Here is a 114859-nt window from a genome sequence, read left to right on the forward strand (position 1 = left end):
TGATCTCGGCCCCGGCCACCGACGAGGACATCACCGTCGTCTACGGCGTCAACCACGACAAGCTGACCGCCGAGCACCGGATCGTCTCGAACGCGTCCTGCACCACCAACTGCTTGGCCCCGGTGGCCTTCGTGCTGAACAACCTCGTCGGCATCGAAAAGGGCTTCATGACGACGATCCACTCCTACACGGGTGACCAGCGGATCGTCGACACCAACCACAAGGACCTGCACCGCGCCCGCGCCGCAGCCCTGAACATGATCCCGACCTCGACCGGTGCGGCCAAGGCCGTCGGCAAGGTCCTGCCGGAGCTGAAGGGCAAGCTGGACGGCACCGCCATGCGCGTGCCCACCCCGAACGTGTCGGTCGTCGACTTCAAGTTCACGTCCAAGCGCGCCACCTCGGTCGAAGAAATCACCAAGGCGATCTCCGATGCCGCCAACGGCCCGCTGAAGGGCGTGCTGGAGGCCTACACCGAGGATCTGGTCTCGACCGACTTCAACCATGATCCGCACAGCTCGATCTTCGCGCTGAACGAGACCAAGGTCATCGACGGCAACTTCGTCCGCATCATGACCTGGTACGACAACGAGTGGGGCTTCTCGAACCGCATGAGCGACACCGCCGTCGCCATGGCGAACGCCAAGTAAGCCTCGCTTCGGCAAGAAAAAGGCGCCTTCCGCAAGGAAGGCGCCTTTTCTGTTTGAGATGCAAAGCCCTCAGGCCGCCCGCACCGTCGCCAGGAAGTCACCGACCTGCGCGTTCAGTCCGGCGGCCTCGCTGGTCAGCTTGCCGAGCGCGTCGACCAGTTCGCGGGCGGTGCGGCCGCTCTCGTCCGACGCGGCGGTGACGCCGGAGATGCTGGTCGACACCTCGCCGGTGCCGGCGGCGGCCTGCTGAACCGAGCGGGTGATCTCCGCGGTTGCGGCGTTCTGCTGCTCGACCGCGGCGGAAATCGCCGTGGCGATGCCGCTCAGCCGCTCGATCACCGCCGCCACCTTCTGGATCTCCGTCACCGCCTGACCGGTCACCGTCTGGATGCCGCTCATCTGGCCGCCGATCTCGTCGGTGGCCTTGGCCGTCTGGTTGGCCAGCGCCTTCACCTCGCTCGCGACCACGGCGAAGCCCTTGCCGGCCTCCCCTGCCCGCGCCGCCTCGATGGTGGCGTTGAGCGCCAGCAGGTTGGTCTGGCCGGCGATGGAGTTGATCAGCCCGACCACGGTGCCGATCCGGCCGACCGCCTCGGCCAGGCTGCTGATTCGGCCGGTGGCCTCCTGCGCCATGCCGACCGCCTCGCCGGCGACGCGGCTGGCTTCCGACACCTGACGGCCGATCTCGACGATGGAGCCGGTCAGTTCTTCCGACGCGGCGGCGACGGTCTGCACATTGGCGGCGGTGCCGTCGCTGGCGCTGGCGACGATGCCGGCCAGCTGGTTGGTCTGCTCCGCCGCCTGCGACATCGCCCGCACCTTCTGCCCCAGCGCGTCGGTGGTGGTGGAGACGGAGCGGATCATGCCGCCCACCGTGCCTTCGAATTTTGCGGCCAGCCGGTCCATCGACTGACGCTTTTCCTCCTCGGCCCGGCGGGCGGCTTCGGCCTGTTCGGCCTCCAGCCGGCGGCTGGCCTCGGCATTGACCCGGAACACCTGGACCGCACGGCCCATGTCGCCCAGCTCGTCGCCGCTCCCCGTCTCCGGCACGGTGACGGAGAGGTTGCCGTCGGCGAGCGCCCGCATGGCATCGGACAGGCGGCGGATGCGCCGGCTGATCGAGTTGCCGACCAGTGCGATCAGCCCCACCACCGGCAGGGCAAGCCCGACGACGATGGCCGCCATGGTCCACAGGCTGCTGGCGAAACGGGTGTCCAGATCGTCGATGTAGACGCCGGTGCCGATCAGCAGTTGCCAGGGTTCGAACATCTTGACGTAGCTGAGCTTGGGCAGCGGCACTTCGCTGTTCGGCTTGGGATACATGTACTCCACGAACCCATCGCCCTTGGTCCGTGCGGTATCGACCAGCGACCGGACGAAATAAACGCCGTTGGCATCCTTGTTGTCGCGCTGGTCTTTGCCGATGACGTCGGGCCGGACCGGGTGTATGACAGTTTGATAATTCAGGTTTTGGACAAAGATATAGTCTTTGCCGTTGTAGAACATGGTGTTCAGGTTGGCTTTGAACCGCTCGAAAGCCTGTTCGCGCGTCAGGTGCCCCGCCTTGACTTCGGTTTCGTATCCAGCTGCCAATCCGTGAGCGGTCTGCACGACAGAGCGCAAGGTCTCCTTGCGCTCGTCCAGCATGTTCCGCTGGTCAAGCCAGAGAGCGGCGGCGGCCATCGCGATGGACACAACGCCAGCCAGCACGACCAAAGCCGACAGCTTGGCCCGCAGGGTCAGTTTCAGTGCGCTCATAGGCTATCCCCCCGTCGTTATGGAGGGGACAGAGCAAGGACGGTGCCAACCCGCAAAACGGGATGGAGCCTTGGGGCTGCCACGAAAAGGCGAAGGCGCGCCGGGGCAATCCGCCATCCGTGCGAATTGCGGCAAGCAAGCTGCTTCGCATTTTGCGAAAAGTCAGCCGGCCTTGACGTCGGTGACCCCGGCGGCGCGGCCCAGGCACTCGGCGATCCAGGCGGACAGGCTCTTGCCCTCCCGCGCGGCGCAGTCGGCGATGGCGCGGTGCAGGATCGGGTTGATGCGGATGGCGAGGCGTCCGGAGAAGGGCTGTTCGCCGTCGCCGCCCATATCGCAGGACAGATCGAGATAATCGTCCACCGCCCGCCGGAAAGACTCCCGAAGCTCGTCCACAGACCGGCCGGAAAAGGTGATGCCGTCGTGGGTGTTGATGACTTCGCCGACGAAGACGCCCGCTTCGTTGTCGAAGTCGATCTGGGCCTTGTAACCCTTGTATTCCATCATCGCGGCATTCCCGGGAGAGGTATTCCAATGAAACGGGCGCCGGCGCTCCGGCCCCCACCCTCTGTGACTGACCATACTCCGGGAGGGCGACCGCAGGGTTTGACCTGCCTCAATTCTCTCAACCGGCCAGGAGACGACTGCGGGCCGGCTGCGGAGTTTGAGCCATCCGGCAGGCCCGGCTACAGTGGCCGCTTGGCCCCTTCCCCGTTGGCGCCCCCCATGACCGCAACACCGCCCGTCCATCCGGTTCCGGCCCGGCCCATCCTGATCCGCAGCCTCGGCGACGCGCTGGCCGCGGCGCGGGCGGCCGAGCCGGCCGGCACCGGCCTGACCCTGATGGCGCCGCCGGCGGGGGGAGCGCTCTGGCTGCTCGGCGTGCTGGAGCGGGTGCGCCGCTCCCACCCCGGACTGGCATCGACCGGCCTGCTCGACTGCGGCGACCGGGCCGGCGAGGCGCAGGGGGCGCTGGCGGCCGGCGTGCCGGCCTTGCTGTTCACCGGCCATCCGCAGGCGGCGGACCGCCTGGCGGCAATCGCCGCGGCCCATGGCGCCACCCTGCTGACCCGATGCCCGCCGCTGCTCGACCTCGCCGCCGAAAGTCGGGGAAGCGACCGCGCCGAAAGGCTGGAGGCCCTATGCCGTGACTGGCTGGCGCGGGCCGAAGGATAGGGCCCGACTACCGCTTTTTCGCACAGCCTCTCCGCGCAAAGGTGGTGTAACGTCACCTTAGGATATTTTTGTGACACGCCGCCCTCCCTCCGATGCCGGATGACCAGCCCATGAGCATCACCTCCCTAACCACGCCGGATCAGGCGATTGCGCAACCCCACCGTCCGGGGCAGGCCGGCGGCGGCCGGCACTCCGAACGGATGGGACACAGGCCGGCACCCGGGCCGGAGAAGATGCGCGGCCTCAGGCTGGTCGCCGTCTGGGTCGGGCTGACCGTGGGGTCCTGGGCGGTGCTCGGCGGGGCCGGATACGGGCTCTACACGCTGGCGGGAACCCTTCTGCCCTAACCCCTTCGGACGGGCTCAGGTCCCCCGCAAGGGCCCTCCCCGACCGCAGGCCCTAGGCCGTTCAGGCGTGGCAAATGGCCGCTTTATGCCCCTCCCGCCGTTGCAAAGCGGCCCAATACGGGCTAAGACGGCGCCATTTCCAAGAATGCCTCAGGGGAAGAGCCACAATGAAGCTCACGCGCCGCGTCAAAGACATTCTCGCCAACTACGAGAGCGACAATCCCGGCACCAAGGCGAACCTCGCCCGCATCCTGATGGAAGGCAAGCTCGGCGGTACGGGCAAGCTGGTGATCCTGCCGGTCGACCAGGGCTTCGAGCACGGGCCCGCCCGCAGCTTCGGCCCGAACGATGCCGGCTATGACCCACACTACCATTACCAGCTGGCCATCGACGCGGGCTGCAACGCCTACGCCGCTCCCCTGGGCTCGCTGGAAGCCGGCGCCGGCACCTTCGCCGGCTCGATCCCGCTGATCCTGAAGATGAACAGCGCCAACTCGCTGTCCACCCAGAAGGAAGCCGCCGACCAGGCCGTGACCGCCTCGGTCCAGGACGCCCTGCGCATCGGCGCGTCGGCCATCGGCTTCACCATCTATCCCGGCTCCGACTGCATGTACGACCAGTACGAGGAGTTCCGCGAGCTGTCGAAGGAGGCCAAGTCCTACGGCCTCGCCACCGTGCTGTGGTCCTACCCGCGCGGCGGCGCCGTCACCAAGGACGGCGAGCTGGCCATCGATGTGATCGGCTATGCCGCCCACATGGCCGCTCTGCTGGGCGCCCACATCATCAAGGTCAAGCTGCCGTCGGCCACGCTGGAGCAGCCGGAAGCCAAGAAGATCTACGAGTCGAAGAACATCCCCATCGCCACCCAGGCGGAGCGGGTGAAGCACATCATGCAGTGCGCCTTCAACGGCCGCCGCATCGTGGTCTTCTCCGGCGGCGCCACCAAGGGCGAGGATGCGGTGTTCGAGGACGCCCGCGCCATCCGTGACGGCGGCGGCAACGGCTCGATCATCGGCCGCAACGCCTTCCAGCGCCCGCGCGAGGATGCCCTCAAGCTGCTCGACCGGATCATGAAGATCTACCAGGGCCGGGAGTAACACTTGGCCAAGGGAAAGCCGACGCAGGCGGAACCTGCCTGCCGACTGTACCTCGTGACGCCGCCGGCCCTGGAGCCGGCGGCGTTCGCGCCGATTCTGGCGGAAGCGCTGGATGCGGGCGACGTCGCCTGCGTCCAGCTTCGCTTGAAGGACTGCTCAGAGGACGACATCCGCCGCGCCTGCGACGTGCTGCGCCCCATCGTGCAGGAGCGTGACGTCGCCTTCATCCTGAACGACCATCCGCGCCTGGCGCGGGAGGCCGGCTGCGACGGCGTCCATGTCGGCCAGACCGACACGCCCTATCGCGACGCCCGCAAGATCATGGGCAACGACGCCATCGTCGGCGTCACCTGCCACGACAGCCGCCATCTCGCCATGATCGCCGGCGAGGAAGGGGCGGACTATGTCGCCTTCGGCGCCTTCTTCCCCACCGCCACCAAGACGGCCGAATACAAGGCCGAGCCGGATCTCCTGAGCTGGTGGTCGGAGTTGATGGAGGTTCCCTGTGTCGCCATCGGCGGCATCACCGCCGAGAATTGCGCGCCGCTGGTCACCGCGGGCGCCGATTTCCTGGCCGTGGTCAATGCCGTCTGGGGCCATCCCCAGGGTCCGGGCGCCGGGGTCCGGGCACTGAACGCCGCCATCGAGGCTGCACTGGCCGGTCCGGCCGGCTGACATCGGGAGGCCGGCCGGCTGTGTGTGTACCGGCCATGCTGAAACACAGCATGCAGGCTCCGCCGAATCATAGTATGCCGGCTCCGCCGATTTACGGACAGGCCGGCTCCGCCGGCGGTGCATCTACGCAGGTTTCCGCACAATCATGGACCTTCTGACGCCCGAGTCGCTGGGCATCCTGTTCGCCGTCGGCCTGCTGGCCGGCTTCGTCGATTCGATTGCCGGCGGCGGCGGCCTGCTGACCATCCCCGCCCTGCTGGCCGCCGGCCTGTCCCCGGCCGAGGCGCTGGCGACCGGCAAACTGCAATCCAGCTTCGGATCGCTGTCCGCCACCATCAAGTTCGTCCGCCGCGGCGAGGTCCATCCGGCGTCGATGCGGACAATGATCCTCTGCACCTTCGTTGGCGCCGGCGCCGGCGCCACGCTGGTGCAGATGCTCGACCCCAGCTTCCTGCGCGACGTCATCCCGATCCTGCTGATCGGCATCGCCCTCTATCTGCTGCTGTCGCCCAAGGCCGGCGACGTGGATGCCCACCAGCGCATCGGCGAGCATGCCTTCGCGCTCAGCATCGGCACCGGCATCGGCTTCTACGATGGTTTCTTCGGGCCGGGCACCGGCACCTTCTTCGCCATCGCCTTCGTCTCGCTGCTTGGCTACAACCTGCGCAAGGCGACCGCCCACACCAAGGTGCTGAACCTGACCAGCAACCTCGCGTCGCTGCTGTTCTTCATCGCCGGCGGGCATGTGCTGTGGACGGTCGGGCTGGTGATGGGCGTCGCGCAGTATATCGGCGCCCAGGCCGGCGCCCACATGGTGATCCGCAACGGCGCCCGAGTCGTGCGCCCGATGCTGGTCGTCGCCTCCATCGTCATCACCGCCAAGCTGGTCTGGACCGACGAGCACAACATCCTGCGCGAGCTGTTCAGCGCCGCAGCCGCCTGGGTCGCCTGACCATCGCCTGACCCAACGCCCGACGGGCGGACTCCACCGCTCCTTGCGTCTGCATATCTCCACCGACAGTCGACAATCTTGCGAACGCCGCCGTAGGGGTTAGCCCCATCCGGCGGCGTTCGCGCATGCACGCCCGTCTTTTCCCCTTCCGATTTCCGTCAGGCTCCGCAAAGCTGTTCGTGCGGCCAACAAAAAGTGGTGGGACACCCTTTACGTAAGCGTCAGTTCGTGTATCATTGCGTCAATAACACAATTGGGGGAAGGAACGAATGTCTCCGACGACGCTCAAGACACGCCTGCTGACCGCCGCCGCCGCCATTGCGGTCACCGCGGCGACCGCCTCCACGGCCTTCGCCGCCGGCTTTGCGTTGAAGGAGCAGAGCGTATCGGGCCAGGGCACCGCCTATGCCGGCGTGACCGCCGGCGGCAACGGCGACGCCAGCTCGATGTTCTACAATCCGGCGACCATGGGGCTGGTGACCGGGATCGAGGCGGTGCAGACCGCCACCGGCGTCATCGTGAAGTCGAAGGTCGACAGCGCCAGCGCCAACCGCGCCCGGCGGCTGGGCGGCACCTCGATCGGCGGCAACGCCTCGCCCGGCGACATCGCCCAGGATGCCATCGTCCCGGCCGGCTACTTCGTCTATTCGATCGATGACGACCTGAAGGTCGGCATCTCGGCCAACGGCCCCTGGGGCTTGGTCACCGATTACGGCGACAGCTGGATCGGCCGCTATCACGGCATCCGTTCCGACCTGCGCACCTACAATTTCTCGCCGTCGGTGTCCTACCGCATCAACCCGATGATCACGCTGGGCGGCGGCGTCCAGGTCCAATATGCGAAGGCCAAGCTGTCGCAGTCGTCCGACTTCGGCGCCAGCCGCCTCGGCCGTCCCGGTTCGCTCGACGTGAAAAGCGATATGACCGGCGACGACTGGGGCTGGGGCTTCACCCTCGGCGCCCTGATCGAGCCGGTGAAGGGAACCCGCGTCGGCCTTGCCTACCGCTCGGCGGTGAAGCACACGCTGACCGGCACCATCTCCTTCACCGGCCTGCCGTCGTCGCTTGCCGGCGCCCTCCCCGCCCAGAGCATCAACGCCGACCTGACCACGCCGGACATCGCCTCAATCGGCCTGTACCACGAGGTCAACGACCGCTGGGCGGTGATGGCCGACGTGCAATGGACCAACTGGTCGCGCTTCCGCGAACTGCGCGTCAACGTCGCCAACCCGGCGCTCAACTCCGTGACGGAAGAGCACTGGAAGGACAGCTGGTATTATGCGCTCGGCACCTCCTACAAGGTGACCGACAAGCTGACGTTGCGCGCCGGCGCCGCCTTCGACAAGGGTTCGGTCGACGTCGAGTACCGCACGCCGCGCATTCCGGAGCAGAATCGCTACTGGCTGTCGGCCGGTGCCGGCTATCAGCTCACCGACAATCTGCGTGTCGATGCCGCCTACTCGCACGTCTTCATTCCGAAGACCTCGGTCGCCCTCACCGACGACCTGACCGGCCCCGAAGCCGGCCGCGGCAACCTGAACGTCGATTACAAAAGCAGCATCGACCTGATCGGCCTGCAGGCGAAGTTCACGTTCTAAGAACGCTTGCCCTCTCCCGCCCAACAGCCAATCCCTTCTCTCCCCTGGGGAGAAGGTTAGGATGAGGGGGTTCGGCGCAGCCGAAGAGATCATGCCGCGCGTCCCCCTCTCCCCGCCCCTCTCCCCAGGGGGGAGAGGGGGATTCTCCTCTCACACCCCGGCGACCGGCAGCCACAGCACCTGCTCGATGCTCTCGGCGCCGCTGCACAGCATCGCCAGCCGGTCGAAGCCCATGGCGATCCCGCTGCTCTGCGGCATGCCATGTTCCAGCGCCGCCAGGAAATCCTCGTCCACCGGGAAGCGCTCGCCATAGAGCCGTTCCTTCAGCGCCATGTCCGCCTCGAAGCGGGCGCGCTGCACCGCCGGATCGGTCAATTCCCCGAAGGCGTTCGCCAGTTCCAGCCCGCAGGCATACAGCTCGAAGCGCTCCGCCAGCCGCGGGTCCTCCGGCTTGGGCCGCGACAGCGCCGCCATGCACAGCGGATAGTCGGTCAGCACGCAGGGCACGCCCTCGCCCAGATGCGGCTCGATCCGGTCGAACATGATACGGAAGACGATGTCCTCCCAACGGTCGCCCTCATGCGGCGCGATGCCGATGCGCGCCGCCTCCGCCGCCAGGGCGGCCGGGTCGGGATCGTGGCTGCCGTCATAGGTCGCCATCAGGTCGATGCCGGCATACTCGTGAAACGCCTCGGGCACGGTCAGGATACGCCACGGCGCGAAGGGATCGCAGGTCATGCCGCGGAAGTCGAAGCGACGCCGCCCGCCGGCCTCGGCCCCGGCGCACAGCAGCTCCCGGCAATCGTCGATCAGCGTGCGATAGCCCTCGCCCGCGCGATACCATTCCAGCATCGAGAATTCCGGCGCGTGCGTGCCCGACCGTTCGCCGTTGCGGTAGACATGCGCCAGCTGCCACAGCCGCGGCAGGCCCGCGACCAGCAGCTTCTTCATGGCGAATTCCGGGCTGGTGTGCAGGTAGAGCGGCCGGCTGTCGTCGGGGTGCGATCCCCGCAATTCGGTGGCGAAGGCCTGGAGATGCGGCTCCATCCCCGGCGACACCTGAAGGGCCGGCGTGTCGACCTCGATGAAGGCCAGCTCCTCGAACACGCGGCGGACGGCGTTCAGCACCCGGCCGCGCGCCGCCAGATAGGGGCGGCGGCGGGCCAGCGCCTCGGGATGCCAGGGGGGGAGTTCGGCGGATGGGATGGAGGCGGACATGTCGGCGCGCTCTTGATGGACAATCGAAAGGGGTGCGGCCGCATCAGAGCATCCACGGCCGGCGTACTCAAGCCGGCTCGGGATTGGTCACAGCCGCTGCCTGTGATAAACTCCGCCCATCGCCGCCAAACCGCGGGGGCAAACCGCAGGGCCGGGCCGCAGGGTCGCGACGGATGGAACACTGAACAGGGTCGGCAAAAGCGTTTCAAACGTTCCAAACGTCGCAGTGCTGGAGCCGTTCTAAACCCGGCGGGCCGGTTTGGCGAAGAATCGCCCGTCAATTGGCCGGATTGCGCGCGGTTATCGTTCCGCGCCGTTGCCTACGGGCGGTCAAGCTGGTAGGGTCCGCGCCGCCCATATTTCCGGAAGTCATGAGTAAGCCATGAAGGTCAATGCCAACACGATGCGCCCCGGCCATGTGCTGGAGCACAACGGTAAGCTCTGGGTCATCACCAAAACCGCCATCGTGCAGCCTGGCAAGGGCGGCGCCTTCATCCAGCTGGAAATGAAGGACGTTCGCACCGGCAACAAGTCGATCGAGCGGTTCCGCACCCAGGAGACCGTTGAGCGCGCTCGCCTGGACGAGCATGAGATGACCTTCCTCTTCGCCGAAGGTGACAGCTTCACCTTCATGGACAAGGAAAGCTTCGAGCAGGTCTCCATCCCGCGCGACATCATCGGCGAACCGGCCGTCTTCCTCCAGGACGGCATGGAAGTCACCGTGCAGAGCCACGAAGGCTCGCCGCTGGGCGTCGAGATCCCCGGCAAGGTCACGCTCCTGATCACCGAGTCCGACCCGGTGGTGAAGGGGCAGACGGCCTCTTCGTCCTACAAGCCGGCCAAGCTGGAGAACGGCGTGTCGATCCTGGTTCCGCCGCACATCGAGGCCGGGACCCGCGTCGTCGTCGATACCGCCAGCGGCGAATACGTCGAGCGCGCCAAGGACTGATCCTTTCCAAGGTCCGTCCTGCCATCACCGGTCTTCGCCATGCGCGGAGGCCGGTGTATTGTTTTCTGGTTCCTGCTGCACGAAACGGTACACCAACACCCATGGCCACCCGCTCCGCTCTCATCAACGTCATGGTCCGCGCCGCCGAAAAGGCCGCGCGCGGTCTCGTCCGCGACTTCGGCGAGGTCGAACACCTCCAGGTGTCGCGCAAGGGGCCCGCGGACTTCGTGTCCGCCGCCGACCTGAAGGCCGAACGCACCCTGCGCGAGGAATTGCAGAAGGCGCGGCCCGAATTCGGCTTCCTGATGGAGGAGAGCGGCGCGTCCAAGGGCAGCGATGCCGAGGCCCGCTGGATCGTCGATCCGCTCGACGGCACCACCAACTTCCTGCATGGCCTGCCGCACTGGGCGATCTCCATCGGTGCCGAGCGCAACGGCGAGATCGTCGCCGGCGTGATCTATGCTCCCATCATTGACGAGCTGTTCTGGACCGAGAAGGGTGCCGGCGCCTACGTCAACCACACCCGCCTGCGCGTGTCCGAACGCCGCAAGCTGGAGGATTGCGTGATCGCCACCGGCATCCCGTTCAAGGGCCGCGGCGACCACGGCACCTTCCTGAAGGAACAGGAAGCGGTGATGAAGGAGGTCGCGGGCATCCGCCGCTTCGGCGCCGCCTCGCTCGACCTCGCCTACACCGCCGCCGGCCGATTCGACGCCTATTGGGAACGCGGCCTGGCTCCCTGGGACTGCGCGGCCGGCGTGCTGATGGTCACCGAGGCCGGCGGTTTCGTCGGCGAGATCGAGGGCGGCCGCAACCCGGTCTTCACCGGCAACGTGCTCGCCGCCAACAGCCACCTCCAGGTCCCGGTCGCCCGCCTGCTGAAGGGCGCCAAGGGCTGACCCCCGGCCCGCCCGTCCGCCGCCCTCCCGAACGGAGACGGCGGATGAGCGGTTGTGGCTGGAGCGATCGATAGGCTATGGTTTGCGGGACAAAGGTTTAACGGGACACATCGTTTTGCGCCGCTGGGGACACGCCGACCGCAAGCACCTTGCCGCCGCCGCTCTGTGCGCGGTCTGGACGCTCTCTCCGGCTGCCCTGTCGGCGGCTGCCCCGGCCATCAATGCCGCCGCGACGCCCGCCGGCCTGACGCTGGAGAATGCGGTTCCCCTGTCGATCCCGCCGCGCCCCAGCCTGCGCACGCCGCCGCCGGTCAAGGCGCCGCCCCGCCTCACCTTGCCGCAGCCGCTCGAAGCTCCGCCGCCGCCGGCTTTGACCGAAGGTCCGGCCCAGCAGACCCCACGCTCCACCACCGCCAAGACCCAGCCGCCAGCCACGGCTCCCGCCCAGCCGCAGCAGCCCGCTGCGCAGGCGACGCCCGCCGCCCCGGCACCCGTCACTCCGGCACCCGCTGCACCGCGGACCGACACGGCCGCACTACCCCCTCCCCCGGAGGCGGCACCTCCTGCGGCTAGCCTGCCACCTTCGAGCGTTTTGAGCCTTGTCTTCGCGGCCGATGCCACCAATCTGCCGGATGCGGCGGACGCCGTGGTCGACCGGATCGTTGAGCGGTTGCGTGCCAGCGACACCGCAAGGCTCCAGCTTCGCTCCTACGCCAGCGGCACGCCGGATACGGCGCGCGAGGCGCGGCAGCGGGCGCTGGCCCGGGCGCTGGCATTGCGCGAGCGGCTGACCGCTTTCGGGATCCGCAGCACCCGCGTCGATGTCCGTGCGTTGGGCCTGGACGAGGGCGGTGGGGTTCCCGACCGCATCGACGCCGTCTTTCTGAACGAGTAGCAGCGCCCACACCGTGCGCGAGGTCTGATCGGAATACCCCTTCGGAGCATCATGACCGCCATAATCCCGACGACCCGACCGCAGGAGGTATCCGCCCTCATGACACGCCCGGAGCGGTTCCTGACCCGGATGATCCTGTTCCTGGTCGTGGTCTGCGCGGTGACCGGCCTGCTGTTCCCCGCCTTGCGCTCGGCCTTCCTCAACAACGCACCGCTGAATGGCGTCATCCTGGCGACCTTGCTGGCCGGCATCGCCTTCATCTTCCGGCAGGTCCTGATGCTCCGCCCCGAAGTGGCGTGGCTGGAGCAGTACCAGAGCGGCGTCGCCCCGGCCTCCCTGCAGGAGCCGGTGCTGCTGGCGCCGATGGCGCGCATGCTGGGCGAGCGGCGCGGCCGGCTGACCCTGTCGGCCCTGTCGATGCGCTCGATGCTGGACGGCATCGCGTCGCGCCTCGACGAATCGCGGGAGCTGTCGCGCTATCTGATCGGCCTGCTGATCTTCCTCGGCCTGCTCGGCACCTTCTGGGGGCTGCTGCACACCGTGCAGTCGGTCGGCGGCGTCATCGGCAGCCTGTCGGTGCAGGGCGGCGACGTCGGCAGCATGTTCTCCCGGCTGCAACAGGGGCTGGAAGCGCCGCTGGTCGGCATGGGCACCGCCTTCTCCTCCTCGCTGTTCGGTCTGGCCGGATCGCTGGTGCTGGGTTTCCTCGAACTCCAGGCCAGCCAGGCCCACAACCGCTTCTTCCAGGATCTGGAGGACTGGCTGTCCAGCGCCACCCGCCTGTCGAGCGGGGCTGCCGGCGGGCTCGAGTCGGGTGACCACGCCGCATCGGCCTATCTGACCGCCCTGCTGGAGCAGACCGCCGAGAACCTCGATTCGCTCCAGCGCACCGTCGCCACCGCCGAAGAGGGTCGCCGCGCCGCCAACGCCAACCTGATGGCGCTGACCGAGCGGCTGTCCAGCCTGACCGACCATATGCGGGCCGAGCAGCAGCTTCTCCTGCGCCTTGGCGAGAACCAGCTGGAGGTGAAAGGGCTGCTCGACCGGCTGGCGGAGAATTCCGGCGCAGGCTTCGACGACGCCTCGCGCCAGCATCTGCGCAACATGGACATCTACCTCGCCCGCATCGTCGAGGAATCCTCCAACGGCCGGGTCCAGGCGGTGCAGGAGATCCGCAGCGAGATCAAGCTGCTGGCCCGCACCATCGCCGCACTCGCCGAAGAAGCCGACCAGCAGCCGCGCTGATACCCAGACCACCATAGGCCAACGCCGGGAGTTCCCATGGCCAGCATCAGCCGCCGCAACGGCCACCGCGACGCCAGCGCATGGCCCGGCTGGGTCGACGCCCTGTCGTCGCTGGTGATGGTCGTCATCTTCCTGCTGATGGTCTTCGTCGTGGCGCAGTTCTATCTCGCCACCGCCCTGACCGGCCGTGACGAGCAGCTGACCGCGCTCAACCACAAGATCGCGGAGATGAACGACCTGCTGGCGATGGAGCGCGACGCCAACGCCGACCTGCGCGTCAATATCACCCAGCTGTCGACCGAGCTTCAGACCTCGGTCACAACCCGCGACGACATGACCCTGAAGCTGAGCCAGGTTCAGGAGGACCGCGACCGCACCGCCCGCACGCTGGAGGAACTCCAGCGCAATGTCCGCGTCGACCGCGAATCGCTCGACTTGAAGCTGAAGGAGATCCTCAGCCTCCAGGCCGACATCAAGGCCCTGCGCGACGCCCGGCAGAAGCTGGAGGGCGAGCTGGCCGCCGCCATGGCCGCGACCAAGCTGACCGAACAGCAGCGCCAAGCCCTGCTGGCCGAACTCGGCACCACCCGCGACCGGGCCAAGGCCCTGGAATCGGAACTGGCGTCGGCCACCGAGAAGACGATGCTGGCGCAGAAGGAGATCGACCAGCGTGACATCCGCCTGAAGGGGCTGGAGTCGCAGCTGGCCGGCAGCCGTACCCAGGCCCAGAAGGATCTGGATCAGCGTGACCTGCGCATCCGCGACCTGATGGCTTCCCTGACCGGCGAGCAGGCGGAAGGCACCAAGAGCAAGCAGCAGATCGACCTGCTGAACCAGCAGCTTCTGGCGCTCCGCGACCAGCTCGCCCGCATCGGGGCGGCGCTGGAGACGTCGGAGAAGGCGTCGGCGGAGCAGAAGGTGCAGATCGCCGAACTGGGCGCCCGGCTCAATCAGGCGCTCGCCGCCAAGGTCCAGGACCTCGCCCGCTACAAGTCGGAGTTCTTCGGCCGCGTCCGCGAGGCGCTGGGCAGCCGGCCGGACGTGCGGATCGTCGGTGACCGCTTCGTCTTCCAGTCGGAACTGCTGTTCCCGTCCGGATCGGCCACGCTGGAGGAGGCCGGCAAGCAGCGCTTGGCTGATCTCGCCCGCACCCTGATCGAGATCGGCAAGGCGATCCCCTCCGACATCAACTGGGTCCTGCGAGTGGATGGACATACCGACATCAAGCCGGTGCGTTTCCAGTTCGCCTCCAACTGGGAACTGTCTTCGGCCCGCGCGCTGTCGGTGGTCAAGTTCCTGATCGACCAGGGCATCCCGGCGGAGCGGCTGGCTGCCGCCGCCTTCGGCGAGTTCCAGCCCATCGACCCCGGCACCTCGGACGAGGCGCTGGCGAAGAATCGCCGCATCGAGATCAAGCTGGACCAGCGCTAGAAAAATTGAAAAAGCACATTCATTAATTTACCTATCGAGATTATTGAGGATGAGAAGATGAAGAAGATTACTATTGCAGCAATTTTCTTTTCGGCGATGTCTCTTTGGTTGGCATGGTCATTTCTTAGATTGATCCTTCCTTATTTTTCAAGTTTCGTAGATTGGAAAATCGACAAACTTGGTCAATGGGGAGATAGTTTCGGCGCTCTTAATACACTCTTCTCAGGATTCGGATTTTCTGCTGTTTTAATAACCCTCATCCTCCAACAAAATCAGAACAAAATCAGCAGAGACGAACAACACAAACAAAGATTTGATGCGTCTTATTTTCAGTTACTCACCTTTCTGAGAGAGAGTCGAGAAGAAGTTAATTTCCGCTTTAGTGATCAATACAAAGCTAAAAGCAGGAATTTCAACAATTTAACCCAAACTGGTCATTCCGCCTTTAAAGCGGCTTGGGACGAATCATCATATTGGCTTGAGAGAAAATTAGAATCAGAGTGGAGCAAAGAATATGCAGGACAAATATATTACGCGCACGTTCACAAACACTATGAGAATAATTTCGGGCCCTACTTCCGCCTGATATACACAATCTTATCCAAGATCAAAAACGACAGCGTCTTGTCCATTGATGATAAGATATTTTACTCAAATTTACTGAGAAGTCAGCTTACCAGCTACGAGCTAGCGCTAATTGGGCTTAACGCCTTAACTCCTGTTTCAAAAGATTTTCAAGATCTGATTACGGAATTTAGAATGCTAAAGTATCTACCGGAACACAGCAGACGAAAGCGGATATTACTGAAGTTTTTTGATATGCGCGCGTTTCAAGGGCGAGATGAATAAATTAAATAAATTTCTTCAACTGCCATTGTATAGTTAGCTCTGCCACTCCTCCCGCAGGATGGCGTAGAGGACATGGTCGCGCCATGCGCCGTCGATGCGCAGGTAACCGCGGGCATAGCCTTCGTGGGAAAAGCCGACCTTTTCCAGCAGACCGCGGCTCGGCAGGTTGGTGGGCAGGCAGGCGGCCTCGACCCGGTGCAGGCCGAGCTGGCCGAAGGCGAATTCCAGGGCCAGCCGGGTGCCGCCGGAGACATAGCCGTTGCGGGCGTAGGGCTGCCCGGCCCAATAGCCGAGCGTCCCCATCTGCGCCACGCCGCGGCGGATGTTGGTGAGGCCGAGCCCACCGACCAGCGCGTCGGTCCCCCGGTCGAAGATCAGGAAGCTGTAGCCGAGATCGTCCCGCCATTCCTGCGCCTGCCGCCGCAGCCGCCGGGCGAAGGCGGTGCGCGTCAGGGCATCGGCCGGCCAGGTGGGTTCCCACGGCGTCAGGAATCCGCGCGAGGTCGCTCGAAGATCGGCCCACTCCCGCCAGTCGCGCGGCAAGGGCGGCCGGATGTAGCAATGCGGTCCGTCGAGCCGGATCGCGGGAGGGCTGATGAAGCCGCTGCCGAGAAGGCGGATCATTGAGCGATCACCCTTCCTCTCCCGCCTTCTCTCAGGAGAAGAGGGATCCGCATCCCGGTCCATCCACGCAGTGCATCCCCCTCACCCCGTCCCTCTCCCCGCTTTCGGCGGACCGGAGGTCCGCCTGCCGCGTCAGCGCAAACTCCGTTTGCGCGTGAGCGGGGGGGAGAGGGGGAAAACTGCGGGGGGAGAGGAGTGGCCGCCACCGTCTTCATCGTCAGGCGAGACGCTCCGCGATGCGGTCGTAGCTTTCCAGCTTGGCGATGGGACCGAGAGCGGCGACGGTCGGACGGCTGGCGCGCAGGCGGGATGCCGCCTTGACCACGGACTCGCGGTCGACGCCATCGATCTTCGCCACGATCTCTTCCACCGGAACCGGGCGGTCGTAGATCAGGACCTGCTGGCCCAACTGCTCGCAGCGCGACATGGTGCTTTCCAGCGCCATCAGCGTGCCGGCCTTCAACTGGGCGCGGGCGCGGGCGACCTCGTCCTCGGTGACGTCGGCGCCGACCTTGGCGATCTCGTCGCAGACGACGGGGACCAGTTCCGCCACCTCGTCCTCGCCGGTGCCGGCATAGACGCCGAACAGGCCGCCGTCATGGTAGCCGCCGGTGAAGGTGTAGATGGAATAGACCAGCCCGCGCTTCTCCCGCACCTCCTGGAACAGGCGCGACGACATGCCGCCGCCGAGCAGGGTCGAGAGGACCGAATGGGCGTAGAAGTCCGGATCGTGCACCCCAACCCCGTCGAAGCCGAGCACGAGGTGCATCTGCTCCAGGTCGCGGTCCTCGCGGAAGTCACCGCCGGTGTAGCGGGCGGTTTCCGGCTTGGGCGGAGCGCCGCTCGGCAGGTCGCCAAACGCCTTGAACGCGAGGTCAACCATCCGGTCATGCTCGATCCGGCCGGCGGCGCTCAGCACCATGCCGGGGGCACCGTAATGGCCGGCTATGTAGTCGACCAGCGCCTCGCGCGGCAGAGATCCTACGATCTCGGCCGAGCCCAGCACCGGACGGCCGATGGCCTGCCCCGGATAGGCGGTGGACTGGAAATGGTCGAAGATGATGTCGTCGGGCGTGTCGGCGCTCTGGCCGATCTCCTGCAACACCACCGTGCGCTCGCGCACCAGCTCCTCGGCGTCCAGCGTGGAGTGCTGGATCATGTCGGACAGGATGTCGAGCGCCAGCGGCGCATCCTCGTGCAGGACCTTGGCGTAATAGGCGGTCTGCTCGCGGGTGGTGTAGGCGTTCAGCTGCCCGCCGACATTCTCGATCTCCTCGGAGATGCGGAAGGCCGAACGGCGGCTGGTGCCCTTGAACAGCATATGCTCGACGAGATGGGCGACGCCGTTGACGCTCGCCGCCTCGTTGCGGGTGCCAACCCCGACCCAGCAGCCGAGCGAAACGGACTGCACGTCGGGCATGGTGTCGGTCGCGACGCGAAGCCCGTTGGGCAACGTCGTCACACGAATGGAACTCATGCGGCCTCCTGGGCGGCGCGGGCGCGCTTGGTGACGAAGTCCTGGACCGCCGCCAGATCGTTCGGCAGGTCGGACAGGCGCTCCTCGCGCACATAAAGATCGGACAGGCGCGGCGGCAGGTCCGGCCGGCGGCCGGTCGCCTTTTCCACCGCGTCGGGGAACTTGGCGGGATGGGCGGTGGCGAGAACCACCATGGGAACGGACGGATCGACCCGGCCGGCGGCAACCGCCGCCTTCGCCGCCCCGATGCCGACCGCCGTGTGCGGGTCGAGCAGATAGAGGCTGTCCTTCCACACCTCGGCGATGGTCGCCATGGTGGCGGCCTCGTCCACCCGGTGGCCGGAGAAGATGGCCAGCGCGCGGGCGAGCTGCGCGTCGGTCACCGCGAACTTGCCCTCGGTGCGGAAGCGGTTCAGCGCGTCCGTCACGGCGGTGCCGTCGCGGTCGAGCAGGTCGAACAGCAGCCGTTCGAAGTTGGAAGAGATCTGGATGTCCATGCTGGGAGACAAGGTAGGCACGACGGGCGCCGCGACCATGCTCCCACTGGCGAAAAAGCGCGCCAGGATGTCGTTGCTGTTGGATCCCACCACCAGCGTCTCCATCGGCAGCCCCATGGAGCGGGCGCCGTAGGCGGCATAGACGTTGCCGAAATTGCCGGTCGGCACGGTGAAGGCGAGCTTGCGGTCCGGGGCGCCCAGCGCCACCGCAGCAGTGAAGTAATAGACGATCTGGGCCATGATGCGGGCCCAGTTGATCGAGTTCACCGCCGACAGCCCCATCCGGTCGCGGAAGGCGCCGTCGTTGAACATCGCCTTCACGAGATCCTGGCAATCGTCGAAGGTGCCGTCCAGCGCGATGTTGTGGACGTTGGACGACAGCACGCTGGTCATCTGCCGGCGCTGCACCTCTGACGTGCGGCCCTTGGGATGCAGGATGAAGATGTCGACGTTCTGGCGGTCGCGGCAGGCCTCGATGGCGGCCGATCCGGTGTCGCCGGAGGTGGCGCCGACGATGGTCACCCGCTGCCCGCGCTTGGTCAGCACATGGTCGAACAGGCGGCCGAGCAGTTGCAGCGCCACGTCCTTGAATGCCAGCGTCGGGCCGTGGAACAGCTCCAGCACCCAGGTGGTCGGGTCGACCTGCACCAGCGGGGTCACCGCGGCATGGTCGAAGCTGGCATAGGCGTCACGGACGATGGCGCGGAACTCGTCCTCGGCGATGGAGCCGCCCAGGAAGGGCAGCATCACCCGGACGGCGATCTCGCTGTAGGGCAGCCCGCGCATGGCGCGGATGTCGTCGGCCGTGAACTGCGGCCAGGTCTCCGGCACATAGAGGCCGCCGTCGCGCGCCAGCCCGGCAAGAAGGACGTCTTCGAAACCCAAGACCGGGGCCGCGCCCCGCGTGCTGACGTACCGCACCGCTTACACTCCGTCCGATGAAGTGGGCATAGTTAGCGAGGACCCCGCCCGCACGCAAGCGGTGCGGGACGCACGGCGCATATTCCATCCGGTTGGGACGGCTCCACGGCCTTGGGTGGAACGCCTGAAACACCATGAAACGGTTTTTCGGGGTGTGTTCACTGTTCAATCCGGGCCGGAGCCACTCACGCGGCCTCCCCCACCGCCTCGTCGGCGCCCTCGTCCGCACCGCGGCGGCGCACCAGCGAGGCGGCACGTTCCAGCACCTCCGGACCGGCGCCGGGGCGGTGGGCGTTCTCGGCGATGTGGCGGCGGTAGGCGCGGGCGCCGGGCAGCCCCTGGAACAGGCCCAGCATGTGGCGGGTGATGGAGGACAGCGGCGTGCCGCGCGTCATGCGCGCCTCGATGTAGGGCAGCATCGCCGCGATCACCGCATGGCGGTCGGGTCCGGGCTCCCCGCCCATCAGGCGGCGGTCGGCATCGGCCAGCAGATAGGGCGTCTCGTAGGCGGCGCGACCGATCATCACGCTGTCGAGCAGACCCAGATGTTCCTCGGCCTCGTCCAGCGTCTTGATTCCGCCGTTGATGGCGATGGTGAGGTGCGGATTCTCCGCCTTCAACCGGTGGACGAGGTCGTAGCGCAGCGGCGGGATGTCCCGGTTCTCCTTGGGGCTGAGGCCCTTCAGCCAGGCCTTGCGGGCATGGACGATGAAGTGGGTGCAGCCGGCGGCGGAGACGGTGCGGATGAAGTGGTCGAGCGTCGGCCACTCCTCCATCTCGTCGATGGCGATGCGCGACTTGACGGTGACGGGGATCGACACCGCCTCGCGCATGGCGCCGACCAGCCGCGCCACCAGTTCGGGCTCCGCCATCAGGCAGGCACCGAAGCGGCCGGACTGCACACGGTCGCTAGGGCAGCCGACGTTCAGGTTGACCTCGTCATAGCCCCAGTCCTCGGCGATGCGGGCGCAGGCGGCAAGGTCGGCCGGATCGGAGCCGCCGAGTTGAAGGGCCACCGGATGTTCCGCCGCATCGAAGCCCAGCAGCCGCTCGCGGTCGCCATGCAGCACGGCGCCCGTGGTCACCATCTCGGTGTAGAGCAGGGTCGAACGCGACAGCAGACGGTGGAAGTACCGGCAATGCCGGTCGGTCCAGTCCATCATCGGGGCGACGCTGAGGGGGATGGCGGGGGTGACGAGGTTCGGAGCGGTCATCGCGGTCAGCTCTGCTGCGGCCGGAAAAATCAGGATGGGCGAAACGGCGTCGGCGGGCAATCGCCGGGCGCAAATTCCGCCAAAAGCAAAAGGCCCGGCGATAAAGCCGGGCCTTCCAAACTTGTCGCGCACCTTGGAGAAGATGGCGTCCCCGACGGGAGTCGAACCCGTGTCGCCGCCGTGAAAGGGCGGTGTCCTAGGCCTCTAGACGACGGGGACGTCGTTCGCGGTGACGCGCTTTCTAAAGATCGGAGCCGCTGAGCGCAAGCGCTTTTTTGCATCCTCCGATACTTTTTGCGCCCTGCCCGCCCGACGCCCCGCCAACGCTCAGGCCGAGCGCGCCGGTGCCGCGTCGTCGATCAGCAGCTGGACTCCCTCAGAACCGTTCCAGCGGTCGATGCGCAACACGCCGGCAAGGTGGAACGGCGTGCCGCGGCCGGTCAGCAGGGCCTGGCCCATGTCGCTGTCGAGCGCGCGGAAGGCGATGGCCTTCAGCCGGGCACCGTCATTGCCTTGCAGGATGCAGCGGACATGGTTGGCGCCCACCACGTCGGCGCGCACAACACGGGCGTCGGCGATGGCGAAGCGCGGTTCGGCGTTGCCGGTGCCGTAGGGCCCGAGCTTGTCGAGCGTCGTCACCAGCCCGACGCTGGCGCCGCCAACCGACAGGGCGCCGTCCAGTTCCAGCGTCGGCACCAGCGGGGCGGATGCCACCTGTTCGGAGATGCGGCTGTGCAGGAAGTCGCGCAGCGCGTCAACCTTGTCGCCGGCAACGGTGAAGCCCGCCGCCATGCGGTGGCCGCCGCCGGCCAGCAGCAGCCCCTCCTGCCGGGCGGCGATCACCGCCGCACCGAGATCGACGCCGCGCACCGAACGGCCCGACGCCTTGCCGATGACGGTGCCGTCGGCGGTTTCCTCCAGCGCCACCACGCAGGCCGGGCGGCTGTAGCGCTCCTTCAGCCGGGCGGCGACGATGCCGATGACGCCGGGGTGCCAGCCGACGCCGGTGACGAACACCAGATCGGTCGTGCGCCCGGCCTCGGCGGCGACGCGCTCCAGCGCCTCGTCGAGGACCGCCTGCTCGATGGTCCGGCGTTCGGCGTTGTGGCCCTCCAGCCGCTGGGCCAGTTCCATCGCCTCGATGGGATCGTCGGTGGAGAGCAGGCGGGCGCCGAGGTCGGACGCCCCCACCCGGCCGCCGGCATTCACGCGGGGACCGAGGACGTAGCCGGCAAGGTAGGCGTCGGGCTTCTCCTTCACCCCCGCCACGTCGGACAGGGCGGCAAGGCCGGGGTTGGCGCGCCGCGCCATCACCTTCAGCCCCTGCGCCACCAGTGCGCGGTTCAGCCCGGTCAGCGGAACCACGTCGCACACCGTGCCGAGCGCCACGATGTCGAGCCATTCCATCAGGTTCGGCTCCGCCCGGTCGCGGTAGAAGCCGGACTGCCGAAGCACACGGTTGATGGCGACGATGGTGATGAAGGTGACGCCGGCGGCGCAGAGCGTGCGGTAGGCGCCGTCCTCGTCAAGCCGGTTGGGATTGACCAGTGCTACGGCAGGGGGCAGGCGCGGTTCGGCGGCATGATGGTCGAGCACGACGACATCGAGCCCGGCGTCGGCGGCGGCTTCCAGAGCGGCGAAGGCGGAAATGCCGCAATCGACCGTCACCACCAGCCGCACCCCCTCCCCTTTCAGGCGAAGCAGCGCCGGAGCGTTGGGGCCGTAGCCCTCGGTGATGCGGTCGGGGACATAGACGCGGATGTCGGCGCCGAGCGCGCGGAAGAAGCGGCGCAGCAGCGCGGCGGAGGTGGCGCCGTCGACGTCGTAGTCGCCGAAGACGGCCACCGGCTCGCCGTCGCGGATGGCCCGCGCGATGCGCTCGGCCGCGGGGTCCATGTCGCGGAAGCGCGAGGGATCGGGCAGCAGCGCCTTCAGCGTCGGGTTGAGGAAGGTTTCGCAGCTGTCCTCGGTGACGCCGCGGGCGGCCAGCACCCGGCCGACGATCTCCGGCAGCCCGCGCCCCTGGGTGAGGGCCTGCGCCTGCCGCTCGTCGCAGGGCCGCGCCTGCCAGCGCTTGCCGGACAGGGAGGCGGCGACGTTGAGGAAGGCGGCGGGCTCGGTCATGGCGGTGCGGCACGGTCTCTCTGGGATGGGGGCACAGCCATAGCAGAGATGGGCGCGCGGCGCACGGGTGGGTATGGACAGGGGTGGGATGAGTGCGGGAGAGGTGGAGCTGGACGGCTTTAAGCCGCCCGCATCCACACTGCGGTGTCGTGGAACGCCGCACCGCCGGCCGGCGGCACCGGTTCCGGCGAAGTCAGGCTGTTGATGCCCATGCCCTCGACGAAGGCGCTGTTCGGCCAGATGCCCTCGACGATCACCACGCCGCGCGGCACCCCGGCGAAGGACTTCGCATGGACCACCACGCTGCCCTGCGGGTTGCCCAGCCGCACCGCGTCGCCGTCGGCCAGAGCCAGCCCGGCCGCGTCGTCCGGGTGGATCAGCGCGGTGGGACGGCCTTCGCGCTTCTGGGCGGTCAGCGTCTCGGTGAAGGAGGTGTTGAGGAACTGGCGCGCCGGGGCGGTGACGAGGCGGAACGGATGCTCCGCATCGGCGTCGCGGGCGGGGGGCATATGGTCGGGCAGCTCAGGCATGCCGCCATAGGGGCCGAGCGCCGCCCAGTCGGGGGCGAAGCGGAACTTGGCATCCGGATGGGCGAAGCCGTTGAGGAAATGCGAGGTCTCGAAATCGGGCTGGGCATCGATCCAGCGGTCGGCGGTCAGGGTCGCCGCGTCGCCGAGATCGGACGCCTTCAGCATGGCGTCGATGATCTCCAGCGCGGTCATGCCGAAACCCGGATGCTCGGCGCCGACGCGGCGGGCGAGTTCGCTGATCACCCAATGGTTCTCGCGCGCCTCGAACTGCGGCTCGATCACCTTGCGGCCGATCAGGATGTGCATCTGGCCGCCGCCGCGGTAGATGTCGTCATGCTCCAGGAAGGTGGTGGCGGGGATCACCAGATCGGCCAGCCTGGCCGTGTCGGTCATGAACTGCTCATGCACCGCCACGAACAGATCCTCGCGCAGGAAGCCCTGGCGGACGCGGTTGGAATCCGGGCAGATCGTCACCGGGTTGGTGTTCTGGATCAGCATCGCCGTCACCGGCGGGCCGCTGGTCAGGTCGCGCGGGTCGCCGGTCAGCACCGCGCCGATGCGCGACTGGTCGAAGCTGCGCACCGACTTGTCGAGGCGGTCCAGCCCCTCCGACAGGGTCTTGTCCAGCTTGTAGATGCCCGACGAGCAGTAGAGCGCGCCGCCGCCCTTGTGCTGCCAAGCGCCGGTGACCACCGGCAGGCAGGAAACGGCATGGACCTGCGCCGCCCCGTTGTGGGCGCGCGACAGGCCGTAGCCGACGCGCAGGTAGGACCGCTTGGTGGTGCCGTAGAGGCGGGCGAACTCCTCGATCTCCGCTACGGTCAGGCCGGTGATCGATGCTGCCCATTCGGGGGTGCGGCTGGCGAGATGCGCCTCCAGCGCCGCGGTGTCGCCGGCGAGACGGTCGAGATAGGCGCGGTCGGCATAACCGTCGCGGAACAGCACATGCATCACCGCGCAGGCCAGCGCTCCGTCGGTGCCCGGCCGCAGCATCAGGTGCAGGTCGGAGACCTCGGCGGTGCCGGTGCGATAGGGGTCGATGGTGACCAGCTTGGCGCCGCGGCCTTTGCGGGCGCGGCTGACATGGGTCATCACGTTGACCTGGGTTGCCACCGGGTTGCCGCCCCAGTTGACGATCAGGTCGCTCTCCGCCATCTCGCGCGGGTCGGCGCCGCGGATGTCGCCATAGCCGGCGAGCCAGCCCATGTTGGCCGGCGTGTCGCACACCGTGCTGGTCTGGCGCGAATAGCCCTTGGCATGGCGCAGGCGCTGGATGCCGCCGCGCTGCACCAGGCCCATGGTGCCGGCATAGAAATAGGGCCAGACGGCTTCCGCACCATAGGTGCGTTCGGCGGTCAGGAAGGCGTCGGCGATGCGGTCCAGCGCCTCGTCCCAGCCGATTTCCGTCCACTGGCCGGAGCCCTTGGGGCCGCTGCGCAGCAGCGGGGTCTTCAGCCGGTCCGGCGCATGCACGCGCTCGGCATAGCGGCTGACCTTCGCGCAGATGACGCCGGCGGTGTAGCTGTTCTCGGCGGCGCCACGCACCTTGCCGATGCGGTCGGGGGCGAGGCGTTCCACCTCCAGCGCGCAGGTGCTGGGGCAATCGTGCGGACAGGCGGTGGGCAGGAACTGGGCCGACAAGGCTAACCTCTGGTCTGGCTGGCGGCGGGGAAGGCCGAAGTTTAGGCCCTGCCGCGCGCCGGCTTCAATCCGCAACAATGTATGGGTACAAAAAAGCGGGGCCGCGAAATCCCTTGTCCGGACTTCGCGGCCCCTGCCGATTTTAGCGAGAGAACCCCCTGACGACTTGCGGCTTTACATGAAGCCGAGCAGGCGCGGGAACCACAGCGTGATCGCCGGGACATAGGTGATGAGGCCGAGGAAGATCAGCATCGTCAGCAGCCACGGCCACACCGCCACCGTCAGCTCGGTGATGCCCATCTTGGTGATGCCCGAGGCGACGTAGAGGTTCAGGCCCACCGGCGGGTGGCACATGCCGACTTCCATGTTCACGATGATCAGGATGCCGAAATGCACCGGGTCGATGCCCAGCTTCATGGCGACCGGGAACAGGATCGGCGCCATGATCAGGACGATGGACGACGGCTCCATGAAGTTGCCGGCGGCCAGCAGGATGATGTTCACCACCAGCAGGAAGACCCACACGCCCATGTTCTGGTCGAGGATCCAGGCCGCCATGTTCTGCGGGATCTGCTCCGACGTCATCAGGAAGGAGAAGAGCACCGCGTTGGTGATGATATAGAGCAGCATCGCCGACATGCTGGCGCTGTCCAGCAGCACCTTCGGCACGCGGCGGAGCGGCATGTCCTTGTAGACGAAGACCGCGACGACGAAGGCATAGACCGCGGCCATCGCCGCCGCCTCGGTCGGGGTGAAGATGCCGCTGTAGATGCCGCCCATGACGACAATGATCAGCAGCAGGCCCCAGAAGCTCTCGCGCAGGGCATGCATGCGCTGCTTGAGGCTGGCCTTGGGCAGGCGCGGATAGCCGAACTTGCGGGCGCGGTACCAGGTGGTGAAGCCGAGGAAGCAGGCCAGCATGATGCCCGGCACCACGCCGGCGATGAACATCTGGCCGATGGAGGCGGCCTGCGGATGGCCGGTGGTGGCGACGCAGTACATCACCATCACGATGGACGGCGGGATCAGGATGCCGAGCGCGCCCGAGGTGGTGACGATGCCGGCGCCGAAATTCTTCGGGAAGCCCTGCGCCACCATGGCCGGCAGGATGATCGAGCCGATGGCGACCACCGTGGCCGGGCTGGAGCCCGACACCGCCGCGAACAGCGCGCAGGCCATCACGCCGGCAAGGCCGAGGCCGCCGTGCCAGTGGCCGACCATCGAGGTGGCGAAGTTGATCATGCGGCGCGCAACGCCGCCATGGGTCAGGAAGTTGCCGGCCAGGATGAAGAACGGGATCGCCATGATCTCGAACTTCTCGATGCCGGTGAACAGCTTCAGGGCCACGGCGTCGATCGGCACGTCGGTCATGAAGAACAGGAAGGACAGAACCGTCAGGCCGAGCGAGATGGAGATCGGCATGCCGGTGAGCATGAGGGCCAGCAGCAGCCCGAAGATGATGGCGGCGTTCATGCCGGGCCTCCTTCCTTGGCGGCTTCGACCGGGTCGATGCCGTCGACCTGGGCATGGTCGTGGTGGGGCAGTTCACCGGTGCGGATGAAGGTCCAGGCGACCTGGAGGAAGCGGAAGCACATCAGGTAGGAGCCGAGCGGCACCGCCAGATAGATGATCCACATCGGCCATTCCAGATCGGCCGACACCTGCTCGGTCTCGGAGATGTGGTAGACGAAGCGCGCGCCGAGCGACCCGACGATGAGGGTGAACAGCGCGCCGGCACCCAGCCCGAACAGCACGAATTTGCTGCGCAGGTGCGGCTCCATCCGGTTGATGATGACGTCGACGCCCACATGGATGCCGGTGCGCACGCCATAGGCGGCACCGAACTTGGCCATCCACACGAACATGTAGATGCACAGCTCCTGCGCCCAGGCGAGGTTCCAGTGCAGCACATAGTCCTGGATGACGGGAACGCCGGAGAAATAGCGGTGGACGACGGACGCGAAGATGACGAGCGTCGCCCCGGCCATGAGCGACGCGATCAGCGTCTCCTCTAGCCGGTCGAGGATTTTCATAAGCATGTCGGGGGGATCTCCCGGTCGGCGGAGATGATTTGGATTCACATATATTCTGCAACCGCGACCAGCCCTCTCTCCCCCGGGGAGAGGGAGGGGACCCGCCGCGCAGCGGTGGGGAGGGTGAGGGGGCCGGCGCGCGACCCGCGCGCCGCCAAGGGGCATGCTGCCCCTTGGCAATCCCCTGGCACAGGCTTCCGCCTGTGCTGCCCCCTCACCCTGACCCTCTCCCCAGGGGGGAGAGGGAAATCCGCCTGACGGCTCAAATCACATCTTGAAGCCGGCCGCGGCCGATTCCTTGTAGATCGCTTCGATCAGGTCCTTGCCGACGCGGGCTTCGGCGTCCTTGTGGACCGGCTTCAGGGCCTTGACCCAGGCTTCGCGCTCTTCCTTGGTCTGGGTGTGGAACTCGGTCTTGCCGGAGGCCTTCATCTGGGCCAGCGCCACGTCGTTCTCGTTCTGGGCGATGTCGTTGGCGTAGTCGGTCGCCTCCTTCATCGCCTCTTCCAGCTTGCCGCGGACGTCGGCGGGCAGGCCTTCCCAGAACTTCTTGTTCACGATGACCGCATAGCCGAGATAGCCGTGGTCGGTCAGGGTGGCGTTCTTCTGAACCTCGTGCATCTTCTGGGTGTACATGTTGGACGGCGGGTTCTCCGTGCCGTCGACGACGCCGGTCTGCAGCGCCTGGTACACTTCGGAGAAGGCCATCACCTGCGGCAGGGCGCCCAGCGCCCGCATCTGGGCGTCCAGCACCTTGGACGACTGGATGCGCATCTTCAGGCCCTTCACGTCCTCCGGCTTGATGAGCGGCTTGTTGGCGCTCATGATCTTGAAGCCGTTGTCCCAGTAGGCCAGCCCGACGATGCCCTTGGACTCCAGCTTCTGGAACAGCTTCTTGCCGATCTCGCCCTTGGTGACGCGCTGCAGGACTTCCTTGCTCGGGAAGATGTAGGGCAGGTCGAAGACCTCGAATTCCTTGGCGCCCAGCGGGCCGAACTTGGCCAGCGACGGGGCCAGCATCTGCACGGCGCCGAGCTGCAACGCCTCAAGCTCTTCCTTGTCCTTGTAGAGCTGGCTGTTCGGATAGACCTCGATCTTCACCTTGCCGGCGGTCAGCTTCTCGGCCAGTTCCTTGAACTTCTCGGCACCCTTGCCCTTCGGCGTCTCCGGCGCGACGACATGGCTGAACTTGATCACGATCTGGTCCTGGGCCCAGGCCGTCGAGATCGCCATCGGCGCCGACATCATGCAGCCGACCGCCGCCGCGCACAGGAGCTTCACGAGTTTCATAGGTGCGTCCCCCTCTGGTATTCATTGTAGACGAGGCTGACTGTTCGGCCCCGTACTTGTTGCGCATTGTTCATGATCGGACGAATTGCGGCTATTGTGGATATCCGCAGAGTCGGCCTATTCCACTTTCGTACGGTCCCGCCATCCCCTGCCCCCACACTTTCGTGTCCACCCCGATGCCGAAGCCATCCCGCAAATCCGGTCCTGCCGTCCGCTTCGGGCGGACGGTGCCGCACGCCATGCCGGTGGTGGCGATGGCGCTGGTCGTGGTGCTGCTGGGCGCCTTCCTCTGGCTGTTGCAGCGCAACGAGCGGGAGGAGGAGGCGCTGGCGCTGATCAAGGACGCGCTGTGGGTGGAGCAGAACCTGCACTTCCAGCTCGCGTCCGACGAGGACAAGCTGGAGAGGCTGGCGGAGACGCTGAGCCGGACCGAAGCGGGCCGGACCGAGGCGGACCCGCGGCAGTTCGCCGCAATGGCCCGGCTGGTGGTGAACACCAATCCGGCCATCGAGCGGGTGCTGTGGCTCGCCCCCCAGGGCCGCACCCTGCTGGCCGAGCCGCCGTTCCCGGGAAGCGGCGAAACCGATGCAGCCGATGCGGAGAGGATGGCCCGCGACGACGCGGTGCGGATCGCGCGGTCCTCCGGCCTGCGGGCCTATGGCGCGCCCTACCGGATCGACGCCACCGACCGCGGCTTCGACGCCGCCTTCCCGCTGTTCCGCGACGGCGCCTTCGCCGGCACGCTGGTCGGCGTCTTTTCCTTCGAGGCGATGCTGACCCACCATGTCCCCTGGTGGTTCGCCCAGCGCTACCAGCTGGAGGTGGTCGACGCCACCGGCACGGTGCTGGGATCGAAGTCGCGCATGTCGGTGCCGGGGTCCATGGCCGGTCCGGCGCCCGACCCCGCGCGCAGCCATCTCATCCCGTTCGATCCGCCCGGCCATGGCATGGCCCTGGTCGCCACCGCCTACCCCAGCGACTCCAACGTCACCCGCACCGTTCTGGTGGCGGCGATCTTCGCGCTGACCGGGTCGGCCTTGTGGAGCCTGTGGTCGCTGCGCCGGCACATCGCCGGCCGCCTGCGCGCCGAGGAGGCGCTGCGCGAGGAGCATGCCTTCCGCAAGGCGATGGAGGACAGCCTGACCGTGGGCATGCGCGCCCGCGACCTGGAAGGGCGCATCACCTACGTCAACCCGGCCTTCTGCCGGATGGTCGGGCTGGAGGCGGACGATCTGATCGGACGCGGCCCGCCGGCGCCCTATTGGCTGCCGGAGGAGATCGACCGGGCCGAGGCCGCCTTCCAGGACGTGCTGGCCGGCCGGGCGCCGGAAAGCGGACTGGAGATGCGCTTCCAGCGCGCCGACGGCGAGCGGTTCGAGGCGCTGATCTACGAGGCGCCGCTGATCGACGCCAACGGGCGGCAGACCGGCTGGATGGGCTCCGTCCTCGACATCACCGAGCGCAAGCGCGCCGAGGAGCTGGCGCGCCAGCAGCAGGAGCGGCTGCAACAGACCTCCCGCCTGATCACCATGGGTGAAATGGCCTCCACCCTTGCGCATGAGCTGAACCAGCCGCTGTCGGCCATCGCCAGCTATTGCACCGGCTGCCTGAACCGGCTGCGCTCCGACCGCTGCGACACGGAAGAGGTGGCGGCGGCGCTGGAGAAGCTGGCCGCCCAGGCCAAGCGGGCCGGGCTGGTGGTGCGCCGCATCCACGACTTCGTGCGCAAGCGCGACCCCAAGGTCGCCCCCTGCTCGCTGGCCGAGGTGCTGGAGGATTGCGTCGGGCTGGCCGGCAGCGACGCCGCAAGGCTGGGCGTGCGGGTCGAGCTGGATGCCCCGGCCGACCTGCCGCCGGTCACCGGCGACCGCATCCTGCTGCAACAGGTGGTGCTGAACCTGATGCGCAACGGGATCGAGGCGATGGCCCGCACCCCGCGCGCCGACCGCCGCCTGACCGTCACCGTCCGCCAGACCGACTGCGATGGCGGCGGGGACGGCAAGGACGGGGACAAGGATGGCGCCCGCCTGCTGCTGACCGAAATCCGCGACCATGGCTGCGGCGTCGCCCCCGATGTGGCCGACCGGCTGTTTTCCCCTTTCTTCACCACCAAGCGCGAAGGTATGGGCATGGGCCTGAACATCTGCCGGTCCATCGTCGAGCATCACCGCGGCCGGCTGTGGTTCGAAACGGCGGGGACCGGCACCCGCTTCCTGTTCACCCTGCCCGTCCATGCCCGCACGCCGGACCGGACGACCGACACGTATCCCGATCACACCGCCGAGGCTGCCGAATGACCACGCTCCACATCGTCGACGATGACGAGGCCATCCGCGACGCGCTCGGCTGGCTGTTCCAGTCGCGCAACGTCCCGGTGGCGGGCTGGCCGTCGGCCGAAACCTTCCTGGACTCCTGGCGGCCGGACACCGCCGGCTGCCTCCTGCTGGACATCCGCATGGAGGGGATGAGCGGGCTGGAGCTGTTCGACCGGCTGCTGTCCAAGGGTTGCCGCATGCCGGTGATCTTCCTGACCGGCCATGGCGACGTGCCCATCGCCGTCGGCGCCCTGAAGAAGGGGGCCCGCGATTTCGTGGAAAAGCCCTTCAACGACAACGAGCTGGTCGACCGGGTGATCGACGCGCTTGCCTTCGACGCCGAGCAGCGCGAGCGCGAGGCCGGTCAGGCCGGGCTGGCCGCCCGTCTCGCCACCCTGACCCAGCGCGAACGGCAGGTGATGGAGCTGGTCGTCGCCGGCCGCCTGAACAAGGTGATCGCCGACGAGCTGGGCATCAGCATGCGCACGGTGGAGGTCCACCGCAGCCATGTGTTCGAGAAGATGCGGGTCAAGACGGCGGTGGAGCTGACGCGGCTGCTGACGGGCGCCGCCTGATTGCTCCTCCCGATACAGGAAAACCCAGGGGACGACGGAGGCGCCTGGAGTCCCCATCTGTCCCGTACTAGTCTGTTCGTTCCCCAGCGGTCTGGAGCATCAGCGGTTGAGGTTTCGGTTACCCAGCTCCATCCTCGCCATCGGCCTGGCCGTGACGGCACCGCTGCTGCTGTTCGGCGCCGTGATGGTCTGGCAGCTCGACGCCCGCGACCGGGCGGAGACGGAGGATGCGCTGCAATCGGTGGCGCAGTCGCTGTCGCTGGCGGTCGACCGTGAACTGGCGAGCCAGTTGCGGCCGCTGGAACTGCTGGCGTCGCTGCTCCAGCCCAATGCCGACGATCTGCGCACCCTGTACCAGGAGACCACCACCGCCACCCACAGCCAGCCCGGCTGGCTGGCGATGGGGATGGTCGACGCCGACACCGGCCGCTTCGTCTTCCACACCCATTACCCGCTGGGCGTCCAGCCGCTGCCGCCGCCCCGGCTGGACGAGATCACCCGCACTGTCATCGAGAGCCACCGCGCGACCATCGGCGGCGTGCTTCCGCCCGGCGGACCGCCGGGCCGGCCGTCGCTGATCCTGCGGGCGCCGATCCTCCAGTTCGACCCGGACCGCCAGAACGACCGCGTGCGCTACATCCTGTCCCTGGCACTTGGGCTGGAGGGGCTGTCCAGCGCCCTGCGGACGCGCGACACCCCGCCGGAATGGACGGTCACCGTCATCGATCCGACCATGCTGATCGCCGCCCGCTCGCGCGATGCGGCGGCCTATCTGGGCCAGAAGGTGTATGCGTCGCTGGAGGCGCGGATCCGGACCGGCAGCAACCGCATGTTCGTCGGCCAGACCAAGGACGGGATCGAAGTCCACTCCGTCATCCACCGCTCATCCGAAACCGGCTGGGCGGTGGTGCTGGGCGTTCCGTCGACCATCGTGCAGGAGAAGCTGAACGCCACCCGCATGACGGTGGTCGGCGGAGCGGCCGCCGCCTGCGCGGCGACGCTGATGCTGGCGCTGCTGGTGTCGCGCGCCTACCGCCGCCGCCGCAGCGCCGAGGAGGAGGTGCGCCGCGCCCGCGAGGCGGTGCTGATCGAGCAGCGCCGCCGGCTGCAATCGGAGAAGGACCATGCCGAGGCGGCGAACCGGGCCAAGAGCGATTTCCTGGCGAACATGAGCCACGAGCTGCGCACCCCGCTGAACGCGATCATCGGCTTCGCCGAGGCGCTGATGTCCGGCATCTTCGGCCCCTCCCCGCCCAAGCATGTCGAATATCTGACCGCCATCCACCAGTCCGGCCGCCATCTGCTGGATCTGGTCAACGAACTGCTGGACATGGCGAAGATCGAGGCCGGACGGCTGGAGCTGTTCCCCGCCTGCGTCGCGCTGGGCGAGCTGCTGGAGGATTGCCTGTCGCTGATGGAGGCGCTGGCCCTGCGCAAGGGGGTGGTGCTGACCAGCGGCGCCATCGCGCCCGGTCTTCAGGTCACCGTGGATGGGGTCCGCATGCGCCAAGCGGTGCTGAACGTCCTGTCCAATGCCATCAAATTCACCCCGTCGGGCGGTGCGGTGCGGGTGGAGGCCAAGCCCGGACCCGGCGGCGCCGGTGCCGTCATCGTGATCGCCGACACCGGCGTCGGCATGAGCGCGGACGAGCTGGTGATCGCGATGGAGCCGTTCCGCCAGGTCCACAATTATCTGACCAAGGCGGAGGCCGGCACCGGCCTGGGCCTGCCGCTGGCCCGCCGCTTCGTCGAGGCCCATGGCGGCACCCTGACCCTGGACAGCACGCCGGGGACCGGCACCACGGTGACGATCGTCCTGCCGTAAGGGCTCTCGGAAGGCGGCGATTCGCTCTTGGAGTCTGTCCGGTTTTCCGTGCGATTCACGTTTCAAGCGAGTTCGCTTGAAACGACCGCACTCTAGCCCCGGCGGGGCGGACGGCCGGGGAGCGTGGCGCGCTGAAGCTTGGCGCCGGCCATGTCGGCACCATCCATGTCGGCGCTGTCGAGATTGGCGTCGGACAGGTTCGCCTGCACCAGACAGGTGCCGACCAGCAGGGCGCCGCGCATGTCGGCTCCCATCAGGTTGGCGGCCCAGGAGCGGCCGGTGGGACGGCCCGACGGATCCTTGATCGCCGCCGGCCCAAGCCGCACCCGCGTCAGGTCGGCGCCGGTCAGCACGGCGTAGCTGAGGTTGGCGCCCGACAGATCGGCGCCCATCAGGTTGGCGCCCTCCAGATTGGCGCCCGACAGATCGGTCATCATCAGCCGCGCGCCGGTCAGCGCCGCCGCCGACAGGTTGGCCCCGCGCAGGCTTGCGGCGCTGAGGTTGACGCTGCGCAAATCGGCACGGCTGAGATCGGCGCCGTCCAGATCGGCCCGCTGGCCGCGCTGGCCGAAGCTGTCGATCCAGCGCTCATGGTCGAAGATGGCGCGCTGGATTTCCGACCCCATGCTGTCGATGGGGCGGGTCATCTGCGCCGTGGCGATGCGGGTGGAGGACAGGTCGCAGTCGGCCATCCGCGTGCCGACCATGTCGGCCTTGTCGAAGCGGGTGCCGTCCAGCGCCGCCCCCGACAGGTTGGCGCCGTTCAGACGCGCGCCGGTCAGGTCCGCCCCGGTCAGCACCGCCCCGGACAGATCGGCGTTCTGCAACATCGCGCCGCTGAGGTCGGCGTCGGACAGGTTGGCGCCGCGCAGCACCGCGCCGGTGAGGTCGGTCGGAATGCCGCCCTCCGCCGTCATGCCGTTCTGGAGGCGGGCGAGTGCCGCCTTGTGGATCTGGCGGGCGCTTTCGGCGTCCTGCGCATCGGGGCCGGCACCGCGACGGGCGGTGCCGCCGGGCTCCAGCGTGCCGGCGCGCAGGTCGGCGCCCTTCAAGTTGGCGTTCGAGAAGTCGGCCGCGCGCAGCCGGGCGCCGCGCAGATCGGTCTGCATCAGGTTGGCGCGGCTGATGTCGGCATCGCGCAGATCGACGCCGAACAGGTCGGCGCCGGCCAGATTGGTTCCGTTCAGCCGCCCGCGCGCCAGCCGCGCCCCGACCAGCCGGGCGCCGCGCAGGTCGCGCTGCGACAGGTCCACCCCCTCCAGGTCGGCCATGGCGAGGTTGGCGCGGGCGCCGCCCGGCTGGCCCTTGATCCAGCGGGCGTGCCGCTCCAGCACCTCGGCCAGCTGGTCGGGCCGAAAGAAGGAGACGGACTGAGCGGTCGGGGTGGTGGCGGTTGGCACGGACAACTCGACGCCGTGAATGGTTACATCGCGACAATCATGCGGTTCATTCGTTACCGAAGGCTGAATGAATCCCCCTTTTGCGCACCCTCTTTCGGAGGATGCGGTTCGGCGGCCCGCCGGCATGGCGCATCGGCGGGAAAAGGCCGATTCCAGCCGGGATGGATAGGAAAAACGGAAGCTTGGCCATAGCAACGGCCATAGGCCCCGACACGTCCATCGCCGTGACAGGATCGCGGCAGTCTCCGAGTCGCGCAGGTTACCGTTCTGTAATCGAACCAGTTGCGAACGGGTCGCGAACAGCCGCAACCCGGCGTCCCGCCCCCGTTCCGGGCGAGGCGGCGGAATCCCTCGACTCCTCCAAAAAACAGCATCGGTTAAGCAATGGTTTCTTGACAGAAAAGGCCACGGGCATCCTAAAAGTGTCCCACCTTTCGGATAAACGCACCGCAGCACGCCTTGACCTTAGCCAGGGTGTGACTTTGGCCGTAACCGGGACGGCGGGGTCCAGACGATGGAGTCCGGCTGCCGGAGCGGAAAAACGGGATATGAAGGAAGAATGATGAAGGATGCGGACGCCCGGTCGACCACGACCGCACGCCCGAGCGTCGGCGAGAGCCACGCCACCGAACGCCGTCATCTCGATCGCCGCCATCTTCTGCGCGCCGGCCTCGGCCTCGCGGCGGTCGCCTCGGCCGGCGGGACCCTGCTTACCAGCGAAGAGGCGGAAGCTGCGGCGCTGCGCGCTCCGCCGCGGGTGCTGTCGCTGGTGAACCTGCACACCGGCGAGCGGATCAGCGCCGAATACTGGTCGCGGGGCAAATATGTCCGCGACGCGATGCGGGCGCTGAACCGCGTGCTGCGCGACCACCACAACAATTCGGTCCATGCCATCGATCCGAAGCTGATCGATCTGGTCCACTCGTTGAGCCGCAAGATCAACCGCCGCGGCCCTATCGAGATCGTCTCGGGCTACCGCTCGCCGGAGACCAACGCGATGCTGCGCGAGGCCGACGGCAGCGGCGTGGCGCAGAACAGCTATCACATGCGCGGCATGGCGATCGACCTGCGGGTCCAGGGCCTGTCGACCCGCCAGCTCCAGCGTGCGGCGCTCAGCCTGCGCGGCGGCGGGGTCGGCTATTACCCGGACAGCAACTTCGTCCATGTCGACGTCGGCCCGCTCCGCCACTGGTGAGCGGCCGGACCACCGATACGGTGCGGTCCGGGACACCCCGTCCTTCAAGGAAGTCGGTATCATGTGGCGCCAGGTCCGGACGGGCTTCGGCGCCACAGTCGCTTTCGAGGCAGTTGCCGCTTCCCGCCCCGGGGTCGCTGCGATGACACCCTTCCTTCGAACCCCTTTTCCGCAACTTTTGGAAAATACCGATTGCGGCTCATTACCGCATCCTATGGTAGATTTTTCCATTTTTTGAGTCCAGATAGTTTATTATCATCTCCACTGCGCAATTTTTGAAGCCTCAGGCTTCGCAAGTGGGGGGACAGGCACATGGGTTATCTGTTCGGTGGAAGCGGCAACGACACGCTGATCGGCGGTGGCGATGACGACACGCTGGATGGCGGCGACGGCAACGACATTCTGTTCGGCGGCGCAGGGAACGATGTCCTGGTCGGCGGGGCCGGAAACGACACCCTGTACGGCGGTGACGGCGACGATGTTCTGATCGGCGGGACCGGCGACAATGTGCTGTTCGGCGAGGCCGGGAACGACAGCTTCTATCTCGACACCGCAACCGCGGTCCGTCTTTTCGGCGGCGCTGGCGACGACACGGTCATTGTCCGCTACGCCGGGGGTGCCAGTCTGGATATCTCCAATTCGATCGAGCATGTCATCGGCGGGGTCGGCAATGACGCCGTGACGGCGGCCAACTCGTCATCGGCAGTGACGATGGCCGGCGAGGACGGCAACGACACGTTGACCGGCGGTTCCGGCAACGACACGCTGTCCGGTGGAACCGGCGACGACAGGCTGCGGGGCAGCGGCGGCGACGACCTGCTGCAAGGCGGGGCCGGCGCCGACCTGTTCGATTTCTCGGTCAGCTTCGGCGGCAGCGGAGGCAACGACGTCGTGGGCGATTTCAATGCCGCGGAGGGCGACCGGATCGGACTGCTCGGGTTCCAGAGCTACACGGTGAGCGCCAACGCCCAAGGCGAGGCTGTTCTCAACATTTCCGGCTTCGGCAGCGCGTCGACGGTCACCCTCTCCGGGGTGATGGCCCAGGACGTGTCGAGTGGCTGGTTCACCGCCCTCTGAAACGAGGAAGGCGCCGTCCCGGCAGGGATGGCGCCTTTCCCACTTGTCCTGGGCGGAGGAAGACCGCCCTACCCCACCTTCAGCTTGCGGCGCAGCAGCGACAGCGGCGCGGTGTCGTCCAGGCTGGGCTGGAAGGCGATGGTGACCTCCTTCAGCGCGTTGTCCCAGCTTTCCGGATTGGTGCCCTCCGGCGCCTCGACCGAGGTGAAGCCGGTGCGGACCAGGAACAGATACTGGTCGGGGATGACATGGCCGACCGCGCGGATCTCGCCGGTGTAGCCGTAGCGCTCCCGCAGCTCGCGCGCGGTGGAGAAGCCGCGGCCGTCGCGGAACTTCGGGAATTCGACCGCGACAAGCGAGAAGCGGTCGAGGTCGGCGGCGATGGATCCTGCCAGCGTGCCGCTCTTCAACCGCACGCCCAGCCGGGCGTTGCGGCCTTCGAAGCTGTCACGCTCGGCCTGCCAGCGCTCGAAGCTGATGATGACCGGGCGGTCGTTGGGGACCGGCTCGCCATCGGGGATGAAGCTCCAGGCATCCTCGCCGATGCGCCCATTCTCAATCAGCGGCATAGATTCTCTCCTTGAACGGGGCATGGCCGACGCGGCGGAGCGTGTCGATGAAGCGCTCGCCTTCGCCCGTGCGGTTGGCGAGATAGACGTCGACGATGGCCTCGATGGCGTCCACCGCCTCGGTCTCGGTCACCGCCGGGCCGAGGATGTCGCCGATTTCCGTGGTCAGCGTCGGGTCGCCGCCGACGGTGATCTGGTAATATTCGGTGCCCTTCTTGTCGACGCCGAGGATGCCGATGGCGCCGACATGGTGATGGCCGCAGGCGTTGATGCAGCCGCTGATCTTGATGCCGAGTTCACCGATGGTGCGCTGGCGGATCGGATCGGCGAAGCGGGCGGAGATCGCCTGGGCCAGCGGGATCGCGCGGGCATTGGCCAGCGCGCAGTAGTCCAGACCCGGACAGGCGATGATGTCGCCGATCAGCCCGGCATTGGCGCTGCCCAGACCGGCGGCGTCGAGCCGCTTCCACAAATCGTACAGCTCGTCCTTCTTGACGTGCGCCAGGACGAGGTTCTGGACATGGGTGACGCGCAGCTCGCCGAAGCTGTGGCGCTCGGCCAGATCGGCGACGAGGTCCATCTGGTCGCAGGTGGCGTCGCCGGGGATGCCGCCGGCCGGCTTCAGCGAGACGGTGGCGATGGCATAGCCCGGCGCCTTGTGCTCCGCGACATTCACCTCCAGCCAGTTGGCGAAGGCCGGGTCGGATGCCTTGGCACGCTCCAGCGCTTCGGAATGGTCGGGCAGCTCCTCGAAGGGCGGCGGGGCGAAATGCTGGCGGACGCCCTCGACGATCTCCGGATCCAGGCGGTACTTCGGCCCGCGCAGCCGCGCGAACTCCTCCTCGACCTCCTGGGTGAACTTCTCCAGACCCAGCTCATGCACCAGGATCTTGATGCGCGCCTTGTAGATGTTGTCGCGGCGTCCGTACTGGTTGTAGACGCGCAGGATGGCTTCGAGATAGGCGACGAAATCCTCCTCGGCCACCCACTCGCGCACCAGCTTGCCGACGAAGGGCGAACGGCCGAGACCGCCGCCGACATAGAAGGAGAAGCCAGCCTCCCCCTTGTCGTTGCGACGGGCCAGCAGGCCGACGTCGTGGATGCGCACCGCGGCGCGGTCGCTCTCGGCGCCGGAGATGGCGATCTTGAACTTGCGCGGCAGATAGGTGAACTCGGGATGCATCGTCGTCCACTGCCGCAGGATCTCGGCATAGACGCGGCCGTCCACCACCTCATCCTTCGCGGCACCGACGAACGGGTCGGTGGTGACGTTGCGCACGCAGTTGCCGCTGGTCTGCAGCGCGTGCATGTCGACCTCGGCCAGCTCATGCAGGATGGCCGGGGTGTCCTCCAGCTTGATCCAGTTGTATTGCAGGTTCTGGCGGGTGGTGAAATGGCCGTAGCCGCGGTCGTACCGGCGCCCGATCTCCGCCAGCTTGCGCAGCTGGGTGGCCGACATCACGCCATAGGGCACGGCGATGCGCAGCATGTAGGCGTGAAGCTGGAGATAGAGGCCGTTCATCAGCCGGACCGGCTTGAACTCCTCCTCCGTCAGCTCGCCGGACAGCCGGCGCTCGACCTGTTTGCGGAACTGCTCGACGCGCTCGGCGACGAACTGCCGGTCGATCTCGTCGTAATGATAGATGCCGGCACGGGCGCCGGGCGCGATGTGGTTCATGTCGATAAACCCTAAAGGGCCGCCGGAACGGCCAGCGTTCGTTGACTCAGGCGGCCTGCTTGCCCAGATCGAGGCGGACGGTCGGACCGGCTGTGCGGATGCGCTCGCGCATCGTCGCCGGGACCGGGACGCCGTCCTGCTCCACCACCTCGAAGGCGTAGATGTCGACGCCGAACTGCTCGCGCTCGGCCTTCGCCTTGGCGTCGGCCAGCACGGCATCCGCCTCGGAGCGCTGGAACAGCGCAGCCTCGGCGAAGGACTCGACCCACACGCCACCCTCGCCCAGGAACACGACTTCCCCGTCGCGCAGGCGGCTGGCGGTGATGGCTTTCATCGATCCTTCCTTCGATCGATCCTTGGCCGACATCTGGCTCTCCTGGCTGGTCGTTCTCGAACGCGTTTGGTGTCTTAACCCGAACCGTCTGCGGTCCGGCAGTGAATTCGCCATCGTACGGGCTTCGCGGGAGGCGGGCCGTTACGGCAGCCACTTCTCCCGGTCGATCAGGTCGCGGCTTTCGCGGGCGACCTCGGACATCGATGCCCCCTCCGCCCGGCGGCGGTTGCGAAGCTCGGCGATGGTGCGCAGCCGCTCCGCCCACTCCTCCGGGAACAGGGACTCCAGCCGCTGGCGCAGCAGGCTGGCGACGGTCGGGCTGCGGCCGCCGGTGGAGACCGTCATCACCAGATCGCCACGCCGCACCACGGAGGGCGAGTGGAAATCGCACAAGGGGATGACGTCCTCGACATTCACCAACACCCGGCGCTGCCGCGCCAGGTCCGCCAGCGCCGTCTCGGCCTCCGTCCCCAGCCCCATCACATACAGCACGCCGACCTTGTCGAGATCGGATGCCTCCGGCAGAGCCCGCACTAGACGGTCGCCGGCGAGAGCCGCCAATTCCCCATCCGGTTCCGGTGAAAAGACCTGCGGATCCGCTCCGCCCTCGCGAAGCTGCGTCAGACGGCGCAGCGCGAGCGGGCCGTTGCCGGCAAGCGCAATCGTCACCCGCGCCGGGTCGAGCGCCAGCGGAATCATGCCTGCCTCACCGAAACGGGCGAAATCGGGCGGGCGGCTGCGGCGCCTATGACCGGGATCCTGTGCATGGCGGTATTTAGCCCGGCTGCCGCACGACAATCAACATATTTCACACAACGATTTGCAGCGCAGCACAAACCTATTAAACAAGTAGAGAATGTATTTACGTTGCACGGGTTTTCCGCCGGTGTTAATGTGCAAACACAGTCAGTAAATCTACTTACTAGATAGACTTAAAGGCCACCGCAAAAGGCAGCCGAAGATGGACGCGGAAACACGGGTGAAGCATCTGACCGACAGCCACGGCACGCTGGAAGGCGCACCGCTGCTGGCTGCCATGCATGAGCTGTTCGGCGGGCGGATCGCGTTGATGTCGTCCTTCGGGGCCGAATCCGCGGTGCTTCTGGCGCTCGCCGCCGAAGCGACGCCGGATTTCCCGGTTCTGTTTGTGAATACCGGCAAGCTGTTCGGCGAGACCCTGCGCTACCGCGACGAGCTGGTGAAGCGGCTGGGCCTTCGGGATGTGCGGGAGATCGGGCCGACCGCAGACGACCTCGCCACTGGCGACAAGGACGGGATGCTGTTCGCCCGCGATTACGACGCCTGCTGCCATCTGCGCAAGACGGTGCCGCTGGAGCGCGCGCTGGCCACCGCCGGGCTGGAGGCCTGGGTGACGGGACGCAAGCGCTTCCAGTCAGCCACCCGCGCCGCCCTGCCCCTGTTCGAGGCGGAGGGCGGCCGCGTGAAGGTCAACCCGCTGGCCAACTGGGACAAGGCCCGGCTGGAGGAAGAGTTCACCCGGCGCGACCTGCCGCGCCACCCGCTGGAAGCCGACGGGTACCTGTCCATCGGCTGTTACACCTGCACCGAGCGAGTGGCGCCCGGTGCCGACCCGCGTTCCGGCCGCTGGGCCGGCAGCGCCAAGACCGAATGCGGCATACACACCATGATTGGAACCGCCCGATGAGCGCCGATCTCGACCAGCTCGAAAACCAGAGCATCTACATCCTGCGCGAAGCCTACAACCGCATCGACAAGCTGGCGATGCTCTGGTCGATCGGCAAGGACAGCAACGCGCTGCTGTGGCTCTGCCGCAAGGCGTTCTTCGGCCGCATTCCCTTCCCCGTCGTGCAGCTCGACACCGCCATGGAGCTGCCGGAGGTCTACGAGTTCCGCGACCGCATCACCAAGGAATGGGACCTCGACCTCAAGGTGGAGCAGTGCCCGCCCGAGGAGGAGATGGACCAGACCCTGCCGCCGCTGACCCGCGCCGCCGCGCGCAAGACGGAAGGTCTGAAGAACCTGCTGCGCGACCATGCCTACCAGGGCGTGATGGTCGGCATCCGCCGCGACGAGCAGGCGACCCGCGCCAAGGAGCGCGTGTTCTCGCCGCGCTCGCTGGAAGGCGACTGGGACGTGAAGGACCAGCCGGCGGAGTTCTGGGACCATTACAAGACGCGCTTCCCCGAAGGCGTCCATGTCCGCATCCACCCGCTGCTGGCCTGGACCGAGCTTGACATCTGGCGCTATTCGCAGCGCGAGGGGATTCCCATCGTCCCGCTGTACTTCGCCCGCGACGGCAAGCGTTACCGCTCGCTGGGCGAGAAGAACATCACCTTCCCGGTCGACAGCACCGCGTCCACCATCGACGAGATCATTGCCGAGCTTCAGGTGACCCGCGTGCCGGAACGTGCCGGCCGGGCGATGGACAATGAATCCGAAGACAGCTTCGAACGCCTGCGCAGCGTGGGGTACATGTAAGATGCCGCATTCTCAACTCCGCATCGTCATCGTCGGCCATGTCGACCATGGCAAGTCCACGCTGATCGGCCGCCTGCTGAACGACACCGGCAGCCTGCCCGACGGCAAGGTCGAACAGGTCCGCGAGATGAGCCGCAAGCGCGGCATGCCGTTCGAATGGGCCTTCGTGATGGACGCGCTCCAGGCCGAGCGCGACCAGGGCATCACCATCGACACCACGCAGATCCACTTCAAGACGAAGCAGCGCCCCTACGTCATCATCGACGCGCCGGGCCACACCGAGTTCCTGAAGAACATGGTGACCGGCGCCTCCCAGGCCGACGCCGCGCTGCTGGTGATCGATGCCGACGAGGGCGCGCTGGAACAGTCGCGCCGCCACGCCTTCCTGCTGCACCTGCTGGGCGTGCGTCAGGTCGCGGTCGTCGTCAACAAGATGGACAAAGTCGAGTTCTCCAGCCGCCGCTATGAGGTGGTGGCCCAGGAGATCAAGGACTATCTGGCCGAGCTGGGCCTCCAGCCCAAGGCGGTGATCCCGGTGTCCGCCCGCAACGGCGACAACATCGTCACCCGCAGCGAGCAGGCCGACTGGTATCTGGGGCCCACGGTGATCGAGCAGCTGGACGCCTTCCGTCCGCAGCAGACCTCGCCCGACCAGCCGCTGCGCTTCCCCCTCCAGGACGTCTACAAGCCGGACGACCGCCGCATCCTGGCCGGCCGCATCGAGAGCGGGCGCCTGCGCGTCGGCGACACGCTGCACTTCTCGCCGACGGGCGCCAGCGCCAAGGTGGTCAGCATCGAGGCGTGGAACCATCCGGAGACGGTGCTGTCGGCCCAGGCCGGGCAGAGCATCGGCATCACGCTGGACAAGCGCATCTTCGCCGAGCGCGGCCACATCGCCCACCACCAGTCCGACGCGCCGATCCTGGCCCACCGGCTGAGCGTGCGGCTGTTCTGGCTGGTGTCGGACCCGCTGGTGGTCGGCAAGACCTACACGCTGAAGATCGCCACCGGAGAGCACCGGGTGACGGTGGAGCAGGTGACGGCGGTCATCAATGTGGAGGACCTGTCCAGCACCCCCGGCAAGGCGGTCCGCCGCAACGAGGTGGCGGAGGTCGTCCTGCGCTCCCGCTCGCCCATCGCGCTGGATCTGGCATCGGATCTGCCGCGCACCGGCCGTGGTGCTTTGATCGACGGCAACGACGTGGTCGGCGGCTGCCTGGTGGTGGAGATCGAGGACGCCTCGGCGGCCAACATCACCGAGGTGTCGCACACCGTCTCGCTGGAGGAGCGCGCCCAGGCCAACGGCCACAAGGGCGGCATCGTCTGGCTGACCGGCCTGTCGGGTGCCGGCAAATCGACGCTGGCGATGGCGCTGGAACGCGCGCTGTTCGACCGTGGCTGGCAGACCTTCGTGCTGGACGGCGACAATGTCCGCAACGGCCTGAACGCCGGTCTGGGCTTCTCGTCGGATGACCGGGCGGAGAACATCCGCCGGGTGGCCGAGACGGCGAAGCTGTTCGCCGATGCCGGCATGGTGGTGATCGCCTCGCTGATCTCGCCGCTGAAGGCCGACCGGGCGCGGGCACGGGTGATCGGCGGCGAGCGCTTCCACGAGGTGCATGTCGCCGCCAACCTCGCCACCTGCGAGGAGCGCGACCCGAAGGGCCTCTACAAGAAGGCGCGGGCCGGGGAGATCGCCGAGTTCACCGGCATCTCGGCTCCCTACGAGGCGCCGGACCAGCCCGAACTGGTGATCGACACCGACGCGCTGAGCCGCAGCGAGGCGCTGGCCCAACTGCTCGACTATGTCGACGAGACCTTGGGCAAGAACAGCCTGAAGTCGGAGAAAGAGCTGACCTACGTCATTTGATGGGCGTGACCTGAGGGTCGGTTTTTTTGGGGTGAGACGATGGGCGCGGGGGAAAGACCGCGCCCGTCGCTTTTTCGGCCGATGCCGTGCCTCGCCCCATCAACCCTCCCCCCTCTCCGGATCCTGTGGCATAAGGGGCCGCCTTCACGCATCACGCCCTAAGGACCCCTGCCGCCCATGATCCGCTTCGATAACGTCAGCAAGCAGAACGGCCACCGCATCCTGTTCCTGGAGGCCTCCGCGGCGCTCAACCGGGGTGAGAAGATCGGGCTGGTCGGTCCGAACGGTGCCGGCAAGACCACCCTGTTCCGCATGATCACCGGCGAGGAACAGCCGGACGGCGGGCAGGTGGCGATCGAGAAGCAGGTCAGCATCGGTTATTTCAACCAGGATGTCGGCGAGATGTCCGGGCGCTCCGCCGTGGCGGAGGTGATGGACGGCGCCGGGCCGGTCAGCGTCGTCGCCGCCGAACTGGCGGAGCTGGAAGCCGCCATGGCCGACCCGGATCGCGCCGACGAGATGGACGCCATCATCGAGCGCTACGGCGAGGTGCAGGCCCGTTTCGACGAGCTGGGCGGCTATGAGCTGGAGGGCAAGGCGCGCGAGGTGCTGGCGGGCTTGAGCTTCAGCCAGGAGATGATGGACGGCGACGTCGGCGGCCTGTCGGGCGGCTGGAAGATGCGCGTGGCGCTGGCCCGCATCCTGCTGATGCGCCCGGACGCCATGCTGCTCGACGAGCCGAGCAACCATCTGGACATCGAAAGCCTGATCTGGCTGGAAGGTTTCCTCAAGGGCTATGAGGGCGCCCTGCTGATGACCTCGCACGACCGCGAGTTCATGAACCGCATCGTCACCAAGATCATCGAGATCGACGGCGGAACGCTGACCAGCTATTCCGGCGACTATGGCTTCTACGAGAAGCAGCGGGCGCTGAAGGAGAAGCAGCAGGAGGCGCAGTTCGAACGCCAGCAGGCGATGCTGGCGAAGGAAATCAAGTTCATCGAACGCTTCAAGGCCCGCGCCTCGCACGCCTCCCAGGTGCAGAGCCGGGTGAAGAAGCTGGACAAGATCGAACGCTTCGAGCCGCCCAAGCGCCGCCAGGTGGTGACCTTCGACTTCCCGCCGGCCCCGCGCTCCGGCGACGACGTGGCGGTGCTGAAGAACGTCCACAAGGGCTATGGCAGCCGGTCCATCTATGAAGGGCTGGACCTGACCATCCGCCGCAAGGAGCGCTGGTGCGTGATGGGCGTCAACGGCGCCGGCAAATCGACCCTGCTGAAGCTGATCGCCGGCACGACCGACCCCGACAGCGGCACCGTCACCGTCGGCGGCAGCGTCAAGATGGGCTATTTCTCCCAGCATGCGATGGAACTGCTGGACGGCGACCAGACCATCTTCGAAGCGCTGGAGGCGCATTTCCCGCAGGCCAGCCAGGGTTCGCTGCGGGCGCTGGCCGGCTGCTTCGGCTTCTCCGGCGACGATGTGGAGAAGCGGTGCCGCGTGCTGTCGGGCGGCGAGAAGGCGCGGCTGGTGATGGCGATCATGCTGTTCAACCCGCCCAACTTCCTGGTGCTGGACGAGCCGACCAACCACCTCGACCTCGACACCAAGCAGATGCTGATCCAGGCGCTGGCTGCCTATGAGGGCACAATGCTGTTCGTGTCGCACGACCGCCATTTCCTGGCAGCATTGTCCAACCGCGTGCTGGAACTGACGCCGGAGGGCATCCACCAGTATGGCGGCGGCTACACCGAATATGTCGAGCGCACCGGGCAGGAGGCACCGGGGTTGCACAGCTGATCCCCTGTCCTTCCCATCACTTCAAGTGAACGGACCCTTCGGAACAAGTCATTGGTCGTGAAGTCCGCCGGGGCGTAGCATCGCCTGCGTTGTCGAGACAGCGGAGGCGGACATGCCCTCTCTCACGGATTCCCTTGAACGGTTGGGGCTGCGGTCGCCGGTGATCCAGGCGCCGATGGCGGGGGGCGGCGACACGCCGGCCCTGGTCGCCGCCGTCAACGAGGCCGGCGGGCTGGGCTTCGTCGGCGCCGCCTACCTGACCGGGGAGCAGATCGCCGAGCGAGCGCTCGCCATCCGTCAGCGCACCGCCCTGCCCTTCGGCATCAACCTGTTCGCGCCGACACCGGCGCCCGGACCGGCGCCGATGATGGCCGAGTCGATGGCCCGCCTGAGGCCCTTCCATGCCGAACTCGGCCTGCCGGAGGCGGAGGAGCCCGCCTACGGCGGCGACATCTTCGACCGGCAATTTGCTGCCCTGCTGGACAGCGGAGCCGCCTTCTACAGCGTCACCTTCGGGCTGCCGCCGGCCGACAGCGTCGCGGCGGCCAAGGCACGCGGCATGCGGGTGCTGGGCACCGCGACCACGGTGGCGGAGGCGGTGGCCCTGGAACAGGCCGGCGTCGATGCGGTGATCGCGCAGGGCAGCGAGGCCGGCGGGCATCGCGGCAGCTTCATCGGCGATCCGGCAGCCAATCTGGTCGGCACGATGGCGCTGGTGCCGCAGGTGGCCGATGCGGTGGGCGTGCCGGTGATCGCGTCGGGCGGCATCATGGACGGGCGCGGCATCGCCGCGGCGCTGGCCCTGGGCGCGACCGCGGTGCAGATGGGCACGGTATTCCTGACCACCGGGGAGGCCGGCATCCCCGAGGCGCACAAGGCCGCCATCCTGGCGGCGCGCGAGGACCAGACCCGCATCACCCGCGCCTTCTCCGGCCGGCCGGCACGCGGCATCGTCAACCGCTTCATGGAAACGGTGGAGGACCCGCAGGCGCCCGAGGCGGTGCTGCCCTTCCCCTTGCAGAACGCGCTGACCCGCCCGCTGCGCACCGCCGCCGGCAAGGCCGGCCGGGCGGAGTTCCTGTCGCTGTGGGCCGGTCAGGGGCTGACACTGGCGCAGAGGCGCCCGGCGGGGGAACTGGTGGCCGACCTGCTGCGCGGGACTGAGGCGGTCCGGCGCAGGCTTGCCGTCTGACTGGATAGACGGGCAGGCCTGCTCAGATGGCCTCGGCCGTCACCCGGTTGCGGCCGCTGCGCTTGGCGGCGTAGAGCGCCTGGTCGGCGCGGCGGACAAGCGTCAGGGCCGGTTCGCCGGGGCGGAACTGGGCGACGCCGACCGACAGCGCGACGGTGCCGTAATTGGCGTTGCGCGCCTTGTTCACGATCTGGCGGCCACCGACGAAGGCCCGCACCTGCTCCGCCAGCTTGGTGGCGTTCTCCAGGCTGGTGCGCGGCAGGATGATCGCGAACTCCTCCCCGCCATAGCGGGTGGCGGTGTCGCGGCCCTTGATGCATTCGGTCAGCATGCGGGCGACCAGCTTCAGCACATGGTCGCCGACCAGATGGCCGTGGGTGTCGTTGAAGCTCTTGAAATGATCGATGTCGAGCATCAGCAGCGACAGCGGCTGCTCGTCGCGCACCGACGCTTCCATCGCCTCCTCCAGCATCAGGTCGAAAGCCTTGCGATTGCCGATGCCGGTCAGCCCGTCGGTCAGCGCCTCGCGCCGCGCGCTGTCAAGGCTGACCCGCATTTCGGCCAGCTGCTGGCTCGATTCCTGAAGTTGCAGTTGGAGCGCCGTCTGGCGGTCGACGATCTCCTTGGTCTCCGCAGCGATGGCGGCGACCATGGCGCGCAGTTCCAACAGGCTGAGCGGCTGGTCCAGCTCTTCCCGGAAGCCGGACAGGGCGTTGCCGTAGCGCTCCGTCTCCGACCCGACATTGCCCAGCTGCTCCAATATGCGCCCCAGGGCATAACGGGCCTTGTCGGAGGTCTCACGGATCGCCTGGGCTTCGGCGTCCATGGTGAAGAAGCGCTTGTAAAGCTCGTCGCACAGCGTCTGCGAGGCGGCCAGCCCATCGCGGCGCGCCAGATCGATGGCGCGGGTCAGGTCCGGGTTGTTGCCGCTGTAATAGACGTACCAAAGCGTGAAATTTTCCGGGGTGGCCGGCAGCCGGTCGGACAGCATCCGCTCCATGGCCTTCGCGGCAAGGCCGCTGGAACGCTCGAAATCCTCCGCAGTTGCCACGACCGCCGTCCGTCCAAAATCATTCGATTTCGAACGGTACGCGGCACAAGCCCTTACGGCAAGAAGGTTTTTGGGAACAGGGCGAGATGTTCCAACCGCTCTGGTTGTACACTGTTCAATTAATTGCATTGTCCGACGGAACTCTCGGCGCAGATATGCTTGCCGTCGGTCCAGCGTGCCCCCGACAGGTCGGCATGACGCAGGTCGGTGCCGGACAGCTTCGCTCCCGTCAGGTCGGCACGCGCCAGCGACGCCCCCACCATCTTGGCATTGCGCAGGTCGGCCTCGCGGAAGCTGGCGCCGGTCAGGTCGGCACGGGTGAAATCGGCTTCGATCAGGCGGGCCTTGTCGAAGACCGCGCCAGGGGCGGTGGCGCTGATGAACTTGGCACGGTAGCCGTCGGCATCGGTCAGCTTCGCCTCGCCCAGGCTGGCGCGCTGAAAGGTCGCATCGCGCAGCATGGCGCCGCTGAGATCGACACCGGTCAGCGTCTGCCCCTCCAGCGAGCAGCGGCGCCAATTGACCTTCGGCTGTGCCGCCTCGGTGCAATCGGCCAGCGCCGGGCCCACGGAAAGGACAGTCAGCACGGCCGCGGCGGCGGCGAGGATGCCGGAACGGATGCGCAGGCGAAGCGGCGGGACGGGTGCGGTTCTCATCCCTCGATAGATGGGGGCACCACCGCTCAACTCAACCACCGGGCCGTTGCAAGCAGGGCTTGCGGTTATCCGGTGGTTCGGGAGCCGTCCAGCCGGGCAACCGCACGCCCAGCCTGCGGCGGCCGGGGAAGGACGGCATGGGCAGCCGCCTGTCCGGCCAGCGCCGCCGCGACGGCCGGCGGGAACGGGCCGGTCTTCCGCGTACCGAGATCGACGTGCAGCAGCATGACCTCGGCCGTCGCCGCCAGCCACCCCTCCTCGGCGTGCCGCATTTCGTGGAACAGATGAAGACGCTTGGCGTCGGCGCCGAGCAGCAGCGAGTCGAAGCGCAACGGCGTCCCCTCCGTCACCTCGCGGGCATAGGTCAGGTGGGCATCGACGACGAAGACCGACCGGTTCTCCGCCGCGACATAAGCCTTGCCGATCCCGAAGCGGTCCAGCACGGCATCCGTCGCGTGGTCGAAGGCCAGCAGGTAATAGGCAACGTTCATGTGCCCGTTGTAGTCGATCCACTCCGGGCGGACGGTTTCGCGGTGGAGGGACAGGGGGGTGGTGAGGGTCATTTTTTCTCAGACCAAAACTCATGAACTCTATTCAACTCTTCAACAAAAAACATAAGTTTTTCGGATATATTAAACCCAAGATCGGAAGCCATTTCATAAAACCCACTGCCAGGTATTTTACTTGGAATTCCCTTTTCACCCCCAATCACCAGAACAGAGAGCAGCGGCCTCCCCTGATTATATTCCGAAACACTAATTTCATAAAGAATTTTACTAAGCTCATCTCTATCTTTTGGGGAATCCATATCTAATCCCATAGGAGCAGCTACATCCCTATAAGACAGAACCCGCCGTTTTCTTGCTGTTTCAATGAGGTGTCCATAAAGATCATAATTAGTCATTTTCCCCTCGCTATAACAACCGAAATGGCACCGCCTTGGTAAGGAACATTCTTGAAATACATAAGCTATATTGTATAGACACGCACCCCCTCATGCGTGGCCTTGTAACTCAGCGTGCCGACCTGATTCCTGTTCGCTTCGAAAAAAGAGCGGCGACAGGGCACGATGTCAGCCGGAATGCCGGTTCCGGACTTTGCTGCATGGGCGAACACGGCCGACCGCCGTTCCTTCGGCGCATCGTCCGGGACGATCACCAGCAGGTCGTAATCGCTGTCCTCGTCGAAATCGCCGCGCGCCCGGCTGCCGAACAGGTAGACGGCTTCCGGCTCCAGGGCCGGGACGATCCGGTCCAGCAGGATTTGCAGCTTCTCGTCGTTCCGCGTGTCGACCACAGCCATGGGAACCCTCCGCCGCCCATCCTAACACGGAACGGGCGGCGGAGGATCATCGCATGAACCGAAGGCCTTACACCGAGAAGTACTTGGCCCGCGGATGATGCAGGACGATGGCCGAGGTGCTCTGCTCCGGATGGAGCTGGTCCTCGTCCGACATCTCGATGCCGATGCGGCCGGCGTCCAGCAGCTTCAGCAGCTGTTCCTGATCCTTCAGGTTCGGGCAGGCCGGATAGCCGAAGCTGTAGCGGCTGCCGCGGTAGGACTGCTGCAACAGCTTCTCCTTGTCGCGGCTGTCTTCCGAGCCGTAGCCAAGCTCCGCACGGATGCGGGCATGGACATATTCCGCCATCGCCTCGGTCATCTCCACCGACAGGCCGTGCAGGTAGAGATAGTCCTGATAGCGGTTCTCGGCGAACCACTCGCGCGCCACCTCGGCACAATGCTGGCCCATGGTGACGACCTGGAGGCCGAGCACGTCACGCTCCGGATCGGTCACGTCGCGCAGGAAGTCGGCGATGCACTCGCCGTCTTGCCTGCCCTGGCGCGGCAGCGAGAAGCGGGCGGCCTCGGTGGTGCCGTCCTCCTCGAACAGGATGACGTCGTTGCCGTCGGCCGCCGCCTTCCAATAGCCGTAGACGGCGGTCGGACGCAGGATTTCCTCCTTCGCCGCGATCTGGAGAATGCGGTCGAGCACCGGCCGCAGCTCCTTCTTCGCCCACTCCTTGAACTCCTCGAAGGACTTGCCGTCCTTCCGGTAGCCCCATTGCAGCTGATAGAGCATCCGCTCGTTGAGGTAGGTGACCAGCGTCTTCAGCGGCACATGGTCGATCAGCTTCGGCCCCCAGAAGGGCGGGGTCGGCACCGGCACGCCTTCGGCCAACCGGTGGCGGCGGGCGCGGACGGCGTCCTTGTCCACCGGACCGGTGGCCGCACTGGTCGCCTGCCCCAGCACGCGGCGGCGGTTGGTCGCCTTGCCGGCGCGCTTGGCCTGCTGGATGGCGAGCTGCTGGTCGAAGCTGCCCTCCACCACCTTGTCCATCAGGGTCAGCCCGTCGAAGGCGTCGCCGGCATAGGCGACGCGGCCCGAGCCGTAGGAGGCCACGCAGTCGCCCTCGACATAGGCGCGGGTCAGCGCCGCACCGCCGAGCAGGACAGGAACCTCCAGCCCCTCGCGGGTCATCTCCTCCAGGTTCTCGCGCATCACCACGGTGGACTTGACCAGCAGGCCGGACATGCCGATGGCGGTGGCCTTGTGCTCCTTGGCGGCCTGGATGATGGCGGTCACCGGCTGCTTGATGCCGAGGTTGACCACCTTGTAGCCGTTGTTGGTCAGGATGATGTCGACGAGGTTCTTGCCGATGTCATGGACGTCGCCCTTGACGGTGGCGAGAACCAGCGTGCCCTTCTGCTGCCCCTCGATCTTCTCCATGTGCGGCTCCAGCCACGCCACGGCGGCCTTCATCGTCTCGGCCGATTGCAGCACGAAGGGCAGCTGCATCTTGCCGGCGCCGAACAGCTCGCCCACCACCTTCATGCCGTCGAGCAGATAGGTGTTGATGATCTCCAGCGGCGGATGGCTCTTCATCGCCTCGGCGAGGTCGTCCTCCAGCCCGGTGCGGTCGCCGTCGACGATGCGCTCCTTCAAGCGCTCCTCGACCGTCTCGGCACGGGCCTTCTTCTTGGCGTCGGCCGCCTTGCGGCCTTCGAACAGGGCGATGAAGGCCTGGAGCGGGTCGTAGCCTTCCGCACGGCGGTCGAAGATCAGATCCTCGGCGGTCTTGACCTCCGTCTCGGGGATCTGGTGCAGCGGCAGGATCTTGGAGACATGGACGATGGCGCCCGTCATCCCCTTCTTCACCGCATGGTCGAGGAAGACCGAGTTCAGCACATGGCGCGCCGCGGCGTTCAGGCCGAAGGAGACGTTGGACAGGCCGAGGATGATCTGGCAGCCGGGCATCTCGCGGGCAATCGCCTCGATGCCTTCCAAGGTCCAGATGGCGAGCTTGCGGTCGTCCTCGTTGCCGGTGGCGATGGTGAAGGTGAGCGGGTCGAACAGCAGGTCCGACGGGGCGAGGCCGTACTCGTTCACCGCCAGATCGTAGAGCCGCTTGGCGACCTCCAGCTTGCGGTCCGGCGTCTTCGCCATGCCCTCTTCATCGATGGTCAGCGCGATGACGGCGGCGCCGAACTTCTTGGCCAGCGCCAGACGCTGCCTCGCCGGCTCCTCGCCGTCCTCGAAGTTGATCGAGTTGAGGATCGCCTTGCCGCCGTAGAGCGCCAGCGCCTGTTCCAGCACCTTGTACTCGGTCGAATCGATGACCAGCGGCGCCGTCACCGAGCCGGAGAAGCGGGAGATCACCGCGTTCATCTCCGCCACCTCGTCGCGACCGACGAAGGCGGTGCAGACGTCGAGCGAATGGCTGCCTTCCTTGACCTGCTCGCGCGCCATCTCGACGCAGCCGTCCCAGTCGTTCTTCTCCTGCAGCTCGCGCCACTTCTTGGAGCCGTTGGCGTTGCAGCGCTCGCCGATGGCGAAGAAGGCGTTCTCCTGGCGCAGCGTGACCTGACTGTAGAGCGAGGCCACCGCTGGCACCCAATGGACGGTGCGGCCCTTCGGCGCCGGGCGGTGCGAGCCGGCCGGGGCCAGCTTGCGCAGCATCTGGTTCGCCGCCGCGATGTGCGGGACGTTGGTGCCGCAGCAGCCGCCGACGAGGTTGACCCCGTCCTCGCCGACGAAGCGCTCCAGCCAATGGGCGAAGTCGTTGGCCAGCAAGGGATAGTGCGTCTTGCCGTCGACCAGTTCGGGCAGGCCGGCGTTCGGCTGGACCGAGATCAGGCCCGGCCAGTTCTGCGACAGCCAGCGCACATGCTCGCTCATTTCCAGCGGGCCGGTGGCGCAGTTCAGCCCCATCAGCGGCACGTCCAGCGCCTGGATGACGGTGGCCGCCGCCGCGATGTCCGTGCCGACCAGCAGCGTGCCGGTGGTCTCCACCGTCACCTGGACGAAGACGGGGGTGTCGGACTTCGCTTCCAGCCGGGCCCGCTTGATGCCGTTGACGGCGGCCTTGATCTGCAAGGGGTCCTGGCAGGTCTCGACCAGGATGGCGTCGGCCCCGCCGGCGATAAGGCCGGCGGCCTGGACATAGAAGCTGTCCTCCGCCGGCTGATAGGCGATGTGGCCCAGGCTGGGCAGCTTGGTGCCCGGCCCGATGGAGCCGATGACGAAGCGCGGCTGACCGTCCTTGAAGCTTTCCGCGGCCTCACGCGCCAGTTCGACCGCGCGCTGGTTGATCTCGAAGGCCTTCTCGGAGATGCCGAACTCGCCCAGCGTCACCGGCGAGGCGCCGAAGGTGTCGGTCTCCACCATGTCGGCGCCGGCTTCGAAATAGCCGCGGTGGATGTCGCGGACGATGTCGGGACGGGAGAGCGGCAGGATGTCGGTGCAGTTCTCGTGCCCCCAGTAATCCTTCTCGACGTCGAGGTCGAGCGCCTGGATGCGGCTGCCGAACCCGCCGTCGCAAAGCAGAACACGGTCACGCAGGGTGTCGAGGATGTGGGCCATGGGAATGCGTCTTGTCCGTTATTTGGCGGGTTCGGGGCAGAAAAGGCGTGGTCAGGTCAGGCCGTGGCGGCTTGCGGGCCACCAGTCCTCGTCGAGAAGCTGGTCCAGCGAATAGGGGCAGTCGGGCGGAAGGTCGTTCAGTCGCATGCCATCACGCTCCAGACCAAGAGCGGCGATCTTGCGACCGGACTTGTAGATGCCGGCAGTGTCGATCCGTCCGCGAAGGCTGGGACTGGCCGACAAGTCGCGGGCAACGCGGTCGCGGTGTTCAAGGACGGAAACCTTCCAATCGCCGCGCGGATCTGCGGCCGGAGAGTATTCCAGTTTGAGCAGATGCTCGATCACACGGACCAGCGCGCTTTCGACCGCGCGCAATTCCGACCGGCCCATGCTTTCGATCTCCTCCGCGACATTCTCCCAGTCGATGGGCGTGTTGATGCGCTCACGCGCCGCCTCGCGGAGCAGGCGCGCCTGCTCCTCGGTCCAGGCGAGGAAGTCGGTGTCGTATCCGATCCGGCTGTCCATGGCGCGATGCCCCCTTCCGCGGATGTGCGGCCAGTCTAGCATGAAACCGTGGCGGCCGGCGCCCTACCCCGCCACCGCTGCCGCGGCCGGAGCGGCTTTTGCCTTCACGCCCAGCATGCGGCAGATGGCGATGGTCAGGTCGGAGCGGTTCAGCGTGTAGAAGTGGAAGTCGTTCACGCCCTGCGCCTGCAAGGCCTGGCACTGCTCCGCCGCCACCGTCGCGGCGACGAGCTGGCGGGTTTCCGGGTCGTCGTCCAGCCCCTCGAAGGTCTCGGCCAGCTTCGCCGGCATCGACGCGTTGCACTTGCCGGCGAACTCAACCGCGCGGGCGAAGTTGGTGATCGGCAGGATGCCGGGGACGATCGGCACATGGATGCCGGCCGCGGCACAGCGGTCGAGGAAGCGGAAATAGGCGTCGTTGTCGAAGAAGAACTGGGTGATGGCGCGGGTGGCGCCGGCATCGACCTTGCGCTTCAGGTTGTCCAGGTCGAACTGGGCGCTCGGCGCTTCCGGATGGCTTTCGGGATAGGCCGCCACCGAGATCTCGAAGTCGGCGATGCGCTTCATCCCCGCCACCAGATCGGCGGCGTAGGCGTAGCCGCCGGGGAACGGCTCGTACCGCCCGCCGACACCGCCCGCGGTCTCCGGCGGGTCGCCGCGCAGCGCCACCAGATGGCGGATGCCGGCATCCCAATAGGTGCGGGCGATGGCGTCGATCTCGTCGCGGGTGGCGCCGACGCAGGTGAAATGGGCGGCCGCCGGAATGCCGGTCTCGTCCTGGATGCGGCAGACGGTGGCGTGGGTGCGCTCGCGCGTCGAGCCGCCGGCACCGTAGGTCACCGACACGAAGCTGGGCGACAGCGGGGCCAGCCGCCGGATCGACTGCCACAGGCTCTGCTCCATCTTCTCCGACTTGGGCGGGAAGAACTCGAAGCTGATGGACGGCAGCGCAGAGGTGGGCGCGGTCATGACGGAACTCCGCTGAGCGAGTGGGCGGTCTTCGGGAAGGAAATGGCGGCGCCGGCGGCAAGGCGGGTGGCCGGCCAGACGGAAACGGTCAGCGGGTCGCCCGGCAGCTGCACCACCGGGCCGCAGTCGAGGCCGGACTGGCGGCACCAGCCGGCGACCTCGGCATCGGAGAAGCCCAGGCGGCGGTGCGCATGCTCTTCGCGCAGGGCTTCCAGATGGTGCGGGGCGAAATCGACGATCAGCAGCAGCCCGCCGGGGCGCAGGACCCGCGCCGCCTCGGCCAGCACGCCGGCCGGCGATTCGGTGTAGTGCAGCACCTGATGGATCACCGCGGCGTCGAAGGAGCCGGACGGGAACGGCAGCTGGTACATGTCGGCCTGACGGACATGGCAGTGGCGCAGGCCCGCCTCCTCCAGCCGGTTGCGGGCGACGGCCAGCATCTCGCGCGACTGGTCTACCCCGATCGCGCGATGGACGCGCCCGGCGAGCACCTCCAGCATCCGTCCGGTGCCGGTGCCGATATCCAGCAGCTCCTCCACCCCCTCTTCCGGGAAAAGGCGCAGCAGAGCGGCCTCGACCTCGCCTTCCGCAACGTGAAGGGAGCGGATCTCGTGCCAGCGCGCGGCATTCTCACGGAAATAGGTGGCGGCGCTTTCCGAGCGGGCCCGCTTGATGGCGTCCAGCCGCTCCAGATCGAGGATGAGGGTGGCGTCGTCCGCGGGGATGGCGTCGACCAGGACGCGCGCCAGCTCGGCCGACTGCCCCTTCTCGGCCAGCCGGTAGAAGGCGAAGGTCCCCTCGCGGAAGCGGTCGAGCAGGCCGGCGTCGCACAGAAGTTTCAGGTGGCGCGAGACGCGCGGCTGGCTCTGGCCCAGGATCTGGGTAAGTTCGGTCACCGTCAGCTCGCCATGCGCGCAGAGTGCCAGCAGCCGCAATCGCGTCGTTTCGGCCGCCGCCTTCAGCGTCGCAAGCAGATCGTCCATCGCCTCACGTCCGATTCGGGCCAGGAAAGGGGCCGGCCGGCCGGGACACCCCGCCCCGCCGGCCTGGATACAGATATAAAGATATCTTTATGCGTCGTAAACCGCTTTTCGCAGCCGGCCGTGCGGACACGCCCGACAGCCCCGCCCCGGCCCGGATCGACGCCGTCAGTCCGAGGCGGAAAGCGGCAGGATGCAAGCTCTCCCGCCGCATTGCGGCAAAGCCGACACAGTCGCCGCGGCCTCTCCGGCGCCATGCCGGCGCATGCTGGTCAAAAGGCGAAGCCTGTGTTAGGTCAGGAAACGGTGGAAATTCTGCGATATCTCGCCCAATCTTCCTCCCGACCGCGTAGCCACCTTGCCAGGGTTGAGGACTCCAGTCATCGGGGTCTTCGGTTGTGGACAGGAGATGCGGCGACCCGCACCGAGTCGAGCCCACAGATAAAGAGCCGTCGCACATGAAGCTGGCCAGCCTTTCCCGCTCCCTCCTCCGTACGGCCACCGTGGTGGCCTTCGCCCTGACGGCCACGGCCTGCGCGACCAACCCAGGCGACTCGGGCGCGAAGGACGGGGCCTATCAGGTCAACGATCCGCTGGAAGGTGCGAACCGCGTCGTCTTCGCGGTGAACGACGCCGTAGACACCGTGGCCCTGCGCCCGGCCGCCGAGGTGTATGTTGCCGTGGTGCCCGACCCGATCCGCGACGCCATCCACAACTTCATCGACAACCTGATGGCGCCGCTCTACATCGCCAACAACCTGCTTCAGGGCAATTTCGAAGGCGCCTCCGACGCCACCGGCCGGTTCCTGACCAACACCATCCTGGGCGCCGGCGGCATCGCCGACGTCGCGTCGCAGGCGGCCATCCCGCACGCGCCGGAGGATTTCGGCCAGACGCTGGCGGTGTGGGGCGTGGGCGACGGGCCGTATCTGGTCCTGCCGCTGCTGGGTCCGTCGAACCTGCGCGACACGGTCGGCTACGGCGTCGACACCGTCGGCGACCCGGTCCGCATCTGGGCCTATGCCCACAACGGCGAGGGCCTGATGTACACCCGCGCCGGCGTCAGCGCCGTCGACCGCCGATCCGAGGTGCTGAAGTCGGTGGACGACCTGCGCCGCAACTCTCTGGACTTCTACGCCACCGTGCGCAGCCTGTACCAGCAGCAGCGCCGGGCGGCGATCAGCAACAACAAGGCCGGCACGACTCCGGAATTCCCGGACTTCACCACTGCGCCGAAGCCCTGATCGGTTCTGAGAAGACTCTGCGGCCTCGCCCATCCTGACCACCGCACGCCGCCCTCCGGGGACGGGTGCGGCGGTCGTGCCGGCGGGCCGGCGGGGTGCGCCGGGCGTTGGGGCAGGATCGAAAACCTCCTCCAAAAGCATCCGGCGGCAACCCAAAGGCCAGATGACCGTTGACAAAGCCCCAGCAACAGCCACTTTTCGCCCCATCATGCTGACACGCCGCCAGTTTGTCGCGTCCGCTGCCCTGCTCGCGGTGAGCGGTTGGGCCGGGCACTCTCTCATCTCTCCCGCAGCCGCGCAAACCGCGGACCAGGGGGCAAGCGCGTTCATCCAGAAGCTGGGGAACGACGCCATCGCAACCTTCTCGGACAAGAGCCTGTCGCGCGATCAGGCGATCCAGCGCTTCCGCACGCTGCTGTACGCCGGCTTCGACGTGCCGTACATCGGCCGCTGGGTGCTGGGCCGCTACTGGAACAACGCCAACGAGGCGCAGCGGGCTGAATACCAGAAGCTGTTCGAACAGCTGATCGTCAACACCTATGCCGAGCGTTTCGTCGAGTATTCCGGCGAGACGTTCAAGATCGCCGGTGTCGGCCCGGCCGGTGAAGCCGACAGCATGGTGACGACGCAGATCGTCCGGCCCAACGGCCCGCCGGTGAATGTCAGCTGGCGTGTCCGCAAGGCCGGCGCCGACTACAAGATCATCGACGTGGTGGTGGAGAATGTCAGCATGGGCGTGACCCAGCGGCAGGAATTCGCCTCCGTCATCGAACAGAATGGCGGCCGCGTCGACGGGTTGATCCAGGCGCTGCGCCAGAAGGTCGGCCGCACCGGCTGACCGGTCCACAGCAGTCTCTCTCCTACCGCGAAGCCCGGCCCCGTCATGGAGCCGGGCTTCGTCGTTTCAGGCCTCCGACGCGGCTTTTGCGGCGTCGGTTGAAGTCATGTCGTCCTCCCCGGCCTCCGCAGCGCCCACATTGCCTGTTTCCGGGCGTGTTTCCGGCAGCAGCAGCGCCGCGAGCAGCAGGGCCACGCCCGCAGCCGCTGCCAGCATCAGGAAGGCGGCGCTGTAGCCCTCCCGCACCACCATCTGTCCGGCGGCGGCGGTGCTGAGCGAGGCGCCGATGCCCTGGAGGGTGGCGATGGCGCCCTGGCTGACATTGAAGCGCCCGGTCCCTTCGGTCAGGTCGGCGACCACCAGCGGGAACAGCGCGCCGAACAGCCCGGCGCCGACCCCGTCCAGCAGCTGGACGCCGACCAGCCAGGCGGAGTTGTCCGACAGGGTGTAGAGGAGCCCGCGCACGGGCAGGACCAGGAAGGCGGCCAGCAGCAAAGGCTTGCGCCCCCAGCGGTCGGCCCTGGCGCCCACCAGCATCGCCATCGGCACCATGACCAGCTGTGCGGCGACGATGCAGAAGGACATCAGGCTGGTGCCCAGCGCCGGATCCTTCATCGCCAGCTTCTGGCCGACCAGCGGCAGCATCGCCGCATTGGCGAAATGGAAGAGGGCGGCGCATCCGCCGAAGATCAGCAGCGGACGGCAGCTCAGGATGACGCGCAAACCGGACGGCGTCTCGCGGTTGCTATCGTGGTCGGAGGCGTGCAGCCCGCGGGCGACCGCATGGTCGATGGCGTTGGCGGGAATGCCGGCGGTGGCGGCGATGCTGCACAGCGCCATCGCGGTCATCAGCCAGAACACCGCGACGGGTCCGAAGGCATAGGCCGCCAGCCCGGCAAGCAGGGCCGCCACCGCATTTCCGGCATGGTTGAAGGATTCGTTGCGCCCGACCCGGCGGACGAAGGCGCGCGGTCCCAGCATCCCCAGCGTGATCGCCGCGATGGCCGGCGGGAAGACCGCCCCGGCGGCACCCACCGCCGATTGGAGCACGGCGACCACGGTGAAGCTGTTCAGCCAGGGAAGGGTCAGCGACCCCACCGTCACCAGGAGTGCTGCGACGACGACCACCGCGCGCTTGTAGCGGGTGCCGTCGACCAGCGCCCCGGCCGGCACCTGTGCGGCGATCCCCGCCAGCCCGGCGAGCGTCATCACCAGCCCGATGTCCGCCTCGTTCCAATGCTGGACGGTCAGCAGATAGATTGCCAGATAAGGGCCGAGCCCATCCCGCACGTCGGCGAGGAAGAAGTTCAGCAGATCGAGAGAACGGTTCGGTCCGGCCACGTCGGTCATCCTGCAGGGAGTCCGCCCCGGATGGAGCTGCGGCAACAGAACGCCCGTTGAAGCGATTTGGTCCAGAGCCTTCAGAACCCGTGACGCGCCCGTCCGAACGGGCTATCGTTGCAACGACAGCACTGTCTTTCGTCATACGGTTGGACCCGGGAACCCGACGCCATGGCCGAACGCGATCCGAAAGAGATCGACGAACTCCGGACGATCATCCAGGCGCATCAGGCATGGCTGAAGCGGCCGTCCAGCGGTCGGCGCGCCGATCTCAGCTTCCGCGACCTCTCGCGGCTGAATCTGGAGCGGGTGTCGCTGGCCGGGGCCAAGCTGGCCGGGGCCAACCTCAGCAACACCCGCATGGTGAAGTCCAACCTGTCGCAGGCCGACCTGTTCGGCGCCGACATGGAAGCGGTCAACCTGACCGGCGCCGTCCTGACCGGCGCCGACCTGCGCGGCGCCAACCTGCACCGCGCCCTGCTGACCGATGCCAACCTGCGCGGCGCCGATTTCCGCGCGGGCGAGCTGGTGGACAGCGGCGGCAGCCAGGACGGCGGCCAGACCTCCGCCCGCGGCACCGGCACCACCCGCCTGACCGAAGCGAAGATGGAGCGGTCGATCCTGGCCGGCGCCAACTTCTCCGGCTGCGATCTGACCGGCGCCGATCTGAACGACGCCGACCTGACGGGCGCGGAGCTGACCTCCGCCGTGCTGATGGGCACCGATTTCTGCGGCGCCAACCTGGACGGGGCGGTGTTCGGCAACACGGTGATGGACCACGCCACCCTGACCCGCACCTTCATCCCCTTCGCCCTGCCGCCCGACGCCATCGTCCGCCCCAGCTACAGCGCGATGCCGGTCGCCGAGTTCCTGGAGCTGGTGGACCGGCACGAGCGCTGGGTCGACAGCGGCGGGGCGGAGGGGGTTCGGCTCGACCTCGACCTCGTGTCGGTGGCGGGGGCGGACCTGCATGGACGGACGCTGGCGGCGGCCCGCCTGCGCCGCTGCCGCCTGCCCGGCGCCCGCCTGACCAAGGCCAGCCTGGAGATGGCGGAGCTGTCCTACATCGACCTCGACGAGGCCGACTTGCGCGACGCCGTGCTGCGCGGGGCCACCCTGCGCCGCGCCTATCTGGCGCACACGCTGATGAGCGGGGTCGATGCCCGGCCGGTGCCGCTGGCCGGCGGCCGCGACTGGCCGGCCAATTTCGAGGGCGCCGACTTCTCAGACGCCGACCTGCGCGATTCCACCATGGGACCGGCAATCGTGCGCGGTGCTGTGTTCACCAAGGCGCTGACCGACCGCTCCGGCATCGACATCGCCGGCGCCTCCAGCCCCTTTCCGCCGCCCCCGCCGGAAGAGCGGCGGCGGCAGAAGCGCTTCGTCCGCCCCGGCATGGTCGTCCACACCGACCATGGCAGCTTCCCCGCCCGCAACTGGTCGGTCGGCGGACTGTGCCTGCTGGCGGTCAACCAGCCCTATCAGCGCGGGCAGACCTTCCAGGCCCGCGTCGTACTGGCCGACCGGCAGGAGGTGGCGGCCGTCGCCAACCTCGTCGTCCTGCACCGCGACGAGGAGCGCGGACAGCTGTCCGTCCGCTTCCACCAGTATGGCGACGATCTGAAGGCGCTGCTGAAGACCGCCTTCCTGGAACACCAGAAGATGGCGGGCTGACACCGGTCGCACAAACTTTCCAGCCATCGCTCCGTCTATTTCAAAGGATCGTTGAATCCCCGGAACGATCAGCGACGTGCCTCTGTTTGAAGGATGCGTGCCGGATGGGAGCAAAACCCTGCCGGTCTACATTCGATAGGAGGCTCCCATGGCAGACGAACAGAAGCCCAGGAAAGTTGGCGTGTATGACGGCTCCGAAGGCGGAGCCGGCAGTTGGGGCATGAACTGGATGTGGATCGTCATCGGCCTGATCGTGGTCGCGGTCGTCCTCTATCTCCTGCTCCGCTGACCCGGCGGCACCTGCCGCCATGACGGCCGACAACGGACCGCCTTCGGACGAAGGCGATGTGGTCATTCCCCTGCACGACGAGTCGGTGACCGTCGGCAAGCAGCGGGTGGAGCGAAGCCGCGTCCGCGTCAGCACGCGCATCTCCGAACGGGAGGAGATGGTCCGCGAAGCGCTGGACCAGGAAGAGGCCACGGTCACCCGCGTACCCATCGACCGCGAGATCGACGCCCATCCCGGCATCCGCCAGGAGGGGGACGTGACGGTGATCCCGCTGGTGGAGGAGGTGCTGGTCGTGGAACGCCGCCTGGTGCTCCGCGAAGAGCTGCACATCCGCAAGAACCGGCGGACCGTCGAGGTCGAGCAGCCCGTCACCCTGCGTTCCGAAGATGCGGTGGTGGAGCGTGTGACCGCCCCGCCCGCCCCCGTCCGATCCCCCAATCAGACTTCGCCCGAGGAGTGAGACCGATGACCAAAACCATCGTTGCCCTCTACGACCATCGATCCGACGCGGAAACGGCATCCCGCGATCTGCAGGCCGCCGGTTTCGAGTCCAGCGTCATCGAAATCCTGTCGCACAGCGACCTGTCCAGCGGTGGCTGGGGCGACAGAGACCTGAGCGGCTCCCCCACCGGGACCGCCGCCGGCTCCTTGACCGGCGACAGCTCCATCGGTGCTGCGAGCGGCATGGCCCGCACCGACCTGTCCACCGGTTATGTCGCCTCGCCCAACACGGTGCCCGGCACCGGGCTCGGCATGGAAAGCGGCCTGGGCGCCGGAGCGGGCATGGGCACGATGGGGTCCGGCGGCGTCATGACCGGCAGCGGATCCGGCGGAATGCTGACCCGGCTGACCGGCTGGGGCATCCCGAACCAGGATGCGCAGGTCTATGCCGAAGGCGTGCGCCGCGGCGGATCCCTGCTGAAGCTGCGGCTGGAAGAGGAGGATGTCGACCGCGCCATGGACGTGCTGGAGCGCGGCAATGTGGTGGATGTCGAGGAACGCGGCAGCGCCTACCGCGACTCCGGCTGGGCCGGCTACGACGAGACCGCCGCTTACTATGACGAGCAGTCGGCGGAGGAGGAGCGTGTGCGCTACTCGCCGGGCCGCACCGCCATCGACACCACCGGCAGCACGACGGCCGGGCTGACCGGTGCCGCTGCCGCGATGCGCGACGTGAACACCGACAGCACCCGGACCGGCAGCGCCGAGCGGGAGGAGCAGATCCCGATCATCGAGGAGCAGGTCAACATCGGCAAGCGCAGCGTCGAGCGCGGCGGCATCCGCGTCCGCAGCTATGTCGTCGAGACGCCGGTCGAGGAACAGGTCCGCCTGCGCGACGAGACCGTCACCGTCGAGCGCCGCCCCGGCGGCATGGCCGGGGCCAGCAGCGAGGTTCCGGCCGACGCCTTCCGCGAGCGCACCATCGAGGTGACGGAGACCGACGAGGAAGCGGTGGTCAGCAAGACCGCCCATGTCCGCGAAACCGTCGTGGTCCGCAAGGATGTCGAGGAACGCGCCCAGAGCGTCCGCGACACCGTCCGCCGCACCGAGGTGGAGATCGAGGACACGCGGGACAAGAACGCCCGCAATCCGCTCACCGACCGGACGGACGATGTGACCCGCTGATCCGTTCAATTTTGACCACGGAGGGAGCGAGGGTGCGCATAAGTTGTTTAATTGACAATCGATGCGACCAAATGCGCAGTTCGTGACATTGGATACCCCTCTATCGTGTGCGGGAAACGGGTTGTCGGCATTCGACACCCTCCTGTTTCCCGCACCGGAGAGCTTGACCAGCATGTCACGGCCCCTTGCCCACCCCCGCCGCCATCCGGCGGCCGTTCTGCTCGCCAGCCTTCTGTCCAGTTCGTGCCTGCTGTCTTCCGCATTGCCGTCCCCGGCGTTGGCGCAGACCGCTTCGGCCCAGCCGGCGGCCGCTCCGCGCTCCATTCCGCTGTTGCAGACGGAAACGAACTCCAACGGCACGCCAATAGTCTACCCGAAGGGGACGCCGCAGATCACCGCGCGCATCACCGAAATCCCGCCTGGCGTGCGGACCGGCGTGCATACCCATCAGATCCCGCTGTTCGTCTATATCCTGGGCGGCAAGCTGACGATCCGCGGCGAGAATGGCGAGAGCACCGTCTACAAGGAAGGCGACGCCTATATGGAGCGCACCGACTGGCACGAGGGCATCAACGAGGGCAGCGATCCGGTCCGGCTGCTGGCCGTCTATCCCGGCGAGGTCGGGACGCCGCTGTCGGTCAAGCAGGCCAAATGAAATTGGACCAATCTTGTCCGGCTTGACAGGACTCGACAAAAAAGGGCCGCCGGTCTGACTGACCGGCGGCCCTTCTTCAATCGGCAGGAATAGCCCCAGCCGTCAGCTGCGCACCAGCGGCTTGTACTTGATGCGGTGCGGCTGGTCGGCGTCGGCGCCCAGGCGGCGCTTCTTGTCGACCTCGTAATCCTGGAAGTTGCCTTCGAACCATTCGACGTGGCTTTCGCCTTCGAAGGCCAGGATGTGGGTGGCGATGCGGTCGAGGAACCAGCGGTCGTGGCTGATGACCACGGCGCAGCCGGCGAAGCTCTGCAACGCGTCTTCCAGCGCCCGCAGCGTATCGACGTCCAGATCGTTGGTCGGTTCGTCGAGCAGCAGGACGTTGGCGCCGGACTTCAGCATCTTGGCGAGGTGGACGCGGTTGCGCTCACCGCCCGACAGCTGGCCGACCTTCTTCTGCTGGTCGGGACCGCGGAAGTTGAAGCTGGAGACATAGGCGCGGCTGGGCATGGTCTTCTTGCCCAGCTCGACCAGATCCAGCCCGTCGGAGATCTCCTCCCACACCGTCTTCTTGGCGTCGAGGCTGTCGCGGCTCTGGTCGACATAGCCGAGCTTCACCGTGTCGCCGACGCGGAAGGTGCCGGCGTCCGGCCCGTCCTGCCCGGTGATCATGCGGAACAGCGTGGTCTTGCCGGCGCCGTTCGGGCCGATGACGCCGACGATGCCGCCCGGCGGCAGCCGGAAGGACAGGCCGTCGATCAGCAGCCGGTCGCCGAAGCCCTTGGCGATGCTCTCCGCCTCGATGACGACGTTGCCGAGACGCGGCGGCACCGGGATGACGATCCGGGTCTCGCCGGACTGTTCCTTACCGCTTTCGGCCAGCAAGGTCTCGTAGGCGGTGATGCGCGCCTTGCTCTTGGCCTGACGGGCGCGTGGGCTTTGCCGGATCCACTCCAGTTCGGTGGCCAGCTGCTTCTGGCGCGACTCTTCCTGGCGGCCTTCCTGCTCCAGGCGCTTCTGCTTCTGCTCCAGCCAGGACGAGTAGTTGCCTTCCCACGGAATCCCGGACCCGCGGTCGAGTTCGAGGATCCAGCCGGTGACGCTGTCGAGGAAGTAGCGGTCGTGGGTGACCAGCACCACGGTGCCCTTGTAGTCCTCCAGATGCTTCTGGAGCCAGGCGACCGATTCGGCGTCGAGATGGTTAGTCGGCTCGTCGAGCAGCAGCAGGTCGGGCTTTTCCAGCAGCAGCTTGCACAGCGCGATGCGGCGCTTCTCGCCGCCCGACAGCTTGGTCACGTCGGCGTCGCCCGGCGGGCAACGCAGCGCGTCCATGGCGATTTCGACCGTGCGGTCGATGTCCCAGGCGTCGGCGGCGTCGATCTTCTCCTGCAACTCGCCCTGTTCGGCCAGCAGCGCGTCGAAGTCGGCGTCCGGATCGGCCATCAGGTTCGACACTTCGTTGAAGCGGTCGAGCAGCGCCTTGGTCTCGCCCAGCGCTTCCATGACGTTCTCATGGACGTTTTTGGTCGGGTCGAGCTGCGGCTCCTGCGGCAGGTAGCCGACCTTGGCGCCCTCGGCCACCCAGGCCTCGCCGGAGTAGTCCTTGTCCAGCCCGGCCATGATCTTCATCAGGGTCGACTTACCGGAACCGTTGACGCCGAGCACGCCGATCTTCACACCCGGCAGGAACGAGAGCCAGACGTTGTCGAGAACCTTCTTGCCGCCAGGATAGACCTTGGTCAGGCCCTTCATGACATAGACATACTGGTAGGACGCCATGCGCCGCTCCGACCTTCCGAAAAAATGTGAGAATTGGCGCCGCCCCATCCCGATGGTTCTACGGCACCCTGTCGCTAGGGACTGGTTTTAGCGCATAAGGGCCTTGCATGAAACCTTGTTGAGCCACCCGGCGGGGGCCGGGCGGCGCCAGGAGGAACAGGATTGGTCAGTCCCAAGGTCGAAATCTACGTCGATGCCGACGCCTGCCCGGTCAAGGCCGAGGTCTACAAGGTCGCCGGCCGCACCGGCTCCAAGGTCTGGCTGGTCGCCAACGCGCCCTTGCGCCTGCCGACGGAGTGCATGGTGGAACTGGTTGTGGTCAGCGACGGCTTCGACGCCGCCGACAACTGGATCGCCGAGCATGCCGGCCCGACCGACGTGGTGGTGACGGCGGACATCCAACTGGCCGACCGCTGCGTGAAGCGCAACGCGGTGGTGATCGGCCCCACCGGACGCCCCTTCACGCCCGACAGCGTCGGCTCGGCGCTCGCCACCCGCGCCCTGATGCAGGATCTGCGCGACATGGGCGTGGTCAGCGGCGGCAACGCCCCGATGAGCCAGCGCGACAAGTCGCAGTTCCTCCAGACGCTGGACCAGGCGGTCCAGGCGCTGAAGGCGGGGCGGCGGCCGAGGTTCCGGTAAGGAGAAGAAGGGGGCCGAAGCCCCCTTACACCCGCACCACCTTGCCGGGATTCAGCAGGTTGTCCGGATCGAAGGCGCGCTTCAGGTCGCCCATGACGTTGAACGCTTCGCCGGTCTCCTGCTCCAGGAACGCCATCTTGCCATAGCCGATGCCGTGTTCGCCGGTGCAGGTGCCGCCCATCTCCAGGGCGCGGGTCACCATCTTGTCGGCAAGGCGCTGCGCCTCGGCCAGTTCCGCCGGCTTCTCCGGGTCGAGGACATAGACGAGGTGGAAGTTGCCGTCGCCGACATGGCCGACCATCGGGGCCAGCATGTTGGACTCCGCCAGATCCTGCTTGGTCTCAAGGATACAGTCGGCAAGCCGCGAGATCGGCACGCAGACGTCGGTCGGCCAGCCCTTCGACCCCGGACGCAGAGCGAGAGCGGCGTAATAGGCGTCGTGCCGGGCCTGCCACAGCTTCGAGCGGTCCTCCGGCCGGGTGGCCCAGGCGAACTCCATCCCGCCATGCTCAGCGGCGATGGCGGCCACCATCTCCGCCTGTTCCTTCACCCCGGCCTCGGTGCCGTGGAACTCGAAGAACAGGGTCGGGGCGACAGCATAGTCGAGCTTGGAGTATTTGTTGACGGCGTCGATCTGCACCTCGTCCAGCAGCTCGATGCGGGCGACGGGCACGCCGACCTGGATGGTCTGGATCACCGTGTCGACGGCGCCCTTGATGGTCGAAAAGGCGCAGACGGCGGACGAGATCGCTTCCGGGATGCCGTAGAGCTTGAGCGTCACCTCGGTGATGATGCCGAGCGTGCCTTCGGAGCCGACGAACAGCCGGGTCAGGTCATAGCCGGCCGCCGACTTGCGCGCCCGCCCACCGGTCTTGATGACTCGGCCGTCGGCCAGCACCACGGTCAGCCCCAGGACGTTCTCGCGCATGGTGCCGTAGCGCACGGCGTTGGTGCCGCTGGCCCTGGTCGCCGACATGCCGCCCAGCGAGGCGTTGGCGCCGGGATCGATGGGGAAGAACAGGCCGGTGTCGCGCAGATGCTCGTTCAACTGCTTGCGGGTCACGCCGGCCTGGACGGTCACGTCCAGATCCTCCGGGCTGACGCGCAGGATCTGCTGCATGCCCGACAGGTCGATGGTGATGCCGCCGGCCAGCGCCGCGATGCCGCCCTCCAGCGAGGTGCCGGTGCCGAAGGGGATGATCGGCAGCTTGTGCTTCGCGCAGATCCTGACGATTGCGCTGACCTCTTCGGTCGAGTTGGCGAAGGCGACGCCGTCCGGCGGAAAGGGCGTGTGGTAGGACTCGTCCTTGCCATGATGCTCGCGCACCGGCAGGGAGGTGGTGAACCGGTCGCCCAGCAGAGCCGACAGCTCGGCCCGGGCCTCCTCGGTCAGGGCAGCGCGCGGCTGGGTGGTGGCGATGACGGTCATGGGTGTTGTCCTCCCCGGTCGATGAGACAGTCGAATGGTTCATTTGTATGACCAAGGGAGGCTAAAGCGGCAGGCAAGCCCTTGGCAAGACGGGCGCCGCGCAGGGGTGGAATGCCGGTCTGCGGCGGGTGAATACGAATGTGGGCCACCATTGACTCACACGCGAGTGGGATCCATCATCACTCAATCGAATGGAGAGTGGCAGATGGCCGACCCGACGCTCACCGATGTGTTGAACGCGATTGCCGACATGGGACGGCATTTCAATTCAAGACTGGACGCCAATACCGAACGGCTGGAGCGGCTTGAGCGTGACATGCAGTCCTTCCGGGAAGAGGTGCGCGAGAAGCATGTCGAACTGCGCACCGAGCTGAAGATCGTCAGCGCCCGGCTGGATGAACAGCGCCAGACCATCAACGCCATGATTCCCACGCGCATCGCCGCGGTCCCGCCTGCCGCGGAGTGACGCCACACCTGTTGCACCGGCGGCGCAACAGTCCCTGCAACAGGTGTTGCAACGCCTCACGCCGCCGCACCACCCCAACCGTTGAAAATCAAGAAAATCCGCTGAACTGACCATCTGGCACGGCGGTTGCTCTTATCCCCTCGAACCGCGCGTCGATCAACGGCGCGCATCAGCGAGGGGGAGACGCCATCTTGGCTCCGGTCGTCGGCATCGTCGCCAATCCGGTTTCAGCCCGCGATATCCGCCGGGTCGTCGCCAACGCCACCAGCCTGCAGATCGCCGACCGGGCGAACATCCTGCTGCGGGTGCTGGCGGCGCTGCATGCCTGCGGCATCCGCGACGTGCTGATGATGCCGGAGAATGGCGGCATCCGCGCCCATGTTGAGCGCGGGATGATGCGCGCCCGGTCACGCGGCGAGGACATCTATCCCGCCCTCCACACCGTCTCCATGCCGGTCACCGGCACCGTCGCCGACACCCACCGCGCCACCGCGGAGATGCGGCGGGCCGGCGTGTCGGCCCTGGTGGTGCTGGGCGGCGACGGCACCCACCGGGCGGTGGCGGCCGAATGCGGGACGGTGCCCATCGCCGGCATCTCCACCGGCACCAACAACGCCTTCCCCGAACACCGCGAGCCGACGATCACCGGGCTCGCCACCGGGCTGGCGGTCACTGGCCGGGTGCCGCCGCACATCGCGTTTGCCGCCAACAAGCGCATCGACGTGTCGCTCGCCAGCGGGACGACCGGCGCCACCGTCTCCGAGATGGCGCTGGTCGATGTCGCCCTGGTGACGGAACGCTACATCGGCGCCCGCGCCCTGTGGCGGACCGAGAATTTCCGCGAACTCTACGTCACCTTCGCCGACCCGGAGGTGATCGGCATGTCGGCCATCGCCGGCCTGCTGGAACCCGTCGGCCGCGACGAAAGCGGCGGCCTGATGGTGCGGCTGTCACCGGATGGCGCCAGCCGCAAGGGCATCACCACCCTCAACGCTCCCATCGCGCCGGGAATGATGGCCCGGGTCGGCGTCACCGACTGGCGCCGCATGCCGGCCGGCGTGGCCTTCGTGCCGGAGGTCACCGCCGGCTCGGTCGCGCTGGATGGCGAGCGCGAGCTGTCCTTCAGCGAACGCGACCGTCTGTCCCTGACGCTCCGGGACGACGCCTTCCGCACGGTCAACGTCGCCGCAGTGATGCGGCACGCCGGCCAGAACCGGCTGCTGACCGGCACCCCGGTGCCCGTCACGGCCGCCTTTTAAGCATCAAACACACTCCAGGGAGAAAACACCTCATGGCCCAGAATCCCTTCCCCCTCGGCAAGGACGAGCTGCTGAAGGCCTACCGCACCATGCGGACGATCCGCGAGTTCGAGGAGCGGCTGCACGTCGATTTCGCCAAGGGCGACATCCCCGGCTTCGTCCACCTCTATGCCGGCGAGGAGGCCTGCGCCACCGGCATCATGATGCACCTGAACGACAACGACCGCATCGCCTCCACCCACCGCGGCCACGGCCACTGCATCGCCAAGGGCGTCGACGTCCACGCGATGATGGCGGAGATCTACGGCCGCAGCACCGGCGCCTGCCGGGGCAAGGGCGGGTCGATGCACATCGCCGACCTGTCCAAGGGCATGATGGGCGCCAACGGCATCCTCGGCGCCGGTGCGCCGCTGATCTGCGGCGCGGCTCTGGCGGCCAAGGTGCGCGGCGACCGCGGCGTCGGCATCACCTTCGTCGGCGACGGCGCGTCGAACCAGGGCACCTTCCTGGAAAGCCTGAACCTCGCCGCGGTGTGGAACCTGCCGGTGGTCTTCGTGGTGGAGAACAACGGCTATGCCGAATCCACCGCGATGGAATGGGCAGTGTCCTGCGACAGCTATGTCGACCGCGCCACCGGCTTCGGCATGCCGGGCGTCACGGTGGACGGCACCGACTTCTTCGCGGTGTACGAGGCGGCCGGCGAGATCATCCGCCGCGCCCGCGACGGCGGCGGCCCGGCCCTGCTGGAATGCAACATGGTCCGCTTCTACGGCCATTTCGAAGGCGACGCCCAGACCTACCGCGCCAAGGGCGAGCTGGAGGCGATCCGCGCGTCCCGCGACTGCCTGACCATCCTGTCGGAACGGGTGGTCGAGGCCGGGGTGATCGGCCGCGACGAGTTGCAGGCCATCGACCGCGAGGTGAACGCGCTGATCGAGGACGCCACGCGCGCCGCCAAGGCCGCCCCGCTGCCGGCGCCGGAAGACCTGCTGCGCGACGTCTACGTCGCCTACTGAGCCAACCCCAATCCAAGAGACGCGAAACGCGCGGAGGAAACACATGTCCCGCAAGATCAGCATGAAGCAGGCGATCAACGAGGCCCTGGATCTGGAGATGCGCCGCGACCCCACCGTCATCGTCATGGGCGAGGACATCGTCGGCGGCACCGGCGCCCAGGGCGAGGACGACGCCTGGGGCGGCGTGCTGGGCGTCACCAAGGGTCTGTACGCCAAGCATGGCGACCGGCTGATGGACACGCCGCTGTCGGAATCCGCCTATATCGGTGCCGCCGTCGGCGCCGCCGCCTGCGGGCTGCGCCCGGTGGCCGAGCTGATGTTCCTCGACTTCATGGGCGTCTGTTTCGACCAGATCTTCAACCAGGCCGCCAAGTTCCGCTACATGTTCGGCGGCAAGGCCGAGACGCCGGTGGTGATCCGCGGCATGGTCGGCGCCGGCTTCCGCGCCGCCGCCCAGCATTCGCAGATGCTCACCCCGCTGTTCACCCACATTCCCGGCCTGAAGGTGGTCTGCCCCAGCAACGCCTATGACGCCAAGGGCCTGCTGATCCAGTCGATCCGCGACAACGATCCCGTGATCTTCTGCGAGCACAAGAACCTCTACGGCCTGGAATGCGAGGTTCCGGCCGAGAGCTACGCCATCCCCTTCGGCGAGGCGAACGTGCTGCGCGACGGCGACGATGTGACCATCGTCAGCTATGGCCTGACCGTCCACCGCGCCATGGAAGCCGCGGCGACGCTGGCGAAGGACGGCACCGAGGCCGAGGTGATCGACCTGCGCACCCTGTCGCCCATCGACTGGGACACCATCGTCGAGAGCGTCGAGCGCACCGGCCGGCTGGTGGTGGTGGACGAGGCGCATCCGCGCTGCAACCTCGCCACCGACATCGCCGCCTTCGTCGGGCAGAACGCCTTCGGCGCGCTGAAGGCCGGCATCCAGATGGTGACGGCGCCGCACACCCCGGTGCCCTTCGCGCCCTCGCTGGAGGATCTGTACGTTCCCAGCGCCGACAGCATCGCCAGCGCCGTGAAGCGCACCCTGTCGCCCAAGGGCGCGTCGCCGCGGATCGCGGCGTAGCAGACCGGCCTCACGCCACACAGCACGCACGAGCCGCCCCGCTCCCTCATTTCCGCCTGCGCGGGAGTGACGGGAGAGGTGCGCGCCAAGCAAAAAAGCATTCCCAGGAGACCGAGTTCCATGTTGAACGAGCGCATCAAGCCCATCGTCATGCCGAAATGGGGCCTGTCCATGTCGGAGGGCAAGGTCACCGGCTGGCTGAAGCAGCCGGGATCCACCATCTCCATCGGCGATGAACTGCTGGAGGTCGAGACCGACAAGATCACCAATGTGGTCGAGGCGGGCGAGACCGGCGTGCTGCGCCGGGTGCTGGGCGAAGCCGGCACAATCTATCCGGTCAAGGCGCTGATCGCCGTGCTGGCCGACCCCGACGTGCCCGACGACGACATCGACGCCTTCATCAACGCCTATGCCGTCCCGGCCAGCGAAGACGATGGCGAGGCCGAGGCCGGCCCGCAGTACCACACCGCCGAAACCCCGGCCGGCACCATCCGCTACGCCAAGCGGGGCGAAGCCGGACCGACCGTCCTGCTCGTCCACGGCTTCGGCGGCGATCTCGACAACTGGCTGTTCACCATCGACGCGCTGGCGGAGAAGGCCACCGTCTATGCGCTCGACCTGCCCGGCCACGGCCAGTCGAACAAGCAGATCGCCGACCCCAGCCTGTCCGGCCTGTCGCAGGCGGTGCTGGGCTTCCTCGATGCGGTCGGGGTGGAGCGCGCCCATTTCGTCGGCCATTCGATGGGCGGGGCGGTGTCGATGCGCACGGCGCTCGACGCGCCGGGCCGGGTGGCGTCGCTGTCGCTGATCGCGTCGGCCGGGCTCGGCGAGCAGATCGACCACGGCTACATCCAGGGCTTCGTCGGTGCGACATCGCGCCGCGACCTGAAACCGGTCCTGGAGACGCTGTTCGCCGACCGTGGCCTTGTCAGCCGCCAGATGGTTGACGACCTCCTGAAGTACAAGCGGCTGGACGGCGTGGACGAGGCGCTGCGGGCGCTGTCGGCCTCGCTGTTCGCCGAGGGCCGGCAGGCCAGCGTGCTCGCCTCCGGTATCGCCGATGCCAGGATGCCGACGCTGGTGGTGTGGGGCGAGGAGGATCGTGTCATCCCCGCCGACCACGCCCAGGCGCTGGCGAACACGGCCCAGGTCGCCGTCATCTCCGGCGCCGGCCACATGGTGCAGATGGAGGCGGCCGGCAAAGTGAACGCGCTGCTGAAGGACCACATCGCCAAGGCGGACTGAGGAGGCCAGCCCCCTTCCCGCCCCGTCTTACCGGTTCCCGACCCCCTCGCCACCGGCGCGCAAGGCTGTCCGCCAGCGCGCCGGCAGGAGACCGTTCATGCCCGATCTCAAGGACAAGAGCATCATCGTCACCGGTGCCGGCCGCGGCATCGGCGCCACCATCGCCAAGGCGCTCGCCGCCGACGGCGCCAAGCTGACCATCGCCGACCGCACAGAAGCCGACGCCCAGCAGGTCGCCGAGGCCATCCGTGCAGGCGGCGGCAGCGCCATCGCCGTCACCGTCGATGTCCGCGACCGCGCCGCCGTCCGCCGCATGATCGACGAGACGGTGAAGGCCCATGGCCGGCTCGACGTCCTCTTCAACAATGCCGGCATCGCCCAGACCAAGCCCTTCCTCGACATCACCGAGGACGACTGGCACACGGTCAACGACGTCAACGCGCTGGGCGTGCTGATCGGCATGCAGGAAGCGATCAAGACGTTCCGCAAACAGGGCGGCGGCGGCAAGATCGTCAACACCGCCTCCATCGCCGGCAAGCAGGGCTACGAACCGCTGGCCCATTACTCCGCCAGCAAGTTCGCCGTGGTGGCCCTGACCCAGGCCGCCGCCCGCGGCTTCGGCAAGGACGGCATCACCGCCAACGCCATCTGTCCCGGCGTGGTGGCAACCGAGATGTGGAAGATCATCGACCAGGGCTTCCGCGACACCGGCATCACCAAGTCGGAGAACGAGGCCTTCGACATGTTCGCCGCCGGCGCCGTGCTGGGCCGGCCGTCGCGGCCCGACGATCTGGTCGGCGTCGCCCGCTTCCTCGCCTCGTCCGACAGCGACTTCATGACCGGCCAGTCCCTGCTGGTCGATGGCGGGATGGTGTTCGCCTGACCGCTCTCAACGCTCGCCGACAACGATAAAACAGGAGGACAACACCATGAGTGCCACGTCGATGAAGGCCGCCGTCTGGCATGGCCGCAAGGACATCCGGGTCGAGGACGTGCCGCTGCCGGGCGCCCCGCCCGCCGGCTGGGTGCAGATCAAGGTGCATTGGTGCGGCATCTGCGGGTCCGACCTGCATGAGTATGTCGCCGGCCCGGTCTTCATCCCGGTCGACACGCCCCACCCGCTGACCGGCCTGAAGGGGCAATGCATCCTCGGCCACGAGTTCAGCGGCGAGATCGCGACGCTGGGCGAGGGCGTGACCGGGTTCAGCGTCGGCGACCGGGTGGCGGCCGACGCCTGCCAGCATTGCGGCGAGTGCTATTACTGCAAGCACGGCATGTACAACATCTGCGAGAAGCTGGCCTTCACCGGCCTGATGAACAACGGCGCCTTCGCCAGCCTGGTCAATGTCCCGGCCGAACTGCTCTACAAGCTGCCCGACGGCTTCCCGACCGAGGCCGGCGCCCTGATCGAGCCGCTGGCGGTCGGCATGCATGCGGTGAAGAAGGCCGGCAGCATCGTCGGCGAGGCCGTGGTGGTGGTCGGCGCCGGCACCATCGGGCTGTGCACCATCATGTGCGCGAAGGCGGCCGGGGCCGGACGGATCATCGTTCTGGAGATGTCCGCCGCCCGCAAGGCCAAGGCGCTGGAGGTCGGTGCCGGCATCGTGCTCGACCCCAAGGAGTGCGACGCGGTGGCGGAGGTCAAGGCGCTGACCGGCGGTTACGGCGCCGACGTGTCGTTCGAATGCATCGGCCACCGTGACACCGCCAAGCTCGCCATCGACGTGATCCGCAAGGCCGGCAAGACGGTGCTGGTCGGCATCTTCGAGGAGCCCAGCGCCTTCAACTTCTTCGAGATCGTCGCCACTGAGAAGCAGGTCATCGGCTCGCTGGCCTACAATGGCGAGTTCGCCGATGTCATCCGCTTCATCGCCGACGGCCGCATCGACGTGCAGCCGCTGATCACCGGCCGCATCACGCTCGGCGACATCGTCAGCGGCGGCTTCGAGGAGTTGGTCGCCCACAAGGACCGCAATGTGAAGATCATCGTGCAGCCGCAAGCCGTGACGGCGGCGGCCGAACAGCCGGAGCTTGTCCACTGATGGCCCTGCCCGCGCTGCATGCACCCCGTCCGGAACACCGGGCCGAAAAGCCGGCCTGGCTCCGCGTCCGCGCGCCCGCCGGTGCGGCGTTCGAGGACACCCAGTCGCTCGTCCGCCGCCACGGCCTGAACACGGTCTGCGAGGAGGCCGCCTGCCCCAACATCGGCGAGTGCTGGAGCAAGCGGCACGCCACGGTGATGATCCTGGGCAGCGTGTGCACGCGGGCCTGCGCCTTCTGCAACGTCGCCACCGGCCGGCCGGACGCGCTCGATCCCCACGAGCCGGACCGGCTGGCCGAGGCGGTCGGCGAGCTTGGCCTCGCCCATGTCGTCATCACCTCGGTCGACCGCGACGATCTGCCGGACGGCGGTGCGGCGCAGTTCGCCCGCTGCATCCGCCGCCTGCGCGAGACAGCACCGGCCACGACGGTGGAGGTGCTGACCCCCGATTTCCGCAACAAGCCGGGGGCGGTGGAGGCAGTCGCCGATGCCCGGCCCGACGTCTACAACCACAATCTGGAGACGGTGCCGCGGCTCTATGCCGATGTGCGGCCAGGTGCCCGCTATTACGGCTCGCTCCGCCTGCTGGAACGGGTGAAGGAGCGCGACCCAGGCATCTTCACCAAGTCCGGTATCATGGTCGGGCTGGGCGAGGAACCGGCGGAGGTGTTGCAGGTGATGGACGATCTGCGGGCGGCAGGCGTCGATTTCCTGACCGTCGGCCAGTATCTCCGCCCCACCCCCACCCACCACCCGGTCGCCCGCCACGTCACGCCCGACGAGTTCGAGCGCTATGCGACGGTGGCGCGGGCCAAGGGCTTCCTGATGGTGTCGGCGACGCCGCTGACCCGCTCCTCCCACCACGCCGGCCGCGATTTCGAGGAATTGCGGCGGCGGGCGGCAACTACTGCACCACCCTGACCGGCCCCACCTTGGACCCATCCGACTGCGGCGGCTTCATCAGTTTGCAATTGCTGACACAGTAGGTCTGCATCTCCATGCGGCCGCCGCAGCTCACAAAACACTCATCGTAATCCTGGGAACAGCTGCTCAATCGGTAGCAATGAATTTCACTTTCAAAGTCCCCAATTCGCCTTTCATGCTTCGCGCCTTTGGGAAGATGTTTCTTGTACTCGTAATATGCCGCATGCGCACGGGTCATCCCTTCGGCCATGCAGGTCTGGTACCCCAGTTCGACTGCGGCGTTGCACAGTTGTCTCGTCTGCTGGCACTGGGCGACGCAGCGTTTTCCGGCGTCGCTTGCCGGCATGAAAGTGGTCGTCCTCGTCTGTAAATTCGGAGTTGGGGTGCAGCCGGCCATCGCGGCCGCCAGCAGGCAGCCGAGCAGAATGGAACGCCGTGTCATGGTGGGTGCCCCGCTGTGGATTACCGTCGCTTGGTATCAACAACCCACCGGCACGGATTCATCCATCGGCGGTGCGGATTTCGCGAAAGAGAACCGCACCGCCGATGGATGGCAACCCCGAAGCGAAAGGAGGGGCGATCAGGAGAGGGGGGCTGGAACGGGGTGAAACAGTTTCCGGCGGCTGTTCCATCCCGCCACCCTCAGCGCCGCCGCCACTCGAAGGCGGCCGCCCCGCCCTGCCGTTCCAGGGCGGAGCCGAGGGTGGGATAGAGGTCGTCGGGGTTGTGGGTCCAGGGATAGACACCCTTCGGCCCTTCCGCCTCCGGCTGGGCCAGCACGGCGGCGACGGCGCGCGGATCGGGCAGGCGGCGTTCACGGAGTGCGCCGGGGAAGTCGTCGTCGAGTTCAGGGATGAAGACGGCGGGCGGATCTTCCGGACGGGGCGGACGGGGCGGAAGGGACGTGTCGGGGGCTTCGGGGGCCGCCGGTTCGGGGGAGCGGGCCGGCTGGGTCCGTTCCGCCTGGGCCGCCGGACCGGACAACAGGCCCAGCCGGTCGGCCAGCCAGCGTACGGTGGAGGGATCGCCGCAGGAGACCAGCCGCTCGATCTGCTCCACCACCAGCATGCGGATCGAGGCGAGCCGCAATTCGGCCTCGCGGTTCAGCGCCTGCCGCTCCCACCACACCCTGTGACGGAAGTCCTGCGATCCGTAATAGGCCCGCCACAGCGTGGTGCGGCTGCACCCCATGGCGCGGGCGACATAGAGAAAGCTGGAACCGCGCGCCAGCATGCCGGCGGCCATGATCCATTGTTCCTCGTGGAACTGCGATCCGGGAACCAGCACGCCTTCGGCGGGCACCGGCGGCTCCTCCGCCCAGCGGGGGAAATTGTCGTTCTGGAAGCTGCGGGGATCGAGAGGCATGGGTCTGCTCCGCGAAGAGGGTGGGACGGTCGCGGAGAGGTTATAAGATTTAATTCCTTTTCTGGTGGATTTTCGCGAAAACCGGCCATCGCCGCCGCCGGGGATCAGGGCGGGATCAGGGGATGCTGCGCGGCGGCGGCAGAGGGATTGGCCGGGCTTTTCCCTGAAACCCCTCGATCTCCGTTACGTCGGCGCGCTGGAACTGAACGATGCCATCGAAGGGGGCCGCCGCCTGGAATGGTTCAAAAGGACGACTCTCCAGCCGGCAACGCCTGGCGTCCGCCTCTTCGATCTTGAAGACAATCGCGCTGCCGGTTTGCAGGATCAGGCACCCCGACAATTTGCGCGCCTCGGCGACGCCCTTCCTCTCGTCCAGGCGCTTGACGGTGATCGTCACCGGCATCCCTCCACCAAAGCCGAGCATCCGCAGCGCGGTCGCCGCCAGCACGCTTCCACCGGGAAAGACCATCACGAGGACGATCGCCACGGCCATTCCCAAAGCGGCCATCCGACGAGGCACGAGTTCGCCCCGGGTCAGCATGCCATGGAAAAGGAAGATGGGCAGGAATGTCCCAAGAAAAATCAATGTTCCGACAAAATCAGAGCTTCTCGATATAAAATAGAAAACATCGGGAAAGAGAATCGGAACGGATGATAGCCAAAACAGCAGGAAAAGATTGGCGAACGATACGAAGACAAGAACACCCCAAAAATTGCTATACCATTTTCTATTCTCTTTTCGATTCGCCAAGAGCGCCAATATCATCGGGCAGAAAATTCCGGACATCGAAACCGCCAGCAGTAACACTGGCGTAGGCATGTAATATTCAACGTGACTATCGATATTCATCCAATATGAAATAACAACCAGGATGGGAAGCAAGATGGATGGCAAATATAATTTCACATAATCCTTCAGGAAGCACTTCAATGATTCGGCCGGTTTCCCACTCTTTTTATAGAGTCCCGGAAAATATTCACGCACGGGCTTGTCGGCAAACTGTTTGATGGCGATGGGGAACATCAGCATCAACAGGATCATGAACACCAGGACGGCGACCATCATGGTGAAGACCAGCAGGAACAGCGCCAGCGCCGCATCGACGGATGGAAATGGCGCGCCGACACGCACCATGTAGATCCAAACGAGCGGTGCGCCGAGGATGGCGGAAAAGATCGTCGTGATCTTCACCAACCCGGCCAGCCATTCCCCCGTCTCCTTGACTTTCAAGGCGGCAGGCGGAAAGTTGGCGAACAGACCTGAGGCGGACTGTTCGGGGATGTCCATCATGCTTTCCTCCGTCCGCGCCGGGACGGGACGCCGCCCGCCGCCCGCTCGGCACGGATGCGCTCCAGCAGGACGGAGGCCGGCTCGTCGTTCGGGTCCTGCGGCACCAGCTGGCCACGGAACGCCTTGGCGAGGATGGATTGGTCGAGGGTGGTGAGGCGGGAATTAGCAATCTTTACGTTAGTGTGAACGGCTTCAATGGCAGAGAACGCCTTGTCAATACGGTTGACAATCTCGCGTTGCTCTGCAACCGGTGGAAGCGGCACTGGGAGTTTACGACAAATCTCCAAAGTCAGATTTTGTTGCCCTGCCGTCGCCTTAGAAAGTAAATTCGCTCTAAAAAGAAGACCATTAGATAGAAAATAGTACATGAGGAATCTTTTCATAAGACTTGGCACACAGCGAAATACGGCTATTGCTTGGTTAATATTCCACTCTGGAAACGAATCAGGAACAATAGACACTTTCCCTAGTGGCGGCCCAACGATATTCATTAAGACATCGCCCGGTAATACTTTAGAACGCGCCAATTCTCCAGAATGCACTTCGGCAGGCACAAAAGTTGGATCTACAGAAAAATCCAGATCGCCAAAAAACGTCAGATTATAAACTTTGATATAGGGCACGCCACCGACTTCGGCAGACATCTTATCCCGAGACGGCGTTGTACCTTTCGTAATGAAACCGCAAATTTGCTCAGCACTCACCCATTGCCAGGATGGCGGAAGCACAGGAAGATCGTCAGATACATCTAATTTTTCTGCAGGCATGTAGCTACGATTTCCTCTAAACCCTTCAAATAGATCTTTCCTTTCCATTTCAACGCGCCCGAGCATGTCTTCCCGGCTCTCAATTAAAGGCGACGCCCTCCGCCAACTCACCGTCAAGTTACCGCTGAAAGCGGCGGCGAGGATAGATTGACGACAGCGGTCGATCATTACTGGCAGCGAGTCCAGCGCCTCACGGGCACGGCGTGAGCGCACTGTCAGTGCCTCAATCTTCTCGACAATTCGGCGTTGTTCGTCAGACGGCGGTATAGAAACCTCAAAATCTGACAATTTTTCCGAGCTTATACTTGCAACAGTCGTTCCTGCCTTTGAACATTCCTGAAGAATCGACTGCTTCCCCGCAGTCAAGGCGAGACGCAGATATTCGGGAACGATCCCTGACGCGGGCGTCAAGGCCTTCATGTCCTGATTGATTGTCACCGGTCGTATTGTCGTGGCGACAGGGAAAGAGTGAGCCAGAATCCCACTTCGCGTTACCATGAGAACTGATCCGGCAGGAACTAAATTACACGCAGAATTCTCTACAGCCGCCTCTGTAATGTGATCTTCAGCGTCATCAATGACAGCCCGTTTCATGTCTTTTGGGGACACCCAAGGAATATTGCCATTCTCCCAATAGGCAGGTTCTGACTTGGTCGGCGTTCCGCCTCCGCGCCAAGTACCCAGGTCCCTCAGCTTTTGCTGGACCCATCCCGCCGGCAATTCCCGCCGGCTCATTCCGCAGCCTCCGCGACGGCGGTATCCACCTCATCGCCGCCCAGCAGATCGGCCAGCGCCTCCATCTCCTCCAGCGCCACGCGCAGGGTATCGATTATGTCGGCAGCGATCACGTCCGGTTCGGGCAGTTCGGCTTCCGCGCTTTCGTCGCGCAGCCAAGTGAGGTCCAGGTTGTCGCCGCGCGCGGTGATCTGGTCGCGGGTGAAGCGGCGGAAGCGGCCCTGCTCACCTTCATCCACGCGGGGTGCCTTGCCCAGCGGGTCGGCGCCATAGGCGGCCTCGAAAGCGGCGAAATGGTCGCGGGTCAGGGGGCGGGTCTTGCCGAACTGCGGCATGTTGGACCGCATGTCATAGACCCAGACCTCGCCGGTGTTGCTCTTGTCGCTGCGGCCGCGGGTGAAGAACAGGACGTTGGTCTTGACGCCCTGGCTGTAGAAGATGCCGGTCGGCAGACGCAGGATGGTGTGCAGGTCGCACTTGTCCATCAGGTCGCGCCGGATGTCGCGGCCGGCGTTGTCCTCGAACAGCACATTGTCCGGCAGCACCACGGCGGCCCGGCCGCCGGGCTTCAGGCCGCGGTAGATGTGCTGGAGGAAGGCCAGTTGCTTGTTCGAGGTCGGGTAGGTGAAGTCGTCGCGGCTCGGCAGGCCACCGCCCTTCTTGGTGCCGAAGGGCGGGTTCGTCAGCATGACGTTGACCTTCGGCAGCCGCGCCCCCTGCTCCGACAGCGCGTCGCCAAGCTGGAGGTCGCCGGTGACGTCGTGCAGCATCAGGTTCATCAAGCCGAGCCGGTGGGCGTCCGGCACCAGCTCCATGCCGACGAAGGCATGGTGGCGCTGGAAATACTGCTCCTCCGACTTCAAGTCCCACAGGTCGTTGGTGTGCGCCTTGACCCAGCGGTCGGCGGCGATCAGGAAGCCGCCGGTGCCGGCCGCCGGATCCTGCACATACTCGCCCGGCTGCGGCTTGACCAGCGCGACCATGCTGTCGATCAGCGGACGCGGGGTGAAATACTGGCCGGCGCCCGACTTCTTCTCCGTCGCGTTGCGCTGGAGCAGGCCCTCGTACATGTCGCCCAGCCCTTCCTGGCGGGCCGAATACCAGTCCAGCCCCTCGATCGCCTCGACCAGCGCCTTGAGGATTCGCGGCTGGCGCAGGCTGGTCTGGGCGTTCTGGAAGATCGACTGGACCTGCGCGGAACCGTAGGTGCCGAGATGGATCAGCATTTCCTTGTAGAAGGTCAGCTGCTCAACGCCCTGCCGGCCGCGGACATCGCCCCAGCGGTAACCGGACGGCAACTGCTCCTCCGCCCCCGTCTCCTCCGCCATCTTCAGGAAGATCAGGTAGGTCAGCTCGGTCACATACTGGTGATAGGTGATGCCGTCATCCCGCAGGATGTGGCACAGCCCCCAGAGCTTGGAGACGATGTCGTTGGTGGCGTTCATGGCGCGCGTATCAATCCTCGGAGTAGTTCGACAAACGGCGCAGGCCGTTGCGCGTCGCGTATGCATGCAGAACGACCGCAAAGGCGCGGGCGTCCGCTTCGGTGTCCCAATAACCGCTGTCGATCTTGGGCTTTTCGCTGGCGGCATCGGATCGGGTGACCCGCCACTCTCCGGCACAATGCATGACCTCGAAGTAATCGTCATACATGCCGACGTGCCGTTCGATAAGGGCAATCATGTTCAGGTCGGTGGCGTAAACCGGCGCGCACTCGTCGGGGATGCTGCAGCCATTCGGCAAAATGTGCATGCCGCCGGAGGTCGATGCGCCCCAGGCATTCAACACAGCCCTGCCCTTCCAATAGGGTGAGCGGTCGAACTCGTCGGCAAGCTTGGCGGCGGTGTCTGGCGTCATCATCGCATACCCGAATGAAGCGGAGGGCACTTACCCCGCATCCTGCCAAAGCTCTTCATTGATCTTTGAAAGATGCTCCGCCAGTTGCCCATCGAACACCCTGTCCAATCGCGCGAACCCGCCACCTTGCTGACGGAATTCGCCCTGATCAAGCGTGTCGCGATCAACAACGACCTCTTTCTTCAGGTGCCGGGCGATCCGTTCCAGCCAGTCGCGCTGCGCTTTCGTCCAGGGACGGCTGGATAGCACCCGGCGCATCGCCCGGTCCACCCGCTCGTCATAGGGTACCAGCGCATCACCCAGCGCGGCGCGGCGGATGTAGCCGATCACCGACGCGGCGATATCGGCATTGTCCATGTCGCGGAAGGCTGCCCGCAGTTCCGCCTCGCCGAAGCCATCGCGTTCCAGCAGCAGGCGGACCTCGCGCAGCTGGGCACGGGTCAGCTCGCGCGGGGCGTTGGCGACGGCGTTCAGCGCCGGCACCCGGTTCATGTTCTCGGCCAGATAGCGGCGGAAGCTGGCGATGTAATCCTCCGGCCGGGTGATGTTGACGCCGTAGCCGGTTTCCTCGTGCCGGAACTCGTCGGTGCCGTCATAGAGCGGGACATGGATCGGGTCGTCGCCGATGCGGGTGTCCAGCAGCTCCATCAGCGCCCGGTGGTCGATCAGGATGCGGGCAGCCTCCTCCGGCGCCGCATCGCGCAGACGGCGGACGAAGGTTTCGGAGTCGGTGCCGGCAAGGTCGCGGAAGCGGCGCTCGCCCGCCTCGGTCAGCCGGCGGCGCTTGCGGTGCAGCTTGGCGACGATCTGGCCGACCAGCCAACGCGCCTGCTGCCGACGCCGCTCGGCAGCCTGGGGGTCCTCCGGCGCGGGTGCCGGCCCAGAGGATGCTTGGTCATCCGGGCCGAGGAACGGGGCCTGCCCCTCCTCCGCGAAGCCGGTCAGCGGAAGTGCAGGGGGCGGCGGCTCCTGCGCCGGCAGGGGCGTGCGGGTCGCTTCGGCCAGTTCCTCCATCAGCGTGGCGAAGGTGATGTTCGGGTTGGTCACCACCGGCTTCATCTGCGACATGGCTTCCATCGCCGCATAGATGCCGACGGCGTCGAAGATGCGGAAGGCGGTCTTGTGACGGCCGGGGCCGAACAGATCCTCGCACAGGCGGGTGCCGCGGCCGATCATCTGCTCGTACAGGATGCGGCTGTTGACCCGGCGGATGAAGACGAGGTTGACGATTTCCGGCACGTCGATGCCGGTGGTCAGCAGGTCGACGGTGACGGCGACCTTCGGCAGCTCCTCGTTCTTGAAGCGGCGGATTTGCCGCATCGGGTCGTCCGACCGGCCGGTGATCTTGGCGACGGCGTCGTTGTCGATGCCGCCATAGCGGTCGGCGAAGGCCGTCCGCAGGGCGCCGACCACGGTTTCGGCATGCAGGTCGGTCGCGCAGAAGACCAGCGTCTTGCCGGGCAGGCTCGGGTCGATGTGACCGGCCAGCCATTCGGCGATGACGCGGTTGAAGTCGCGCGTCAGGACGCGGCGGTTGAAGTCCTGGACATCATAGCGGACCTCGTCCGGCAGATGGATCAGGTCGAGCTGGCCGGTGCGGGTGTCCAGCACGTCCACCGCGGCCCCGGCATCCCAATGGATGCCCTCCTGGCTGAGGGCGGTGTGGGCACGGATGGGCGGCTCATGATCGACCAGCCAGCCATCTATGACGGCTTCCTGGTAGGTGTAGTGGATCACCGGCTCGCCGAAAATGTCGACGGTGTGCAGGGCCGGGGTCGCGGTCAGGCCGATCCTCACGGCGTCGAAGCGGTCGAGAACGCGCCGGTATTTCGAGATGTAGTCGCCCTGGTCGCGGAAACTCAGCTCCTCGTCCCCCATCTCGCGGTCGAGCAGATAGCCGCGGTGGCACTCGTCGACGACGATGCAGTCGTACTCGTCGATGGGCGGCGGGGCATCACCGTCCAGGATGCGGCGGACCAGGGATTGGACCGTCGCGATGTGGAGCTTGGTTTCGGCGTCCGGGAGGATGTCGCCCAGTTCCTTGACCTGGAAGATGTCGGCGAAGACCTGCTGCTGCTCCATCCGCGTTTCCTTGAACGCGTTGCCGGCCTGCTCGCCCAGAGCGGTGCGGTCGACCAGGAACAGGATGCGGCGGAAGCGCTGGGCCTTCAGCAGGCGATAGACGAGCGCGATGCAGGTCTTGGTCTTGCCGGTGCCTGTGGCCATGGCGACCAGGATGTCGCGCCGGCCGGCGCCGATGGCGGCCTCGACGGCACGGATCGCCCGCTCCTGATAGTCGCGCAGCGGGAAGTTATAGCCGAACGGGTCGCGGGCAAGCCGGTCCTGCGCGGCCCGCGGATCGTTGCGCAGCGCCTCCAGCAGGCCGGCGGGGGTGTACCAGCCGTCGAGCGCCTTGGCATGGTTGTGAGGGTGGCGGGCGTCGCGGAACCAGACGCCCGACAGCTCCTCGAACTGGCGCAGGAAGGGGCGGCCGTTGGTCGAAAACAGGAAGGGCACCGGATAGCGAGCGTCGCCCTCCCCCCACGGCCCTTCGGCCGGTGGCACCTCGTCGGCACGGCGGACATAGCCGCGACTGTAGCGGGCAGCCCGCTCGATGTATTCGGAGGCGTTGGTGTTGCGGCGCTTCGCCTCGACCATGCCGACGATGGTCAGGCCGACGAACAGGGCGTAATCGGCCCGTCCGTCCGCCGTGGGCCATTCGGCAATGGCGAGGTTGCGGCCCTTCTGCGGGCGGGTGCCGGCGGCGTAGCTCAGCGTTTCGCTGTCGGCCTCCCACCCGGCTTCGCGAAGCTGGGCATCGATCAGGCGGCGGGTTTCGCGCTCGTCCAGGTCGATGCCCTGCCCGACCTCCTGCGCCAGCTCGACGGTCTGCTGGATGGCCTGCGCCGGCATGGCGGCGGCCTGCGCCTGGACGCTGGTCAGCAGTTCGGCTTCCAGCCGGGCACGGCCGGCCTCGACCTGCTGGGCAAGCCGCTCCCATTCCAGCCGGTCGGCTTCGGCCTTTGCGGCACGTTCCTCCGCGGTCAGGCGGCGCTCGGCCTCGGCCTGCGCTTCGGCCGCCATGCGCTCGTGGGCCGATTGCTGCGCCTGGAGTTCGCCGCGAAGCCGGTCCAGCTCCGCCTTCATGGCGGCGCTCTCGGCACGCGGGTCGCGCGGCGGCACGAAGGGGCCGGGGTTGAAGGCGCGGTCACCGGTGACGGTGCGATGGAACCAGACGCCAAGCGTGCGGCCATGCTTCAGGCAGGACAGCGCCATCGCCTGATCGCCGGCAAGGTCATGGTTGGCCGCGTTGCCGGTCTTGCGGATGTAGTGGAACAGGTCGCCGACCTCGCGCGGCAGGGCGCCACGGTCGCGCAACCGGCGTAGCAGCTGGTCCTGCGTCTCCTCCGGCGAGGTCCACATGCCGAGCTTGGCGGCCGTCAGCTGGGCCAGCAGCTCGGCGAACTGCCGCATCTTGAGGATCGCGGTGTTGGCGTCATCCGCGAAGAAGCGCTCGCCGAGCGCACCAAGCCGTTCAAGCTGGATGCTGTGTTTCGCGAGGAAGCTGAAGTTGGCTGACCGGCTCACCATTCACCTCATGCAAGCGCTCAAGCTTACACGTCATGGCGGACCCTGTCACCTTGCGGCGTCGACCTGCGGTTGGGTCGTATCGGCGCCGGAACGGTCGGCGCATCAGAGGTGGGGGCGCGGCGCCGGCGAGGGGCACCCTCCCCCTGCCGTGACACGGCTGTGACACCGCGCTCCTCGAAGCCCCTCAGACCTAAGTCAAATGCTGCCTTTGCAGATAGTCCTCGCTCTGCATCTCCATCAGGCGGCTGACCGTACGCTCGAATTCGAAGGCGTGGGTGCCTTCCGGATAGAGACGCTCGGGCGGTCCCTCCGCGGCGATGACGACGTTGACCTTGTGCTCGTACAGCGCGTCGATCAGCGTCATGAAACGCTTGGCCTCGTTGCGCAGCTCGTCCTTCATCGTCGGCACATGGTCGATCAGCACCGTGTGGAAATGGGTGGCGATCGCCAGATAGTCGGCCGCCCCCAGCGGCTTGCCGCACAGGTCCCAGAAATCGACCCAGGCCACGCATTTGGCGGCACGCGCGATATCCACCCGCCGCCCCTGCACCGTGAGGCTGCAAGGCTCGCCCGCCGCACCGCCGGTCAGGTCGGAGAAAGCTTTCGCAAGGGCGGCATCCGAGGCCGGGCCCAGCGGGTGATGGTAGATCGGCACGCCCTTCAGCCGGTCCAGCCGGTAGTCGGTCGGGCCGTCCAGGGACAGGATGTCGAGCTTTTCCTTCAGCAGGGCGATGAAGGGCAGGAACAGCTCGCGCTGGAGACCGTCCTTGTACAGCATGTCGGGCGGCCAGTTCGAGGTCGCCACCACCACCACGCCAAGGTCGAACAGGTTGGTGAACAGCCGGCCCAAAATCATCGCGTCGACGATGTTGGTGACGTGGAACTCGTCGAAGCAGAGCAGCCACGCCTCGTCGGCCAGCGCGCGGGCCAGTTCGGGCAGCGCCTCGTCCGGGCCGTCGCCCTTGCCTTTGCCGGATTGACGGTGGTCGTGGATGCGCTGGTGGATCTCCAGCATGAATTCGTGGAAATGGACGCGCCGCTTCTTGTCGACCGGGGCGGTCTCGTAGAACAGGTCCATCAGCATCGACTTGCCGCGGCCGACGCTGCCGTAGATGTACAGCCCCTGCGGTGCGGTGGAGGCGATGTCCGGCGGCGGCGGCGCGGCGCGGCGGCGGCCCAGACCGAAGCGCTCCAGCCACCCGCCCCCCGCCGGCTTGTCGTCGCCGACGGGCTGCGGCCGATAGCCCTTCAACGCCTGATACAGGCTTTGGAACTTCTCCGCCGCCAGTTCCTGGTCGGGATCGGGGCGAAGAGTGCCGCTGCCGCGGCGGGCGCGGTAGAGCGAAAGCGGTCCGTCGGTCATGGGGATATGCGCGATCCGGCTGCCAAGATGGCTCCTTACCTAACGGATGGCGCCGGCCACGGCAACCGCCGACGGCAGGGCGATCAGGGCATGGCAGAGTGGCGTCCACACCCAATGCACGAGGCATGAACGGCGCGGCATCTGCGCGCAGTGGAAAACCCCGCATTTCCGTCTGGTTACACTTTCTTTAAGGTGCCGGCGCGATTAGAGTGTGATCGCTTCAAACGGTATCGCTTGAAGCGTGAATCACACGGAAAACCAAAAGCTTAGAGTTTATCTGGTGCTCAATAAGCATCAGACAAACACTAAACAAGGCAGGCCGTCCGGCCGCAACCGCCACAGGAAATCACGACGCCGATGCCCGTTCCCGGGTCCGCCTCCCCGCCACTGCCCCGCTCCACCGCCGGTCTGGCGGGGGCGTTGCGTGGCCGGCTGGGATCGGTGCGCTTCCTGATGACCGCGTCCGGCCTCGCCTTCATCCTGGTGGTGAACACGCTGATCGGCTACGGCATCCTCCAGGGCCGGCGCGAGGCGCTGGACGCCGGGGAGCGCGCGACCCGCGATCTTGCCCGCATGCTGGAATCGCAGACGCTGCGGACGGCCTTCGCGGTGGACCAGCTGCTGCGCGACCTGTCCTTCGCGCTCGACACGCTTCCCGACGGTCCCCGCCGCGGCAGCACGGCGATCCACGACCATTTGCGCCAGCGGCGCGACAATTTCGCCGAGCTGGCCGATCTGGTGGTGGTCGACGGCGACGGCCTCGCCCTCCATCATTCGGCCGAACTGCCGCTGCCGACGGTTCCGTTGTCCGACCGCGCCTATTTCACCGGCCCGCGTGACGGCGGCCAGGATCTGCATGTCAGCGCCGCCATCACCAGCCGGGTGCGGCCCGGCACGCAGATCATCCCGTTCAGCAGGCGCTGGCTGGATACCGACGGCGGCTTCCGCGGCGTGCTGGTCGCCATGGTCGATCCGACACGTCTGGCGGCGACGCTGGAATCGCGAGATATCGACCGCAAGGGCAGCGTGATCCTGGCGCTGGGGGATGGCACCATCCTGCTGGAGCGGCCCCAGGGTCACAGCGGGACGCAAGGCGGAAGTGACGGTGGAAACCACGGCGAACCGGGCCGGCTGACCGACTGGCCGGCGGTGTGGACTGCGCTTGCCACCCATGACGAGGCCACCATACGCGACGCGGCACCCGGACCCGGGGGCAGCACCGACAGCCTGGTCAGCGTGCGGCGGGTGCAGGGCTATCCCTTCGTGATCGTCGCGACCCTGCCGGTGGCGGCGGCACTGGCCGAATGGCGGCGCGATACGGCGGCCTGGACCTCCATCGGCACGGTGATGACCATCGCCATCGCCCTGCTGACCGCTTTCGTCGTCCGCCAGCATGCCCGGCGGGACGAGGATCAGGCCCGGCTGGCCCGTGCCTCGCGCCGGATCCGCGGCATCCTCGATTCCATGCTGGATGCGGTGGTGACCTTCGACACCGCCGGGCGCATCGTCACCTTCAACCGCGCGGCGGAGATGATGTTCGCCGTGCCGGAACGCGAGATGATCGGCCAGCCGATCGAGGCGCTGATCCCCGATGCGCGCGGCGGCGCCAACGACCGCGACCTGACCGCCCTGCGCCACGACGGCCATGCCTTTCCGGTCGGCTTCACCGTCAGCGATCTGCGGCTGGGCGGAGGGACCGGCGCGATGCGTCCGGACGAACCGCGCATCCATGTCGGCGTCATCCGCGACATGACGCGCCGCAAGCAGCAGGAGGCGGAACTGATCGCCTCCAAGACCCAGGCGGAACTGGCGAACCGGGCGAAGAGCGAATTCCTGGCCAACATGAGCCATGAGCTGCGCACCCCGCTGAACGCCATCATCGGCTTCGCCGAGGTGCTGGACAGCGAGTTCTTCGGCACCGTCAACGAGCGGCAGAAATCCTGCATCACCGACATCCACGACAGCGGCCGGCACCTGCTGGACATCGTCAACGCCGTGCTGGACATGTCGAAGCTGGAAGCCGGCCAGTTCGAGCTGTGCGAGGAGGCGGTGGAGGTGCATGAGGCGGTCGCCCAATGCCTGATGATGGTGCGCGACCGCGCCGCCTCCGGCGGGGTGGCCATCCACAACGAGGTGACCGCCGCCATCGCGACCCTGTGGGTCGACCGCCGTGCCTTCAAGCAGGTGATCCTGAACCTGCTGTCCAACGCGGTGAAATTCACGCCCGGCGGCGGCAGCATCACCATAACCGCCGGGATGGAGCAGGACCGCGGCTTCGCGCTGATTGTCGCCGACACCGGGATCGGCATCCCGCCCGACTTCATGGCCGACCTGTTCCAGCCCTTCCGTCAGGCGGAGAACGCCGCCAACCGCCGGTACGAGGGCACCGGGCTGGGCCTGTCGATCTCGAAGAATTTCGTCGACCTGCATGGCGGCACGCTGACCTGCCGCAGCACGCCGGGCGCCGGGACCACGATGACGGTGCGGCTGCCGGCCGGGCGGGTGATCGAACAGCCCAGCAAGATCGGCAGCCACGCCCCGGTTCCGGCGGCCTGAGGCCGTTTTACTTCAGGCGCGTTGCGGAGAAGCGCCGGGGCGGATTGACGAACTCGTCCTGCGCGGCGATCAGCTGAAGTTCGCGCGTGCCCATCCGCCGCGTCGTTTCGAAGATGGCGAAGATCGCCGCCGCCGCCTTTTCCAGCGCATCGGCCGGGTCGAAGGCGGTCAGGTAATGGGCAAGGAACAGGGCCGCCACCGCGTCGCCCGAGCCGTTGGGCGGCGGGTCGAAGGTCAGGCGCGGCGTCGACACCAGCCAGGCGCCGTCGGCGCCGTCCACCAGCATCTCGATGCTGTCGGGATCGGCATCGCTGCGCGTCAGGCTGGTGACCAGGACAAGGCGCGGACCACGGGCCCGCAGCGCCGCGGTGGCGGCCAGCGCGTCGTCCAGCGTCGCCACCTTGCGGTCGGTCAGATATTCCAGTTCGAACTGGTTCGGCGTCATCAGGTCGGCGGCGGGAACCGCATGGTCGCGGATGAACTCCGGCAGGCCGGGCCGCACGAAGAAACCGCGGCCGACGTCGCCCATCACCGGGTCGCAGCAGTAGATCGCCTTGGGATTGGCGGCCTTCACCCGCGCCGCCGTCTCGACGATGACCTGCCCCAACTCGACGGCGCCCATATAGCCGGACAGCACCGCATCCTGCGCCGGCAGCACGCCACGGGCGGCGATGCCGTCGACGATGTCGGCGATATGCTCCGCCGTGAAGACCTGCCCGGTCCAGGCGCCGTAGCCGGTGTGGTTGGAGAACTGGACGGTGTTCACCGCCGTGGCGTCGATCCCCAGCCGCTGCAGCGGAAACACCGCGGCGCGGTTGCCGACATAGCCATAGGCGACGTGCGATTGGATGGTGAGGACGCTTTTCATAGGAGAAGCGTAAGCGACGCTCCGCCGGGCGTAAAGCCGCCGACTCCGTGGCAACGGGCGGGGAGCGCGGCATGGCTGCCATGCGCCGGGCCTCGCGAACGGGGATGCTGCGGCGGTGTGGCACACGGGTGCCGCCCCATGGACAGCACCCATGGACAGGATCGGGGCGCGCGGCTAAAGCTGGCCCCTTCCATCATCCGCAGTTCCGGGATACCGCCATGGCCACCACAGTCCGCCCCCGCCGCAGCGTGCTCTACATGCCGGGCTCGAACGCCCGCGCCCTGGAGAAGGGGCGCAGCCTGCCGGCAGACGGGCTGATCCTGGATCTGGAGGATGCGGTCGCCCCGGATGCCAAGGCGGCGGCGCGCGACACCATCGCCGGCGCGCTGGCCGCCGGCGGCTATGGCGGGCGTGAGCTGATCGTCCGGGCCAACGGGCTGAACACGCCCTGGGGCTATGACGATCTGCGCATGGCGGCGGCCAGCGGTGCCGACGCCGTGCTGCTGCCGAAGGTGGAGAGCGCCGACGCGGTGCGGCAGGCCGAGGCGGTGCTGCGTGCAGCCGGGGCGCCGGCCGGACAGACCATCTGGTGCATGATGGAGACGCCGCTCGGCATCCTGAACGCCAAGGAGATCGCAGGATCCTCCCCCGCCGTCGGCGGGCTGGTGCTCGGCACCTCGGACCTCGCCAAGGATCTGCACGCCGCCCACACGGCGCAGCGGCTGCCGATGATCACCAGCCTGGGGCTGTGCCTGCTGGCGGCGCGGGCCTATGGGCTGGCGGTGCTGGACGGCGTGCATCTGGACCTGAACGACGACGAGGGCTTCGCCGCCTCCTGCCGGCAGGGGCGCGAGTTGGGCTTCGACGGCAAGACGCTGATCCACCCCAAGACGATTGCCGCCTGCAACGCCGCCTTCGCCCCCGACGCCGATGAGATCGCCCAGGCCCACCGCATCATCGCCGCCCATGCGGAGGCGGCAGCCGCCGGCAAGGGCGTGGTGCTGGTCGACGGCAAGCTGGTGGAGACCCTGCATGTCGAGAACGCCCGCCGGCTGGTGACGCTGGCCGAGGCCATCGCGACGCTGGAAACGGCAGGTTGAGCATAAGTTTTCTCTGATTTCCCCCGACTCCAACCGTCCCATTCCAAGTGGGGAGGTTGGATGGGGCGATTCGCAGCCGACAGATTACCTCGTATTGCTTGCCATACCAACAATACCGGTTGCAGAAATTGTCTGTTATTTGGAACCAACACTCGGCTGTCCGGTTGTCGATTCAGCAAGGCACAGTCGGAGGTTGGTTATGGCCTCGAAAGAGAGCAATCGTACGTCGGGCCGCGGCTTCGCGTCGATGGACCCGGATCGGCAACGCCAGATCGCCAGCAAAGGCGGTGAAAGCGTACCGGCCGACAAACGCAGCTTTTCAAAGAATCCGGAACTCGCGGCAGAGGCGGGACGCAAGGGTGGGCGCAGCGTGCCCGCGTCCTCGCGCAGCTTCTCCAAGAATCCGTCCCTGGCGGCCGAAGCCGGCCGCAAGGGCGGACAGGCAAGCCATGGCGGCCGCACGGCCGACCGGCCGACCGGAGGCGATTGACCGGGGAGAGTGAAGAGTTGGGTATCGTGCAGACGAAAAAGCCCCCGTCCTTGCGGACGGGGGCTTTTTCTTTCAACGCAATCGGCAACGCTGCCGGGTGACCGATCAGGAGGCCACCTTGTCCAGCTCGCGCAGGATCGAATCGCCCATCACGGTGGTGGAGCAGCGCGCCATGCCCGGAGCCATGATGTCGGACGTGCGCATGCCGCCGCCCAGCACGTTCTGGATGGCCCGCTCGATCAGCTTGGCATCCTCGTCCAGGTTGAACGAGTAGCGCAGGCACATCGCGAAGGACAGCAGCGTGGCGCAGGGGTTGGCAAGGTCGCGGCCGGCGATGTCCGGGGCGGAGCCGTGCACCGGCTCGTAGAGCGCCTTGCGGTGGCCGTTGGCATCCGGGGCACCCAGCGAGGCCGACGGCAGCATGCCGAGCGAGCCGGTCATCATCGCCGCCTCGTCCGACAGGATGTCGCCGAACAGATTGTCGGTGACGATCACGTCGAACTGCTTCGGGTTCTTCAGCAACTGCATGGCGCCGTTGTCGGCGTACATGTGGCTCAGCTCGACGTCCTGGAACTCTTCCCCGTGCAGCTTCGTCACTTCCTGCCGCCACAGCAGGCCGGACTCCATGACGTTCGCCTTTTCCATCGAGCAGAGCTTGTTGCCGCGCTTGCGGGCCAGCTCGAACGCGACGCGGGCGACGCGGCGGATTTCCGACGTGGTGTAGACCTGGGTGTTGACGCCGCGGCGCTCGCCGTTGCCGATGTCGGTGATGCCGCGCGGCTCACCGAAATAGACGCCGCCGGTCAGCTCGCGCACGATCAGGATGTCCAGCCCGCGGATGACGTCGGCCTTCAGGGTCGAGGCGTCGACCAGCGCGTCGAACACCACGGCCGGGCGCAGGTTGGCGAACAGGCCCAGTTCCTTGCGCAGGGTCAGCAGGCCGGCTTCCGGACGCTTGGTGTAGTCGGTCGGGTTGTCCCACTTCGGGCCGCCGACGGCACCCAGCATCACCGCGTCAACCGCCAGCGCCTCGGCCAGGGTGGCGTCGGACAGCGGAACGCCATGGGCGTCGATGGCCGCGCCGCCGACCAGCCCTTCGGACACGTCGAAGGTGATCTTGCGCTTGCGGTCCATCCAGTCGATGACCCGGCGAACCTGGCGCATCACCTCCGGGCCGATACCGTCGCCGGGGAGGAACAGAAGCTTCTTATTGGCGGCCATGGCGGGCGCACTCCCAAATGTCAGACGTCAAGAAGACAGAAGTTGAAGAGGATCGGGGGAGGATGGAGGCGCTCAGCCCCACATCCACGGCTGGCCCGCGCGCTGCTTGCCCTCATACCCGTCGATATGGGCCGACTGCTGCAGGGTCAGGCCGATGTCGTCCAGGCCGTTCAGCAGGCAATGCTTGCGGAAGGGGTCCAGCTCGAAGGAGATGGTGCCGCCATCCGGGCCGGTGATGGTCTGCTTCTCAAGGTCGACCGTGATGACGGCGTTCGACCCGCGCGACGCGTCGTCGAGCAGCAGGTCGACCTGCTCCTTCGGCAACTTGATCGGCAGGATGCCGTTCTTGAAACAGTTGTTGTAGAAGATGTCGGCGAAGCTGGGGGCGATGATGCAGCGGATGCCGAAATCGGCCAGCGCCCACGGCGCATGCTCGCGCGACGAGCCGCAGCCGAAATTCTCGCCCGCCACCATGATGCTGGACTTGCGGTAGGCCGGCTTGTTCAGGACGAAGTCCGGGATCTCCTGCCCGTCCGGGGTGTAACGCATCTCGTCGAACAGATGCTTGCCAAGCCCCGTCCGCTTGATGGTCTTCAGGAACTGCTTCGGGATGATCATGTCGGTATCGACGTTGATCATCGGCAGCGGCGCCGCAACGCCGGTGAGAACCGTGAACTTTTCCATCGCCAGAAATCCTGTCGCGCAAGAAAGCGCAAGCGTGCGCATGCAGAGCGTGGTGAATAGCAGACCGAACAAGCCATTGCCAGAGGAAGCTTGCCCTTTTCCCGGCACGCACTGAGCGAACAGGCATGCGCGAATGCACCGGCACGCATCATTGTTGCGCGTTGGGCAGCGTATCGGCGCGGTCGGGCCCGTTTGGAGATGCCGGAACGCAGCACCCGGATCGCAAGGGGGATCGCTGGACGGGAATAGGGTTGAGGCTCCTGCTGTTCATCGGGCGGCGGATGGGCGACCACCCCTTGCAGTGGAGGCCCCGCCCGCCTACCAAGTCGCCCAGCCAGTCGACATGCCCACCAGAACGAAAGCCCGCCCGATCCGATGCCGACACATGACGACGACCGCAGCGCCCGCCTGATCGGCATCGCCTTCCTGCTGCTGGCGCCGCCGGCCTATGGGCTGCTGACGCTGGCCTTCGGGATGGATGCGAACTGGGACCTGCGGAATTACCACTGGTACAACGGCTATGCGATGCTGACCGGGCGGATCGGGCGCGATCTGCTGGCCGCCCAGATGCCGACCTTCTACAGCCCGTTCCTGGACGTTCCCTTCTATTGGCTGGCGACCCATCTGCCGGCGCGGGCGGCGGGATTCCTGTGGGGGACGCTTCAGGGCATCAACCTCTCGCTGCTGTATCTGCTGGCATCATTTTCCCTCCGGAACGTTCCGGCCCCGAAACGGACGCTGATCGCCATGGCGCTGGCCGTCGCGGGTGGGCTGGGCGGCGGAACGCTGGGTCTGATCGGCACCACCTTCCAGGACAATGTGGTCAGCCTGGGCGTGCTGGGTGCCGCGGCGGTCATTGCCGGCAGCCTTCCCGGCATCCTCGACGGCCGGCCGCTGCTCAGCTTCGCGCGGGTCGCGGCGGCCGGGCTGCTGGCCGGGGCGGCGATGGGCCTGAAGAACCCGACGGTGATCTATGCGGTCGGTCTGTGCCTGGGCTTCCTGGCATTGCCGGCCCGGCCATGGCGCCGGCTGTGGCTGGCCTTCTTCTTCGGCATCGGCGTGCTGGTTGGGCTGGGGCTGGGCGGCGGCGTCTGGATGGCGCATCTGTGGCACGATTACGGGAACCCGGTCTTCCCGCACATGAACCACATCTTCAAGTCGCCTTTCGCCGCGCTCTCCGACTACGTCAACGTCAGCTTCTTCCCGCCCGGCCTGTGGCAACGGCTGTTCTTCCCCTTCGTCTTCACCGTTTCCCCCCTGACGGTGGGCGAAGTGCCTTTCTTCGACCTGCGGGTGCTGGCGCTGTTCGTTCTGGTGCCGGTCGGAGTCGTCTGCGCGGTCGTCTCGGGGATGTTGGGGAAGCGGAACGACTGGCTGACCGCCGTGCCGGCGACCCGGTTCCTGCTGGCGGCGATGACCGTCACCTATGCGTTGTGGGTGGCGATGTTCTGCATCTACCGCTATCTGGTGCCGCTGGAGATGCTGGCGCCGCTGGCGCTGGTGATGGCGGTCGGGCTGCTGCCGCTGGCGCGCCGGCTGCGCATCGGGCTGGCGGTGGCGCTGCTGGCCGTGGTGCAGCTGACAATGCAGCCGGCCGACTGGGGGCGGGTCGCCTGGCCAACGGGCGCCGATGATCGCTGGGTCGAGGCGGACGTCCCGGCCATCGCGGATCCGGACGACACCATGGTGCTGATGGCCGGTTACTGGGCCACCTCGCACGTCATTCCGTCCTTCCCGGCGCGGGTCACCTTCGTGCGCATCCAGTCCAACTTCCTGCAGCCGGATTCCGTCGGCAACGGCTATCTCGCCATCCTGAAGGACAAGGTTGCCTCCCACCGCGGCCCCTTCCTGATGCTGAGCACGATTCCCGACACGCCCGGCGCGGCGAAGGCCGCGGGGCTGCTCGGCCTGCGGCTCGACCCGCAGCGCTGCCGGCCGATCCCCAACAATCTGGGGGAGACCCTGAACCTATGCGCCGTTGACCGCGAGGGCGGCAAAAGGGAGATAGTGGAATAATCGCGGCGTTTGTGCTGTTTATCGCCGCAGACAGCCCGACCTGCAGACAGCCCGATCTGCTGACAGCTCGGCCTGTCCCGTCTCCAGCCAGAAGCCAGCGCCATGACCGTATCGACCATTGACCGCCCCGCCCTCACCCCGGATGCCGGCGCTTCCGGAACGCCTTCGGCGGCCGCGGCGGTCGGCCCGGCCCCCACCATCGCGGTGCTGATCCCCTGCTACAACGAAGAGGCGGCGATCGGCAAGGTGGTGCAGGACTTCCGCGCGGCCCTGCCGGACGCCATCGTCTATGTCTACGACAACAACTCGAAGGACAGGACGGTGGAGGTCGCGCGCGCCGCAGGCGCCGTGGTCCGGAGCGAGCCGTTGCAGGGCAAGGGCAACGTCATGCGCCGCATGTTCGCCGACATCGAGGCGGACGTGTATGTGCTGGTCGACGGCGACGACACCTATCACGCCGCCAGCGCGCCGGAACTGGTCAGGCGCCTGTGGGACGAGCAGCTGGACATGGTCAACGGCGCGCGGGTGACGGAGATCGTCGCCGCCTACCGCCCCGGCCACCGCTTCGGCAACCTCGTGCTGACCGGCATGGTCGCCAAGATCTTCGGCAGCCGCATCGGCGACATGCTGTCCGGCTACCGCGTCTTCTCCCGCCGCTTCGTGAAGTCCTTCCCGGCGCTGGCCAGCGGTTTCGAGACCGAAACGGAGCTGACCGTCCATGCGCTGGAGCTGCGCATGCCGATCGCCGAGGTGAAGACCCCCTACAAGGACCGTCCGCCCGGGTCGCACAGCAAGCTGAACACCATCCGCGACGGCATCCGCATCCTGCGCACCATCATCATCCTGGTGAAGGAGGAGCGGCCCCTGCCCTTCTTCTCCGCCGCCTTCGGGCTGCTGGCCCTGCTGTCGGTGATCCTGGGCGTGCCGGTGATCGCGACATATTTCCAGACCGGGCTGGTTCCGCGCTTCCCCACCGCCCTGCTCGCCACCGGGCTGATGCTGCTGGCCTTCCTCAGCCTGACCTGCGGCCTGATCCTCGACACCGTCACCCATGGCCGCCGCGAGGCCAAGCGCATGAGCTACCTGTCGCTGCGCGCACCGGGCCACCACCGGCCGCTGGCGGCGGAGCGCGGGGCCGGCACCTGCGAGGACGGGCGCCGGTGATGGCATCGGTCGCGAGATTGCTGGACAGCCGGCTCGGCCGGCTGGGGGTGCAGTTCGCCAAGTTCGGCGCGGTCGGCATCGTCGGGCTGGTGGTGGACACGGTCGTGCTCTACGCCGGCCTGGCGCTGGGCCTGCAATTCTTCGCCGCCCGCGTCCCGTCCTTCTTCGCGGCGGCGACGGCGACCTGGGCGCTGAATCGCGCCTTCACCTTCCGCGGTGCGGCGGACGAGCCGCTGCACCGCCAGTGGGCCAAGTTCATCGCCGCCAACGCCATCGGCGGCGTGGTGAATTACGGCGTGTCGGTCGGGCTGGAATCGAGCGTGCAGATGGTCGCCGATCACCCGTTCCTGGCGGTGGCCGCCGGGTCCGTCGCCGGCATGTTCTTCAACTTCGCGGCGTCGAAGCATCTGGTGTTCAAGGGGGCGTAGCAAAGGGCCGTGCCCTGTGGCGGCGCCCGCGATTCTGCCTTGCGCGGCGCCTTATGGACTTATCCCCGCGGCTCGCCATATAACGGCGGCCATGACCCGCGAATTCCTGAAGATGCACGGCCTCGGCAACGACTTCGTCGTGATCGACGCCCGTTCCGAATCCTACCGCCCCTCGGGTGCGGAGGTGCGCGCCATCGCCGACCGCCGGATGGGCGTCGGGTGCGACCAGTTCATCGTTCTGGAGAAGACCGATGCGCCGGGCGCCGATGCCTTCATGCGCATCCGCAATGCCGACGGCAGCGAGGCCGCGGCCTGCGGTAACGCGTCGCGTTGCGTCGGCTGGCTGCTGATGGAGGAGAGCGGGCGCGACCGTGCCAGCTTCCAGACCGCCGCGGGTCTGCTGCATGCAAGCCGTGCCGACAATGGCCGCATCACCGTCGACATGGGCGCGCCCCGCCTCGATTGGGCGGCGATCCCGCTGGCCGCACCCAGCGACACGCTGCGGGTCGAGACGGTCGAGCATGGCGGTTTCGCCGCCCCGGTCGCGGTGAACATGGGCAACCCGCACGCCGTCTTCTTCGTCGACGATGCCGAGGCGGTGCCGCTGGACGAAGTCGGCCCGGTTTTCGAGAACCACCCGGCCTTCCCCGAGCGGGCCAACATCGAATTCGCCCAGGTGCTGTCGCCCACCGCCATCCGCATGCGGGTGTGGGAGCGGGGCGCCGGCATCACCCAGGCCTGCGGCTCGGGCTCCTGCGCCACGCTGGTCGCCGCGGTGCGCCGCGGCCTGACCGACCGCAAGGCCGACATCATCCTGGACGGCGGCACCCTGACCATCGAATGGACCGAGGACGACCGCGTCCTGATGACCGGCCCGGTGGCGCTCGCCTTCAGCGGCCGCCTGTCGGCGGAGCTGGTTTCGCCTGAACTGGTTTCGGAATGAGCGACAGCACCGACAGCACGACGCAGACCGGCCCCGAGATCGTCACCTTCGGCTGCCGCCTGAACACCTACGAGTCCGAGGTGATGCGCAACCATGTGCGCAGCGCCGGGCTGGACGACGTGGTGATCGTCAACACCTGCGCCGTGACGTCGGAGGCCGAACGGCAGGCGCGGCAGACCATCCGCAAGCTGCGCCGCGAACGGCCGGACGCCCGCATCGTCGTCACCGGCTGCGCCGCGCAGATCGACCCGCAGCGCTTCGCGGCGATGCCGGAGGTCGATCAGGTCCTGGGCAACCAGGAAAAGCTGCAGCCGGAAAGCTGGGGCCTGCCGCCGGCCGAGAAGGTGCTGGTCAACGACATCATGTCGGTCAAGGAGACCGCCGGTCATCTGATCGGCGGGTTCGAGGACCGCGCCCGCGCCTTCGTGCAGGTCCAGCAGGGCTGCGACCACCGCTGCACCTTCTGCATCATCCCCTATGGCCGCGGCCCCTCGCGTTCCGTCCCCATCGGCGGCATCGTCGAGCAGATCCAGGCGCTGGTGAAGGCCGGCTACAACGAGGTGGTGCTGTCGGGCGTCGACATCACCAGCTACGGCCCCGACCTGCCGGGCTCGCCGTCGCTGGGGCAGATGGTGCGCCGGCTGCTGGCGCTGGTGCCGGAGCTGCCACGGCTGCGCCTGTCCTCCATCGACTGCATCGAGATGGACGACGATCTCTGGCGCCTGATCGAGAACGAGCCGCGCCTGATGCCGCACCTGCACCTGTCGCTCCAGGCCGGTGACGACATGGTGCTGAAGCGGATGAAGCGCCGCCATGGCCGCGCCGATTCCATCGCGTTTTGCGAGCGGGTCCGTTCGGTCCGCCCCGACGTGGTGTTCGGCGCCGACTTCATCGCCGGTTTCCCGACGGAGACCGAGGAGATGTTCGAGAACACGATGCGGCTGGTGGAAGAGTGCGGCCTGACCTGGCTGCATGTCTTCCCCTACAGCCCGCGCCCCGGCACGCCGGCCGCCCGCATGCCGCAGGTCGATGGCGCCGTCCGCAAGGAACGCGCCGCCCGTCTGCGCGCCGTCGGCGAAGCGGCGGAGGCCCGCACCCTGGCAGGCCTCGTCGGCCGCACCGCCACGGTGCTGGTGGAGAAGGACGATCTGGGCCGCACCGAGCATTTCGCCGCGATCCGCCTGGGCCGGATCTTCCCGCCCGGCTCGCTGGTGCCCGCCGCCATCACCGGCATCAAGGACGGCGTGCTGACCGGCACCCCGCTCTGACCCCTCTTATAGTGGACACTCCATGATTTTCCGCTGGTTCGGCCGCAAGAAGCCCGAAGAGACCGCGCCCAAGGACGAGGCGGCAAAGGACGAATCGGTTACCCTGGAGTCATCCATCCCCGCGCCGGAGCCGGAAAAGGCGCCGGAGCCGCCTGCCGCCGCACCCGCGCCCAAGCCGGAAGCCGAACCGGTGCCGGAACTGGCGCCGGCCCCGCCGACTGCCGAACCTCGCCCCATGCAGCCGGCACCGGTCGAACCGATTGGGGTGACCCCGCCGCCGGTCACGGCGCCCGCCGGGCCGGTCGAACCGCCCGCACCGGTCACCCCTGCCCCGGTGCCGGAGCCGGAGCCCGTTCCGGAACTGCCGCCGGCCCCGACTCCTGTTGCCATGGCTGAGCCTGCGGTCGCCGAAGAGGCGCCGCCGACCAAGAAGGGCTGGTTCACCAAGCTGAAGGAAGGGCTGTCCAAGTCCTCGTCCAAGCTGACCGACGGCATCACCAGCATCTTCACCAAGCGCAAGCTGGACGACGAGGCGCTGGAGGAGTTGGAGGAGTTGCTGATCACCGCCGATCTCGGCCCGGCCACCGCGGCGAAGGTGACGGCGGAGTTGGCGCGCACCCGCTTCGGCAAGGAGGTCTCGCCGGAGGAGGTCAAGACCACGCTCGCGGCCGAGGTGTCGAAGATCGTCACCCCCGTCGCCAAGCCGCTGGTGCTGGACCCGGCGCTGAAACCGCATGTCATCCTGGTCGTCGGCGTCAACGGCACCGGCAAGACCACGACCATCGGCAAGCTGGCCCGGCAGTTCAAGGCGGAGGGCAAGACCGTGATGCTGGCCGCCGGCGACACCTTCCGCGCCGCCGCGGTCAGCCAGCTGAAGATCTGGGGCGAGCGCACCGGCTGCCCGGTCGTCGCCCGCGACACCGGCGCGGATGCCGCCGGCCTTGCCTATGACGCGCTGGAACGGGCGAAGGCCGAAGGCGTCGACGTGCTGCTGGTCGACACCGCCGGCCGGCTGCAGAACAAGACCGGCCTGATGGAGGAGCTGCGCAAGATCGTCCGCGTCATCAAGAAGCTGGACGAGACGGCGCCGCACACCACCCTGCTGACGCTGGACGCCACCACCGGCCAGAACGCGCACAGCCAGGTCGAGATCTTCCGCGACATGGTCAACGTCAACGGCCTGATCCTGACCAAGCTGGACGGCTCCGCCCGCGGCGGCGTGCTGGTTTCGCTGGCCGAGAAGTTCAAGATTCCCGTCCACGCCATCGGCGTCGGCGAGGGCGTCTACGACCTGCGGCCGTTCGATGCCGATGCCTTCGCCAAGTCGCTGATGGGCTTGAGCGCCGACTGACCGGCGGGGCCATCCCGGCCTCTCCGACGAGGCCTGAATGGCCCTGCATCGGCCTGAATGGGTACGCACCGGGGGTTGGCCGAAATTCGGCCTTCCCAGCCGGTCGTTCGTACCCCATCTTTGTCGACATGACTGATAAAGCCCCGTTCCAGCCCGGTTCGGCCGGGCGCTTCACCGATGCCAAAGCAGCACTGGCCTGCGTGCGCGACATTTACGAGCGCAACACCGCCTACCTGCGCGACCGCTTCGCCGCCTACACCCAGGGCGACGAGGAAGGCGGGCGGAACCGGGCCTATTACCCCTATGTGCGGCTGACCGCCGTATCGGGGGCCGCGGTCGATACCCGGCTGTCCTACGGCTTCGTCGAGGGGGTCGGCGTCCATTCCACCACGGTGACGCGGCCCGACCTGTTCGAGCGCTATCTGCTGGAACAGTTCACGCTTCTGCTGCGCAACCACGGCGTCCCGCTGGAGGTCGGCGTCAGCGAGGAGGCGATCCCGATCCACTTCGCCTTTCCCAACGGCATGTATGTGGAAGGCGACCTGCCGCCCGACCGGCTGACCAAGCTGCCGGATCTGTTCGACCTGCCCGATCTGGCGCGGATGGACGACACCATCGTCAACGGCACCTTCGACGGCGGGCCGGACGCGGTGAAGCCGCTGGCGCTGTTCACCGCTCCCCGCGTGGATTTCTCGCTGCACCGGCTGCGCCACTACACGGCGACCGCGCCGGAGCATTTCCAGAACTTCGTCCTGTTCACCAACTACCAGTTCTATGTCGACGAGTTCATCCGGCTGTCGCGCGAGATCATGGAGCCGACCGGCGATGCCGATCTGGCGGCCTACCGGGCGCAGTATGACAGCTTCGTCGAGCCGGGCGACATCGTCACCACCAATCAGAATCTGGGTGGCACGACGGATGCCCCGGCGGCCAGGCTGATGCGCATGCCGCAGATGCCGGCCTACCACCTGAAACGGCCGGACGGCAACGGGATCACGCTGGTGAACATCGGCGTCGGTCCGTCGAACGCCAAGACCATCACCGACCACATCGCGGTGCTGCGCCCGCATGCCTGGCTGATGCTGGGCCACTGCGCCGGCCTCCGGCAGACCCAGCGGCTGGGCGACTATGTGCTGGCCCACGGCTATGTCCGCGAGGACCATGTGCTGGACGCCGATCTGCCGCTCTGGGTGCCGGTGCCGGCCCTGGCGGAAGTTCAGCGGGCGCTGGAAACGGCGGTGGAGCGGGTGACCGGGCTGTCGGGCTTCGACCTGAAGAGCATCATGCGCACCGGCACGGTGGCGACCATCGACAACCGGAACTGGGAACTGCGCGATCACCGCGAACCGCTGATGCGGTTCAGCCAGAGCCGCGCCATCGCGCTGGATATGGAAAGCGCAACGATCGCCGCCAACGGCTTCCGCTTCCGCGTGCCGTACGGGACGTTGCTGTGCGTGTCGGACAAGCCGATGCATGGACAGTTGAAGCTGCCGGGCATGGCCGACCGCTTCTATCGCGAGCGGGTCGACCAGCATCTGAAGATCGGCGTGCTGGCGATGGAACTGCTGCGCGAGCACGGGATGGAAACGCTGCACTCCCGCAAGCTGCGCAGCTTGGCGGAAGTGGCGTTCCAGTAGCGAATGGGGGCGGGCACGAGACCCGCCCCCCCATCTCAACCTTAGACTCAGCCTCAGGCAGCAGCCAGCAGGCTCTCGATTTCCTTGGCCGCGGCGGCCAGCGCCTTGTCCTTGGCTTCCGGACCCATGCTCACGCCCTCGGCGCGGATGAAGGTCACGTCGGTGATGCCGAAGAAGCCGAACACCGAGCGCAGATAAGCCTCCTGATGGTCCAGACCGGCCAGCGCCGGGTTGGTCGAATAGACACCGCCGCGGCCGGACGCCACGATCACGCGCTTGCCGCCGGCCAGACCCTCGGGACCCTTCTCGGTGTAGCGGAAGGTGCGGCCGGCCTGGGCGAGGCGGTCGATCCAGGCCTTCAGCTGGGTCGGGACGGAGAAGTTGTACATCGGCGCGCCGACCACGACGACGTCGGCGGCCAGGAACTCGTCGAGCAGGACATTGGTCAGAGCCAGCTCTTCGCGCTGACGCTCGCTCAACCCATCCACAACGCCGAGCTTGAGGACCGGCAGCAGTTCGCCGTCCAGATGGGCCGGCGGGTTGGCGGCGACGTCGCGGGTGACGACAGTGGCCGCCGGGTCGGCCTTCACCAGAGCCTCGACGATGGAGGCGGTCAACTGGCGGGTGACGGAGAAGGTGCCGAGCGGGCTGGAGTCGACATGCAGGATCGTGGTCATGACGGAAGGAGCCTCTTGGTTGTTGCGGCCGTCTTCTCCGGCCGGGTTCTGACGCCCAAGATGCCCCTAACTTTTCCAACGGTTAAGCCGGGTTCTGCGCGATAGATCGTCTTTGGCGAAGCAACAATCGGCGGCCAGGCGACAATCGGCCCAACCGGATCAGCGCGTCACCAGCGCCCCGCTGCGGAAGACCGCCATCTGCCCCGGCTGCATCACCGTCCAGGCCTCGTCCCTGGTCAACGGCCGGGTGGCGATGACGGTGACGACGTCGTTGGGCGTCGTCTCCTGGGAGAAATCGACGCTCATGTCGGCATCGAGCAAGGTCGCGGCACCGAACGGCGCCTTGCGGGTCAGCCAGGCGAGGTTGGTGGCACAGTGGCACCACAGATAGCGCCCGTCGCTGAGCAGCATGTTGAAGACGCCCAGCGTGCCCAGATCGGCGGCCAGATGGCGGATCAGCTTCATCAGCCCGCCCGTCGTCTTCGGCGGCTCGGGATACTGCATGCGGATCTGGTCGAGCAGCCAGCAGAAGGCATGCTCGCTGTCGGTGCTGCCGACCGGCTCGTAGAAGGTCAGGATGCGGTCCTTGATGCCCTTCAGCTGGCCGTTGTGGGCGAAGGTCCACATCCGCCCCCACAGCTCGCGGGTGAAGGGATGGGTGTTCTCCAGCGACACCCGGCCGCGGTTGGCCCGGCGGATGTGCGAGATCACCGTGCAGGACTTGATCGAATAGCGGCTGACCAGCCGGGCGATCTCCGACTCGGCACTGGGGGCCGGGTCGTGGAAGCTGCGGCAGCCCTTCCCCTCATAGAAGGCGATGCCCCAGCCGTCGCGGTGCGGCCCGGTCTGCCCGCCGCGGCGCATCAGGCCGGCGAAGCTGAAGCAGATGTCCGTGGGCACGTTGGCGCTCATGCCCAGGAGTTCGCACATGATGTCCTCGTCTGCCGCTTGTCGTCGCCCTAGGGAGCGACAAGCTACGACAGGCCGTGCCCAAGGTCACGCGCGGACATGGCCGGAGGCGGCATGCAAGTCAGGGTTTTGCGCCCCATGTCCTGGGCCTCACGGTTTCGGACAAGGCGGCATGTCCGGCCGCAGGCACCCCTCCATCTTCTGTGCCGGGGCACTGCCGCCCAACCCGATCCAGGCATCGACCCGGTCAGTCTCGAACCCGCAGTCGCGGCGGTCACCGACCTGCATCAGCGGGCGGCGGATCAACAGCGGGCGCTCGACCATCGCTTCCAGCGCCGCGGCCTCGTCCATGCTCTCCGGCACCACTTCGCCGCTTTTCACCGCGGGAGCGGCTCGGTTGAACCAGTCGGCCACCGGGCGGTCGCCGAAGAAAGGGCGGAGCGTCTGGGGCGTCCAGGGCTCGCTCAGCAGGTCGCGGGCGAGCACGCGGTGGCCGGCCTGCTCCAGCAGGGCCTTCTGCCGGGCATTGCCGCCGCAGCCGGGCTTCTCGAAAAAGATCACGTCGGCCATGGTCATGTCCCTCCGAACAGCGGCGCGCGGGCCAGCAGCGCGTCGGTTTGCTGACAGATCTCGTCATGGACCTCGCGGTCCAGCTTGCGCAGCCAGCGCGGCGGGATCGACTCCACGCCATAGGTGGCCCCGGCCAGCATGCCGGCGATGGCGCCGGTGGTGTCAGCGTCGCCGCCCTGGTTGACCGTCTCCACCACGCAGGATTCGACCGAATCGGTCTGGAAGTAATAGTGGAAGACCGTCTGCACCGTATCGACGATGAAGGCGGTCGACAGGCCGCGATAGGGTTCGAACTTGAACTGGCGATGCCTGGCGATCAGGGCGTTCGCCTCCTCCCGCGCGGCGACGATGCCGCCGCCCAGCACCAGCCGCCGCACCATCCGGCCCAGCGCGATCACCGCGGAATCGGACAGCTGGTTGCAGTGGGTGATGTGCGACTGCTCCACCGACCAGCGCTCGAAGGCGGCATCGTCGCCCAGCGTCGCCAGCGCCACCGGCAGGTTGCGCATCGCCGCCCCGTTGCCGGCATGGTATTCCGACTCCGGCTCCTCCAGCGTACCGTTCATGATGAAGCGGCGGATGCCGCGGCGTGTCGTGTCGCCGACATCGACCGGCACCGATTTCAGCCAGATGGCGAACTCCTCGGCGGCGCGGCGGGCCTCCCACTCCGGCCCGGACAGGATGGCGCGGCCGAGATGGAGCGACATCTCGGTGTCGTCCGTCACCTGTCCGGCCGCCAGCTTCAGCCAGCCGCCGCCCTTGATGTGCTTGTGGACGCCATACTGGTGGGCGATCTCGCCCTTGGTCAGGAACTCCACCGTCGCCCCCAGCGCATCGCCGCAGGCGAGGCCGAGATAGGCGCCGAGCGCCCTGGATCGAATCTCGGGGGATCGAATCTGGGGGGAGCGGATTTCAGGCGTCAGACTCGTCGGATCGGTCATGCGGTCGGGCACAGGGTCCGTCCCTTCCTGGTGCGTCCCGCGGACGGCAAACAAGCCGCCGCCGGACCTTGAGGTTGTCAGAGAAGCGACACACCCACGCGATAGTCCCCGCCGATCACCAGATATTCTCCTTCTCCCTGGAAAGGGTAGCGCGGCAGGATGTCGCGGAAGAAGACGATTTTGGGCAGCGGCACCCACGCATCGAGGATGTAGTCGCCGAACTGGCCGGCGATGTCGCGGTTGATGGAAAAGGAACACAGGTTGTTCAGCCGCAGCACCGCAGTGCGCTTGTCCGGCCGGGCAACGATGTGGTGTTCCTCGAAATCGTTGACGCCACGGAAGAGGCGGATGTGCGAGGCCCAGTTGGGCATCGGCGCGTCGGGCCAGCCGCGACGGATCGTCCACTGGCAGAACTCGTACAGAAGGTCGAGCTGCAGGTCGATGTTGTTGTTGTGGAAGCGGGTCGACTGCTTCTGCTCGCCATAGGCCGCCCAGGCCTCTGAGGCGAAGCGGCGGATCGGCTCGCCGTGGAAGGTCGGCAGCAGGCCGAAACGGCTCTCCACCCAGCCCTTCAGAACCGCCCCTTCCGCCCGGTTGCTGTCGAACATCCAACCTTTCAGCAGGCGCAGATAGCTGGCGCGGAAACGCCGCTTGCCGTCCGGCCCCTCGGTCCCGGAGAAATCGGGATTCACCCCGAATACCTCCGCCATATGGCGCTGAAAAATGTCGGAGGCCGTCGGCGCATCGCGGCATTCGTCCAGCGCCTCGAACAGGACGGCGTGTTCGCTGCGGGTGGCGCCGATGCGCAGGCGCCGCGGTTCGTCATTGTAGGCTTCGCCGCACAGGGCGGCGGCCGGCACATTGACGAGGTTGGTGCGGTGAGCGCGCAACGCCAGCGGCGAATCGGGCGGCAGGACGGACTCCGGCGTCCGCCCCTTCGCATCGCTCGTCACCACCCCGTCCGCCACGCCGTTCCGCTCCGCCGCAATGCCATTACTTCTTATATGGATATTGTATAAGGCGGCGCGTGCCAAGCCTTCACCGCCGCAACCGGCGCAGGCGTGTCGCCGCATGTCGCAACATTGTCCATTTGAAGCCGAACGATCCGTCCCCATACTCTGTACAGCGACGCTTACGATCCGGCGGCACCCGCATGGCCTTCTGGCCGACCAAGTACGACGACAGCCGGCGCCGGCGCACTCCGCCGGTGCCCACCCAAGTGCCTGCCCAGGTGCCTGCCCGCACGCCCGCCGAAACGACGACCGTCAGCGGTCCGCCGCGCGGCGCGGCGGAGGCCCGGACCGCCCTGCGGCTGGCCCAGCTTCTGCGCGGAACGATCACCCCCCTGCGCGGCGACACGGTGCTGGAAATCCTGGAACCGCACCGGCCGCGTCTGGTGCCCAAGCCGGTCAACCCGCTGCCGGCATTGGTCGGCAAGCCTCAGGGGCAGATGGTCGACGCGCTGCTGCGGCCAATCGGGCAGATCGTCACCGACGTGCTGCTGCCGGGGCTGCGCGATCACCTGATCGACCGGCTGGTGGCCGGCCGCACCGACCATGAGGACAGCCTGCCGGGCGCCGTCGACCTTGCCGAAGCGATGCGGGCGCTGGTCGGCCGGATGCGCGGCGGCGGCAAGGGCCATCTCCAGGCCGTCGTCGTCGCCATCGAGACCGATGCCCGCACCACCGCCGACACGCTGACCAGGGACACCCGCCCCATCGACGTCGGCGGCATCGACCGGCTGGCCCGCGCCCTGCTGCGCTTCGAGGTGCGGCGGATGGCGCTGGAGGCGCTGGGCGGCAGCGGTGCGCTGCTGACCGTCATCAATCAGTCGCGGCGGCTGGCCCGCTATTCCCTGCGCCGCGCCACCGAAGCGATCGAGGGGTTCGTCGCCGACCGCGGGCTGAAGACGCTGCATGCCAGCCTCGCCACCCTGGCCCAGGCCGACGGGCTGATCGTCATCGCGCTGCGCAATCTGGACGACCAGGAGGAGACGAAGGAGGAGTCCGGCCCCTTCGTCGAACCGGCAGACCGCAAGGCGATGAACGACTGGCTGTCGGCGGCATGGCGCCTTTCCGACACGTTGTTCGACCTTGTCGGCAAGGCCGCGGCCGGCGGCGAGCTGGACGATCTGCTGTTCGCGGCATTGCTGCGGCAACTGCGCAGCCTGCATCACTTCTGCGCCGACCTGACCCACGCCGGCCGCCCGGCTGCCGTGGACACCCTGAAGCAGCGGCTGGTCGACCGCTGCGACGCTCTGGCCCGCCAGACCGGCGAACGTCTGGTCGAGGCGTTGCTGGCCAAGCCCGCCGATCCCGCCCTCGCCCGCCGGCTGTTGGCACGCGGCCGACTGCTGGCCCAGCTGCTCTACGACATGAACCGCGACGAGGCGGTGGAGGAGCTGGCCATGCATCTGGTTATGGCCAGCGAGGCGCTGGCGCACAACGGCTGACACGCACGGTATCTGCAGCTGGCTTCCACCGCGGCATGTCGGCCGGTTCGCGAAAGGCACGGCGGGGAATGAGCGACCGCTCGTCTCGGCGGCATGGCTTTATGTTTGGCGATCGGATCTAAACGTGCGCAAGTTCCAAGCCCTCCACCACCCCCCGCAGGGCATCCACCGCATCGCGTCGCCTCATGCACCGCCATCCCGCTTCCGCCAGGGCTTCCCGCCGCGCGTCATCGGCAATCAGCCCACAGGCCGCCTCGACCAGCCCTTCGTAGGGGGCGAAGGCCAGGCCGCCCAGCAGGTCGGGGTCTATCTCCGTGTCAGGATGGCGTTCGGTCAGCACCGCCTTGCGGTTCGACAGCATGTGGGAGACGCGCACGATCTCGAAAATGCCCGCCTCGTAGTAATGCAGGTTCAGAATCAGCTTCGCATCGGCGACGAATTGGTCGCGGAGCGCCCCGTAATAATGTTCAAGACTGACCACGGTCAGGCCACGCCTGCCCAGCGCATCGAGGATCGCGTTGCGGCGCTGGTTCACGGCACCATAGAACAGCACATCGATGCCGGGGGATGGGCTGTTCGGGATCCGGCTCATCTCGTCCATATGCCCGATGGGAACATGGCGCGCATGGATGCCCAGCCCGGCCAGATCGGCGATGTTGCGGTGGCTGTAGTCCCAAACCGTGCATCGGCGCAGCAGGTCCAAGTAATGGGCGTTGCGCGGGTGCAGCGTGCGGATCTGTTCCAGATTGTAAAGGATGCACGTGTCCGGCAAGCGGTTGCCTTCCTCCGACGTCAGGTCGATGGCGCCCAGAATGATGGCGCGCCGCTGGCGCTTGAATTTGTTGATGGCGATCTCCGCATCGGCCCCCAGACGGCGCAACGCGAAGCGCATTGTTTCCGCAACCTCCGCAAAAGCACTGGCGCCAACGTCGGCGGTGCCGTTCTTCTTGATGATGACAATGTCGATGCCGACTCCGTTCTTCATAACTGCCCCTTCCGCCTAAGACGTGTCCATTCTCGTGCGCGGACAGATCGCCGCCCGAGAATGTTTTTTCACGTTTCGCGTGCACAGTCATGTGTGATTCAGTTGTAGGAGCCGGCTTTGCCCATAGCTCCGATATAGGCGTGCGGCAGGATCGCCCGGTAATTCACGATGTATTGCCGCTGTCGCAACCGATGCCGCATCCGCCGCGAGCCCACCAAATCCGACGGAGACCGCCTCTTCACCCCACAGGCGTCCGACCTTCGCGAGAGTCCCGACAAAATGTCGGGCTTTGTCGTGTGTGTCGGGACCCCGACAAACCCCTGCGCCGTTCGCCCCTCAAAATTCTCGTATATTTATCAATGACTTATTGAATAACCACATTCTGGCACGGGTCGTGCAATCCATGAAATCCGAAGCGGCCACGAACCGGCCGCACCGGATCGAAACACAGTCCCACGACCCAAGCACAGGAGCGACCCACATGGCCAAAGCGCCTCTGCGTCAGATCGCCTTTTACGGCAAGGGCGGTATCGGCAAGTCCACCACCTCTCAGAACACGCTGGCCGCGCTGGTCGAGCTGGATCAGAAGATCCTGATCGTCGGCTGCGACCCGAAGGCCGACTCGACCCGCCTGATCCTGCACGCAAAGGCCCAGGACACCGTCCTGCATCTGGCCGCCGAGGCCGGCTCGGTCGAGGATCTGGAGCTCGAGGACGTTCTCAAGATCGGCTACAAGAACATCAAGTGCGTCGAGTCCGGCGGTCCGGAGCCGGGGGTCGGCTGCGCCGGCCGCGGCGTCATCACCTCGATCAACTTCCTGGAAGAGAACGGCGCCTACGACGACGTGGACTATGTGTCCTACGACGTGCTGGGCGACGTGGTGTGCGGCGGCTTCGCCATGCCGATCCGCGAGAACAAGGCCCAGGAAATCTACATCGTCATGTCCGGCGAGATGATGGCGCTCTACGCCGCCAACAACATCGCCAAGGGCATCCTGAAGTACGCGCACAGCGGCGGCGTCCGTCTCGGCGGCCTGATCTGCAACGAGCGCCAGACCGACAAGGAATGGGATCTGGCCGACGCGCTGGCCAAGCGCCTGGGCTCCAAGCTGATCCACTTCGTGCCGCGCGACAACATCGTGCAGCACGCCGAGCTGCGCCGCATGACGGTCATCGAGTACGCCCCGGACAGCAAGCAGGCCGGCGAATACCGCGCGCTCGCCAACAAGATCCATGCGAATTCCGGCCAGGGTTGCATCCCGACCCCGATCACCATGGAAGAGCTGGAAGAGATGCTGATGGACTTCGGCATCATGAAGACCGAGGAGCAGCAGCTCGCCGAGCTGGCCGCCAAGGAAGCGGCGAAGGCCGGCGCCTGACCCCAGGCGTAGCGACGGTTGCCTACCGGCCCCCCTGCCGCCGCGCAGGGGGGACCGCCTGAACACTGGCCCCATCCCCAGCCCCGCACAACGCCGACCCAACCACCATAGGGGCGACGGCGTGGGAGGGAGGGGCTCGGTCACGCGCTGAAGTGGCGCGGAATATTCAAGCAGGAGGCCGGCTATGAGCCTGTCCGAGAACACCACGGTCGACGTCAAGAACCTCGTCAACGAAGTCCTCGAAGCCTATCCCGAAAAGTCCCGCAAGCGCCGCGCCAAGCACCTGAACGTGCTGGAGGCCGAGGCCAAGGACTGCGGCGTCAAGTCGAACGTCAAGTCCATCCCCGGCGTCATGACCATCCGCGGCTGCGCCTATGCCGGCTCCAAGGGCGTGGTGTGGGGTCCGATCAAGGACATGATCCACATCTCCCACGGTCCGGTCGGCTGCGGCTACTACTCCTGGTCCGGCCGCCGCAACTACTACATCGGCGACACCGGTGTCGACAGCTGGGGCACGATGCACTTCACCTCCGACTTCCAGGAGAAGGACATCGTCTTCGGCGGCGACAAGAAGCTGCACAAGGTCATCGAGGAAATCAACGAGCTGTTCCCGCTGGTGAACGGCATCTCGATCCAGTCGGAATGCCCGATCGGCCTGATCGGCGACGACATCGAGGCTGTCGCCCGCGCCAAGTCGGCGGAAATCGGCAAGCCGGTCATCCCCGTGCGCTGCGAAGGCTTCCGCGGCGTGTCCCAGTCGCTGGGCCACCACATCGCCAACGACGCCATCCGCGACTGGGTGTTCGAGAAGACGGAACCCAAGGCCGGCTTCGTCTCCACCCCCTATGACGTCACCATCATCGGCGACTACAACATCGGTGGCGATGCCTGGTCGTCCCGCATCCTGCTGGAGGAGATCGGCCTGCGCGTGATCGCCCAGTGGTCGGGCGACGGCACGCTCGCCGAGCTGGAGAACACGCCGAAGGCCAAGGTCAACCTGATCCATTGCTACCGCTCGATGAACTACATCGCGCGCCACATGGAAGAGAAGTTCAACATTCCTTGGATGGAATACAACTTCTTCGGCCCGAGCCAGATCGCCGAATCCCTGCGCAAGATCGCGGCACTCTTCGACGACAAGATCAAGGAGAACGCCGAGAAGGTCATCGCCCGCTACCAGCCGATGGTCGATGCGGTCATCGCCAAGTACAAGCCGCGGCTCGAAGGCAAGAAGGTCATGATCTACGTCGGCGGCCTGCGTCCCCGCCACGTCGTCGATGCCTACCATGACCTCGGCATGGAGATCACCGGCACCGGCTACGAGTTCGCCCACAACGACGATTATCAGCGCACGCAGCACTATGTGAAGGAAGGCACGCTGATCTACGACGACGTCACCGCGTTCGAACTGGAGAAGTTCGTCGAGGCGATGCGTCCCGACCTCGTCGCGTCGGGCATCAAGGAAAAGTACGTGTTCCAGAAGATGGGCCTGCCGTTCCGCCAGATGCACAGCTGGGATTATTCCGGCCCGTACCACGGCTATGACGGCTTCGCGATCTTCGCCCGCGACATGGACCTGGCCATCAACAACCCCGTCTGGGGCGTGATGAAGGCCCCGTTCTGACCATCGGCCTCTGGAACAGGAGAATTTGAGAATGACCGACAAGCTTTCGCAGAGCGCCGACAAGGTCCTCGACCACTACACCCTCTTCCGGCAGCCCGAATACGCGGCGATGTTCGAGAAGAAGAAGACCGAGTTCGAGTACGGCCATTCGGACGAGGAAGTCGCCCGCGTGTCCGAATGGACCAAGTCCGAAGAGTACAAGGCGAAGAACTTCGCCCGTGAAGCGGTCGTCATCAACCCGACCAAGGCCTGCCAGCCGATCGGCGCGATGTTCGCCGCCCAGGGCTTCGAAGGCACCCTGCCCTTCGTCCATGGTTCCCAGGGCTGCGTCGCCTATTACCGCACCCACCTGACCCGCCACTTCAAGGAGCCGAACAGCGCGGTCTCCTCGTCGATGACGGAAGACGCGGCGGTGTTCGGCGGCCTGAACAACATGATCGACGGCCTGGCGAACGCCTATGCGCTCTACAAGCCGAAGATGATCGCGGTGATGACCACCTGCATGGCCGAAGTCATCGGCGACGACCTGCAGGGCTTCATCGCCAACGCGAAGAACAAGGACAGCGTCCCGGCCGACTTCCCGGTCCCCTACGCCCACACCCCGGCCTTCGTCGGCAGCCACATCGTCGGCTACGACAACATGATCAAGGGGATCCTGACCAGCTTCTGGGGCACGTCGGAGAATTTCGACACGCCCAAGACCGAGCAGATCAACCTGATCCCGGGCTTCGACGGCTTCGCGGTCGGCAACAACCGCGAACTGAAGCGCATCGCCGGCGAATTCGGCGTGAAGCTGCAGATCCTGTCCGACGTGTCCGACAATTTCGACACGCCGATGGATGGCGAGTACCGCATGTATGACGGCGGCACCACCATCGAGGAGACCAAGGAGGCCCTGCACGCCAAGGCCACCATCTCCATGCAGGAGTACAACACGACCCAGACCCTGCAATTCTGCAAGGAGAAGGGCCAGGAAGTCGCCAAGTTCAACTACCCGATGGGCGTCACCGGCACCGACGAGCTGCTGCTGAAGCTGGCGGAACTGTCGGGCAAGCCGGTCCCGGCCAGCCTGAAGCTGGAGCGCGGCCGTCTGGTCGACGCCATCGCCGACAGCCACACCCACATGCACGGCAAGCGCTTCGCCGTCTACGGCGACCCGGACTTCTGCCTGGGCATGTCCAAGTTCCTGCTGGAGCTGGGTGCGGAGCCGGTGCACATCCTGTCGACGTCGGGCTCCAAGAAGTGGGAGAAGCAGGTCCAGAAGGTGCTGGACGGCTCGCCCTTCGGCGCCTCGGGCAAGGCCCATGGCGGCAAGGATCTGTGGCACCTGCGCTCGCTGATCTTCACCGACAAGGTGGACTACATCATCGGCAACAGCTACGGCAAGTATCTGGAGCGCGATACCAAGGTTCCGCTGATCCGCCTGACCTACCCGATCTTCGACCGCCACCACCACCACCGCTACCCGACCTGGGGCTACCAGGGCGCGCTGAACGTGCTGGTGCGGATCCTGGACCGGATCTTCGAGGACATCGACGCCAACACCAACATCGTCGGCCAGACCGACTACTCGTTCGACCTGATCCGCTGACCGGCACGCCGCCGGCGCCTCAGGTTTCGTTCTACAGGCATCGGTTCAGCCCAACCGCCGGGCCGGGATTTCCATCCCCCAGCCCGGCGGCAACCTCCCCAGCCCGGAGAGCGTCGGCAACGGCGCGCTCCGGGTTTCTTTTGTCGATATGTTTCTTTTGTTCATAGGTCAGCCATCGCGCAGCGCGAAGCCGACCACCCGCGCCAGTGCGCGGTCGCCCGCCGCCCGCCAGCCCTCGCCGCCCAGCTCGATCGAAGCCGGCGGCAATCCGACCGACGGGGCGGCCATGCCGTCGCGGACCGGACGGGCGCGCAGCAGCAGACGGGGGCGGGTGCCGCCGCTCCAGTCCTGGCGGCCTTCGAGGATGACCAGCAGGATCGGCCCATCGACCGCAGGCGGCGTCTCCGCCGGTTCGGCATCGGGCGTTACCGCGCGCAGGCCGAGGCGAACCACCGCCTTGCCGAAACCGCCGGCTTTCCGGCCGACGAGATCGGCGGCGGCATCGCACAGCATCCCGGCCTCCGGTGGAACCGGGCCTTGCTCCAGATCGACGAAGCGGCACGCGACGCCGATCTCACCCCCCGGTTCCTGGGCCAGCCGGATCACCGCGCCGTCCTGTACCGCTGCGGCGGGGACCGCCGCCAGCGCCACCATCATCGCGGCCGCATACCGCCAGCGCCTGCCGATCCGTCGCATCGTTGCTTTCCACCCGTTCGAACCGTCCTGATACGGCCGGCCCTCCCCACCCCCTGCGCTGCCCTCCCCCTTGCGCGACATGTGCGACATCCGACAAGCTCCCTGGGCGGAGCCGCCGATTGTCGGCTATCGGACAGGGTTGGAAAACCAGACAATCGTTGTTTGCCAAATACTTAACCACTGGCACGCCCCCTGCATCACACCGATGCAAAGCCATTTCCGGCGCCAGGATGGGAGAGCGGGCATGCTCCAGGACAAGATCCAGGATGTCTTCAACGAACCGGGCTGCGCGACCAACCAGGCCAAGTCGGCCAAGGAGAAGAAGAAGGGCTGCACCAAGTCGCTGAAACCGGGGGCGGCGGCCGGCGGCTGCGCCTATGACGGGGCGATGATCGTGCTCCAGCCGATCGCCGACGCCGCCCATCTGGTCCATGGCCCCATCGCCTGCCTCGGCAACGGCTGGGACAACCGCGGCTCCAAATCCTCGGGCTCGCAGCTCTACCGCACCGGCTTCACCACCGACCTGTCGGAACTGGACGTCATCGGCGGCGGCGAGAAGAAGCTCTACCGCGCCATCAAGGAGATCGTTCAGCAATACGACCCGCCGGCCGTCTTCGTCTATCAGACCTGTGTGCCCGCGATGACCGGCGACGACATCGCCGCGGTCTGCAAATTCGCCACGCAGAAGCTGGGCAAGCCGGTGATCCCGGTCGATGCCCCCGGCTTCGTCGGATCGAAGAATCTCGGCAACAAGCTGGCCGGCGAAGCCCTGCTGGAGCATGTCATCGGCACGGTCGAGCCCGAATACACCACCCCGACCGACGTCTGCATCATCGGCGAATACAACCTCGCCGGCGAGCTGTGGCTGGTCAAGCCGCTGCTGGACGAGATCGGCATCCGCCTGTTGTCCTGCATTTCCGGCGACGGCCGCTACCGGGAGGTGGCGCAGGCCCACCATGCGCGCGTCACCATGATGGTGTGCAGTCAGGCGCTGGTGAATGTCGGCCGCAAGATGGAGGAGCGCTACGGCATTCCCTATTTCGAGGGGTCCTTCTACGGCGTCTCCGACATGTCGGACACGCTGCGCACCATGACCCGCATGCTGGTGGAGCGCGGCGCCGACAAAAGCCTGATCGACCGCGCCGAAGGCGTCATCGCGCGGGAGGAAAGCCGGGTCTGGCGCCGGCTGGAACCCTACAAGCCGCGCTTCGACGGCAAGCGCGTCCTTCTCTTCACCGGCGGGGTCAAGAGCTGGTCGATGGTCAGCGCGCTGGAGGGTGCCGGGCTGACCATCCTCGGCACCTCCACCAAAAAATCGACCAAGGAGGACAAGGAGCGCATCAAGAAGATGAAGGGCGATGAGTTCCACCAGT

At 66.9% G+C, this 114859-nt stretch carries 101 protein-coding genes and 1 tRNA gene (1 of these 102 running past the window's edge); 54 read left to right on the top strand and 48 right to left on the bottom strand.

Annotation, left to right across the window (positions count from 1 at the left end; translation table 11 throughout):
• Positions 1–650, top strand: a 650-nt coding sequence (locus CRT60_RS30900) for a type I glyceraldehyde-3-phosphate dehydrogenase (protein ID WP_143273444.1), incomplete at its 5' end; no start/stop codon positions are given.
• A gap of 69 nt (positions 651–719) precedes the next feature.
• Here CRT60_RS30900 and CRT60_RS30905 read toward each other — a convergent pair.
• On the bottom strand, positions 720–2408 hold the full coding sequence (locus tag CRT60_RS30905; RefSeq protein ID WP_167421837.1) for a methyl-accepting chemotaxis protein: 1689 nt from the start codon (positions 2406–2408) through the stop codon (positions 720–722).
• A gap of 162 nt (positions 2409–2570) precedes the next feature.
• Positions 2571–2915 (bottom strand): type II toxin-antitoxin system HicB family antitoxin, encoded by a 345-nt coding sequence (locus CRT60_RS30910; protein WP_098740256.1) that lies wholly within the window; start codon positions 2913–2915, stop codon positions 2571–2573.
• 219 nt (positions 2916–3134) lie between these two features.
• Between CRT60_RS30910 and CRT60_RS30915 the strand changes: the two genes are divergently transcribed.
• The 6 genes from CRT60_RS30915 to CRT60_RS30940 all read left to right on the top strand — a co-directional run bounded on the left by CRT60_RS30915 (position 3135) and on the right by CRT60_RS30940 (position 8253).
• Positions 3135–3584 (top strand): hypothetical protein, encoded by a 450-nt coding sequence (locus CRT60_RS30915; protein ID WP_098740257.1) that lies wholly within the window; start codon positions 3135–3137, stop codon positions 3582–3584.
• A gap of 110 nt (positions 3585–3694) precedes the next feature.
• A complete protein-coding gene (locus CRT60_RS30920) occupies positions 3695–3931 on the top strand; it encodes a hypothetical protein (protein WP_244592856.1) in 237 nt (78 codons plus the stop codon).
• A 167-nt stretch (positions 3932–4098) separates the two neighbouring features.
• Positions 4099–5028 (top strand): class I fructose-bisphosphate aldolase, encoded by a 930-nt coding sequence (locus tag CRT60_RS30925; RefSeq protein WP_098740259.1) that lies wholly within the window; start codon positions 4099–4101, stop codon positions 5026–5028.
• A 3-nt stretch (positions 5029–5031) separates the two neighbouring features.
• Positions 5032–5703, top strand: coding sequence for a thiamine phosphate synthase (gene thiE, locus CRT60_RS30930; RefSeq protein WP_098740260.1), 672 nt, complete (start codon positions 5032–5034; stop codon positions 5701–5703).
• A 145-nt stretch (positions 5704–5848) separates the two neighbouring features.
• Entirely contained in the window at positions 5849–6655 is an 807-nt protein-coding gene (locus CRT60_RS30935; RefSeq protein ID WP_098740261.1) for a TSUP family transporter, read from the top strand.
• Between the two features lie 269 nt (positions 6656–6924).
• Positions 6925–8253: an OmpP1/FadL family transporter gene (locus CRT60_RS30940; protein WP_098740262.1), complete on the top strand. Its 1329-nt coding sequence runs from the start codon at positions 6925–6927 to the stop codon at positions 8251–8253.
• Between the two features lie 150 nt (positions 8254–8403).
• Here CRT60_RS30940 and epmA read toward each other — a convergent pair whose 3' ends face one another.
• Positions 8404–9471, bottom strand: a complete 1068-nt coding sequence (epmA, locus tag CRT60_RS30945) for an EF-P lysine aminoacylase EpmA (RefSeq protein ID WP_098740263.1) — start codon at positions 9469–9471, stop codon at positions 8404–8406.
• A 382-nt stretch (positions 9472–9853) separates the two neighbouring features.
• Between epmA and efp the strand changes: the two genes are divergently transcribed.
• The 6 genes from efp to CRT60_RS30975 all read left to right on the top strand — a co-directional run bounded on the left by efp (position 9854) and on the right by CRT60_RS30975 (position 15739).
• The gene (gene efp / locus CRT60_RS30950; RefSeq protein ID WP_098740264.1) at positions 9854–10420 is read left to right on the top strand and encodes an elongation factor P; all 567 of its coding nucleotides are present in this window, start codon (positions 9854–9856) and stop codon (positions 10418–10420) included.
• A 101-nt stretch (positions 10421–10521) separates the two neighbouring features.
• Positions 10522–11319 (top strand): inositol monophosphatase family protein, encoded by a 798-nt coding sequence (locus tag CRT60_RS30955; RefSeq protein WP_098740265.1) that lies wholly within the window; start codon positions 10522–10524, stop codon positions 11317–11319.
• 115 nt (positions 11320–11434) lie between these two features.
• The gene (locus CRT60_RS30960) at positions 11435–12214 is read left to right on the top strand and encodes an OmpA family protein (protein ID WP_098740266.1); all 780 of its coding nucleotides are present in this window, start codon (positions 11435–11437) and stop codon (positions 12212–12214) included.
• A gap of 51 nt (positions 12215–12265) precedes the next feature.
• On the top strand, positions 12266–13459 hold the full coding sequence (locus tag CRT60_RS30965) for a DNA repair protein RecN (protein WP_098740267.1): 1194 nt from the start codon (positions 12266–12268) through the stop codon (positions 13457–13459).
• A 36-nt stretch (positions 13460–13495) separates the two neighbouring features.
• Positions 13496–14890, top strand: a complete 1395-nt coding sequence (locus CRT60_RS30970) for a peptidoglycan -binding protein (protein ID WP_098740268.1) — start codon at positions 13496–13498, stop codon at positions 14888–14890.
• Positions 14891–14947: 57 nt separating this feature from the next.
• The gene (locus CRT60_RS30975; protein WP_098740269.1) at positions 14948–15739 is read left to right on the top strand and encodes a putative phage abortive infection protein; all 792 of its coding nucleotides are present in this window, start codon (positions 14948–14950) and stop codon (positions 15737–15739) included.
• Between the two features lie 33 nt (positions 15740–15772).
• Here the strand turns inward: CRT60_RS30975 and CRT60_RS30980 are convergent, their stop codons facing one another.
• The 10 genes from CRT60_RS30980 to CRT60_RS31030 form a co-directional block, all read right to left on the bottom strand.
• Positions 15773–16363 carry a GNAT family N-acetyltransferase gene (locus CRT60_RS30980; RefSeq protein WP_098740270.1) on the bottom strand — a complete coding sequence of 197 codons (591 nt, stop codon included), beginning with the start codon at positions 16361–16363 and terminating at the stop codon, positions 15773–15775.
• A 217-nt stretch (positions 16364–16580) separates the two neighbouring features.
• Positions 16581–17840, bottom strand: a complete 1260-nt coding sequence (locus tag CRT60_RS30990) for a M16 family metallopeptidase (protein ID WP_098740271.1) — start codon at positions 17838–17840, stop codon at positions 16581–16583.
• The gene (gene thrC / locus CRT60_RS30995; RefSeq protein WP_098740272.1) at positions 17837–19258 is read right to left on the bottom strand and encodes a threonine synthase; all 1422 of its coding nucleotides are present in this window, start codon (positions 19256–19258) and stop codon (positions 17837–17839) included. Before thrC ends, CRT60_RS30990 begins: the two co-directional genes overlap by 4 nt.
• 185 nt (positions 19259–19443) lie before the next feature.
• On the bottom strand, positions 19444–20472 hold the full coding sequence (gene dusA / locus CRT60_RS31000; RefSeq protein ID WP_098741114.1) for a tRNA dihydrouridine(20/20a) synthase DusA: 1029 nt from the start codon (positions 20470–20472) through the stop codon (positions 19444–19446).
• Between the two features lie 143 nt (positions 20473–20615).
• A tRNA-Glu gene (locus tag CRT60_RS31005) sits at positions 20616–20691 on the bottom strand.
• A 108-nt stretch (positions 20692–20799) separates the two neighbouring features.
• A complete protein-coding gene (recJ, locus tag CRT60_RS31010; protein WP_098740273.1) occupies positions 20800–22596 on the bottom strand; it encodes a single-stranded-DNA-specific exonuclease RecJ in 1797 nt (598 codons plus the stop codon).
• A 119-nt stretch (positions 22597–22715) separates the two neighbouring features.
• A complete protein-coding gene (locus tag CRT60_RS31015; protein ID WP_098740274.1) occupies positions 22716–24767 on the bottom strand; it encodes a molybdopterin oxidoreductase family protein in 2052 nt (683 codons plus the stop codon).
• A 174-nt stretch (positions 24768–24941) separates the two neighbouring features.
• Complete coding sequence (locus tag CRT60_RS31020; protein WP_098740275.1) at positions 24942–26240, bottom strand: TRAP transporter large permease; 1299 nt, start codon at positions 26238–26240, stop codon at positions 24942–24944.
• A complete protein-coding gene (locus CRT60_RS31025; protein ID WP_204562110.1) occupies positions 26237–26806 on the bottom strand; it encodes a TRAP transporter small permease in 570 nt (189 codons plus the stop codon). Before CRT60_RS31025 ends, CRT60_RS31020 begins: the two co-directional genes overlap by 4 nt.
• A gap of 261 nt (positions 26807–27067) precedes the next feature.
• Positions 27068–28090: a TRAP transporter substrate-binding protein gene (locus CRT60_RS31030; protein ID WP_098740277.1), complete on the bottom strand. Its 1023-nt coding sequence runs from the start codon at positions 28088–28090 to the stop codon at positions 27068–27070.
• 176 nt (positions 28091–28266) lie between these two features.
• On the opposite strand from CRT60_RS31030, the gene CRT60_RS31035 reads away from it, so the two are divergent.
• The 3 genes from CRT60_RS31035 to CRT60_RS31045 all read left to right on the top strand — a co-directional run bounded on the left by CRT60_RS31035 (position 28267) and on the right by CRT60_RS31045 (position 32805).
• Positions 28267–30387, top strand: a complete 2121-nt coding sequence (locus CRT60_RS31035) for a two-component system sensor histidine kinase NtrB (protein ID WP_098740278.1) — start codon at positions 28267–28269, stop codon at positions 30385–30387.
• Positions 30384–30980 carry a response regulator transcription factor gene (locus CRT60_RS31040; protein ID WP_098740279.1) on the top strand — a complete coding sequence of 199 codons (597 nt, stop codon included), beginning with the start codon at positions 30384–30386 and terminating at the stop codon, positions 30978–30980. The genes CRT60_RS31035 and CRT60_RS31040 overlap by 4 nt, the downstream gene beginning before the upstream one ends.
• A 106-nt stretch (positions 30981–31086) precedes the next feature.
• Positions 31087–32805 (top strand): ATP-binding protein, encoded by a 1719-nt coding sequence (locus tag CRT60_RS31045; protein ID WP_098740280.1) that lies wholly within the window; start codon positions 31087–31089, stop codon positions 32803–32805.
• Positions 32806–32897: 92 nt separating this feature from the next.
• On the opposite strand, the gene CRT60_RS37645 is transcribed toward CRT60_RS31045, so the two are convergent.
• Entirely contained in the window at positions 32898–34205 is a 1308-nt protein-coding gene (locus CRT60_RS37645) for a pentapeptide repeat-containing protein (RefSeq protein ID WP_098741115.1), read from the bottom strand.
• A gap of 559 nt (positions 34206–34764) precedes the next feature.
• Here CRT60_RS37645 and mepK point away from each other — a divergent pair.
• Positions 34765–35400 carry a peptidoglycan L,D-endopeptidase MepK gene (gene mepK, locus CRT60_RS31055; protein WP_244592857.1) on the top strand — a complete coding sequence of 212 codons (636 nt, stop codon included), beginning with the start codon at positions 34765–34767 and terminating at the stop codon, positions 35398–35400.
• 312 nt (positions 35401–35712) lie between these two features.
• A complete protein-coding gene (locus CRT60_RS37650; RefSeq protein ID WP_098740281.1) occupies positions 35713–36477 on the top strand; it encodes a calcium-binding protein in 765 nt (254 codons plus the stop codon).
• A 68-nt stretch (positions 36478–36545) separates the two neighbouring features.
• Here the strand turns inward: CRT60_RS37650 and CRT60_RS31065 are convergent, their stop codons facing one another.
• From CRT60_RS31065 to CRT60_RS31080, 4 genes are all read right to left on the bottom strand, one after another.
• On the bottom strand, positions 36546–37046 hold the full coding sequence (locus tag CRT60_RS31065) for a DUF934 domain-containing protein (protein ID WP_098740282.1): 501 nt from the start codon (positions 37044–37046) through the stop codon (positions 36546–36548).
• On the bottom strand, positions 37033–38568 hold the full coding sequence (locus CRT60_RS31070; RefSeq protein WP_425290429.1) for a nitrite/sulfite reductase: 1536 nt from the start codon (positions 38566–38568) through the stop codon (positions 37033–37035). The genes CRT60_RS31065 and CRT60_RS31070 overlap by 14 nt, the downstream gene beginning before the upstream one ends.
• 202 nt (positions 38569–38770) lie before the next feature.
• Positions 38771–39058, bottom strand: a complete 288-nt coding sequence (locus CRT60_RS31075; RefSeq protein WP_098741117.1) for a DUF2849 domain-containing protein — start codon at positions 39056–39058, stop codon at positions 38771–38773.
• Positions 39059–39199: 141 nt separating this feature from the next.
• Positions 39200–39757 (bottom strand): precorrin-2 dehydrogenase/sirohydrochlorin ferrochelatase family protein, encoded by a 558-nt coding sequence (locus CRT60_RS31080; protein WP_098740284.1) that lies wholly within the window; start codon positions 39755–39757, stop codon positions 39200–39202.
• A gap of 262 nt (positions 39758–40019) precedes the next feature.
• Here CRT60_RS31080 and CRT60_RS31085 point away from each other — a divergent pair, with 262 nt between their 5' ends.
• The 5 genes from CRT60_RS31085 to CRT60_RS31105 all read left to right on the top strand — a co-directional run bounded on the left by CRT60_RS31085 (position 40020) and on the right by CRT60_RS31105 (position 46380).
• A complete protein-coding gene (locus tag CRT60_RS31085; RefSeq protein ID WP_098740285.1) occupies positions 40020–40724 on the top strand; it encodes a phosphoadenylyl-sulfate reductase in 705 nt (234 codons plus the stop codon).
• The gene (gene cysD / locus CRT60_RS31090) at positions 40721–41518 is read left to right on the top strand and encodes a sulfate adenylyltransferase subunit CysD (protein WP_098740286.1); all 798 of its coding nucleotides are present in this window, start codon (positions 40721–40723) and stop codon (positions 41516–41518) included. Before CRT60_RS31085 ends, cysD begins: the two co-directional genes overlap by 4 nt.
• Position 41519: 1 nt before the next feature.
• On the top strand, positions 41520–43388 hold the full coding sequence (gene cysC / locus CRT60_RS31095; protein WP_098740287.1) for an adenylyl-sulfate kinase: 1869 nt from the start codon (positions 41520–41522) through the stop codon (positions 43386–43388).
• Between the two features lie 177 nt (positions 43389–43565).
• Positions 43566–45188, top strand: a complete 1623-nt coding sequence (locus CRT60_RS31100; protein WP_098740288.1) for an ABC-F family ATP-binding cassette domain-containing protein — start codon at positions 43566–43568, stop codon at positions 45186–45188.
• A gap of 112 nt (positions 45189–45300) precedes the next feature.
• Positions 45301–46380 (top strand): NAD(P)H-dependent flavin oxidoreductase, encoded by a 1080-nt coding sequence (locus CRT60_RS31105; RefSeq protein WP_098740289.1) that lies wholly within the window; start codon positions 45301–45303, stop codon positions 46378–46380.
• A 22-nt stretch (positions 46381–46402) separates the two neighbouring features.
• Here CRT60_RS31105 and CRT60_RS31110 read toward each other — a convergent pair whose 3' ends face one another.
• From CRT60_RS31110 to CRT60_RS31145, 9 genes are all read right to left on the bottom strand, one after another.
• The gene (locus CRT60_RS31110; protein ID WP_098740290.1) at positions 46403–47431 is read right to left on the bottom strand and encodes a GGDEF domain-containing protein; all 1029 of its coding nucleotides are present in this window, start codon (positions 47429–47431) and stop codon (positions 46403–46405) included.
• Positions 47432–47550: 119 nt separating this feature from the next.
• Positions 47551–48087, bottom strand: a complete 537-nt coding sequence (locus CRT60_RS31115) for a pentapeptide repeat-containing protein (RefSeq protein WP_098740291.1) — start codon at positions 48085–48087, stop codon at positions 47551–47553.
• A gap of 65 nt (positions 48088–48152) precedes the next feature.
• Positions 48153–48650, bottom strand: coding sequence for a thioesterase family protein (locus CRT60_RS31120; protein WP_098740292.1), 498 nt, complete (start codon positions 48648–48650; stop codon positions 48153–48155).
• Positions 48647–48991 carry a hypothetical protein gene (locus CRT60_RS35935; RefSeq protein ID WP_143273425.1) on the bottom strand — a complete coding sequence of 115 codons (345 nt, stop codon included), beginning with the start codon at positions 48989–48991 and terminating at the stop codon, positions 48647–48649. Before CRT60_RS35935 ends, CRT60_RS31120 begins: the two co-directional genes overlap by 4 nt.
• A gap of 65 nt (positions 48992–49056) precedes the next feature.
• Positions 49057–49389, bottom strand: a complete 333-nt coding sequence (locus CRT60_RS31125) for a nucleotidyltransferase domain-containing protein (protein WP_098740293.1) — start codon at positions 49387–49389, stop codon at positions 49057–49059.
• Between the two features lie 67 nt (positions 49390–49456).
• Positions 49457–52948, bottom strand: a complete 3492-nt coding sequence (gene metH / locus CRT60_RS31130) for a methionine synthase (RefSeq protein ID WP_098740294.1) — start codon at positions 52946–52948, stop codon at positions 49457–49459.
• A 51-nt stretch (positions 52949–52999) separates the two neighbouring features.
• The gene (locus CRT60_RS31135) at positions 53000–53473 is read right to left on the bottom strand and encodes a DUF29 domain-containing protein (protein ID WP_098740295.1); all 474 of its coding nucleotides are present in this window, start codon (positions 53471–53473) and stop codon (positions 53000–53002) included.
• Positions 53474–53536: 63 nt separating this feature from the next.
• Positions 53537–54442, bottom strand: a complete 906-nt coding sequence (metF, locus tag CRT60_RS31140; RefSeq protein ID WP_098740296.1) for a methylenetetrahydrofolate reductase — start codon at positions 54440–54442, stop codon at positions 53537–53539.
• Entirely contained in the window at positions 54439–55425 is a 987-nt protein-coding gene (locus tag CRT60_RS31145) for an ArsR/SmtB family transcription factor (RefSeq protein ID WP_098740297.1), read from the bottom strand. Before CRT60_RS31145 ends, metF begins: the two co-directional genes overlap by 4 nt.
• Before the next feature lie 455 nt (positions 55426–55880).
• Between CRT60_RS31145 and CRT60_RS31150 the strand changes: the two genes are divergently transcribed.
• A complete protein-coding gene (locus tag CRT60_RS31150) occupies positions 55881–56666 on the top strand; it encodes an MlaA family lipoprotein (RefSeq protein ID WP_167421839.1) in 786 nt (261 codons plus the stop codon).
• A gap of 208 nt (positions 56667–56874) precedes the next feature.
• On the top strand, positions 56875–57504 hold the full coding sequence (locus tag CRT60_RS31155; protein ID WP_098740299.1) for an MlaC/ttg2D family ABC transporter substrate-binding protein: 630 nt from the start codon (positions 56875–56877) through the stop codon (positions 57502–57504).
• A gap of 66 nt (positions 57505–57570) precedes the next feature.
• On the opposite strand, the gene CRT60_RS31160 is transcribed toward CRT60_RS31155, so the two are convergent.
• Entirely contained in the window at positions 57571–58854 is a 1284-nt protein-coding gene (locus CRT60_RS31160) for an MFS transporter (protein WP_098740300.1), read from the bottom strand.
• Between the two features lie 162 nt (positions 58855–59016).
• On the opposite strand from CRT60_RS31160, the gene CRT60_RS31165 reads away from it, so the two are divergent.
• From CRT60_RS31165 to CRT60_RS31180, 5 genes are all read left to right on the top strand, one after another.
• On the top strand, positions 59017–60519 hold the full coding sequence (locus tag CRT60_RS31165) for a pentapeptide repeat-containing protein (protein WP_098740301.1): 1503 nt from the start codon (positions 59017–59019) through the stop codon (positions 60517–60519).
• Positions 60520–60667: 148 nt separating this feature from the next.
• Positions 60668–60808 carry a hypothetical protein gene (locus CRT60_RS36325; RefSeq protein ID WP_161958137.1) on the top strand — a complete coding sequence of 47 codons (141 nt, stop codon included), beginning with the start codon at positions 60668–60670 and terminating at the stop codon, positions 60806–60808.
• Positions 60809–60827: 19 nt separating this feature from the next.
• Positions 60828–61268, top strand: coding sequence for a YsnF/AvaK domain-containing protein (locus tag CRT60_RS31170; protein ID WP_098740302.1), 441 nt, complete (start codon positions 60828–60830; stop codon positions 61266–61268).
• A gap of 5 nt (positions 61269–61273) precedes the next feature.
• Positions 61274–62434: a YsnF/AvaK domain-containing protein gene (locus tag CRT60_RS31175; protein WP_098740303.1), complete on the top strand. Its 1161-nt coding sequence runs from the start codon at positions 61274–61276 to the stop codon at positions 62432–62434.
• Between the two features lie 172 nt (positions 62435–62606).
• Positions 62607–63089, top strand: coding sequence for a cupin domain-containing protein (locus tag CRT60_RS31180; RefSeq protein WP_098741118.1), 483 nt, complete (start codon positions 62607–62609; stop codon positions 63087–63089).
• 102 nt (positions 63090–63191) lie between these two features.
• Here CRT60_RS31180 and ettA read toward each other — a convergent pair whose 3' ends face one another.
• Entirely contained in the window at positions 63192–64868 is a 1677-nt protein-coding gene (gene ettA / locus CRT60_RS31185) for an energy-dependent translational throttle protein EttA (RefSeq protein ID WP_098740304.1), read from the bottom strand.
• Positions 64869–65030: 162 nt separating this feature from the next.
• On the opposite strand from ettA, the gene CRT60_RS31190 reads away from it, so the two are divergent.
• Positions 65031–65510: a YaiI/YqxD family protein gene (locus CRT60_RS31190; protein WP_098740305.1), complete on the top strand. Its 480-nt coding sequence runs from the start codon at positions 65031–65033 to the stop codon at positions 65508–65510.
• A gap of 25 nt (positions 65511–65535) precedes the next feature.
• On the opposite strand, the gene CRT60_RS31195 is transcribed toward CRT60_RS31190, so the two are convergent.
• Positions 65536–66939, bottom strand: a complete 1404-nt coding sequence (locus tag CRT60_RS31195; RefSeq protein WP_098740306.1) for an FAD-linked oxidase C-terminal domain-containing protein — start codon at positions 66937–66939, stop codon at positions 65536–65538.
• A gap of 205 nt (positions 66940–67144) precedes the next feature.
• Here CRT60_RS31195 and CRT60_RS31200 point away from each other — a divergent pair, with 205 nt between their 5' ends.
• The 8 genes from CRT60_RS31200 (at position 67145) to lipA (ending at position 74965) form a co-directional block, all read left to right on the top strand.
• A complete protein-coding gene (locus tag CRT60_RS31200; protein ID WP_098740307.1) occupies positions 67145–67405 on the top strand; it encodes a hypothetical protein in 261 nt (86 codons plus the stop codon).
• A gap of 191 nt (positions 67406–67596) precedes the next feature.
• Complete coding sequence (locus CRT60_RS31205; RefSeq protein WP_098740308.1) at positions 67597–68664, top strand: ATP-NAD kinase family protein; 1068 nt, start codon at positions 67597–67599, stop codon at positions 68662–68664.
• A gap of 32 nt (positions 68665–68696) precedes the next feature.
• Positions 68697–69680 carry a thiamine pyrophosphate-dependent dehydrogenase E1 component subunit alpha gene (locus tag CRT60_RS31210; RefSeq protein WP_098740309.1) on the top strand — a complete coding sequence of 328 codons (984 nt, stop codon included), beginning with the start codon at positions 68697–68699 and terminating at the stop codon, positions 69678–69680.
• A 43-nt stretch (positions 69681–69723) separates the two neighbouring features.
• Positions 69724–70758 (top strand): alpha-ketoacid dehydrogenase subunit beta, encoded by a 1035-nt coding sequence (locus CRT60_RS31215; RefSeq protein ID WP_098740310.1) that lies wholly within the window; start codon positions 69724–69726, stop codon positions 70756–70758.
• 120 nt (positions 70759–70878) lie between these two features.
• Positions 70879–72003, top strand: coding sequence for an acetoin dehydrogenase dihydrolipoyllysine-residue acetyltransferase subunit (locus CRT60_RS31220; protein ID WP_193548469.1), 1125 nt, complete (start codon positions 70879–70881; stop codon positions 72001–72003).
• Positions 72004–72100: 97 nt separating this feature from the next.
• A complete protein-coding gene (locus CRT60_RS31225; RefSeq protein ID WP_098740311.1) occupies positions 72101–72886 on the top strand; it encodes an SDR family NAD(P)-dependent oxidoreductase in 786 nt (261 codons plus the stop codon).
• A 46-nt stretch (positions 72887–72932) separates the two neighbouring features.
• Positions 72933–74045, top strand: coding sequence for a 2,3-butanediol dehydrogenase (locus CRT60_RS31230; protein WP_244592858.1), 1113 nt, complete (start codon positions 72933–72935; stop codon positions 74043–74045).
• Entirely contained in the window at positions 74045–74965 is a 921-nt protein-coding gene (gene lipA / locus CRT60_RS31235; RefSeq protein WP_098740312.1) for a lipoyl synthase, read from the top strand. The genes CRT60_RS31230 and lipA overlap by 1 nt, the downstream gene beginning before the upstream one ends.
• Here the strand turns inward: lipA and CRT60_RS31240 are convergent.
• The 8 genes from CRT60_RS31240 to zapE form a co-directional block, all read right to left on the bottom strand.
• Positions 74949–75410 (bottom strand): hypothetical protein, encoded by a 462-nt coding sequence (locus CRT60_RS31240; protein ID WP_098740313.1) that lies wholly within the window; start codon positions 75408–75410, stop codon positions 74949–74951. The two genes, lipA and CRT60_RS31240, sit on opposite strands and share 17 nt — an antisense overlap.
• A gap of 200 nt (positions 75411–75610) precedes the next feature.
• The gene (locus CRT60_RS31245; RefSeq protein ID WP_098740314.1) at positions 75611–76333 is read right to left on the bottom strand and encodes a hypothetical protein; all 723 of its coding nucleotides are present in this window, start codon (positions 76331–76333) and stop codon (positions 75611–75613) included.
• 115 nt (positions 76334–76448) lie between these two features.
• Entirely contained in the window at positions 76449–77624 is a 1176-nt protein-coding gene (locus CRT60_RS31250; protein WP_143273427.1) for a hypothetical protein, read from the bottom strand.
• Positions 77621–79126: a restriction endonuclease subunit S gene (locus tag CRT60_RS31255; protein WP_098740316.1), complete on the bottom strand. Its 1506-nt coding sequence runs from the start codon at positions 79124–79126 to the stop codon at positions 77621–77623. The genes CRT60_RS31250 and CRT60_RS31255 overlap by 4 nt, the downstream gene beginning before the upstream one ends.
• Positions 79123–80571 (bottom strand): class I SAM-dependent DNA methyltransferase, encoded by a 1449-nt coding sequence (locus tag CRT60_RS31260; RefSeq protein ID WP_098740317.1) that lies wholly within the window; start codon positions 80569–80571, stop codon positions 79123–79125. The genes CRT60_RS31255 and CRT60_RS31260 overlap by 4 nt, the downstream gene beginning before the upstream one ends.
• Positions 80572–80581: 10 nt before the next feature.
• Positions 80582–80986, bottom strand: a complete 405-nt coding sequence (locus CRT60_RS31265) for a hypothetical protein (RefSeq protein WP_098740318.1) — start codon at positions 80984–80986, stop codon at positions 80582–80584.
• Between the two features lie 27 nt (positions 80987–81013).
• A complete protein-coding gene (gene hsdR / locus CRT60_RS31270) occupies positions 81014–84574 on the bottom strand; it encodes a type I restriction-modification system endonuclease (RefSeq protein WP_204562113.1) in 3561 nt (1186 codons plus the stop codon).
• A 190-nt stretch (positions 84575–84764) separates the two neighbouring features.
• Positions 84765–85937, bottom strand: a complete 1173-nt coding sequence (gene zapE, locus CRT60_RS31275; RefSeq protein WP_098740319.1) for a cell division protein ZapE — start codon at positions 85935–85937, stop codon at positions 84765–84767.
• Positions 85938–86294: 357 nt separating this feature from the next.
• Here zapE and CRT60_RS31280 point away from each other — a divergent pair, with 357 nt between their 5' ends.
• Entirely contained in the window at positions 86295–88493 is a 2199-nt protein-coding gene (locus CRT60_RS31280) for an ATP-binding protein (RefSeq protein WP_098740320.1), read from the top strand.
• Between the two features lie 7 nt (positions 88494–88500).
• On the opposite strand, the gene pdxY is transcribed toward CRT60_RS31280, so the two are convergent.
• The gene (pdxY, locus tag CRT60_RS31285) at positions 88501–89361 is read right to left on the bottom strand and encodes a pyridoxal kinase PdxY (RefSeq protein ID WP_098740321.1); all 861 of its coding nucleotides are present in this window, start codon (positions 89359–89361) and stop codon (positions 88501–88503) included.
• Between the two features lie 218 nt (positions 89362–89579).
• Between pdxY and CRT60_RS31290 the strand changes: the two genes are divergently transcribed.
• Positions 89580–90461 carry an HpcH/HpaI aldolase/citrate lyase family protein gene (locus CRT60_RS31290; protein WP_098740322.1) on the top strand — a complete coding sequence of 294 codons (882 nt, stop codon included), beginning with the start codon at positions 89580–89582 and terminating at the stop codon, positions 90459–90461.
• 199 nt (positions 90462–90660) lie between these two features.
• Complete coding sequence (locus CRT60_RS31295) at positions 90661–90951, top strand: con-10 family general stress protein (protein ID WP_098740323.1); 291 nt, start codon at positions 90661–90663, stop codon at positions 90949–90951.
• Positions 90952–91056: 105 nt separating this feature from the next.
• Here the strand turns inward: CRT60_RS31295 and leuB are convergent, their stop codons facing one another.
• Entirely contained in the window at positions 91057–92172 is a 1116-nt protein-coding gene (gene leuB, locus CRT60_RS31300) for a 3-isopropylmalate dehydrogenase (protein ID WP_098740324.1), read from the bottom strand.
• A gap of 72 nt (positions 92173–92244) precedes the next feature.
• Positions 92245–92856 carry a 3-isopropylmalate dehydratase small subunit gene (leuD, locus tag CRT60_RS31305; RefSeq protein WP_098740325.1) on the bottom strand — a complete coding sequence of 204 codons (612 nt, stop codon included), beginning with the start codon at positions 92854–92856 and terminating at the stop codon, positions 92245–92247.
• 375 nt (positions 92857–93231) lie between these two features.
• Between leuD and CRT60_RS31310 the strand changes: the two genes are divergently transcribed.
• The 7 genes from CRT60_RS31310 to CRT60_RS31340 all read left to right on the top strand — a co-directional run bounded on the left by CRT60_RS31310 (position 93232) and on the right by CRT60_RS31340 (position 101663).
• Entirely contained in the window at positions 93232–94872 is a 1641-nt protein-coding gene (locus CRT60_RS31310; RefSeq protein WP_098740326.1) for a hypothetical protein, read from the top strand.
• Between the two features lie 102 nt (positions 94873–94974).
• Positions 94975–96036 (top strand): glycosyltransferase family 2 protein, encoded by a 1062-nt coding sequence (locus CRT60_RS31315; protein ID WP_098740327.1) that lies wholly within the window; start codon positions 94975–94977, stop codon positions 96034–96036.
• Positions 96036–96464 (top strand): GtrA family protein, encoded by a 429-nt coding sequence (locus CRT60_RS31320; protein WP_098740328.1) that lies wholly within the window; start codon positions 96036–96038, stop codon positions 96462–96464. The genes CRT60_RS31315 and CRT60_RS31320 overlap by 1 nt, the downstream gene beginning before the upstream one ends.
• 91 nt (positions 96465–96555) lie before the next feature.
• On the top strand, positions 96556–97407 hold the full coding sequence (dapF, locus tag CRT60_RS31325; protein ID WP_098740329.1) for a diaminopimelate epimerase: 852 nt from the start codon (positions 96556–96558) through the stop codon (positions 97405–97407).
• A complete protein-coding gene (gene mtaB, locus CRT60_RS31330) occupies positions 97404–98675 on the top strand; it encodes a tRNA (N(6)-L-threonylcarbamoyladenosine(37)-C(2))-methylthiotransferase MtaB (RefSeq protein WP_098740330.1) in 1272 nt (423 codons plus the stop codon). The genes dapF and mtaB overlap by 4 nt, the downstream gene beginning before the upstream one ends.
• Before the next feature lie 22 nt (positions 98676–98697).
• On the top strand, positions 98698–100026 hold the full coding sequence (gene ftsY, locus CRT60_RS31335; RefSeq protein WP_193548470.1) for a signal recognition particle-docking protein FtsY: 1329 nt from the start codon (positions 98698–98700) through the stop codon (positions 100024–100026).
• A 128-nt stretch (positions 100027–100154) separates the two neighbouring features.
• Positions 100155–101663, top strand: a complete 1509-nt coding sequence (locus CRT60_RS31340) for an AMP nucleosidase (protein WP_098740331.1) — start codon at positions 100155–100157, stop codon at positions 101661–101663.
• A 53-nt stretch (positions 101664–101716) separates the two neighbouring features.
• On the opposite strand, the gene CRT60_RS31345 is transcribed toward CRT60_RS31340, so the two are convergent.
• The 5 genes from CRT60_RS31345 to CRT60_RS31365 form a co-directional block, all read right to left on the bottom strand.
• A complete protein-coding gene (locus CRT60_RS31345) occupies positions 101717–102340 on the bottom strand; it encodes an FMN-dependent NADH-azoreductase (RefSeq protein WP_098740332.1) in 624 nt (207 codons plus the stop codon).
• Between the two features lie 159 nt (positions 102341–102499).
• Complete coding sequence (locus CRT60_RS31350; protein WP_098740333.1) at positions 102500–103270, bottom strand: class II glutamine amidotransferase; 771 nt, start codon at positions 103268–103270, stop codon at positions 102500–102502.
• Between the two features lie 129 nt (positions 103271–103399).
• Positions 103400–103819, bottom strand: coding sequence for an ArsC/Spx/MgsR family protein (locus tag CRT60_RS31355; RefSeq protein WP_098740334.1), 420 nt, complete (start codon positions 103817–103819; stop codon positions 103400–103402).
• A 2-nt stretch (positions 103820–103821) separates the two neighbouring features.
• Positions 103822–104715 (bottom strand): ADP-ribosyl-[dinitrogen reductase] hydrolase, encoded by an 894-nt coding sequence (gene draG / locus CRT60_RS31360; protein WP_161958171.1) that lies wholly within the window; start codon positions 104713–104715, stop codon positions 103822–103824.
• Between the two features lie 122 nt (positions 104716–104837).
• Positions 104838–105728: an NAD(+)--dinitrogen-reductase ADP-D-ribosyltransferase gene (locus tag CRT60_RS31365; protein WP_098740336.1), complete on the bottom strand. Its 891-nt coding sequence runs from the start codon at positions 105726–105728 to the stop codon at positions 104838–104840.
• A gap of 185 nt (positions 105729–105913) precedes the next feature.
• On the opposite strand from CRT60_RS31365, the gene CRT60_RS31370 reads away from it, so the two are divergent.
• A complete protein-coding gene (locus tag CRT60_RS31370) occupies positions 105914–107212 on the top strand; it encodes a hypothetical protein (protein ID WP_098740337.1) in 1299 nt (432 codons plus the stop codon).
• A 118-nt stretch (positions 107213–107330) separates the two neighbouring features.
• Here CRT60_RS31370 and CRT60_RS31375 read toward each other — a convergent pair whose 3' ends face one another.
• Positions 107331–108197: a hypothetical protein gene (locus CRT60_RS31375; RefSeq protein ID WP_098740338.1), complete on the bottom strand. Its 867-nt coding sequence runs from the start codon at positions 108195–108197 to the stop codon at positions 107331–107333.
• Positions 108198–108678: 481 nt separating this feature from the next.
• Here CRT60_RS31375 and nifH point away from each other — a divergent pair, with 481 nt between their 5' ends.
• The 3 genes from nifH to nifK all read left to right on the top strand — a co-directional run bounded on the left by nifH (position 108679) and on the right by nifK (position 112790).
• Positions 108679–109575 carry a nitrogenase iron protein gene (gene nifH, locus CRT60_RS31380; RefSeq protein WP_098740339.1) on the top strand — a complete coding sequence of 299 codons (897 nt, stop codon included), beginning with the start codon at positions 108679–108681 and terminating at the stop codon, positions 109573–109575.
• Between the two features lie 184 nt (positions 109576–109759).
• Positions 109760–111199 (top strand): nitrogenase molybdenum-iron protein alpha chain, encoded by a 1440-nt coding sequence (nifD, locus tag CRT60_RS31385; RefSeq protein WP_098740340.1) that lies wholly within the window; start codon positions 109760–109762, stop codon positions 111197–111199.
• Positions 111200–111230: 31 nt separating this feature from the next.
• A complete protein-coding gene (gene nifK / locus CRT60_RS31390) occupies positions 111231–112790 on the top strand; it encodes a nitrogenase molybdenum-iron protein subunit beta (RefSeq protein WP_098740341.1) in 1560 nt (519 codons plus the stop codon).
• A 168-nt stretch (positions 112791–112958) separates the two neighbouring features.
• Here nifK and CRT60_RS31395 read toward each other — a convergent pair whose 3' ends face one another.
• Positions 112959–113486 carry a hypothetical protein gene (locus CRT60_RS31395; protein ID WP_098740342.1) on the bottom strand — a complete coding sequence of 176 codons (528 nt, stop codon included), beginning with the start codon at positions 113484–113486 and terminating at the stop codon, positions 112959–112961.
• A gap of 244 nt (positions 113487–113730) precedes the next feature.
• Between CRT60_RS31395 and nifE the strand changes: the two genes are divergently transcribed.
• Positions 113731–114859, top strand: the 5' portion of a protein-coding gene (gene nifE, locus CRT60_RS31400) for a nitrogenase iron-molybdenum cofactor biosynthesis protein NifE (RefSeq protein ID WP_098740343.1). 290 nt of this gene lie beyond the right edge of the window; 1129 of the gene's 1419 nt are visible here — the first part of the coding sequence; the start codon lies at positions 113731–113733; the stop codon falls past the right edge of the window.

Source organism: Azospirillum palustre, from assembly GCF_002573965.1.
GTDB lineage: Bacteria > Pseudomonadota > Alphaproteobacteria > Azospirillales > Azospirillaceae > Azospirillum > Azospirillum palustre.

Bases quoted from the DNA above. Each gene is read 5' to 3' on its own strand.
- CRT60_RS30905 (WP_167421837.1), bottom strand. From the start codon at position 2,408: ATGAGCGCACTGAAACTGACCCTGCGGGCCAAGCTGTCGGCTTTGGTC.
- CRT60_RS30910 (WP_098740256.1), bottom strand. From the start codon at position 2,915: ATGATGGAATACAAGGGTTACAAGGCCCAGATCGACTTCGACAACGAA.
- CRT60_RS30915 (WP_098740257.1), top strand. From the start codon at position 3,135: ATGACCGCAACACCGCCCGTCCATCCGGTTCCGGCCCGGCCCATCCTG.
- CRT60_RS30920 (WP_244592856.1), top strand. From the start codon at position 3,695: ATGAGCATCACCTCCCTAACCACGCCGGATCAGGCGATTGCGCAACCC.
- CRT60_RS30925 (WP_098740259.1), top strand. From the start codon at position 4,099: ATGAAGCTCACGCGCCGCGTCAAAGACATTCTCGCCAACTACGAGAGC.
- CRT60_RS30935 (WP_098740261.1), top strand. From the start codon at position 5,849: ATGGACCTTCTGACGCCCGAGTCGCTGGGCATCCTGTTCGCCGTCGGC.
- CRT60_RS30940 (WP_098740262.1), top strand. From the start codon at position 6,925: ATGTCTCCGACGACGCTCAAGACACGCCTGCTGACCGCCGCCGCCGCC.
- epmA (WP_098740263.1), bottom strand. From the start codon at position 9,471: ATGTCCGCCTCCATCCCATCCGCCGAACTCCCCCCCTGGCATCCCGAG.
- efp (WP_098740264.1), top strand. From the start codon at position 9,854: ATGAAGGTCAATGCCAACACGATGCGCCCCGGCCATGTGCTGGAGCAC.
- CRT60_RS30955 (WP_098740265.1), top strand. From the start codon at position 10,522: ATGGCCACCCGCTCCGCTCTCATCAACGTCATGGTCCGCGCCGCCGAA.
- CRT60_RS30965 (WP_098740267.1), top strand. From the start codon at position 12,266: ATGACCGCCATAATCCCGACGACCCGACCGCAGGAGGTATCCGCCCTC.
- CRT60_RS30970 (WP_098740268.1), top strand. From the start codon at position 13,496: ATGGCCAGCATCAGCCGCCGCAACGGCCACCGCGACGCCAGCGCATGG.
- CRT60_RS30975 (WP_098740269.1), top strand. From the start codon at position 14,948: ATGAAGAAGATTACTATTGCAGCAATTTTCTTTTCGGCGATGTCTCTT.
- CRT60_RS30980 (WP_098740270.1), bottom strand. From the start codon at position 16,363: ATGATCCGCCTTCTCGGCAGCGGCTTCATCAGCCCTCCCGCGATCCGG.
- CRT60_RS30990 (WP_098740271.1), bottom strand. From the start codon at position 17,840: ATGAGTTCCATTCGTGTGACGACGTTGCCCAACGGGCTTCGCGTCGCG.
- dusA (WP_098741114.1), bottom strand. From the start codon at position 20,472: ATGACCGCTCCGAACCTCGTCACCCCCGCCATCCCCCTCAGCGTCGCC.
- recJ (WP_098740273.1), bottom strand. From the start codon at position 22,596: ATGACCGAGCCCGCCGCCTTCCTCAACGTCGCCGCCTCCCTGTCCGGC.
- CRT60_RS31020 (WP_098740275.1), bottom strand. From the start codon at position 26,240: ATGAACGCCGCCATCATCTTCGGGCTGCTGCTGGCCCTCATGCTCACC.
- CRT60_RS31025 (WP_204562110.1), bottom strand. From the start codon at position 26,806: ATGCTTATGAAAATCCTCGACCGGCTAGAGGAGACGCTGATCGCGTCG.
- CRT60_RS31030 (WP_098740277.1), bottom strand. From the start codon at position 28,090: ATGAAACTCGTGAAGCTCCTGTGCGCGGCGGCGGTCGGCTGCATGATG.
- CRT60_RS31035 (WP_098740278.1), top strand. From the start codon at position 28,267: ATGCCGAAGCCATCCCGCAAATCCGGTCCTGCCGTCCGCTTCGGGCGG.
- CRT60_RS31040 (WP_098740279.1), top strand. From the start codon at position 30,384: ATGACCACGCTCCACATCGTCGACGATGACGAGGCCATCCGCGACGCG.
- mepK (WP_244592857.1), top strand. From the start codon at position 34,765: ATGATGAAGGATGCGGACGCCCGGTCGACCACGACCGCACGCCCGAGC.
- CRT60_RS37650 (WP_098740281.1), top strand. From the start codon at position 35,713: ATGGGTTATCTGTTCGGTGGAAGCGGCAACGACACGCTGATCGGCGGT.
- CRT60_RS31065 (WP_098740282.1), bottom strand. From the start codon at position 37,046: ATGCCGCTGATTGAGAATGGGCGCATCGGCGAGGATGCCTGGAGCTTC.
- CRT60_RS31070 (WP_425290429.1), bottom strand. From the start codon at position 38,568: ATGAACGGCCTCTATCTCCAGCTTCACGCCTACATGCTGCGCATCGCC.
- CRT60_RS31075 (WP_098741117.1), bottom strand. From the start codon at position 39,058: ATGAAAGCCATCACCGCCAGCCGCCTGCGCGACGGGGAAGTCGTGTTC.
- CRT60_RS31080 (WP_098740284.1), bottom strand. From the start codon at position 39,757: ATGATTCCGCTGGCGCTCGACCCGGCGCGGGTGACGATTGCGCTTGCC.
- CRT60_RS31085 (WP_098740285.1), top strand. From the start codon at position 40,020: ATGGACGCGGAAACACGGGTGAAGCATCTGACCGACAGCCACGGCACG.
- cysD (WP_098740286.1), top strand. From the start codon at position 40,721: ATGAGCGCCGATCTCGACCAGCTCGAAAACCAGAGCATCTACATCCTG.
- cysC (WP_098740287.1), top strand. From the start codon at position 41,520: ATGCCGCATTCTCAACTCCGCATCGTCATCGTCGGCCATGTCGACCAT.
- CRT60_RS31100 (WP_098740288.1), top strand. From the start codon at position 43,566: ATGATCCGCTTCGATAACGTCAGCAAGCAGAACGGCCACCGCATCCTG.
- CRT60_RS31105 (WP_098740289.1), top strand. From the start codon at position 45,301: ATGCCCTCTCTCACGGATTCCCTTGAACGGTTGGGGCTGCGGTCGCCG.
- CRT60_RS31115 (WP_098740291.1), bottom strand. From the start codon at position 48,087: ATGAGAACCGCACCCGTCCCGCCGCTTCGCCTGCGCATCCGTTCCGGC.
- CRT60_RS31120 (WP_098740292.1), bottom strand. From the start codon at position 48,650: ATGACCCTCACCACCCCCCTGTCCCTCCACCGCGAAACCGTCCGCCCG.
- CRT60_RS35935 (WP_143273425.1), bottom strand. From the start codon at position 48,991: ATGACTAATTATGATCTTTATGGACACCTCATTGAAACAGCAAGAAAA.
- CRT60_RS31125 (WP_098740293.1), bottom strand. From the start codon at position 49,389: ATGGCTGTGGTCGACACGCGGAACGACGAGAAGCTGCAAATCCTGCTG.
- metH (WP_098740294.1), bottom strand. From the start codon at position 52,948: ATGGCCCACATCCTCGACACCCTGCGTGACCGTGTTCTGCTTTGCGAC.
- CRT60_RS31135 (WP_098740295.1), bottom strand. From the start codon at position 53,473: ATGGACAGCCGGATCGGATACGACACCGACTTCCTCGCCTGGACCGAG.
- metF (WP_098740296.1), bottom strand. From the start codon at position 54,442: ATGACCGCGCCCACCTCTGCGCTGCCGTCCATCAGCTTCGAGTTCTTC.
- CRT60_RS31145 (WP_098740297.1), bottom strand. From the start codon at position 55,425: ATGGACGATCTGCTTGCGACGCTGAAGGCGGCGGCCGAAACGACGCGA.
- CRT60_RS31150 (WP_167421839.1), top strand. From the start codon at position 55,881: ATGAAGCTGGCCAGCCTTTCCCGCTCCCTCCTCCGTACGGCCACCGTG.
- CRT60_RS31155 (WP_098740299.1), top strand. From the start codon at position 56,875: ATGCTGACACGCCGCCAGTTTGTCGCGTCCGCTGCCCTGCTCGCGGTG.
- CRT60_RS31160 (WP_098740300.1), bottom strand. From the start codon at position 58,854: ATGACCGACGTGGCCGGACCGAACCGTTCTCTCGATCTGCTGAACTTC.
- CRT60_RS31165 (WP_098740301.1), top strand. From the start codon at position 59,017: ATGGCCGAACGCGATCCGAAAGAGATCGACGAACTCCGGACGATCATC.
- CRT60_RS36325 (WP_161958137.1), top strand. From the start codon at position 60,668: ATGGCAGACGAACAGAAGCCCAGGAAAGTTGGCGTGTATGACGGCTCC.
- CRT60_RS31170 (WP_098740302.1), top strand. From the start codon at position 60,828: ATGACGGCCGACAACGGACCGCCTTCGGACGAAGGCGATGTGGTCATT.
- CRT60_RS31175 (WP_098740303.1), top strand. From the start codon at position 61,274: ATGACCAAAACCATCGTTGCCCTCTACGACCATCGATCCGACGCGGAA.
- CRT60_RS31180 (WP_098741118.1), top strand. From the start codon at position 62,607: ATGTCACGGCCCCTTGCCCACCCCCGCCGCCATCCGGCGGCCGTTCTG.
- ettA (WP_098740304.1), bottom strand. From the start codon at position 64,868: ATGGCGTCCTACCAGTATGTCTATGTCATGAAGGGCCTGACCAAGGTC.
- CRT60_RS31195 (WP_098740306.1), bottom strand. From the start codon at position 66,939: ATGACCGTCATCGCCACCACCCAGCCGCGCGCTGCCCTGACCGAGGAG.
- CRT60_RS31200 (WP_098740307.1), top strand. From the start codon at position 67,145: ATGGCCGACCCGACGCTCACCGATGTGTTGAACGCGATTGCCGACATG.
- CRT60_RS31210 (WP_098740309.1), top strand. From the start codon at position 68,697: ATGGCCCAGAATCCCTTCCCCCTCGGCAAGGACGAGCTGCTGAAGGCC.
- CRT60_RS31215 (WP_098740310.1), top strand. From the start codon at position 69,724: ATGTCCCGCAAGATCAGCATGAAGCAGGCGATCAACGAGGCCCTGGAT.
- CRT60_RS31220 (WP_193548469.1), top strand. From the start codon at position 70,879: ATGTTGAACGAGCGCATCAAGCCCATCGTCATGCCGAAATGGGGCCTG.
- CRT60_RS31225 (WP_098740311.1), top strand. From the start codon at position 72,101: ATGCCCGATCTCAAGGACAAGAGCATCATCGTCACCGGTGCCGGCCGC.
- CRT60_RS31230 (WP_244592858.1), top strand. From the start codon at position 72,933: ATGAGTGCCACGTCGATGAAGGCCGCCGTCTGGCATGGCCGCAAGGAC.
- lipA (WP_098740312.1), top strand. From the start codon at position 74,045: ATGGCCCTGCCCGCGCTGCATGCACCCCGTCCGGAACACCGGGCCGAA.
- CRT60_RS31240 (WP_098740313.1), bottom strand. From the start codon at position 75,410: ATGACACGGCGTTCCATTCTGCTCGGCTGCCTGCTGGCGGCCGCGATG.
- CRT60_RS31245 (WP_098740314.1), bottom strand. From the start codon at position 76,333: ATGCCTCTCGATCCCCGCAGCTTCCAGAACGACAATTTCCCCCGCTGG.
- CRT60_RS31250 (WP_143273427.1), bottom strand. From the start codon at position 77,624: ATGATGGACATCCCCGAACAGTCCGCCTCAGGTCTGTTCGCCAACTTT.
- CRT60_RS31255 (WP_098740316.1), bottom strand. From the start codon at position 79,126: ATGAGCCGGCGGGAATTGCCGGCGGGATGGGTCCAGCAAAAGCTGAGG.
- CRT60_RS31260 (WP_098740317.1), bottom strand. From the start codon at position 80,571: ATGAACGCCACCAACGACATCGTCTCCAAGCTCTGGGGGCTGTGCCAC.
- CRT60_RS31265 (WP_098740318.1), bottom strand. From the start codon at position 80,986: ATGATGACGCCAGACACCGCCGCCAAGCTTGCCGACGAGTTCGACCGC.
- hsdR (WP_204562113.1), bottom strand. From the start codon at position 84,574: ATGGTGAGCCGGTCAGCCAACTTCAGCTTCCTCGCGAAACACAGCATC.
- zapE (WP_098740319.1), bottom strand. From the start codon at position 85,937: ATGACCGACGGACCGCTTTCGCTCTACCGCGCCCGCCGCGGCAGCGGC.
- CRT60_RS31280 (WP_098740320.1), top strand. From the start codon at position 86,295: ATGCCCGTTCCCGGGTCCGCCTCCCCGCCACTGCCCCGCTCCACCGCC.
- pdxY (WP_098740321.1), bottom strand. From the start codon at position 89,361: ATGAAAAGCGTCCTCACCATCCAATCGCACGTCGCCTATGGCTATGTC.
- CRT60_RS31290 (WP_098740322.1), top strand. From the start codon at position 89,580: ATGGCCACCACAGTCCGCCCCCGCCGCAGCGTGCTCTACATGCCGGGC.
- CRT60_RS31295 (WP_098740323.1), top strand. From the start codon at position 90,661: ATGGCCTCGAAAGAGAGCAATCGTACGTCGGGCCGCGGCTTCGCGTCG.
- leuB (WP_098740324.1), bottom strand. From the start codon at position 92,172: ATGGCCGCCAATAAGAAGCTTCTGTTCCTCCCCGGCGACGGTATCGGC.
- leuD (WP_098740325.1), bottom strand. From the start codon at position 92,856: ATGGAAAAGTTCACGGTTCTCACCGGCGTTGCGGCGCCGCTGCCGATG.
- CRT60_RS31310 (WP_098740326.1), top strand. From the start codon at position 93,232: ATGCCGACACATGACGACGACCGCAGCGCCCGCCTGATCGGCATCGCC.
- CRT60_RS31315 (WP_098740327.1), top strand. From the start codon at position 94,975: ATGACCGTATCGACCATTGACCGCCCCGCCCTCACCCCGGATGCCGGC.
- CRT60_RS31320 (WP_098740328.1), top strand. From the start codon at position 96,036: ATGGCATCGGTCGCGAGATTGCTGGACAGCCGGCTCGGCCGGCTGGGG.
- dapF (WP_098740329.1), top strand. From the start codon at position 96,556: ATGACCCGCGAATTCCTGAAGATGCACGGCCTCGGCAACGACTTCGTC.
- mtaB (WP_098740330.1), top strand. From the start codon at position 97,404: ATGAGCGACAGCACCGACAGCACGACGCAGACCGGCCCCGAGATCGTC.
- ftsY (WP_193548470.1), top strand. From the start codon at position 98,698: ATGATTTTCCGCTGGTTCGGCCGCAAGAAGCCCGAAGAGACCGCGCCC.
- CRT60_RS31340 (WP_098740331.1), top strand. From the start codon at position 100,155: ATGACTGATAAAGCCCCGTTCCAGCCCGGTTCGGCCGGGCGCTTCACC.
- CRT60_RS31345 (WP_098740332.1), bottom strand. From the start codon at position 102,340: ATGACCACGATCCTGCATGTCGACTCCAGCCCGCTCGGCACCTTCTCC.
- CRT60_RS31350 (WP_098740333.1), bottom strand. From the start codon at position 103,270: ATGTGCGAACTCCTGGGCATGAGCGCCAACGTGCCCACGGACATCTGC.
- CRT60_RS31355 (WP_098740334.1), bottom strand. From the start codon at position 103,819: ATGGCCGACGTGATCTTTTTCGAGAAGCCCGGCTGCGGCGGCAATGCC.
- CRT60_RS31370 (WP_098740337.1), top strand. From the start codon at position 105,914: ATGGCCTTCTGGCCGACCAAGTACGACGACAGCCGGCGCCGGCGCACT.
- CRT60_RS31375 (WP_098740338.1), bottom strand. From the start codon at position 108,197: ATGAAGAACGGAGTCGGCATCGACATTGTCATCATCAAGAAGAACGGC.
- nifH (WP_098740339.1), top strand. From the start codon at position 108,679: ATGGCCAAAGCGCCTCTGCGTCAGATCGCCTTTTACGGCAAGGGCGGT.
- nifD (WP_098740340.1), top strand. From the start codon at position 109,760: ATGAGCCTGTCCGAGAACACCACGGTCGACGTCAAGAACCTCGTCAAC.
- nifK (WP_098740341.1), top strand. From the start codon at position 111,231: ATGACCGACAAGCTTTCGCAGAGCGCCGACAAGGTCCTCGACCACTAC.
- CRT60_RS31395 (WP_098740342.1), bottom strand. From the start codon at position 113,486: ATGCGACGGATCGGCAGGCGCTGGCGGTATGCGGCCGCGATGATGGTG.